This is a genomic window from Phyllobacterium sp. SYP-B3895 (assembly GCF_009647635.1).
GTDB lineage: Bacteria > Pseudomonadota > Alphaproteobacteria > Rhizobiales > Rhizobiaceae > Phyllobacterium > Phyllobacterium pellucidum.
In genome coordinates this window covers 398473-512378 of record NZ_WJIG01000004.1, presented here as the reverse complement: position 1 = coordinate 512378, position 113906 = coordinate 398473, and the positions used below count along the sequence as shown (strand labels likewise).

103 protein-coding genes and 4 pseudogenes (1 of these 107 running past the window's edge) are annotated in these 113906 nt (G+C 57.6%); 39 read left to right on the top strand and 68 right to left on the bottom strand.

Going from position 1 to position 113906, the window contains the following annotated elements; genetic code table 11:
- From GF108_RS20135 to GF108_RS20115, 5 genes are all read left to right on the top strand, one after another.
- Positions 1-957, top strand: partial view of an ABC transporter ATP-binding protein gene (locus GF108_RS20135; RefSeq protein ID WP_153670118.1) — the 3' portion only. The gene continues 186 nt to the left of window position 1, outside the view; the window shows 957 of its 1143 coding nt (coding positions 187-1143); its start codon lies beyond the left edge, outside the window; it ends in the stop codon at positions 955-957.
- 95 nt (positions 958-1052) lie between these two features.
- Positions 1053-2051 carry an ABC transporter substrate-binding protein gene (locus GF108_RS20130; protein ID WP_153670117.1) on the top strand — a complete coding sequence of 333 codons (999 nt, stop codon included), beginning with the start codon at positions 1053-1055 and terminating at the stop codon, positions 2049-2051.
- A 15-nt stretch (positions 2052-2066) separates the two neighbouring features.
- Complete coding sequence (locus GF108_RS20125) at positions 2067-3071, top strand: iron ABC transporter permease (RefSeq protein WP_153670116.1); 1005 nt, start codon at positions 2067-2069, stop codon at positions 3069-3071.
- Positions 3068-4105 (top strand): iron ABC transporter permease, encoded by a 1038-nt coding sequence (locus GF108_RS20120; RefSeq protein WP_153670115.1) that lies wholly within the window; start codon positions 3068-3070, stop codon positions 4103-4105. The genes GF108_RS20125 and GF108_RS20120 overlap by 4 nt, the downstream gene beginning before the upstream one ends.
- A gap of 8 nt (positions 4106-4113) precedes the next feature.
- Positions 4114-4911, top strand: a complete 798-nt coding sequence (locus tag GF108_RS20115) for an ABC transporter ATP-binding protein (protein ID WP_153670114.1) — start codon at positions 4114-4116, stop codon at positions 4909-4911.
- Here the strand turns inward: GF108_RS20115 and GF108_RS20110 are convergent.
- Positions 4901-5584 (bottom strand): bifunctional 2-polyprenyl-6-hydroxyphenol methylase/3-demethylubiquinol 3-O-methyltransferase UbiG, encoded by a 684-nt coding sequence (locus tag GF108_RS20110; protein ID WP_153670113.1) that lies wholly within the window; start codon positions 5582-5584, stop codon positions 4901-4903. The two genes, GF108_RS20115 and GF108_RS20110, sit on opposite strands and share 11 nt — an antisense overlap.
- A gap of 155 nt (positions 5585-5739) precedes the next feature.
- On the opposite strand from GF108_RS20110, the gene GF108_RS20105 reads away from it, so the two are divergent.
- The 3 genes from GF108_RS20105 (at position 5740) to GF108_RS20095 (ending at position 8720) form a co-directional block, all read left to right on the top strand.
- Entirely contained in the window at positions 5740-6531 is a 792-nt protein-coding gene (locus GF108_RS20105) for a pyrroline-5-carboxylate reductase (protein WP_153670112.1), read from the top strand.
- Positions 6532-6543: 12 nt separating this feature from the next.
- Positions 6544-7533 (top strand): GlxA family transcriptional regulator, encoded by a 990-nt coding sequence (locus tag GF108_RS20100; protein WP_153670111.1) that lies wholly within the window; start codon positions 6544-6546, stop codon positions 7531-7533.
- A gap of 362 nt (positions 7534-7895) precedes the next feature.
- On the top strand, positions 7896-8720 hold the full coding sequence (locus GF108_RS20095; RefSeq protein ID WP_153670110.1) for an alpha/beta fold hydrolase: 825 nt from the start codon (positions 7896-7898) through the stop codon (positions 8718-8720).
- Between the two features lie 56 nt (positions 8721-8776).
- On the opposite strand, the gene GF108_RS20090 is transcribed toward GF108_RS20095, so the two are convergent.
- From GF108_RS20090 to GF108_RS20055, 8 genes are all read right to left on the bottom strand, one after another.
- Positions 8777-10204, bottom strand: a complete 1428-nt coding sequence (locus GF108_RS20090; RefSeq protein WP_153670109.1) for a gamma-aminobutyraldehyde dehydrogenase — start codon at positions 10202-10204, stop codon at positions 8777-8779.
- 22 nt (positions 10205-10226) lie between these two features.
- A complete protein-coding gene (locus GF108_RS20085) occupies positions 10227-11036 on the bottom strand; it encodes an ABC transporter permease (protein ID WP_153670108.1) in 810 nt (269 codons plus the stop codon).
- A complete protein-coding gene (locus tag GF108_RS20080) occupies positions 11026-11979 on the bottom strand; it encodes an ABC transporter permease (RefSeq protein ID WP_153670107.1) in 954 nt (317 codons plus the stop codon). The genes GF108_RS20085 and GF108_RS20080 overlap by 11 nt, the downstream gene beginning before the upstream one ends.
- Entirely contained in the window at positions 11976-12977 is a 1002-nt protein-coding gene (locus tag GF108_RS20075; RefSeq protein WP_153670106.1) for an ABC transporter ATP-binding protein, read from the bottom strand. Before GF108_RS20075 ends, GF108_RS20080 begins: the two co-directional genes overlap by 4 nt.
- Positions 12978-13103: 126 nt before the next feature.
- On the bottom strand, positions 13104-14264 hold the full coding sequence (locus GF108_RS20070) for an ABC transporter substrate-binding protein (protein ID WP_153670105.1): 1161 nt from the start codon (positions 14262-14264) through the stop codon (positions 13104-13106).
- 130 nt (positions 14265-14394) lie between these two features.
- Positions 14395-15303: a LysR family transcriptional regulator gene (locus tag GF108_RS20065; protein WP_153670104.1), complete on the bottom strand. Its 909-nt coding sequence runs from the start codon at positions 15301-15303 to the stop codon at positions 14395-14397.
- A 54-nt stretch (positions 15304-15357) separates the two neighbouring features.
- Entirely contained in the window at positions 15358-16941 is a 1584-nt protein-coding gene (locus GF108_RS20060) for a DHA2 family efflux MFS transporter permease subunit (RefSeq protein ID WP_153670103.1), read from the bottom strand.
- Positions 16942-16963: 22 nt separating this feature from the next.
- Entirely contained in the window at positions 16964-18154 is a 1191-nt protein-coding gene (locus GF108_RS20055; protein WP_370462260.1) for an HlyD family secretion protein, read from the bottom strand.
- 126 nt (positions 18155-18280) lie between these two features.
- Between GF108_RS20055 and GF108_RS20050 the strand changes: the two genes are divergently transcribed.
- The gene (locus GF108_RS20050; protein ID WP_153670101.1) at positions 18281-18928 is read left to right on the top strand and encodes a TetR/AcrR family transcriptional regulator; all 648 of its coding nucleotides are present in this window, start codon (positions 18281-18283) and stop codon (positions 18926-18928) included.
- A 62-nt stretch (positions 18929-18990) separates the two neighbouring features.
- Here GF108_RS20050 and GF108_RS20045 read toward each other — a convergent pair whose 3' ends face one another.
- From GF108_RS20045 to GF108_RS20020, 6 genes are all read right to left on the bottom strand, one after another.
- Complete coding sequence (locus GF108_RS20045) at positions 18991-19929, bottom strand: GlxA family transcriptional regulator (protein WP_153670100.1); 939 nt, start codon at positions 19927-19929, stop codon at positions 18991-18993.
- A gap of 165 nt (positions 19930-20094) precedes the next feature.
- A complete protein-coding gene (locus GF108_RS20040; protein WP_153670099.1) occupies positions 20095-21210 on the bottom strand; it encodes a porin in 1116 nt (371 codons plus the stop codon).
- Positions 21211-21369: 159 nt separating this feature from the next.
- Entirely contained in the window at positions 21370-21618 is a 249-nt protein-coding gene (locus GF108_RS20035; protein WP_153670098.1) for a hypothetical protein, read from the bottom strand.
- Positions 21618-22853 carry an aminomethyltransferase family protein gene (locus GF108_RS20030; protein WP_153670097.1) on the bottom strand — a complete coding sequence of 412 codons (1236 nt, stop codon included), beginning with the start codon at positions 22851-22853 and terminating at the stop codon, positions 21618-21620. The genes GF108_RS20035 and GF108_RS20030 overlap by 1 nt, the downstream gene beginning before the upstream one ends.
- A 4-nt stretch (positions 22854-22857) precedes the next feature.
- Positions 22858-24426 (bottom strand): NAD(P)/FAD-dependent oxidoreductase, encoded by a 1569-nt coding sequence (locus tag GF108_RS20025; protein WP_153670096.1) that lies wholly within the window; start codon positions 24424-24426, stop codon positions 22858-22860.
- Positions 24413-26032 carry an NAD(P)/FAD-dependent oxidoreductase gene (locus tag GF108_RS20020; protein WP_153670095.1) on the bottom strand — a complete coding sequence of 540 codons (1620 nt, stop codon included), beginning with the start codon at positions 26030-26032 and terminating at the stop codon, positions 24413-24415. Before GF108_RS20020 ends, GF108_RS20025 begins: the two co-directional genes overlap by 14 nt.
- 273 nt (positions 26033-26305) lie before the next feature.
- Here GF108_RS20020 and GF108_RS20015 point away from each other — a divergent pair, with 273 nt between their 5' ends.
- The 3 genes from GF108_RS20015 to GF108_RS20005 are packed head-to-tail and all read left to right on the top strand — an operon-like array spanning position 26306 to position 29393.
- Entirely contained in the window at positions 26306-26977 is a 672-nt protein-coding gene (locus GF108_RS20015; RefSeq protein WP_091924361.1) for a TetR family transcriptional regulator C-terminal domain-containing protein, read from the top strand.
- A 23-nt stretch (positions 26978-27000) separates the two neighbouring features.
- A complete protein-coding gene (locus tag GF108_RS20010) occupies positions 27001-28080 on the top strand; it encodes an extracellular solute-binding protein (RefSeq protein ID WP_153670093.1) in 1080 nt (359 codons plus the stop codon).
- On the top strand, positions 28077-29393 hold the full coding sequence (locus GF108_RS20005; protein WP_153670092.1) for an FAD-dependent oxidoreductase: 1317 nt from the start codon (positions 28077-28079) through the stop codon (positions 29391-29393). The genes GF108_RS20010 and GF108_RS20005 overlap by 4 nt, the downstream gene beginning before the upstream one ends.
- Here the strand turns inward: GF108_RS20005 and GF108_RS20000 are convergent.
- The 3 genes from GF108_RS20000 to GF108_RS19990 are packed head-to-tail and all read right to left on the bottom strand — an operon-like array spanning position 29357 to position 32173.
- Positions 29357-30430, bottom strand: a complete 1074-nt coding sequence (locus GF108_RS20000; protein WP_153670299.1) for an ABC transporter ATP-binding protein — start codon at positions 30428-30430, stop codon at positions 29357-29359. The two genes, GF108_RS20005 and GF108_RS20000, sit on opposite strands and share 37 nt — an antisense overlap.
- A gap of 7 nt (positions 30431-30437) precedes the next feature.
- Positions 30438-31259: an ABC transporter permease gene (locus tag GF108_RS19995; RefSeq protein WP_153670091.1), complete on the bottom strand. Its 822-nt coding sequence runs from the start codon at positions 31257-31259 to the stop codon at positions 30438-30440.
- Positions 31256-32173 carry an ABC transporter permease gene (locus GF108_RS19990; RefSeq protein WP_153670090.1) on the bottom strand — a complete coding sequence of 306 codons (918 nt, stop codon included), beginning with the start codon at positions 32171-32173 and terminating at the stop codon, positions 31256-31258. The genes GF108_RS19995 and GF108_RS19990 overlap by 4 nt, the downstream gene beginning before the upstream one ends.
- Positions 32174-32432: 259 nt before the next feature.
- Here GF108_RS19990 and GF108_RS19985 point away from each other — a divergent pair, with 259 nt between their 5' ends.
- Positions 32433-33839 carry an aminotransferase gene (locus GF108_RS19985; RefSeq protein ID WP_153670298.1) on the top strand — a complete coding sequence of 469 codons (1407 nt, stop codon included), beginning with the start codon at positions 32433-32435 and terminating at the stop codon, positions 33837-33839.
- Between the two features lie 67 nt (positions 33840-33906).
- Here the strand turns inward: GF108_RS19985 and GF108_RS19980 are convergent, their stop codons facing one another.
- The 9 genes from GF108_RS19980 to GF108_RS19940 all read right to left on the bottom strand — a co-directional run bounded on the left by GF108_RS19980 (position 33907) and on the right by GF108_RS19940 (position 44007).
- On the bottom strand, positions 33907-35082 hold the full coding sequence (locus GF108_RS19980) for an aromatic ring-hydroxylating dioxygenase subunit alpha (RefSeq protein WP_246664042.1): 1176 nt from the start codon (positions 35080-35082) through the stop codon (positions 33907-33909).
- 272 nt (positions 35083-35354) lie between these two features.
- Positions 35355-36152, bottom strand: coding sequence for a lipopolysaccharide assembly protein LapB (locus GF108_RS19975; protein ID WP_153670088.1), 798 nt, complete (start codon positions 36150-36152; stop codon positions 35355-35357).
- A 315-nt stretch (positions 36153-36467) separates the two neighbouring features.
- On the bottom strand, positions 36468-38309 hold the full coding sequence (locus tag GF108_RS19970) for an adenylate/guanylate cyclase domain-containing protein (protein ID WP_153670087.1): 1842 nt from the start codon (positions 38307-38309) through the stop codon (positions 36468-36470).
- Between the two features lie 104 nt (positions 38310-38413).
- A complete protein-coding gene (locus tag GF108_RS19965; protein ID WP_153670086.1) occupies positions 38414-39415 on the bottom strand; it encodes a D-alanine--D-alanine ligase in 1002 nt (333 codons plus the stop codon).
- Between the two features lie 97 nt (positions 39416-39512).
- Positions 39513-40646 carry a helix-turn-helix domain-containing protein gene (locus GF108_RS19960; RefSeq protein ID WP_153670085.1) on the bottom strand — a complete coding sequence of 378 codons (1134 nt, stop codon included), beginning with the start codon at positions 40644-40646 and terminating at the stop codon, positions 39513-39515.
- 146 nt (positions 40647-40792) lie between these two features.
- Complete coding sequence (locus GF108_RS19955) at positions 40793-42100, bottom strand: MFS transporter (protein ID WP_246664041.1); 1308 nt, start codon at positions 42098-42100, stop codon at positions 40793-40795.
- Positions 42090-43115, bottom strand: coding sequence for a helix-turn-helix transcriptional regulator (locus tag GF108_RS19950; RefSeq protein WP_153670084.1), 1026 nt, complete (start codon positions 43113-43115; stop codon positions 42090-42092). The genes GF108_RS19955 and GF108_RS19950 overlap by 11 nt, the downstream gene beginning before the upstream one ends.
- A 170-nt stretch (positions 43116-43285) precedes the next feature.
- A complete protein-coding gene (locus GF108_RS19945; protein ID WP_153670083.1) occupies positions 43286-43699 on the bottom strand; it encodes a nuclear transport factor 2 family protein in 414 nt (137 codons plus the stop codon).
- 41 nt (positions 43700-43740) lie between these two features.
- Positions 43741-44007: a hypothetical protein gene (locus tag GF108_RS19940; protein ID WP_153670082.1), complete on the bottom strand. Its 267-nt coding sequence runs from the start codon at positions 44005-44007 to the stop codon at positions 43741-43743.
- A 110-nt stretch (positions 44008-44117) separates the two neighbouring features.
- Between GF108_RS19940 and GF108_RS19935 the strand changes: the two genes are divergently transcribed.
- The 4 genes from GF108_RS19935 (at position 44118) to GF108_RS19920 (ending at position 48710) form a co-directional block, all read left to right on the top strand.
- Positions 44118-45338, top strand: a complete 1221-nt coding sequence (locus GF108_RS19935) for a helix-turn-helix domain-containing protein (protein ID WP_153670081.1) — start codon at positions 44118-44120, stop codon at positions 45336-45338.
- A gap of 9 nt (positions 45339-45347) precedes the next feature.
- Positions 45348-45980, top strand: a complete 633-nt coding sequence (locus GF108_RS19930) for a DUF5074 domain-containing protein (protein WP_153670080.1) — start codon at positions 45348-45350, stop codon at positions 45978-45980.
- Between the two features lie 180 nt (positions 45981-46160).
- On the top strand, positions 46161-47249 hold the full coding sequence (locus GF108_RS19925) for a patatin-like phospholipase family protein (protein ID WP_153670079.1): 1089 nt from the start codon (positions 46161-46163) through the stop codon (positions 47247-47249).
- Between the two features lie 6 nt (positions 47250-47255).
- Entirely contained in the window at positions 47256-48710 is a 1455-nt protein-coding gene (locus GF108_RS19920) for a GntP family permease (protein ID WP_153670078.1), read from the top strand.
- Between the two features lie 4 nt (positions 48711-48714).
- Here GF108_RS19920 and GF108_RS19915 read toward each other — a convergent pair whose 3' ends face one another.
- Positions 48715-49149: an SRPBCC domain-containing protein gene (locus GF108_RS19915; protein WP_153670077.1), complete on the bottom strand. Its 435-nt coding sequence runs from the start codon at positions 49147-49149 to the stop codon at positions 48715-48717.
- 84 nt (positions 49150-49233) lie between these two features.
- Here GF108_RS19915 and GF108_RS19910 point away from each other — a divergent pair, with 84 nt between their 5' ends.
- The gene (locus GF108_RS19910) at positions 49234-50340 is read left to right on the top strand and encodes an adenylate/guanylate cyclase domain-containing protein (protein ID WP_246664040.1); all 1107 of its coding nucleotides are present in this window, start codon (positions 49234-49236) and stop codon (positions 50338-50340) included.
- Positions 50341-50403: 63 nt separating this feature from the next.
- Positions 50404-51204 (top strand): carbohydrate ABC transporter permease, encoded by an 801-nt coding sequence (locus tag GF108_RS19905; RefSeq protein WP_246664039.1) that lies wholly within the window; start codon positions 50404-50406, stop codon positions 51202-51204.
- A gap of 53 nt (positions 51205-51257) precedes the next feature.
- On the opposite strand, the gene GF108_RS19900 is transcribed toward GF108_RS19905, so the two are convergent.
- Both GF108_RS19900 and GF108_RS19895 read right to left on the bottom strand, forming a co-directional pair.
- A complete protein-coding gene (locus tag GF108_RS19900; RefSeq protein WP_153670075.1) occupies positions 51258-51878 on the bottom strand; it encodes a hypothetical protein in 621 nt (206 codons plus the stop codon).
- A 306-nt stretch (positions 51879-52184) separates the two neighbouring features.
- Positions 52185-52772, bottom strand: coding sequence for a VOC family protein (locus tag GF108_RS19895; RefSeq protein ID WP_153670074.1), 588 nt, complete (start codon positions 52770-52772; stop codon positions 52185-52187).
- Between the two features lie 145 nt (positions 52773-52917).
- Here GF108_RS19895 and GF108_RS19890 point away from each other — a divergent pair, with 145 nt between their 5' ends.
- The gene (locus GF108_RS19890) at positions 52918-53373 is read left to right on the top strand and encodes a hypothetical protein (protein ID WP_153670073.1); all 456 of its coding nucleotides are present in this window, start codon (positions 52918-52920) and stop codon (positions 53371-53373) included.
- On the opposite strand, the gene GF108_RS19885 is transcribed toward GF108_RS19890, so the two are convergent.
- From GF108_RS19885 to GF108_RS19860, 6 genes and pseudogenes are all read right to left on the bottom strand, one after another.
- Positions 53340-54251: a formylglycine-generating enzyme family protein gene (locus tag GF108_RS19885; protein WP_153670295.1), complete on the bottom strand. Its 912-nt coding sequence runs from the start codon at positions 54249-54251 to the stop codon at positions 53340-53342. The two genes, GF108_RS19890 and GF108_RS19885, sit on opposite strands and share 34 nt — an antisense overlap.
- Before the next feature lie 104 nt (positions 54252-54355).
- Complete coding sequence (locus tag GF108_RS19880) at positions 54356-55285, bottom strand: DUF2950 domain-containing protein (protein WP_153670072.1); 930 nt, start codon at positions 55283-55285, stop codon at positions 54356-54358.
- A gap of 44 nt (positions 55286-55329) precedes the next feature.
- Entirely contained in the window at positions 55330-56772 is a 1443-nt protein-coding gene (locus tag GF108_RS19875; RefSeq protein ID WP_246664038.1) for a DUF3300 domain-containing protein, read from the bottom strand.
- 47 nt (positions 56773-56819) lie between these two features.
- Positions 56820-57457: pseudogene (locus GF108_RS19870) on the bottom strand (HAD family hydrolase).
- 206 nt (positions 57458-57663) lie between these two features.
- On the bottom strand, positions 57664-57981 hold the full coding sequence (locus GF108_RS19865) for a hypothetical protein (RefSeq protein WP_210386109.1): 318 nt from the start codon (positions 57979-57981) through the stop codon (positions 57664-57666).
- 486 nt (positions 57982-58467) lie between these two features.
- Positions 58468-59637, bottom strand: coding sequence for a zinc-dependent alcohol dehydrogenase (locus tag GF108_RS19860; protein WP_153670070.1), 1170 nt, complete (start codon positions 59635-59637; stop codon positions 58468-58470).
- Between the two features lie 283 nt (positions 59638-59920).
- Between GF108_RS19860 and GF108_RS19855 the strand changes: the two genes are divergently transcribed.
- Entirely contained in the window at positions 59921-61114 is a 1194-nt protein-coding gene (locus GF108_RS19855) for a succinylglutamate desuccinylase/aspartoacylase family protein (protein ID WP_153670069.1), read from the top strand.
- 33 nt (positions 61115-61147) lie between these two features.
- On the opposite strand, the gene GF108_RS22805 is transcribed toward GF108_RS19855, so the two are convergent.
- Positions 61148-61474 carry a DUF982 domain-containing protein gene (locus GF108_RS22805; protein WP_153670068.1) on the bottom strand — a complete coding sequence of 109 codons (327 nt, stop codon included), beginning with the start codon at positions 61472-61474 and terminating at the stop codon, positions 61148-61150.
- A gap of 324 nt (positions 61475-61798) precedes the next feature.
- On the opposite strand from GF108_RS22805, the gene GF108_RS19845 reads away from it, so the two are divergent.
- On the top strand, positions 61799-62056 hold the full coding sequence (locus GF108_RS19845) for a GlsB/YeaQ/YmgE family stress response membrane protein (RefSeq protein ID WP_091924058.1): 258 nt from the start codon (positions 61799-61801) through the stop codon (positions 62054-62056).
- 58 nt (positions 62057-62114) lie between these two features.
- Here GF108_RS19845 and GF108_RS19840 read toward each other — a convergent pair whose 3' ends face one another.
- The gene (locus tag GF108_RS19840) at positions 62115-62501 is read right to left on the bottom strand and encodes a hypothetical protein (RefSeq protein WP_153670067.1); all 387 of its coding nucleotides are present in this window, start codon (positions 62499-62501) and stop codon (positions 62115-62117) included.
- A 608-nt stretch (positions 62502-63109) separates the two neighbouring features.
- Here GF108_RS19840 and GF108_RS19835 point away from each other — a divergent pair.
- Positions 63110-63373, top strand: a complete 264-nt coding sequence (locus GF108_RS19835; RefSeq protein ID WP_153670066.1) for a hypothetical protein — start codon at positions 63110-63112, stop codon at positions 63371-63373.
- Positions 63374-63749: 376 nt separating this feature from the next.
- Here GF108_RS19835 and GF108_RS19830 read toward each other — a convergent pair whose 3' ends face one another.
- Both GF108_RS19830 and GF108_RS19825 read right to left on the bottom strand, forming a co-directional pair.
- Positions 63750-64649: a sensor domain-containing diguanylate cyclase gene (locus tag GF108_RS19830; RefSeq protein ID WP_153670065.1), complete on the bottom strand. Its 900-nt coding sequence runs from the start codon at positions 64647-64649 to the stop codon at positions 63750-63752.
- 92 nt (positions 64650-64741) lie between these two features.
- Positions 64742-67336, bottom strand: coding sequence for an EAL domain-containing protein (locus GF108_RS19825; RefSeq protein WP_153670064.1), 2595 nt, complete (start codon positions 67334-67336; stop codon positions 64742-64744).
- A gap of 399 nt (positions 67337-67735) precedes the next feature.
- On the opposite strand from GF108_RS19825, the gene GF108_RS19820 reads away from it, so the two are divergent.
- Positions 67736-68140: a host attachment protein gene (locus GF108_RS19820; RefSeq protein WP_153670063.1), complete on the top strand. Its 405-nt coding sequence runs from the start codon at positions 67736-67738 to the stop codon at positions 68138-68140.
- 997 nt (positions 68141-69137) lie between these two features.
- Here GF108_RS19820 and GF108_RS19815 read toward each other — a convergent pair.
- Positions 69138-70955 (bottom strand): adenylate/guanylate cyclase domain-containing protein, encoded by a 1818-nt coding sequence (locus GF108_RS19815; protein ID WP_153670062.1) that lies wholly within the window; start codon positions 70953-70955, stop codon positions 69138-69140.
- Complete coding sequence (locus tag GF108_RS19810; protein WP_153670061.1) at positions 70939-71937, bottom strand: ABC transporter substrate-binding protein; 999 nt, start codon at positions 71935-71937, stop codon at positions 70939-70941. Before GF108_RS19810 ends, GF108_RS19815 begins: the two co-directional genes overlap by 17 nt.
- A gap of 376 nt (positions 71938-72313) precedes the next feature.
- On the opposite strand from GF108_RS19810, the gene GF108_RS19805 reads away from it, so the two are divergent.
- From GF108_RS19805 to GF108_RS19795, 3 genes are all read left to right on the top strand, one after another.
- Complete coding sequence (locus GF108_RS19805; protein ID WP_153670060.1) at positions 72314-72772, top strand: SAM domain-containing protein; 459 nt, start codon at positions 72314-72316, stop codon at positions 72770-72772.
- A gap of 266 nt (positions 72773-73038) precedes the next feature.
- Entirely contained in the window at positions 73039-73305 is a 267-nt protein-coding gene (locus GF108_RS19800) for an AAA family ATPase (RefSeq protein WP_153670059.1), read from the top strand.
- 443 nt (positions 73306-73748) lie between these two features.
- Entirely contained in the window at positions 73749-74495 is a 747-nt protein-coding gene (locus tag GF108_RS19795; protein WP_153670058.1) for an MBL fold metallo-hydrolase, read from the top strand.
- A 154-nt stretch (positions 74496-74649) separates the two neighbouring features.
- Here GF108_RS19795 and GF108_RS19790 read toward each other — a convergent pair whose 3' ends face one another.
- The 12 genes and pseudogenes from GF108_RS19790 to GF108_RS19735 form a co-directional block, all read right to left on the bottom strand.
- The gene (locus GF108_RS19790) at positions 74650-75402 is read right to left on the bottom strand and encodes an SDR family NAD(P)-dependent oxidoreductase (protein WP_153670057.1); all 753 of its coding nucleotides are present in this window, start codon (positions 75400-75402) and stop codon (positions 74650-74652) included.
- A gap of 69 nt (positions 75403-75471) precedes the next feature.
- Positions 75472-75901: pseudogene (locus GF108_RS19785) on the bottom strand (lipocalin-like domain-containing protein).
- A 176-nt stretch (positions 75902-76077) separates the two neighbouring features.
- Complete coding sequence (locus GF108_RS19780) at positions 76078-77055, bottom strand: MBL fold metallo-hydrolase (RefSeq protein ID WP_153670056.1); 978 nt, start codon at positions 77053-77055, stop codon at positions 76078-76080.
- Between the two features lie 133 nt (positions 77056-77188).
- Positions 77189-78211 carry a HupE/UreJ family protein gene (locus tag GF108_RS19775; RefSeq protein WP_153670055.1) on the bottom strand — a complete coding sequence of 341 codons (1023 nt, stop codon included), beginning with the start codon at positions 78209-78211 and terminating at the stop codon, positions 77189-77191.
- Positions 78208-79185, bottom strand: coding sequence for a peptidyl-prolyl cis-trans isomerase (locus tag GF108_RS19770; protein WP_153670054.1), 978 nt, complete (start codon positions 79183-79185; stop codon positions 78208-78210). The genes GF108_RS19775 and GF108_RS19770 overlap by 4 nt, the downstream gene beginning before the upstream one ends.
- A 31-nt stretch (positions 79186-79216) precedes the next feature.
- Complete coding sequence (locus GF108_RS19765; protein WP_246664037.1) at positions 79217-81379, bottom strand: DUF3604 domain-containing protein; 2163 nt, start codon at positions 81377-81379, stop codon at positions 79217-79219.
- 76 nt (positions 81380-81455) lie between these two features.
- Positions 81456-83087: a DUF1254 domain-containing protein gene (locus GF108_RS19760; RefSeq protein WP_153670052.1), complete on the bottom strand. Its 1632-nt coding sequence runs from the start codon at positions 83085-83087 to the stop codon at positions 81456-81458.
- 45 nt (positions 83088-83132) lie between these two features.
- Positions 83133-83938 (bottom strand): annotated as a pseudogene (locus GF108_RS19755) (transporter).
- 237 nt (positions 83939-84175) lie between these two features.
- On the bottom strand, positions 84176-84769 hold the full coding sequence (locus GF108_RS19750) for a sensor histidine kinase (protein ID WP_153670051.1): 594 nt from the start codon (positions 84767-84769) through the stop codon (positions 84176-84178).
- Positions 84770-84812: 43 nt separating this feature from the next.
- Positions 84813-85097, bottom strand: a complete 285-nt coding sequence (locus tag GF108_RS19745) for a hypothetical protein (RefSeq protein ID WP_153670050.1) — start codon at positions 85095-85097, stop codon at positions 84813-84815.
- Positions 85098-85157: 60 nt separating this feature from the next.
- Positions 85158-86270 (bottom strand): hypothetical protein, encoded by a 1113-nt coding sequence (locus GF108_RS19740; RefSeq protein WP_172982682.1) that lies wholly within the window; start codon positions 86268-86270, stop codon positions 85158-85160.
- 340 nt (positions 86271-86610) lie between these two features.
- A complete protein-coding gene (locus GF108_RS19735; protein WP_172982681.1) occupies positions 86611-87075 on the bottom strand; it encodes a tyrosine-type recombinase/integrase in 465 nt (154 codons plus the stop codon).
- A gap of 195 nt (positions 87076-87270) precedes the next feature.
- Between GF108_RS19735 and GF108_RS19730 the strand changes: the two genes are divergently transcribed.
- From GF108_RS19730 to GF108_RS19715, 4 genes and pseudogenes are all read left to right on the top strand, one after another.
- Positions 87271-87660, top strand: coding sequence for a hypothetical protein (locus GF108_RS19730; RefSeq protein ID WP_210386107.1), 390 nt, complete (start codon positions 87271-87273; stop codon positions 87658-87660).
- A gap of 58 nt (positions 87661-87718) precedes the next feature.
- Entirely contained in the window at positions 87719-87916 is a 198-nt protein-coding gene (locus GF108_RS19725) for a hypothetical protein (protein ID WP_153670047.1), read from the top strand.
- Between the two features lie 175 nt (positions 87917-88091).
- Positions 88092-89673: pseudogene (locus GF108_RS19720) on the top strand (ABC-F family ATP-binding cassette domain-containing protein).
- A 654-nt stretch (positions 89674-90327) separates the two neighbouring features.
- Positions 90328-90519 (top strand): hypothetical protein, encoded by a 192-nt coding sequence (locus GF108_RS19715; RefSeq protein ID WP_153670046.1) that lies wholly within the window; start codon positions 90328-90330, stop codon positions 90517-90519.
- Positions 90520-90570: 51 nt separating this feature from the next.
- Here GF108_RS19715 and GF108_RS19710 read toward each other — a convergent pair whose 3' ends face one another.
- The 8 genes from GF108_RS19710 to GF108_RS19675 form a co-directional block, all read right to left on the bottom strand.
- Positions 90571-91824 carry a sensor domain-containing diguanylate cyclase gene (locus GF108_RS19710; RefSeq protein WP_153670045.1) on the bottom strand — a complete coding sequence of 418 codons (1254 nt, stop codon included), beginning with the start codon at positions 91822-91824 and terminating at the stop codon, positions 90571-90573.
- A 337-nt stretch (positions 91825-92161) separates the two neighbouring features.
- Positions 92162-92767, bottom strand: a complete 606-nt coding sequence (locus tag GF108_RS19705; RefSeq protein ID WP_246664036.1) for an MFS transporter — start codon at positions 92765-92767, stop codon at positions 92162-92164.
- Between the two features lie 426 nt (positions 92768-93193).
- Entirely contained in the window at positions 93194-94858 is a 1665-nt protein-coding gene (locus GF108_RS19700) for a Na/Pi cotransporter family protein (protein WP_370462238.1), read from the bottom strand.
- Positions 94859-94913: 55 nt separating this feature from the next.
- On the bottom strand, positions 94914-95657 hold the full coding sequence (locus GF108_RS19695; RefSeq protein WP_153670043.1) for a 5'/3'-nucleotidase SurE: 744 nt from the start codon (positions 95655-95657) through the stop codon (positions 94914-94916).
- Between the two features lie 26 nt (positions 95658-95683).
- Positions 95684-96838, bottom strand: a complete 1155-nt coding sequence (locus GF108_RS19690) for an MBL fold metallo-hydrolase (RefSeq protein WP_370462237.1) — start codon at positions 96836-96838, stop codon at positions 95684-95686.
- Entirely contained in the window at positions 96835-97905 is a 1071-nt protein-coding gene (locus GF108_RS19685; protein ID WP_153670041.1) for an ABC transporter ATP-binding protein, read from the bottom strand. The genes GF108_RS19690 and GF108_RS19685 overlap by 4 nt, the downstream gene beginning before the upstream one ends.
- Positions 97893-99596 (bottom strand): iron ABC transporter permease, encoded by a 1704-nt coding sequence (locus tag GF108_RS19680; RefSeq protein ID WP_027232320.1) that lies wholly within the window; start codon positions 99594-99596, stop codon positions 97893-97895. Before GF108_RS19680 ends, GF108_RS19685 begins: the two co-directional genes overlap by 13 nt.
- Before the next feature lie 8 nt (positions 99597-99604).
- Positions 99605-100591 (bottom strand): ABC transporter substrate-binding protein, encoded by a 987-nt coding sequence (locus tag GF108_RS19675; protein WP_051615081.1) that lies wholly within the window; start codon positions 100589-100591, stop codon positions 99605-99607.
- A 186-nt stretch (positions 100592-100777) separates the two neighbouring features.
- Between GF108_RS19675 and GF108_RS19670 the strand changes: the two genes are divergently transcribed.
- Complete coding sequence (locus GF108_RS19670; RefSeq protein ID WP_091923527.1) at positions 100778-101725, top strand: sugar-binding transcriptional regulator; 948 nt, start codon at positions 100778-100780, stop codon at positions 101723-101725.
- On the opposite strand, the gene GF108_RS19665 is transcribed toward GF108_RS19670, so the two are convergent.
- Positions 101722-102087 carry a hypothetical protein gene (locus GF108_RS19665; RefSeq protein WP_113281398.1) on the bottom strand — a complete coding sequence of 122 codons (366 nt, stop codon included), beginning with the start codon at positions 102085-102087 and terminating at the stop codon, positions 101722-101724. The genes GF108_RS19670 and GF108_RS19665 overlap by 4 nt on opposite strands.
- A 1358-nt stretch (positions 102088-103445) precedes the next feature.
- On the opposite strand from GF108_RS19665, the gene GF108_RS19655 reads away from it, so the two are divergent.
- The 7 genes from GF108_RS19655 to GF108_RS19625 all read left to right on the top strand — a co-directional run bounded on the left by GF108_RS19655 (position 103446) and on the right by GF108_RS19625 (position 109500).
- Complete coding sequence (locus tag GF108_RS19655) at positions 103446-104162, top strand: GntR family transcriptional regulator (protein ID WP_246664035.1); 717 nt, start codon at positions 103446-103448, stop codon at positions 104160-104162.
- Between the two features lie 152 nt (positions 104163-104314).
- Complete coding sequence (locus GF108_RS19650; protein WP_153670040.1) at positions 104315-104533, top strand: rubredoxin; 219 nt, start codon at positions 104315-104317, stop codon at positions 104531-104533.
- A 21-nt stretch (positions 104534-104554) separates the two neighbouring features.
- Positions 104555-105364, top strand: a complete 810-nt coding sequence (locus GF108_RS19645) for a pirin family protein (RefSeq protein WP_153670039.1) — start codon at positions 104555-104557, stop codon at positions 105362-105364.
- A 185-nt stretch (positions 105365-105549) separates the two neighbouring features.
- Positions 105550-106152: a tautomerase family protein gene (locus GF108_RS19640; RefSeq protein ID WP_153670038.1), complete on the top strand. Its 603-nt coding sequence runs from the start codon at positions 105550-105552 to the stop codon at positions 106150-106152.
- 271 nt (positions 106153-106423) lie between these two features.
- Positions 106424-107164: a haloacid dehalogenase type II gene (locus GF108_RS19635; protein ID WP_153670037.1), complete on the top strand. Its 741-nt coding sequence runs from the start codon at positions 106424-106426 to the stop codon at positions 107162-107164.
- A gap of 915 nt (positions 107165-108079) precedes the next feature.
- The gene (locus GF108_RS19630; RefSeq protein WP_153670036.1) at positions 108080-108568 is read left to right on the top strand and encodes a DUF992 domain-containing protein; all 489 of its coding nucleotides are present in this window, start codon (positions 108080-108082) and stop codon (positions 108566-108568) included.
- A gap of 188 nt (positions 108569-108756) precedes the next feature.
- On the top strand, positions 108757-109500 hold the full coding sequence (locus GF108_RS19625) for a hypothetical protein (RefSeq protein ID WP_246664034.1): 744 nt from the start codon (positions 108757-108759) through the stop codon (positions 109498-109500).
- A gap of 787 nt (positions 109501-110287) precedes the next feature.
- Here GF108_RS19625 and GF108_RS19620 read toward each other — a convergent pair.
- From GF108_RS19620 to GF108_RS19600, 5 genes are all read right to left on the bottom strand, one after another.
- Positions 110288-110920: a class I SAM-dependent methyltransferase gene (locus GF108_RS19620; protein ID WP_153670035.1), complete on the bottom strand. Its 633-nt coding sequence runs from the start codon at positions 110918-110920 to the stop codon at positions 110288-110290.
- A 101-nt stretch (positions 110921-111021) separates the two neighbouring features.
- Positions 111022-111435, bottom strand: a complete 414-nt coding sequence (locus GF108_RS19615; protein ID WP_153670034.1) for a nuclear transport factor 2 family protein — start codon at positions 111433-111435, stop codon at positions 111022-111024.
- An 81-nt stretch (positions 111436-111516) separates the two neighbouring features.
- The gene (locus tag GF108_RS19610; protein WP_153670033.1) at positions 111517-112119 is read right to left on the bottom strand and encodes an NADPH-dependent F420 reductase; all 603 of its coding nucleotides are present in this window, start codon (positions 112117-112119) and stop codon (positions 111517-111519) included.
- 31 nt (positions 112120-112150) lie between these two features.
- Positions 112151-112903 (bottom strand): SDR family NAD(P)-dependent oxidoreductase, encoded by a 753-nt coding sequence (locus tag GF108_RS19605; RefSeq protein ID WP_153670032.1) that lies wholly within the window; start codon positions 112901-112903, stop codon positions 112151-112153.
- A 50-nt stretch (positions 112904-112953) separates the two neighbouring features.
- On the bottom strand, positions 112954-113688 hold the full coding sequence (locus tag GF108_RS19600; protein ID WP_153670031.1) for an SDR family NAD(P)-dependent oxidoreductase: 735 nt from the start codon (positions 113686-113688) through the stop codon (positions 112954-112956).
- Positions 113689-113906 lie beyond the last annotated feature (218 nt).

The following is a 113906-nucleotide window of genomic DNA, read 5'->3' as shown; positions in this document are numbered from 1 at the left end:
GACGGCGCGCGGATCAACAATGTAGCGCCGTCCAAGCGCGGCATTTCCATGGTGTTCCAGTCCTACGCCCTGTACCCGCACATGACTGTCTTCGAGAATATGGCCTTCGGTCTGCGCATAGCCGGGCTGCCCAAAGCCGAAATCGAAAAACGTGTGCGCAATGCAGCGAGCATCCTTCAGCTCGACAGTTATTTGCAGCGGCTGCCGAAGGCTCTTTCCGGCGGACAGCGGCAGCGTGTTGCCATCGGCCGCGCCATCGTACGCGATCCGCGCGTGTTTCTCTTCGATGAACCATTGTCCAATCTCGATGCGGCGCTGCGCGTGGCGACCCGGATCGAGATTGCGAAGCTGAAGCAGAGCATGCCGGACGTCACCATGATCTACGTGACACATGACCAGGTCGAGGCCATGACTTTGGCCGACCGCATCGTCGTCTTCAAAGACGGAAACATCGAGCAGGTTGGAACGCCGATCGAGCTCTACAAAAATCCAGCCAATCTTTTCGTTGCGCAGTTCATCGGGTCGCCGTCGATGAACATATTGGAGGGGAAACTCGAAAAAGACTTGTCGGGCTCCGCGAAATGCAAGCTGGATTGCGGGGTCGCTCTAGATCTTGGTGTGCTGCCCGCTGGCGTTTCTGCTGGGGATCGGCTCAGCATCGGTATTCGTCCTGAAAATACACAGATCGCGGATGCAAAAACGAATGGCCCCGTGTTTACCGGTACCATCGATTTTGTCGAACACCTCGGCGAAGTACAAATTCTCTATGTCGATATGCCGGGCTCTGATCGAAAATATCTCATCAAGGTAGACGGTACCGGCACCTACGCCAGGACGGACAAGATCCGCTTTACCGCGCGAGCGCAAGACGTCCACATTTTCGATGCCAATGGCGCTGCTATCGCGCGCTTGTCACAAGCCGGCGTCCAAAAGCAAAGCGAATACGGGATGCAATGAAACCCCGCTTTTGACGCGAGCGACTGATGGCAGGGCCCGAGGTGGTCCGCTGCCATTAGACTTAAATATGATTGTGAAACTCCTCTTTGCGGTTTATGAAAATTCAAACCAGCAAGGAGGCTTTCGTGGCAAGGATCTTATTCAAGCGCGCGCGCGCGCTCGGTATCGTGGCGTTATTGGCTTCAGGCAGCGCCTTCGCTGCCGATCCGGGCAAAGTGTCGATTGTCGATGATCGCGGCGTCACGGTGGAAGTACCTGCACAACCGAAGCGCATCGCCTCGATCTCCTACTTCGCCGATGACATCGCGCTGGCCCTCGGCGTCAAGCCGGTCGCAAGCACATATATGACAGCGGGCCGCGAACCGGATTTCTTGCTTGGCCTGACCTCGCAGATGAAGCGGATCGGACAGCGCGCCAAACCGAACCTTGAACTACTTTCCGAAGCAAAGCCCGACCTCATCATCGCAATCCGCCGCTATACCGTCGGCAACGCCGCGCAGTTGCAGGGCATAGCGCCCTATGTGGCGTACAACATGGAGTTGCTCGACGAAAGCTATAAGGAAGTTGCCGAGATTTCGAAGCTGCTCGGCCAGCCCGAGCGGGGCGAGCAACTGAATGCCGACTTCCGCAAGAACCTGGCCGAATTCGCAGCCAAGGCACCGAAGGGTGTCCATCCGCGCTTCATGATCATGTGGGGCGGAGCAACGCCGTTTGCGTTCCATACCGAAAACACATCCGCCTCCATCGTGGCGGCTATCGGGGGCGACAATATCGCCGGCCCGAAGTCGCCGGGCGGCGAGTTCGGTATCGATCTCAGTCTCGAGACCATGCTGGAGAAAGATCCGGAGGTCATCTTCGTCTATGATTCCGGGCCGGACCGCCCCCACGAAAGCAATCCGATCTGGTCGCAGCTCTCAGCCGTCAAGAACAACCGGGTTTTCTATGTCGGTGACCAGTGGGTCGAAACAAATGGTCCGATCGCCCGCGAGATCGTTTTGAGGGAAGCGGCGCACTATCTCTATCCGGACACCTTCCCGGCCGTCGATGTCCGTGCGGAAGCGGCAAAGATCATTCCCGCGACCGTTCAGGACTGACGGCCAGTCCGACGAATGAGCCCAAGCCGATCATTGCTGCTCATTGGGCTTATCGTGCTGGCCTGCCTGGCGACGATCGCCGTCGGTTTGCTGGTTGGCGCAAAAACACTTTCGGTCGCGACCATTTTCCATGTTCTCATCGCGCCCGATGGCAAGATCGATTCAATCCTCGTGTGGACGCTGCGGCTGCCGCGAAGCCTGACGGCCGCCGCCGGCGGTGCGGGGCTCGCCGTTTCAGGCTACCTGTTGCAGACGCTGACGCGCAATCCGCTGGCCGATCCCGGCATTACCGGCGCGACGGCCGGAGCCGTTGCGCCGATCGTTTGTTGCTTTGTGTTCGTGCCGTGGCTCTCCCCGGTTTATTACCCGGTCATCGGGCTCCTGGGCGGGCTCGCGGCTTCTTCCGTGACGTTCTGGGTTTCACGCGGCGGGCAGGGGCGTCCGCTGCAACTGGCACTTGGCGGTGTAAGCGTTTCCCTGTTTCTCGGGGCGATAACCACATATGTCCTGTTGCTGACGGGGCCGCAGGCCGCGTCACTGCTATTCTGGCTATCGGGCGGGTTTCAGGGAAGGACCTGGACACATCTCATGCATATGCTTCCCTGGACGGTAACCGGTATCGTCGGGGCACTCGTTTTTCGTCGTGTGATCGGAATGTTCATGCTGAGCGACCATGCCGCTGCCGGAATGGGCCTGCAGCTTGGTCTCTGGAAGCCGGTCATTCTCATTCTGGCGATTATCCCGGTCGCAGGCATCGCGCCGATCGCCGGTCCGGTTGCGTTTGTCGGCCTTGCGGCACCTCACATTGCGCGCCTTCTCAGACCAGGCGGGACTGGCTGGGACATCGGGTTGAGCGCGGCCATCGGTGCGCTCATCGTCACCTTTGCCGATGTTGTTGGACGCAGCATCGCCGTCCCGCGGGAATTGCCGGTCGGGATAATCACGGCGCTGATCGGCGGCCCTATCTTCATCTACCTTGTCCAGCGCGGCCGGCTCAATCTTTCGGGCGCGGAGAGATGAGTGCAGTTGCCTCCACGCGAGCGGGCTCGAACGCCGGCTGGATCGTTTTCGCTCTGGTCGCCGTTACCGCAGCTTCGATCGTCGCAGCGACGTTGCTGGGCGTCGCCGATATTTCCCACAAGGACATCATGGCTGTCCTGAAGGGCAACGGATCCGATGAGGCCCGGGCGATCATCCTCGATATCAGACTTCCACGCATTGTAACCGGCGCGTTGGCAGGAATTCATTTCGCGTTGGCGGGGTTCCTTCTCCAAGCGATCACACGCAACCCGCTTGCGGACCCATCACTGATGGGAATCTCGCAAGGGGCCACGCTGTCGGTAACGACTTTCCTGATGTTCACCGTCTATATCTTCCAACCGGGCTCGAACACGCTTGCAGAGTTGCCGGTGGCTTGGCTTCCGGCGGCGGGGCTCGCCGGGGGACTGCTTGCAGGCGGCATCATCTATCTGCTGGCGTTTCGCCTCGGTCTCAGCGCCATGCGGATCACGCTCTGCGGCGTGGCGGTCGGCGCAGTGTTGCATGCGATAGCCATCGGCCTTATTGCAGGATGGGGCTCGGCGCGTATCGAAATCATTCTGGAATGGTTGTCCGGAAGCCTTTATGCCCGGACCTGGGACCATGCGCTCTTCCTTCTGCCCTTCACAGTTGCCGGCCTGGCGATGCTTCCGATCATCTATCGGCCGCTGCGCCTCCTGCATTTCGATGCAGCGGTGGCGCAGTCGTTCGGGCTTGCCTATCGCCGCCAGTTTTCCATCGTTCTCGTCGTTGCTTGCATGCTCGCCTCAAGCGCCGTCGGAGCTGTCGGGCCGCTTGTCTTTGTTGGCCTGATCGTGCCTCATATGGCAAAATTCATTGCCGGCCGAAACTTTGTGCTGTCGCTGGCGCTAACGATAGGCCTCGGCGCTATTGTCGTCACGCTTGGCGATCTGATCGGGCGTTTGCTCGGACAGGCCGAGGAAATTCCCATCGGGGTTGTCACCGCCATTGTCGGCGTTCCCTTACTTCTAGCCTTGTTGCGCAAAACCACGTGAGAACGCTCATGCCACTCTCCTGCTCCAACGTGTCGGTTGCCTATGGGGAGCGCAAGGCGCTCAACCAGTTCGGCCTTTCACTGGAGCAGGGAGAGATACGCGCGCTCATTGGCCCTAACGGCTCGGGCAAAAGCACCGCCCTTCATGCGTTGGCCGGATTGATCCGACCCGTCGAGGGCAGGGTGCTCCTTGGCGAAACGCCGGTCGCAACCTTGTCACGGCGAGCGCTTGCCAAGAAGCTCGCCTTCCTGCCACAACAGCCGGCAGCGCCGGACGAGATGACCGTGGCGCAACTCGTCCGGCAAGGGCGCTATCCGCATGTGGGATTATTCCGCTCCTACGATAGCACGGACGAAAAGGCCATCGAATGGGCGCTGGAAAGCACTGGATTGAGCAGTCTCGCCGACCGCAGCCTCAACGAGCTTTCGGGCGGCGAGCGCCAGCGGGCCTGGATATCGGCCGCTCTTGCCCAGGAAGCAGCCATTCTTCTCCTCGATGAACCGACATCCTTCCTCGATATCGGCTACCAGGTGGAAGTCCTCGACCTCATCCACCGCCTTAGCCGCGAAAAAGGCGTCACCATCGTCATGGCAATCCATGACATCAACCAGGCGATCGCAGTTAGCGACCGCATTTCATTATTGGAGAAGGGCAAGCTTCGATTTGACGGCTTACCGGACGACCTCGCCGGCAGCGGGTTGATCCAGGATATTTTTCGTGTCAGGGGTCGTTTCGTTCAAGTCGCCTCCGACAGCCCGCCGCACTTTGACGTCGAGCTTGCCAGATTGCAGCGGACTATGGTTTGACCAATCGGAAGACGATCTTGGTCTGCGTATAATATTCCAGCGCGTCGGCGAAATTCGGGGTCCAACCATCGGCCACGAAGGGGATGAAACCATTGAATTCGAGCTTGCGCGCCGAAACATCGAAACCCGCCTTCTCGAAGGCCCGCCCGTAATCCGTGATCGAGCGATCCTGTACGATCGTATTGGTCCGCTTCGCCACAAGCTCGCGCCATTTCGGCCACAGCGGATTGTCCGTATGACAGCCGGTTACCGCATAATAGACGCCGCCACGCTTCAGCGCCTGCCAGATGTCCGCGGCATGCGCATCGATATCGGGAATGAGGTAAATTACTTCGTGACTGATCGCGACATCGAATTGATCCGCCCAACCCGCAAGACTGCTGGTCGCCTGATGCTGGACCGGCAGGTTGCCTTTCAGTGCCTCGGCCTTGGCTACGGACGCATCGGCGATATCGACGCCGAGAGCTTTATGAAAGGGCCGGATTGCATAGAGGTGCCTCAGAAGGCCGCCTTGATTGCAGCCGAAATCAAGCACGCTCTTGGCGGTAAGATCCTTCTCGACGATAAGGTCGATAAGGTGCCGCCAGATCGGCGCATGACCATCGGCCATCTTGTCTTCTGCATCGGGATCGATATACCACGTGCCGATATTTGCTGATTGAGTTTGAGCCATACCTGTCTCGTTCACCGGGATCGGAGCGCGGTTTTACAATGGCTTGTCTCGCTTGGCCAGCGCCTCAGACGTGTAAAGCCGCAAGACGGCAACCATATGTCGAGGTCATGGAACCGCAGATCGCGTATGATGCTTGACAGCAAGGAGGTCCCCGCATGGTTGACATCGGTCGCATAGGCATCATTGGCGGGTCGGGGTGGCTGGGAACAGCCATAGCGAAAGCCCTTGTCGGTTCGGAAACAGTCGCGTCTGAACGGCTCACTTGCTCGTTCCGCAGCGGACGACCAGAAAATTCGCTCGGCTGTCATTGGACGTCTGACAACACGCAACTCGTAAAGAATTCTGATGTCATCGTGCTCTCGGTGCGGCCGAACGACTGGAATGCTGTCAATATCGACGCCGCGGGAAAATTGGTGGTCTCGGTAATGGCCGGTGTGACGATCAAGGACATCAAGCAACGAACCGGCAGCAACAGGGTAGCCCGCGCACTGCCCAATGCGGCAGCAGAGCTCGGCTATTCCTATACGCCGTTTTTCATGGATTCGCCTGAACCCGGAGATGGCGATACGATAGCAATGCTGTTCCGCAGTTGCGGCTTGGTAGACGCGGTCAGCCAGGAGGAGCACATTGATTACTTCACCGCCATGTCGGGTTCGGGCGCTGCATTCCCGGCCTTGCTCGCCGAAGCGATGATGAATCATGCGGTGGCCCGGGGTGTTTCCCCTGACGTCGCGCGACGCGCCGCACAGCAGGTGATCATTGGCGCCGGCCGGCTTCAGGAGTTCAATGGCGCATCGCCATCCGAGACGGTCAAATCGTTCGTGGACTATAAGGGGACGACGGCGGCAGGCATCATTGCCATGCGTCAAGGGGGCTTTGACGCCGCGGTGGACGCCGGTCTCGACGCCGCTTACCGCAAGGCCAAGGCATTGTCGACCGCGCCATAGAGGGATTGACGGATGAATGCGAGACCCCTGACCTCCGAGACGGCGCGATTGAAAATCGGCTTCGTCCTGGCGCGTTCCTTCACGCTGTCGGCCTTTGCCATGTTCGTCGATACGTTGCGGCTGGCAAGCGATGAGCTCGACCGTTCTGGACGGGTGCATGCCGACTGGCAGGTGCTCGGCAGCACGCGGCATCTGATCACGTCGAGCTGCGGCGTCGAGGTGGCTCCGACGTCGGATTTCGTCGACCCCGGCCAGTTTAACTACATCGTGGTGGTCGGGGGGCTGTTGACCGTGGAACGCCCCATCGACAACGACACGATCGCTTTCCTCAAGCGGGCAGATCTGCAAAAGGTGCCTCTGATCGGCGTGTGCACCGGGTCGTTCATTCTGGCGGAAGCCGGATTGATGGATCATCATGAGACGTGCGTCAGCTGGCTACACTACCAGGCATTCAAGGAACGCTTTCCTGATCTGGCGGTACGTTCCGATCGACTATACAACCTCGACAAGGCGCGCGGTTCATGTGCTGGCGGCACCAGTGCCGCCGATCTGGCGGCGTCGATCGTGCGCCAGTCGATCAGCAAGGACGCCGAACGCAACGCGCTCGAAGTGCTGCAGATAGAACGGGCACGAACTGCGCTCGATATTCAGCCGCGCCGGCCGCTCGATATCGACTGCAGCGACGATCGCCTGAAGTCGATCCTGATCACCATGGAACGGCATGTCGAGGACATTATCAGCATTCCCGACCTCGCGGCGTCGGTCGGCATCTCGCGCCGCCAACTGGAGCGTCTCTTCCATGAAAAGACAGGACGCTCGCCCGCTCAAGCCTATATGGCGTTGAGGTTGCATCGCGCACGGGCGCTGCTCCTGCAGACCAAGGCGCCGCTTATAGAGATCGCCATTGAGGTAGGCTTCGAGACCGCCGCGCACTTCATAAAGGCCTTCAAAAAGGCTTACGGTGAGACGCCGGGGCGGGTACGGGGCGCAACGACGCACTGATACGCAGAGTGCGCAAGTCTGTGCCAAACGATTGCGTGCGCTCCATTCAGCAGGGCCGTGCCTTGCTACGGGCCACCTCCCGCCAGAAACAAATTCGCCCGCCGCTGCCAGGGGTTTGCAGCAGCGGCGGGCCAAGTTTCAAGTCTAGAGAGGGGAACTTGAGATATCGACAATATTGACAGGATCAGCACGCCGCAATCAGCACTAACCCTAGGCTCTCCCGAGAAAACTACGTAGAGCAGCCAATGATTGACTTCCATCGGAATATTTCCCCGATAAGTTGTGCCTCGATGGCATTTGCTTTCGGGCGCGGCTGCAATACCCTCCGTCCCGTCCAATTCAAACCGTCAGGAGAGAACGATATGCCAACGATCAACACAAAGGATGGGGTCGAGATTTTCTACAAGGACTGGGGAGCAGGGCAGCCGATCGTCTTCAGCCATGGATGGCCGCTATCGGCGGACGATTGGGATGCGCAGATGATGTTCTTCGCCAACAATGGCTTTCGCGTCATCGCCCATGATCGGCGTGGTCACGGGCGTTCAAGTCAGGTAAGCGACGGCCACGACATGGATCATTATGCCGATGATCTTGCTGCATTGACCGAAAAGCTCGACCTGAAGAATGCCGTTCACGTCGGCCATTCCACCGGCGGCGGGGAAGTCGTGCACTATATTGCGCGTCATGGCGAAAGCCGGGTAGCCAAGGCGGCGATCCTGAGTGCAGTGCCGCCGCTCATGGTCAAGACCGACTCTAACCCCGGCGGACTGCCGAAGGATGTATTCGACGACTTCCAGAAGCAGCTCGCCGCAGGCCGCAGCGATTTCTATCGTGCGATAGCCGCCGGCCCGTTCTACGGCTACAACAGACCCGGCGCAAATGTGTCGGAGGCCGTGATACAGAACTGGTGGCGTCAGGGCATGATGGGCGGAGCCAAGGCGCATTATGACGGCATCGTCGCCTTCTCGCAGACCGATTTCACTGAAGATCTGAAGAAGATCAAGGTCCCGGTACTCGTGATGCACGGCGACGACGACCAGATCGTTCCTTATGCCGATTCTGCTCCTTTGTCGGCAAAGCTTTTGCAGAATGGAACGCTCAAGACCTACAAGGGCTTCCCGCACGGCATGCCGACGACGCACGCGGAGACAATCAACGCGGACCTTCTCGCGTTCATCCGTAGCTGATCGACGCGGCGGGGCCGACCATTGGCCCCGCTTCCTCTTTTACAAGGCGCAAGGCCTTACCCATGATTGATCATGATGTGGCGCACGGCCGTATAGTCCTCCAGCGCATAGACGGACATATCCTTACCATAGCCTGACTGCTTCACGCCGCCATGCGGCATCTCGTTGGTGAGCATGAAATGCGTGTTGATCCAGGTGCAGCCATACTGCAGGCGTGATGCTGCCTGCATCGCCTTGGTGATGTCGCGGGTCCAGACCGACGACGCCAGACCGTAATCGCTGTCATTGGCCCAGCAAACTGCCTGCTCGTCCTCTTTGAACCGTGTCACGGAAACGACCGGTCCGAACACCTCCCGGCGCACGATTTCGTCTTCCTGCGTGGCGCCGGCGACCACCGTCGGCTGGAAGAAAAATCCATTGGTGCTGCCGGGACTGCCCCCCGTCGTGATCTCGATGTGCTTCTGTTCCGTTGCCCGTTCGACGAAGCTCGCAACCCGGTCGCGCTGGCGTCCCGAGATCAGCGGTCCGATCTCATTGACCGTGTCATCAGGGTCGTTATAGCGGATTGTCGACACCGCCGAAGACAGGTCGGCTACAAGGCGCTCATAAATGCTGTCCTGCGCGTAGATGCGGCAGGCCGCGGTGCAGTCCTGGCCGGCATTGTAGTAGCCGAACGTGCGGATGCCATTGACGACGGCTTCAAGGTCGGCGTCTCCATATACGATTACCGGCGCTTTGCCGCCAAGCTCGAGATGCGTGCGCTTGACGGTCTTCGCCGCCGCCTGCAAGACCTTCTTGCCTGTCGCAATGTCACCGGTAATGGAAACCATGGCGATCTTCGGATGGTTGATAAGAGCGTTGCCGACGGTCTCGCCGCGGCCGAGGATGATGTTCACGACACCTTCAGGCAATATTCCGGCGAGCAGGCGCGCCATTTTCAACGCTGTAAGCGGTGTCTGCTCCGATGGCTTGAACACGACCGTGTTGCCGCCCGCGATCGCTGGCGCGAGCTTCCAGGCCATCATCATCAATGGATAATTCCATGGGGCAATCGAGCCGACGATGCCGATCGCATCGCGGCGGATCATGGAGGTATGTCCGGGCAGATATTCGCCGGCGACAGGCGAGGTCAATGTTCGAACTGCTCCGGCAAAAAACCTCCAGCAGTCGATGATGGCCGGCAGTTCATCGTTGCGCACCGCATTGATCGGCTTGCCGCAATTCAGTGCTTCGAGCGCGGCAAAGTCGTCTGCCTCCGCTTCGATCGCGTCTGCAATCTTCAGAAGATACCCCGCTCGCTCGGCCGGCGTTGTACGTGACCAGCCGAGGAAAGCTCGTTCGGCAGCATCTACCGCCGCGTCGATCTGGCTGTGGGAAGCCTCGGCGAGATCAATAATCCTGGCGCCGGTCTTGGGATTGAGGATCTGTTCCTCCGTTTCCGTTCCGGCTTCGAACCTTGACCCGATGAGCAATTGCGTATCCATGACATGTTCTCCCATAGTCTTATTATTTGCCTGAACCAGCGATCTGGTCGCCGTCACGTGTGAGGTAATAGGCGGCAAGTATCGGCAGGAACGTCACGAGCACCACAACCATTGCCACGACGTTGGTGACGGGCCTTTGGCGCGGACGAATAAGCTCCTGCAGCATCCAGATCGGCAGTGTCGATTGCTGGCCACCGGTAAAGGTGGTGACGATCACCTCGTCGAACGACAGGGCGAAGGCGAGCATGCCCCCGGCCAACAGGGCGGTTCCGATGTTCGGCAGGATGATGTAGCGGAACGTCTGGAAGCCGTTGGCGCCGAGGTCCATCGATGCTTCCATCAGCGAGCCGGAAACGCGGCGGAAGCGGGCCACCGCATTGTTGTAGACGACGACGATGCAGAAGGTCGCGTGACCAAGGACGATGGTCCAGAACGAGAAGGGTATATCGGCCAGGCTGAAGGCGGAACGCAGCGCAATGCCGGTGATGATGCCGGGCAATGCGATCGGCAGGACGACGAGGAGCGAAATTGTCTCGCGGCCGAAGAAGCGCGTCTGGCTCACCGCGGCGGCGCAAAGCGTCCCGAGAATTAGCGCCAGTATGGTCGATACCGTCGCGACACGCACCGAGAGAAACAGCGCCTGCCGGACATCGGGCCGCTCCCAGGTGACAGCGAACCATTGGAGGGTCAGGCCGGGCGGCGGGAACTGGTAGCTCTTGTCTTCGGTCGTGAAGGCATAGAGAAAGATCAGAAGCAGGGGGACATGCAGGAAGAGGAGGCCGCAACCGGCCGCGATCTTCAGTCCGAGCGGGGCAGAGCGATCAGAGCGCATCGAATGCCCCCATGCGCCGCGCCATCCACAGATAGAAGCCCATGATCACGATAGGGACAACGGTGAACGCCGCTGCCAGCGGTATGTTGCCCGCCGTGCCCTGCTGCGCATAGACCGCCTGTCCAATAAACAGGCGCGACGAACCGATGATCTGCGGAATGATGTAGTCGCCGAGCGTCAGCGAGAAGGTGAAGATCGAGCCCGCGACGATTCCCGGCAGGGCAAGCGGGAAAAGGACATGGCGGAAGGTTTGTTGCGGCGTGGCCCCAAGGTCGGAAGAAGCTTCGATGAGATTGCCGGGCACCCGTTCGAGCGCTGCCTGAATCGGGAGGATCATGAACGGCATCCAGACATAGACGAAGACGATGAACGTCCCCGTATAGCTGACAGAGAGGGAGTTGCCGCCTATGACCGGGAGGGAGAGCCAGGCGTCGAGCAGCCACATCAGATTGAGCTTGGTCAGAAACCAGGTGAGGATGCCTTCCTTGGCGAGGATCAGTTTCCAGGCATAGATCTTCACGAGGTAGCTCGACCAGAGCGGCAACATCACGCCGAGGTAGAAGAAAGCCTTCCATTTTCCTTGCGCATAGCGCGCGGCGAAGTAGGCGATGGGAAAGGCAATGACCGCCGAAACCAGCGTCACGATCGAAGCCATGAGAACCGTCCGGAGGATGATGTCCAGATTGGCTTCGTTGAGCAACTGGCCATACGTGGCGAGTGTGAACTGGTAGTTGATTAGACCGGAATAGTCGTCGATGGAAAAGAAGCTTTGCAGCAGGAGCGCAAAGAGGGAACCGAGATAGATAATGCCGAGCCAAAGCAGCGGCGGCGCAAGCAGGAGCATGAGCAAAACGTGCGGATGCTTCCACAGGAAGTCTGAGAGCCGCCCGCTCAAGCTGCCGCGATCGGCGAGGGTTGATCGTTGTTGCGCGATGGCGCTCATGACGCCTGGTCCATCAGGTGGAGATCGGCCCGGTCGAAACTCAATGTTACGCGCCCGCCTTCGGCGGGAACCGTCGCTGCGGCCGGGCTCATCACGTGGATGCGCGTGCCATTGACGCTGACGAGGATGCGGTTGGTCGCACCAAGGAAGCTGCGCGACACGACGGTGCCGTCAAGCACCAGCTTGCCGTCGCCAGCGTGGCCGAGCGTGATAGCCTCGGGGCGCAGGCTTGCATAACGGTTGGCAGCGCCAAACTGGCTGACGAATTCCGGCGGCAACACGTTCGACGAACCGACGAAGTCGGCGACGAAGCGCGTCTGCGGTCGCTTGTACACCTCCTCCGGTGTGCCAAGCTGTTGAATTTTTCCATCATTGAACACAGCAATGCGGTCGGCCATCGACAAGGCCTCGCCCTGGTCATGGGTAACGAAGACAAAGGTGATGCCAAGCGACTTCTGCAGGGACTTCAGTTCCTCCTGCATCTGCTCGCGCAACTTCAGATCGAGCGCGCCGAGCGGCTCGTCAAGCAGAAGTACCTTCGGCTTGTTGACGAGCGCACGTGCGAGCGCCACGCGCTGGCGCTGGCCGCCCGACAACTGGCCCGGACGCCGCGAGCCATAGCCGGGAAGCTTTACCATAGCGAGCGCGTCCTCAGCGGCCTTGCGCCGTTCGTCCTTGCCTGCGCCCTTCACCATGAGCCCGTAGGCAACGTTGTCGAGAATGTTGAGATGCGGAAACAGTGCGTAGTCCTGAAACACCGTGTTGACGCTGCGCTTGTAAGGTGGAACGCCCTCGGCGGTTTCTCCGAAGATCTCGATGTGACCACTCGTCGGTTGTTCGAACCCGGCCATCAGCCGCAGGCACGTCGTCTTGCCCGATCCTGATGGGCCAAGCATTGCGAAAAACTCGCCTTCAGCGACTGCCAGATCAACTGCATCTACCGCACGAACGGCACCGAAATGGCGGGATACGTTCTGGAATAGAACAGCAGGTGTCATGGCCTTTGCTCCAGTAAGTTGGGTTACTATTGGCCCGGGCCTAACCTATGCGGTTTGCGATCGACCGGCGTCCACGGCCGGTCGACAAATCTGCAAACATTAAGCGACGCAGTGCAGTGCCGGGTTTCAGCGTCCGCCAATGACGGCGATATAGTCCGAGACCCAGCGGTTGTAGGGAATGCATTGGCCCTGTGATTCACACTTGGCAACCGGCGTCTTCCAGAACTTGATCTTGGCGAAATCGTTGTAGCCGTTGGCGGCGCAGCCCTCCTTCGTCAGCAACTCATTGCCCTTGCAGGCAGCACCGACCGAAGGATTGGCGCCGAACCATGCGGAAACGTCACCCTGCACCTTGGGCGAAAGTGAATGTTCCATCCACATATAGGCGCAGTTGGGGTGCTTGCTGTCGGCGTGCAGCATGGTCGTATCGGCCCAGCCTGTTGTTCCCTCCTCGGGGAAAACCGAAGCGACCGGCTGCTTCTCGCCTTTCAGGAGATTGACCTGGAACGGCCAGGATCCCGATGCGACAACACCCTCATTCTTGAAATCGTCAACCTGTACCATCGCATCGTGCCAGTAGCGACCGGCGAGCGTGCGCTGGACGCGCAAGATGTCGAGCGCCGCCTTGTACTGATCCTCATTCAATTCGTAGGGATCCTTGATGCCAAGCTCGGGCTTGTGGAACATCAGGTAGTTGGCAGCGTCGGCAATGTGGATTGGACCGTCGTAAGCCTGAATCCGGCCCTTGTTGGACTTCCCGTCCGGAAGATTCATCTCCTCGAACACCACGCTCCAGCTCGTCGGTGCCTTGTCTTTGAAAACATCCGTATTGTACATGAGGATATTCGGACCCCAGACATAGGGGACGCCGTAGTGGACGCCATCAATCGTATGCCATGGCGCATTTTGCATGCGCTCGTCGATGGTCTTCCAGTTCGGGATGAGATCCGTGTTGATCGGTTGCACCCGCTTGCCTGCGATCAGGCGCCGCGTCGAATCTCCGGATGCCGTCACAAGATCGAAGCCGCCTTCGTTCATCAGCGCTACCATCTCGTCGGATGTGGCCGCCGTCTTGACGGTGACCTTGCAGCCGGTTTCCTTCTCGAAGCCGGTCACCCAGTCGTAGTTCTTGTCTGTGTCGCCGCGTTCGATGTAACCCGGCCAGGCGACGATCGAAACTTCACCTTCACCTTTGCCGAGTTCCTTCAGCGCTTCCTGCGCCATGACCTGAGTCGCCAACATCAACGAAAGCGTTAGCGCAGTGCAGGATTTGAGTAGATGCTTCATGTTCGAATCTCCCCGATTCGGCCGCGATTTTGCAAGCCATGTTCCCTGAGAAGAGACTGCCTCTGTTTCGCTGCATTCGCAAATTCATTTATGAGAAGGTAGGTATCGGAATTTCCGATATCTACCCAAATTAACGGGTGCGCCCGCTGCGAAGCGCTTCTGCTATGCCGACGAAATCCCGCGCCGCCTGCGGCAGGCTCGATCCCTTGCGCCAGACCATGCCGACCTGGACGACGGGGAGGGCGCCTGAAACGTCGCGGCTTTCGATGCGGTCGCCTTCCAGTGACCATGGGCGGTACACAAGATCGGGAAGAAGCGCGATGCCGGCACCCGTCGCCACGAGACTGCGCACGGCTTCTACCGAGCGCGTGCGAAAGGCCACGTGCGGGCGCGCACCAAGAGCGGTCAAAAGCTTGCCGGTATTCTCCTCGATCTCGTCGACCGTCAGCATGATCAACGGCTCCCTGGCGATATCGTTGATCGAAATGATGTCGGCGCTGACCAGCGGATGCCCGAGGGGCAGCCACAGGCGATAGGGCGAGGTCTCGATAATTTCAGCCTGTAGCGCCATCCGATCGCGCAGGTTGGAGATCACCATGACGGCGACGTCGAGTTCGCCTCCGACGAGCAGATGTTCGAGATATGAACCATTGTCCTCGATGGCGCTCACTTCGACGCCGGGACTGGCACGGCGAAACCGGGCGAGCAGGTCGGACAGCACATACCCTGCCACCAGCGAGGTGACGCCAAGGTGCAGCTTTCCACCCATGGCCGGCGCCTCGTTGGAAAAAGACCGGCGTGCATCGGAGACGTCGGCGAGGATCTTCGTCGCGTGTCGCAGGAACTGGTGCCCGTTATGGGTGATATCAAGCCCGCGCGGATGCCTCTCGAAGAGTTCAACGCCAAGGTCGTTTTCAAGTTCCTTCACTGCTTCGGTGATGGATGACTGCGATATGGAAAGATTCTGCGCGGCGCGGGTGACGGAGCCTTGCTCCGCCACCGCTACGAAATATTGCAGTTGCCGCAGTGTAAATGCCATGCCACGAGTTAATGGCCCTGCGCACAATTGGCAAGGCGCCAAGCAATGGGAGCCTTAGTGTGCGCCGGCCGCCGCAGCGCCTTTCGGCTTTTCGGCGAACAATAGGGCAATTGCCGCAATGGCAAGCAGGACGCCGATAACCGCAAAGGTGTCGCCGAAGCCGAGGATCAATGCCTGGCGCTTGACGAGCCGGCCGAGGACGACGACGGCCTGTTGGGCGGCCAGGGCGTGATCGGAAACGCCGTGGGCGATGAAATAACCCGTCAACTGGTCGAGGCGCTGATGAACCTCGTCGCGCGCCAGCGTCACAGACTGGCCGATGATGTTCGAGTGGAACTGTTCCCGCTTGGTCAGAACGGTTCCAAGCGTTGCCGTACCGACCGCCCCGCCGAGATTGCGCAGCATGTTCGTCAAACCCGATGCTGCGGCGGCGTCGGCAGCGGCGATCCCGGCCGTGGTGATGGCAGTGATCGGCGTTAGAACGAGCGCCTGCCCGATTGCACGAACAATGTTCGGGATCCAGAACTGATCACCGGCATTGTCGGGTGAAAGCATGACGTTCATGAAACAGCTGGCAGCAAAGATGCTGATGCCGAGAAAGCCGATGTAACGGGCGTCGAAACGCTTCATCAGCATCGGTACCAGTGGGATCAGCAACAATTGCGGCAGACCGGTCCAGGCAAGCACATTGCCGATCTGCTCGGCATTGTAACGCTGCACCTGCCCAAGGTATTGGGGCAGGATATAGACGGTGCCGAACAGGGCGACGCCAACCAGAACGTTGACGACGACACCGATGGCGAAGTTGCGCTGTTTCAAGAGGCTGAGTTTCACCAGGGGCTTGTCGACGGTCAACTCAATCCAGATGAAAGTCACCAGAAAGACGACGGCGACAGCGCTGAGCTTCAGGATGAAGGGTGACGAGAACCAGTCGTCCTTGTTGCCCTCTTCGAGCACGGTTTGCAGAGCCGATAGGCCGATAGCCATGGTGAAAATGCCGGCCCAGTCGCCCTCCTTCAGCAAATGAAGCTGCATCGGCGCCTTGTCCAGGGTTGCCGCCAGAGCAACCGCCATGACGGCGCTCGGGACCGCGTTGATGAAGAAGATCGTTTGCCAACCGTAATTCTCGGTAAGGTAGCCGCCGATCGTCGGGCCAATCGCCGGAGCGAAAGTGACGGACAGGGCGAAGAGCGCAAGGCCAACCGGCTGTTGTGCCTTTGGCAGCTTCGTCAGCACCATGGTGAAGGCCATGGGGATAAGCACGCCGCCGGCGAAACCCTGCAGGCCGCGCATGACGATCATCGAGCCGAGATCATGCGTGAAGGCACAGGCTATCGAAAACAGAGGGAACAGTATCGTGTTCACAAGCATGTAGCGACGAAATGAAAATACGCTGCTGAAATAGGCCGTAAGCGGGATCACGACGATTTCGCCGATAAGGTAGGACGTCGAGATCCAGGCGCCATTATCGACGCCGGTGCCTATGCCCCCCTCGATATTGAGCAGCGATGCATTGGTAATCTGGATGTTGAGGATCGCCATGAACGCGCCGATCATGCCGGCGAGTACGGCTATCCACTCCTTTGTGCTTGCGCGCGGCTGCGGCACGGCTGGGGCGTTGAATGTGACGGCAGACATGACACGATCCTCCCGCCGTCCATCAACGGCTCTGACGCTGGGCAGCGTAGGGCTTGGTGTCGATGCTTGGTTGAACGGACATGCCCGGCCGCAGGTCCCCGGCCGCGGCACTATCGGCATCAAGGACGATCTTCACGGGAATGCGCTGCACGACCTTGGTGAAATTGCCGGTCGCATTGTCCGGCGGCAGGAGCGCAAATTCCTGTCCACTAGCGGGGGCAAGGCTATCGACGTGACCGTGATAGACGCGGTCCGGAAACATGTCGACGTCGATATCGACCGCCTGGCCCGCATGGACATCGGTGAGCTGCGTTTCCTTGTAATTGGCAATGACGTAGACCGAGGCAGTCGGCACCACCGTCATGAGCTGCGTTCCTGCCTGGACATATTGTCCGACCCGCAGCGTGCGGTTGCCCACGACACCATCGACAGGCGCAATTATCGTGGCATAGGACAGGTTGAGTTCGGCCTGGTGTTGAACGGCAAGATCATGCTCCAGAGCCGCCTTTGCCTGCGCAAGTTCGGCCTTGAGCAGGTCAACCTGCTTGGTCGCAGCGTCTAAGGCAGCGCTATCGCGAACGACCGTGGCCTTTGCCGCCGCGATCTGCGAGGCGGCCTGCTGTGCATTCTGGATGTTGCCATAGCCGCTGGTTGCGAGCGTCGCATAACGCTTGTTGTTCTGTTCGGCGAAGATTGCATTGGCCTGATCGACATCGACAGTGGCGCGCGCAGCCGCAATGACCGACTCCTGAATCTCGAGCGAAGCTTGCTTTGCTTCGATCGTCGCCTCGGCGGCAGCGACATCGCCCTTTGCTTGTTCGAGCGCGGTCTTGAAATCGCGATCGTCAATGCGTGCGAGGGGCTGGCGGGCTTTTACCGTTTCGTTGTCCTTGACGAGAACTTCGGCGATATAGCCCGAGATTTTGGGCGCTACCGAACTATTGTCCGCCTTGACATAAGCGTCGTCGGTTTCGACGTTGAAACGGCCAACCGTCCAGTAATTGTGGCCGTAGTAGACGCTGCCGGCCAGCAGGATGATCGCGGCCGTTCCGAAAAGCAGACGTCGGCCGCATTTTCGCGCAGGCTTTGCGCCGGCCGTGGGTGCCGGCGTCACGTCTGGCACGAGTACGGGCCTGCCGGCTTCAGCGGTTGGAACTATCTCGTCGGGCTTGGCGACATTATTGTTCAAGGCATGCAGCTTGCTCATTTTGATCTCCGAATTTACGGGTCGCCGTCACATCGGGCTGCGGCCTTTGTCGATAATTTCCATTTAGGAAACTTGATATTTTCCAAAATACGCTCTATAAAAGTCTTGTCAATAATATTTTGGAAAATGATGATGGTCGTAATTCACAAGATCGAGAAGCGCCCCCGGGGCCGCCCGCAAATCCGTTGCGACGATGATACGAAGAGCCTCATCATCGAAGCTGCCAATGCGCAGTTTCATGAGAGCGGTTACGCCGCTGCGAGCATTAGCGCGATCGCGCAAAACGCCGGCGTTTCAACCAAAACCCTCTACCGCCTTTTTCCTACCAAGGCGGACCTGTTTGCCTGCATGATTTCCGATCGCATCGGTCGCTTTTTCCTTGCGGTCAATCCCGATGCCCACGCAAACGAGGATATGAAAGAAGGTCTCGAACGCATGCTGACGGCCTATGGCATGCTGACGCTATCGCACGATACGATCGATATTATCCGGCTTGTCATTGGCGAATCCGACCGGTTTCCGGAACTTGCGGCATCGTTCTATGAGCAGGCAATCATCAAAACAAATACGGTGATGGAGGCCTGGCTCCGCGATCAGATCAAGCGTGGGCGAATAGCGCTCACCGATCCGCATGCAGCCAGCGGCATGCTGCGCGGAATGATGGTGATGGAGCCGCAGCGGGCAGCGATGCTGCGCCAGGAACCCGCGCCGCAGAGCGAAGAAATTGTCGCCCGCGCAAAAATGTGCGCCGAAATCTTTCTCAAGGGTTGCGCAATCTAGCATCTCCACACAATTTGCTGCGCTCGGAGATTACTGAACCTGAAGCGGCTTTTTGGATCGGCTCAGGCCGAAAGTCTGGAGATCCGCCGCATGGCCTGCGGAGGCTGGCCGAAAGCGCGCAGAAAGGCGCGGCGCATCCGTTCGCGGTCGGCAAAGCCGGTCTCATTTGCGATCATATCCATGGAGAGACGGCCTTGCTCCATCAGCAGGCGCGCAGTTTCCACACGCAGATTTTCGACTGCCTTCGCGGGCGACTGACCGGTTTCCGCGCGAAATGCCCGGCTGAACTGGCGCGGACTCAAGTTCGCGGCATCCGCCAGGTCCTCGACCGAAAGGTCTGTCTTGAGGTTCTGCTTGGCGAAATCGACAGCCTTCTGGATGCGATCAGATTTCGGATCAAGCTCGAGCAAAGCGGAAAACTGCGACTGGCCCCCGGCACGGCGATGATACACGACAAGTTTTCGAGCGACTGTAAGGGCTACCTCAGCACCGAGATCCTTCTCGACCATCGCTAATGCCAGATCGATGCCAGCGGTCATGCCGGCAGAGGTCCAGACAGGGCCATCGATGATGAAAATACGGTCCTCTTCCACCTTCACCCGAGGAAAGCGGTTATGAAGTTCGCGGGCGAAGGCCCAATGCGTCGTCGCCCGCCGATCATCGAGGATCCCTGCCTCGGCAAGCGTAAAGGCGCCAAGGCATGGCGCTGCAATCCGGCGCGATGTCGGCGTCGATTTCTGCACAAAGTCGAGAAGCCCTGGGGTGGCGGGTTGCAATGAAGTCCCGGCACCGAAGATGACCGTGTCGAATGTCGACTTGCCGAAGGGCTCCGTCTCCACATTGAAGCCGGCTGAGGCCCGCACCATGCTGCCGGTCTCGGAGAGCAGGCTAATGGTGTACACCGGCTCATTGACCGTGAGATTGGCGATCTCGAATGCAGTGAGCGCAGCAAATCCCATGACTTGAAAGTCAGGGAAAACGACGAAACCAATGGTGTGCATATCGATGTCCTGAAACTTGGATGTCTTGATATGCAGTATATTGCAGTTTTCGGACAAACAACAGTATTTTCGCTGGACGCTCGCGTTCAGGCCGGAGAACGCCGGGCTGGCCCCAAGAAAAACGGCCCCAAACGGGGCCGTTTCCAATCCATCGACAATTGAGCGTTAGAAGTTGCGCTGGAAACGGATCGTTCCGCCGAGCGCGTCGTCGCCGCCGCCATTGGCCTCGGAAAATGCCCGGCGCGCGCCGTCAAACTTCGTGTAGTTGATTTCCGGCGTGATGACCAAGCCGGGGACCAGCGTGTATTCGACGTTGGCGGCCAGCGCCCAGGTCCCTTCCGATTCATAAGCAGCCTGGCCGTTGAGGTTTGCCTTGTCCGTGAGAGCTGCGGTAACGCCGGCCCAGGCCGCCCAATCGCCTTCCCAGGTGCCGAACCAGTTGCGGTTGTTGGGATTGACGTCGCCCGTATCGGGGTCGAAATTGTCATCATAATCCGACTGGTAGCCGCCCATGACGAAAGCTGAGAACGTCTCGCTGAACTTTACATCAAGGCGCAACTTGCCCGCGAATTCCTCAACGTTGGAATCATAGCCGGCGACGCCGGAAATGCCGCCCCAGTTCTGTTCCCATTTTGCGCCCGCCAGGACATGCGGCATATAATCTTCGATGACGTAGTTGCCGCCGAGACCGGTGACGTCGTCCTGGCCCTGTTCGGCGCCGATCATGGCGGAGAAGCCGTTGCCGCCCGTAAACGTGTAGCTGACCTGATTGCTCTCGCCGGACTGATAGTTGATCACATCGTCATTGATGATGTTGCCGGCATAATTGGTCCATGAACCGAAAAGTTCGTCGGCTGTGCCGATGCGAAAGCCACCGAGTTCGATAAAAGCCTGGGAAAGCGTCGCGCCGATATCCGATCCGTTTTCGAACTCGACACGGGTTTCCGCATAGGAACGCAAGGTGCCAAGTTCGGTTTCGGAACGGGCATCAAACCTAATTTCGGCACGTGTCTTCTTGTACCAGGTTTCGTTGTCGTCGGCGCCGACATTGGTGCCGTCATACGGATCATCGCCGACGGCGGCATCGTAGCGGACATAGCCATCGATCTTCAGGCAGGTCTCTGTTCCAGGTATATAGAAAAATCCTGCGCCATAGGCGTCGCAAACGCGGACATATTCGACAGGTTCCGGTTCGGCGACCACGACAGCATCGGCGGCATAGGCGCCCGATGCACTTATGAGGGCGGCGGCTGAGCCGAGCAGCAAGCTCTTTATATTCATGCGAAAGTTCCCCTTTCCATCAGTCCTGGTCCCAGAGTGTCAGTTGCCCCGTGACGAACTCCCGTCACGGAAGTATTTCGATATGCTTGATGAATGCAATTGCCTTGTCTCGGTTTGAACGCCTCTTGCTTGATATTTTCTGTGTGAGTGACATTAATACTACTGGTATGCTTCATTAAGCCTGCTGAGCCAGGCGATGCCGACATGCTGGGATTTCAAAACGGCAATCGGGTCTTCACCATCCATCCGCGCGCAAATCCGGTATATCTCGAGGGCCTCATCGCTCAATTCACCCCGTTTGTTGAAATACATGGCGGCAGCGTAGCGGGCGCGGCCGGACCATTTCTGTCCGAGCGGCGTATTGAGTAGGGCAAATTGCTCGCGGGCTTCCTCGTTAGAAACATGCATCAGAAATCCCCGGGCGGATTGGCCGTGCGCCGGTCGAGCTTGATGAACGGCCTCGGCACTACCCTGGCGCGCTTCATCATCTTTTCGTAGCGCAGTTCGCGCATCGCATAAATCTCGACCCAGAGATCCTCGGTGACCGTATCGCCATAAGGCCGTTCGAGACTCGCGATCGCAATATTGCGCTTGGCAAGGGGTGACCAGATGGCGGCACTGACAAGGCCCACTTCGCGCTTGCCCTTGTAATAAACGATTGCATGCTCGGCCGGGATGTTGCCTTCGATCTCCAGCCCAACGAGGACATGGCGCAACTGCTTCTTGATCCGCGCCCGCTCGATTGCCTTGCGGCCATTGAAATGGCCCTTCTTCAAGTCGATCATGAAGCCAAGGCCGATCTCGTCCGGCATGCGCGTGCGATCAGCGCGCAGCGCGTGGTCGGCGGTGATGAAGTCGGCATTGGCAACGATCAAGCCCGCCTCGAGGCGCGCACGATTCAGCGCCGCATAGCCTATCGCTCGAAGGCCCCGTCGCTCGCCGGCACGGAAAAGCCGGTCCCAATGGCTGAGCGCCGCCTTTGCCTCGATGAAGAGTTCGTAGCCCAGATCGCCGGTGAATCCGGTGCGCGATATGGTGACAGTACCGGTCTCATGGGAGAATTCGGCAAGATCAAAAACCTTGAGCGCTTCGACCCCTTCGAAACCAGCGTCGCGCAACACCGCGAACGAAGCAGGGCCCTGCAACGCCAGTGCAGCCACCGCTTCCGTCTCCTCGGCAACGGTGACATCGAAGCCGATCGCGCTATCGAGGAGCCAGGGCAGATGGCGCTCCTGACAGCACAGGCGAAAGTGGTTTTGCGCAAGCCGGAAAAGAGTGCCATCGTCCAGCACATGCCCCTCGTCGTCGCACCAGGCGGTATAGTGGACGCGCCCAGGCTTAAGCCTGGTCACATCGCGCAACGTCAGGCGATCGAGATAGGCCTCCGCATCCGGGCCATCGATGCGATATTTCACCATGGGCGAAATGTCGAACAATGCGGCCTGGCTGCGGATCGCGAAATATTCGAGTTCCTCGTCCCACAGCGACATGGGCGCCTTGTAGCCGCCCCAGGCGTACCATTCCTCGCTCTGCATGAGGGCTTCGAGGCGCGGCTGGAAAGGCGTTGTAATCAGCGGCTTGCGAAAATGGCCCTGTTTGCGCGTGCGGGCTGGCAAGAGCTTGCTCAAGGGTGCGTGTTCCATGGTCTCAGCCCTTCATTGCAATGATGCGGCGCGCGGCGTTGAGACCCGGAACTCCGGATATGCCGCCGCCCGGATGCGAGCCCGCGCCGGCGAGGTAAAGCCCGTCGATGGGGGTGTCGTAACCCTCGGCCCCGAAGACGGGACGCGACATCAGCATCTGGTCAGCCTGCAATTCGCCATGGTGCCAATGACCGCCGGGAATACGATAGCGCTGTTCGATATCGACCGGGGTCAGCAGTTCGGCATGGCGGATCGAGCCGCCGATGCCGGGGGCGTGACGCTCCAGCTGCGCGATGATCGCCGCCTGGAGTTTTGGCTTGCCAGCGGCCCAGCCCTCTTTCAGGGCGTAGGGCGCATATTGCACAATCGCCGACAATGTGCAGGCGCCCTCCGGTGCGAGCGAGGCGTCGACGAGGCTCGGCAAGGTGATTTCCATGACCGGCTCAGGCGAAAACTCCCCGTATTTCGACGGGTTGAAAGAACGCTCGACATGATCGACCGAAGGAGCAATGACGAGACGGCCGCGATGGCCCGCCTCATCGACGCCGAGAAACTGTGGCAATTCGTCGAGTGCAAGGTGGAGTTTGGCGGCGTTACCGTGGGTGCGGATATTGCTGACGCGGCGAACGAAGCCCGTATCGAGATTGGGGGTGCCCACGAGGTTGAGGAAAGTCGTCTTTGCGCTAATCGCCGAGACAACCGTATTGGCGCGCAGGACCTCACCGTTTTCGAGGACCGCGCCGACAGCCTTTCCGCGTACGACCAATATGCTACCGACCGGCGCATTGGAGCGCACGCGAACGCCGGCTTTTTCGGCGGCAGAGCGGATTGCGGCGACGACAGCATCTGCCCCACCCGCAGCGCCGACCTGGGCGCCCGAGGCACCGGCGACTTCGCCGGTCAATCGATAGTAGAGCCCGAGCAGCGAGGTGGGAGAGCGCGGGCCAAGGTGGCTGCCGAGCGTCGCGTCGAAGGCGAGGAGGCCCTTCAGCCGGTCATCCTCAAGATGCTCGTCGAGGACGTCCGAGACGTTCATCAGCAGCATGCGCAGGAAGTCCCGCATGCCCTCCTTGCCAAGTCGTTTCAACGAAACGCCTAGCATTGCGAGGGCGGCGGTTTCCGACAATGCCATATTGCCGCGAAGGTCGGGAGGACGGCGGATCAGCATCGGCTTCAGGATCCCGGCGAACTGCAAAAGCTGTTCGCGCAAACCCCGCCACGCAGCCGTTTCGGAGGGCGCAGCACCTTGAACGTCTTCCCCGTAGGCGCCGGTCAGCACAAGCGGCTGCCCCGTGACGGAAAGCGCAATGCTTGGCATGAAGTCGCTCTGCGCAACGCGCAGGCCGTTGCGTTCGAGTTCCAGCGAACTCACCACTTCGGGATGGAGACGGTTGATGACATGTGCGAGGGTGGAGACGGAAAACCCAGGTGCGAATTCCTCGGTCCGCGTGCCGCCCCCGGCATCGTTTCCTGCCTCTAGGACCAGCACCTTGCGTCCGGATCGGCCAAGCGTTGCGGCCGCGACCAATCCGTTATGGCCGCCGCCGATTACGATTGCATCAAATGACGTCATGGGCAGGGCTCATATGTTTGGTGCCGCGCTTCAGGTCGCGGAGGATTTCGGCTGCAGCATTTCGTCCGGGGGCGCCCATCACGCCGCCGCCCGGATGGGTTGACGAACCGCACATGTAGAGACCGCCAATCGGAGACCGGTACTGCGCGTATCCAGGCACCGGTCGATTGAAGAGCAATTGGTCGAAGGTAAGTTCGCCCTGGAAGATATTGCCTTCGGTCAAGCCGACTTCCGCTTCGATCTCGCGCGGGGTACGGATTTCCATGTGCACGATGCGTTCGCGGAACCCGGGTGAATAATCGGCGATCTGCGCGATGACCGTTTCGCCAAAGGCGTCCCGGTCGGCATCGGTCCACTCCCGACCCTCCACTTTGGGCGGACAGTACTGCACGAAGCAACTCATGAAATGCTTGCCGGGCGGCGCCATGGTCGGGTCCAGCGTCGTCGGAATGACCATGTCGAGAAACGGATCGGCCGACCAGCGTCCGGCCTTCCAGTCGTCATAGCCCCGCTCCATGCGCTCCACGGTGTCGGTAAAGTGCATGTCGCCGCGATAGACGGGCGAGTCCTTCGGCAATGCCGGAAATTCCGGCATGGAGTCGAGGGCTATATTCACCTTGCCTGACGATCCGCGCATCTTGAAATTCTTCACGCGGCGCAGGAACGGGGAAGGGAGTTCCTTTTCATCCACAAGCTTCAGGAAGGTTCGTTTGACGTCGGCATTGGAGATGACCATCTTGCCGTGAATTTCGTCGCCATTGGCGAGGACGATCCCTTTGGCGATGCCATTGCGGACGAGCACCCGGTCCACCTCGGCTCCGGTGCGGATCGTACCGCCGGATGCTTCGAACGCCGCGGCGAGCGCTTTGGTAACGGCTCCCATGCCGCCGCGTGCATAACCCCATGCGCCGACCGAACCATCGACTTCCCCCATATAGTGATGCAGGAGCACATAGGCCGTGCCAGGCGACATAGGACCAAGCGCGGTTCCTATGATACCTGACAGGGCGAAATTCGCCTTGATCACGTCGGTCTCGAAATATTCGTCGAGGAAGTCCGAAATCGACATCGTCCAGAAACGCAGCGTATCCGCCATCTCCTTTGCTCCAAGACCGGAGAATTTCTTGGCGAGGAACACGAGTTCGGAAATGTCGCGCGGGCGCAGGCTGGTCGGATCGGCAGCCGTGCGCATCAAGAGCGGCTGAATGAACCGGCACTGGCGCGTCACGTCGCGGGCATAGCGGTCATAGGCTTCGGCGTCGCGCGGTGAAAAGCGGGCAAACTCGCGCCGATGCGCATTATGATCACGGTAATTGGCAAGATAATCGCCGTCCTGGGTGAAGACCGCCCCGCCTTCATAGGAAATGACCTGAAGTCCGAAGCGGGGTAGCTCGAGATCGCGCATGATCTCCGGGCGGAACAGCGAACACACGTAGGAACAGTTGGAGTAGAGGTAGCCGGGCGTCAGCGAACGGCTGGTCGCGGCGCCGCCTATCCAGTCGTTCTTTTCGACGACCAGCACATCAAGGCCGGCGCGCTGCAGGTAGCAGGCATTTACGAGGCCGTTGTGCCCGGCGCCGATGACAATTGCATCCCAGCTTTTCATGCGATTTCGTTCCACCTTATTTTCTTATTGCATAATTTCACACGGAAAATTGTCTTATGTCCAGCGGATATTGAATGAATGTTCAACAAATTTGATTGCGTTTTGAAGACAGTCGGTTAATCTCTGCCCGATCGCGTGGATCGCGACGATAGCTACCTTGGAGTTCCTGGCGCCCAATATGATGCAGACCAAGCTTGACAATGCATCCCATCGCTTCACTCATCCGTTGACCGGATGCAGCTGCAAGCCGGCACGATGCGGGAAGGGTCAAGCATGAAGGTCACACCAATCAAGGAAGCAGAGGCGGGCAAACGCGGCCGAAAGGCCTCGAAAGAGACGCGGCAGCTGCAGCTCATCGAGGCGACGATCGATTCGCTGGCCAAGCGCGGCTATTCGGAAACGACAATGGCGGATGTTGCTGATGGTGCGGGCCTGTCTCGCGGCATCGTCAACTTCCACTTCGAGAGCAAGGAAAAACTCCTCGTCGCGACCCTGCAATACATGTCCGAGGAATATGCGGTTCACTGGCGCAATGCGCTGGCCAAGGGAGGGGACGACCCGGCCCGGCAATTGGCAAGCGTCGTTGCCGCCGATTTCGATCGTGCGATCTGCAACAAGCGCAAGCTTGCCGCCTGGTGCGCCTTCTGGGGCGAGGCCAAGTCTCGGCCAACTTATCAGAGTCTCTGCGGCGCACGTGATGAGGACTACCAGAATGTCATCATCGATATCTGTACGGCACTGAAGTCGAGCGGAGATTATGACTTCGACCCGATCTCTGCGGCGCTGGCGCTGAGCGCAATGCTGGAAGGCCTGTGGTTGCGACTGCTGATGGGAACGGAAAATGTCACGCGCGCGACCGCCTATGCGGCGGCCTGCGATCACCTCGTTTCGGTGTTTCCGAAGCACTTTTCCAGGGAAGAGCTGCGCGCAAGAAAAATTGCCTAACAATCAAAAATGGGGAATGAACCATGACAGGACTTGGCAGAAGCGTAAGCGTATTTTTGGGAATAGCCGCACTATCGGCAACGGCGGCGACAATCGCCCTTGCGGCCGACGGCGATCTGATCGTCTTCGACTGGGCGGGCTACGAGGAGCCGTCTTTCCATCCGGGCTACACTGCCAAGAATGGCGATTCGCCGACCTTCGCCTTCTTCGGCGACGAGGACGAGGCGTTCGAGAAGGTTCGTTCAGGCTTCAAGGCCGATCTCGGGCATCCATGCTCGCAAAGTGTCGCCAAATGGCGTGATGCCGGCCTGCTGCAGCCGCTCGACACCTCGAAGATTGCCGGCTGGAATGATCTCCTCCCCGATATCATGGCCATGAAGGATCTGGCCACGACCGCCGACGGCAAGGCTTGGTTCATGCCATGGGACTGGGGCAATACCTCGCTCACCTATAATACCGAGAAGGTGGATGCAAAGGATGTCCAATCGCTCAAGGCTTTTGCCGATCCGAAGTTCAAGGGGCGCGTATCGATCGACGACAATGTCGACGATGCCTATGCCCTCGCCAGTCTGGCCATCGGCCTGCACGACTGGACGAAAATGACCGACGAGCAGTTCAAGGAAGCATCGGACTTCCTGCGCGCCGTACACAAGAACGTCCGGCTCTACTGGACCGATACGACCGAGATCGTCCAGGCCATGGGCGGCGGTGAGGTCGATCTTGCCTGGGCATGGAACGATGCGGCGACCCAGCTTAGCATGAATGGCACGCCGGTCGCCCGCAAGCCCGATACTGATGAAGGCATCTCGACATGGGTCTGCGGCTATGTCCGCTTCAAGGATGCGCCCGGCTCCGAGGAAAAGGCTTACGATTTTCTCAATGCGGTAAATGATCCGGCCATTGCCAATTACATGGTCAAGGATTGGGGTTACGGTATGGCCAACGGCAAGGGCATGGCTTCCGTCGATCCGAAACTCCTCAAAGAAAAGGGCTATGCCAATAACCAGGAAACGACGAAGAACGTTCTGTTCCAATCGCCGCTTCCCAACGAGCTCAAGGCGAAGATGATTGCCGAGTTCGAGAAGATCAAGGCGGGCTATTGAACCCAAAGGTCACAGAGACCGATGTCGTCGTCGTGGGGGCCGGCTTTGCCGGTCTTTCCGCCGCTCGCGAATTGCAGCGCGCCGGCGTCGATTACGTTGTTCTGGAGGCACGTGACCGCGTCGGGGGTCGGGTCGAGGGCAAGAGCAACGGGCTCGGAGAATTGTTTGACGTCGGCGGCCAGTTTTTCTGCGAGGACATGAAGGAAATCACTGGCCTTGCTCGAGCCTACGGCAAGACGTTTCTCGAGCCGCCAAAGGGCGGTGATACCATGGCCCAGCCTCCGCCGCATGGCCGGCACGACGCAGCGCATATCTCTGCCGGATCCGCAGCCATTCGCCGCCGCTTGCGCCAGCTCGATCCGCGCGATCCGTCGCTCGCTGGCCTGAGCGTGGCAGAATGGCTGCAGCGCCAGGTCGACCCAGCGGACGCAAAATCAATGTTCCTGTCGCTCGTTGAAGGCTTGTGGTGCCGCGCGGCCGAGGGCATGCCGCTCTGGTTCCTTGTCGACAATGATGAGCGGATCACCAACAAGGTCTCGGAGCTTCAGTATTTCCTGAAGGAGTCGATGCATTCGCTCGCCGCAGACCTTGGTCGGGAACTGGGGAGCAGATTGAAGCTGGGGTACGCGGTCGAGCGGATCGTACGGCAGGGATCGGGGTTTGAGGTGGACACGGCGCGCCAGCGCTTCGCTACGCAGCACGTCATTCTCACTGTCCCGCCGACCATGGTGCGCAAGATAGCGTTTGACCCGCCGCTACAGGCACCAATCTCCCGCGCACTTGCTGCCTGGAAGAGCGGGACCGTCGCCAAGCTGCTGCTTCGCTACAGAACGCCATTCTGGCGCACTGCAAATTTGAGCGGAAGCGTGATTTTCCTCGAACCACATGGACTGTTCGCCTGCGACATCAGTCAGGATCAGGAACATCCCACCCTCGTGGTGTTCGTCGGCGGACGCTGCGCCGTTGAATGGCCTGCCTTGGGAGAAAATGCTCTAAGGGATGAAGTGCTGTCACGGCTGAGCAGGGCCCTTGGATCGGAGGCAGGCAAGCCGCTGGACATCCTGGTCCGGAACTGGTCGCATGACGCCTGGAGCGGTGGCGGTTATTCCGATGTCATTGACGTTAGAACATCCGACACTGAAACGGAGAATGTGCTGAGACAAGGCCTGCCGGGTATCACCTTCGGCGCATCAGAACTTTCGCTGTCCTTCCCCGGCTACATCGAAGGCGCGATCGTCGCCGGCAGGTCAGCTGCTGCCCAAGCCATTGTTTCGCTTCAGTCCGCAAGCGCGACGAGCGCATCCGGATCATAGGCCAGCCTGATCGGCGCGCCGACAGGAATATCGTCCGCGCCGAAATTATTCGTCTCGGTGACGGACAGGGGTTTTTCGAAGCCGGGGATCTCGATGACAAGGTGTGTGATTTCCCCGAAATAGTGCCGGTCCACCACTTTCCCCGCGACCTCATGCTTGTCGGTTGCGTCGTCCCACAGGACACGCAGCCGTTCCGGGCGAATGCCGAGCGTCGCCGCATTGCCGTTGCGCGCAAACGCGACCGGCTTGTCGGTCTTGACGCGCCCAAACACCGGGGTATCGAGCGTGATGGTGCTGCCATTTTCTTCGACGATGTTGGCCTTAACGAAATTCATGCCGCCAAGAAAATCCGCGACCTGGCAGTTGGTAGGCCGCTGGTAGATTTCCTTCGGCGTCGCCACCTGTGCAATCCTGCCACCGAACATGACAGCGATGCGATCGGACATGGCGAGCGCCTCATACTGGTCGTGCGTGACGAGGATGAAGGTAATGCCCACTGCCTGCTGCAGCCGGCGCAACTCCACTTGCATCTGCTCACGCAGTTTCTTGTCGAGCGCCGAGAGCGGCTCATCAAGGAGCAGCACCTTTGGCCGCATGACGAGCGCCCGCGCGAGCGCAACGCGTTGCCGCTGGCCGCCGGAGAGTTCGGTGGCGCCGCGTGTGCCGAGCCCATTGAGCGAAACCTGGGCAAGCGCCTCCTCGACGCGCCGCTTTTCTTCGGAAGGATCGAGTCGGAGCCGCTTCAGGCCATAGCTGACATTTTGCTCGACGTTCAGATGCGGAAAGATCGCATAGCTCTGGAACACCATATTGGTCGGCCGTCGATTGGCCGGGATCCCGTCCATTGGCTGGCCGTCGACCGAAATCGTGCCACTCGTCGGCGTATCGAAACCGGCTATCATGCGCAGCAAGGTGGTCTTGCCGCAGCCGGACGGTCCGAGCAGTGAAAAGAATTCACCCTCGCGGATCGAGAGCGATGTCTCGTCGAGCGCCTTGAAGGCGCCGTAGCTGCGCGTCACGCGCGAGATTTCGATCATCGTACGTTCAGGCAATCAAGCCTCCCATGTTCTGGGTGCGGCGGCTGGCACGGCGGCGCACAATTTCGGCAATGGTCAGTAGAATGATAGATGCGATCAGCAGCAGTGTACCGAGCGCAAGGACGCCTGGCAGCTTGGCGGCAAATCTGAGCTGGCTCCAGATATAGACAGGCAGCGTTGCATCGGTCCCGGTCAGGAAAAATGCCATGATGAACTCATCGAGCGATATGGTGAAGGAGACGAGCAGACTTGAAATGATCGCCGGGGCGACCATCGGCAAGGTTACGCGGCGGAATGTGCCGAATGGCGATTCCCCAAGATCAGCAGATGCTTCCTCAAGGCTTCTGTCGAAGCCCTCGAATCCGGAGGTGAGAACGCTGAGCGAATAGGGAATGCAGATCAGCACATGTCCGAACACCACTGTGATCAAGGACAGATTGAGCCCAAGTTGCAGCATGACCAGCAGCATCGAAACAGCAATAATGATTTCCGGCAGGACAAGTGGCGCCATGAGCAGGCCGTTGATGCTGCGGCGCGCAGGAAAGCGATAGCGCATAATCGCCCGCGCCGCGCAAATGCCGAACATCGTGGCGAGAAGTGACGCCGAAACTGCGACCATCAGGCTGTTCCAGGCGGCGTCCGTCAGGGCAGGGGTCGTGGCAAGGTCGCGGTACCATTTGAGCGTATAGCCGCTCAGCGGGAATTTCGGCGTCGCTGCTGTATTGATGGAAAAGATCGGCAGGAAGATCACCGGCAGATAGAGGAAGCCGATATAGAGCACCGCATAGGCTGTCAGCCAACTCGGGAGCATTTTGCGCAAAGCCGTCATCTTATGCGCCTCGCAGCCGTGCGGATGGTGAGGACGACGGCCGCAGCGATTGCCGTCACAACCGCCATGGTCGTAACCGAAAGCGCCGCGCCGAGTGGCCAGTTGGCAGCCTTGCCGAACTGTGCCTGAATGGCATTGGCGATCATCACGCCGTCTTTGCCGCCGACCAGCTTCGGTGTAACGAAATCGCCGACGGTGGGGATCATCACGATGAGCACCGCCGAAATTATGCCGGGCGCTGAAAGCGGCAATGTTATGCGCAGGAAGCGCCGGACCGGACCATCGCCGAGATCGGTCGCGGCCTCTATCAGCGTGCGGTCGATCTTTTCCAGCGAGACGAAGATCGGCAAGACCGCAAATGTCGCCCATGCATGGGTGAGCGTGATGACCACCGCGCTCGTATTGTAGAGAAAAGCATCCGACGGCTGGTCGGTGATGCCGAGCCCCATGAGGGTGGCGTTGAGGACGCCGTTATAACCAAGGATGACCTTCCACGACATGACGCGCAGCAAATAGCTGGTCCAGAACGGGATGGTAATCAGGAACAGCCACAGCCCCTTGTGCCTGCCGCCATAAAAGGAAATGAAAAAGGCGATGGGGTAGGCGAGGACCACCGTGAAGAAGCTGACCAAAAGCGAGATCCACAGCGATCGCATGAGAAGATCGCGGTAGATCGGATCCGTCAGTGCGATCCGGTAGTTTTCGAGGGTGAAGGTTCTGTCGACAACCAGATAGTGCTGGGTCCAGAAACTGTTGGCGATGACGAGAAGTATCGGCACCACGAGGAATATCAGGGCGTAGATGAGGGTCGGACTGATGAGGCCGAGGCCCGTCGCAGATTCGGATTGCAGCCAGTTTCTTTTTCGGCCTCGGTCAGGAGGCATGGCGACAATGGTTTCTGCAGGTACCGTCATTGGCACGGTCCATACAGATTGAGCAGATTACAACAACAATGAAGCATTCTATCCCATTCCGAAATGTGGCGCGTTCCCGTTAGTCGCCATCTTTCCTCCATCATGCGCTCAATCGACGGTTGAAATCAAGAACTATTTCTGACATATTGATTGAACGAACATTCAATATATTCGAGAAATATGTTTTATTTCCGATAATTGGTATCGAAAGTATGTGGGGATACCGGAAAGCGAGGACGGCGTGGCTGCTGCGAAGCAAATGACGGACGCAATCAGGAAAACGGCCCAATCCGACGCGCAGGGCGTGGTTGAGCTCGCAAAGCGTCACCTCGTCCAACCCTGGCCCACGGCCGGCGAAGTCGGTGCGGAAGCACGCCCGCTTATTCGTGGGGGCGAGGGGATCTACATCACTGACGGCGCGGGAAAGCGGCTCATCGACGGTCCGGCAGGCATGTGGTGCGTCAATGCCGGCCACCGCCGCGAGGAACTGGCAAGCGTCATGTACGAGCAGGCGATGCAGCTCTCCTACAATACGCCGTGGTATACGATGAGCGAACCTTCGGCGGTCCTGGCGAAGCGTATCGCCGACTATGCTCCGGGCGATCTCAATCATGTGTTCTTCACGACAGGCGGCTCGTCAGCTGTCGAAAGTGCACTACGCTTCATGCAGTTTTACAATAATGTACGCGGCCGTCCGGAAAAGAAACTCATTCTGTCCCGCGGCGGCGCCTATCACGGATCCACCTATCTTTCCGCTTCGCTGAACGGACGTCCGCGTGACCGCGACTGGATGGATGGAGCCGATGATCTCGTCGTCAAGCTGTCGTCGCCCAACCCTTTCCGCAGGCCGGAGGGCATGAGTCTTGCCAACTTCTCCAATATGCTTGTTGCCGAGTTCGAGGAAACGGTGAGCCGCATCGGCGCCGACAAGATCGGCGCTTTCATTGGCGAGCCCATACAGGCGTCCGGCGGCGTGATCGTGCCGCCCGATGACTACCTGCCGCGTATCCGCAAAATTTGCCGCGACAATGACATCCTGTTTATTGCCGATGAGGTCGTAACCGCCTTTGGCCGACTCGGCCACGTGTTCTCGTCCGGTGAGGTATTCGGCCTTGACCCCGACATCATCACCTTCGCCAAGGGCGTCACCTCCGGCTATTTTCCTTTGGGTGGCATGGTCCTATCGGAGCACCTGCTGACGGAGCTTCGCCGCTCCAATCACCCGACCGCGATGTATGCCCATGGGCTCACCTATACCAGCCACCCGGTCGGCTGCGCCGTGGCTCTCGCCAATCTCGATCTGCTCGAAGGCGGCATCCTGGCGCATGCTAAGGCCATCGCGCCCTATTTCCAGGAGCAGCTCCGCACATTGGAGGAATTGCCGCTTGTCGGCGAGGTGCGCGGCACCGGCCTCATGGCCTGCGTCGAATGCGTTGCCGATCGCGAAAGCAAGAACCCGCTTGAACTCGACACCAGTGTCGGCATGCGTATCGATGCACATTGCCATGAACTTGGGCTACTGGTGCGGCCGCTCATCAACATGTGCGTGATGTCGCCGCCGCTTGTCATAACACGCGACCAGATCGACGACATGGTGGCGATCCTGCGCGAAGGCATCTCGCGTACTATGGACGATTTGCGAAGCGAAGGCGTCTGGCAGGGCTGAATTCGATCAATGAGAACGGCCCGGCAAGTTGCTTGCCGGGCCGTTCTCATTTGCTGATCGCTTCGTTTTAATGGCGGGCGCAGAGACTTTCGTTGAGGGCCGAGACCTCGCGTTCGTCCGGCGCCTTATCGACGTTCAGGACCGGCAGAACCTTGCGCAGATGGTCGTGGTGCGAACGCACCGTATATTCGAGATCCGACAGATAGAAGCCGGAGAAGGATTTCGACATCATCGACTCGTTCGACCATTTGGTCAGCTGGATATCCTCGGAGTTGGTCTCGCGGTCGATCCGCGAGGCAAGATAGCGTGCTGCGGTTTGCTCGCGGCTTTCATCCCTGTAACGGAAGACCGCGCCACGCAGCAGCGTCTCGCCCGTGGAGAGCGGAAATTCCTGATAGTATTGCGCGCCTTCAGGGGTGACCGCGATGACTGCATTCGGGAAGAACCCATAATAGATCCAGGCCTTGCGCAAATGCTCGGGGAGATGCGTCGCTTCCGGTGCAATCTTGATGTAGTTGCGCACGCTCCAGCGACGCCCCGCATGCGGGTTGTAGCGGGCAAAGGAACGCGAGACGCCATCGATGAAGGGCTCGTCGTAATATGTCGAGCCATAAAGATCCTGCAGGGCAGGGTGCGCCATCGCGACATGGTAGCCTTCGTTGTCGACGTCGCGCACCGATTTCCAGTTGACCGGGGATTTCTGCTTCCAAAAACCGGCGGGCACCATTTCGGCAATGCGGTAATGCGCGAGTTCCTGCTCGAAAGGCTGCATCAGCGTGGCGACCGACGGCTGGTTGCCCTTGCGGAAGCGAACGAAGATAAATCCCATCCAGATTTCGAGATCGAGCGGCAGCAGCCCGAATTCAGTCTTGTCGAGATCAGGGAACGAGCGCGGCCGGGCAGCGCCCCGCAGCGTGCCGTCGAGGTTGTAGACCCAGCCATGGAAAGGGCAAACCAGCGCGTTGTTACAGGTGCCCTTGTTGTCCGTGACAACGCGCGAGCCCCGATGGCGGCAGATGTTGTGAAAGCCACGCACTTCACCGTCCTTGCCGCGCACAATAAGTGCCCGCTCGCCGACGACGTCGAGCGTTACATAATCTCCGACATTCGGCACATCGGAAATGTGACCGGCGATCTGCCAATGGCTGCGGAAAATATGTTCCTTCTCGAGTTCCAGGAGCGCCGGGCTGTTATAGGACCAGGCCGGCAATCCCCGCCGGTCCCAACCTTTCGGAATCGTCATGTCGCGCGCTTGCATAAGTTCACCCGTATTTATTGAACGTTCATTCAATATAATCATGAACAATGTTTATTTGCAAGCTATTAGCTACGGCCAATCGGAGATGTTCACTGCGAATGTTCCGATGCCCAGCGAATATTCAAAGGTCTGTTACGAGGCATAAAATCAAAACCGCACGCCGAGTTGGCGTGCGGTTCATCTCTATCCAAGGGGGCTCCGTTCCGCGGTGGCAGACCCCCGGGGAGCTTAAAAACTCCTCAACCTGCGGCGAAAGCTCAGTTTTCCCTAAGCTCCGCTAAACGCAGCCCATCGATCCAATGCGTTTTTTGATCCGGGTCGCCGTAGATGTAGGATTCCGACAGTTCCACCGTCCAATCAGGATCATTCTTGCTGAACTCTGCCATTATGGTCTTCGCGTCATCAATGTTCCCACGCCGGGCTTCACTCGCAGCCAAAATCAGGAGAACGTCATTGGGCTTTTTGGCGGGGTCGATGCTGTTGATTTCATTGATCGCTTCAGTGTAGTTCCCAAGCTGATAGTGCGCGCGGGCCGCAAGCCATTTCAACCACCATGGAAACTCGGGATAAGAAGCTTCTGCCCCGAGGATCAGGTCCAGAGCCGCGCCTGGATTGCCGTAATAGATCAAGGCCTCGGCCTTGTCGGCATCAAGCTCGGCGGTGTTTTTAATCTTCCAGATGGGATCGGTTATACGCGAGCGAGCCGCATCATATTCGTCGAAGCTTCGCTTGAAATCGCCTGCGTTCCACGACACCATCGCGCGGTACCAGAGCCCCCTGAAATCAAGGTGCCAGTCACTGTCGGGATCGTTGCTCAATGCGACTGCTTTATCGGCCAGTCTCGCTGCTTCGGTAATCGAGTCATTCGTTCGGAGCTTGGGCGGCCAGTTGTTCTGATAGGCACGCAGGTGCACATAGGAGCACTCCGCGTAAGCGGGCAAATAGCCATCGTCTTCCTTGATCGCGAGGCCGTAAAGCCTTGCCGCTTCTATGTTTCCTGCAGGCGTTAGTTCCTGCTGACGTGCGTCGTGGCAATATTGTTTAGCGGTTGGCATGATATTCCCCCTTTTGATCGTTACATTGAAAGCTCATGCGCTCGTTTGAACGCCGGCTCGTTTACTCAATTCAATGCTTAACTCATAAGACAGGGTACCAATGGCAGGTGCCACCCAGGCGGAACTGTCCGAACCGGGGGGCACTGTCAGTCTGAGACCAGCTCAAGTACAAATTTGAAAGAGCTCTCTCAGCTTCATTCGCCAAGAAAAGACATCCACCGAAGTGGGCAATAATCACAAGTTACGGTGCAATTTTGCCGCTCTGTTTCGAGGAATGTCAACGTTTGTCCAAAGTATCCATATGCTTGTCAGGGGCTATTTCTCCTTCAATCCGGCTTTCCGCAATCCGTCCAGCCAATGCTGACGATCGCTGTCGTTTCGGTAGTAGTATTCGGCCGATTTTTCGATCGACCAATCCGGGTCGATCTTGCTGAATTCGGCCATGATCGCCTTGGCGCCAGCAATGTCGCCGAGTTGGGCTTTGCTTGCAGCGGTGATCAGGCGAACATCGTTTGGCGGCGAGGCAATCTTGTTGATGGCGTCAATGGCCTGCTGGTATTGGCCCGCCATGTATCTGGCTTTGCCCTCGTTCCAAAAATACCAGAATGGAACCCTAACGTTGCGCTTCTTGGCTTCTTCGATCTGCTCAATGGCCCGGAGCGGTTCTCCACCGTAGATAAGTGCCTCCGCCATGTCGGCGGCGAGATCCGGATCGTTCGGGTTTATCTGTCGCGCGGCCTCATACTCGCTGAAACTCTTGTCGAAGTTGCCCTTGTTCCAGGCGACGATGGCAAGATACCAATGGCTGTTGGCATTATCACTGAGTGCGAGGGCCTTCTCCGCCAAAGCTTCCGCCTTGTCGAGATTCGCCTTGCCGCCATCGTCGAGGCCGCTCTGATAGGCCCGCACATAGACATAGGATAGTTCCGCGTAGGGCGCCGAATAATTCGGGTCCAGTTCGATGGCCTTCTCAAAGAGTTGACGTGCTTCCTCATTGCCTTCCGCCGTGACTTTGGTCGGGTCGGCCCATATCTGCTTGCCTTTGAGGTAGTAGTCGTAGGCGTCCATGTTCGCCGGAGGCTTCAGGCGGGTACGGCGCTCCTCGGCGTCGGTCACTTTGACGGCAAGCGTCGTCACTATATTTTTTGTAATGCCTTCCTGCACCGCGAACGTATCTCCGAGCGGCTGATCGTAGCGGTCGGCCCACACGTGATAGCCGGTTTCGGCATCGATAAGCTGGGCATTGATGCGGAGCCGCTCGGCCGTCTTCTGAACGGTGCCCTCAAGGACGTAACGTACACCCAGAGCCTTGCCTATATCCTGAATCTTGGCAGGCTTGTTTTTGAAGGTCGACGACGAATTATATGCGGCGACGAGAAGCCCGGAGAACTTGGAAAGATCACTGGTAATGTCATTGGTGACGCCATCGCTATAATATTCCTGCGAGGGGTCGCCGCTGATATTGTCCAGCGGCAACACTGCGATCGAAGGCTGCGAGGAAGCCACGATTTGCGTCCCGGTAGCCTGGTTTTCGGACATGCCCGGTACGTGCTTCCACCAGATCGGCAGCGCGATGACGGCAAGCAAGGCTGTCGTTGCCGCCGCCAGTCCCCACATGGGCAGGCGTTTGCGGGAGCGCTTTGAATGGATGCTCTTGACGGAGTAGGCATGGACCGGCAGCGGGATATTCTTCAGTCTCTTTGTGCCAAGATCTTGAAACCCAACATCCGGCAGGTGCTTCACCTGTTCATAAAGGCTCCCCGAAACGCAAATTCCGCCAGGCTCGGACAAGCCTTCGAGGCGGGCGGCAACGTTTACGGCTTCTCCGAGAAGATTGTCCTGTTCAACAACAGCATCGCCAAGATTGAGGCCGACGCGAAACAGCATGCGCCAATCTTCGGAGAGTTTTTCATCCAGGTGCGCTATCTGGTTTTGAATTTCGATGGCGCAACGCATTGCTTCAACCGGGCTTGGAAATTCCGCGACGACGCTATCGCCGGCGCCGCCAAATATGCGGCCGTTATGGGCCCGAACCCGCTCGTCGATGATTGTCGCACATTCCTTGAAGAGCTTGAGGGCCGCATCTTCATCCTTGCCGACGAGACGACTGTACCCGACGGCGTCAGCGGCCAGTATCGTGACAAGCCTGCGCTGCATCTTTGCTTCCCCCAGCACTCACATCATACCATGAGTAGGGTAGGCACAGGAAGGATGGCCAAAGGCATTAGAACGGCGCTGGAAAGCGCTGAAAATCGCCGGTTCTATAGGGGATTGCGCTGCCCGGATTGGAATGCACGTCTGGTTGAGGCGGAGCGTATGATCTGCTCGATCAACCCCTGATATGACATGCCTTTCATCCGGCCGAGCAGGGGCAAGTCTGAGTCTCTCGGATGCATGCCGGGAAGCGGATTTGCCTCGAGGAAATGGGCCTTGCCGGCCTGGTCACAGCGTATGTCTATGCGACCTGCATCGCGGCATCCTAGGTGTTTCCATGCCGCGAGCGCAAGCCGCGTCGCTTCTGCGCCTGCCGCATCGTCCACGAGCCTGACGGAGACCCTGTCGTCAAAGTTCTTCTTGTTCTGATAGGAGTAGATTTCGGGCTCGGGCCCATCTCTCACCATTATTTCCATGATCCCAAGCACACGGGCATGATCGCCGGTTCCGAGGATTCCAACCGTGAATTCGCGGCCTGGCAAATAAACTTCAACCAGTACCGGCTGCTTGTGTCGCAAAAGCAGCCTTTCGCACCCCTTTCGGAGCTCTGCCAGGTCATGGACCTTTGATGCCGCCGAGATCCCCTTGCTCGTGCCTTCCGCGATGGGTTTTATGAACAGAGGATATGGCAATGCAATACGTTCAACATCGCCCGGCGTTTCCACAACGGCGAAATCCGGAGTGGGAATGCCACAGTCGCGAACGACGTGCTTCGCAGTGGCTTTGTGCAGCGTTACCGTCAGGGTGAGGGGATCGGAAAAGGCGTAAGGAACGCCATAGGAGTCCAGCAAGGCGGGAGCCAGGGCCTCGCGTCCGAAGCCGTGCATTCCTTCAGCCGAATTGTAGACCAGATCCCATCGATCACCATTTTCGAGCCGCTGTGCGAGCTTCAACGCAGAACCGATGCGTTCCGTATTGTGACCAAGCGAGAGCAAGGCCGCTTCAATAGCCTCGATGGTCTCGATGCTGTCGAACTCGACAATGTCTTCCTCGTCATATCCGGCACGCGCGTAGTCATCACGAAGATCGAATGCAATGCCGATTCTCATCGCGTGCCCCCATCACCCGGACCAATTCGGTCGTGCCAAATCTACGCCCGGCAGATGAATGCAGCAATGCTGGTCATCTGGCCACAGAGTTGGTTCTTCAGCCGTGAAGTCGGCGCAGGAGAATGCCCAGCCGGTCTTCGGGAGCGCTTGCCATGAGATCGGCGGCGGCATGGATCGAGGGACGTTCCTTGCCGCGAAGGCGTGCCTCGCTCGGTGTGTACCCGAACTCACGCTTGAAGGCGCGGCTGAATTCAGCTCCGTCGCTGAAGCAGCGTTGCTCGGCTATCTCGATGATGCGCCGGCCATCGATCGGATCGGCGAGCGCGGCATGTGCGTCGAGAAGCCGCCGATGCTGGACATAGTGCATCACGCCGCCAAAAGGTTCGAACATCCGGTAAAGGCCGGTGCGCGAGATGGCGAGCTCGCGCCTCAGGGCTTCAGCGTTGAACGTCGGATCAAACAGTCGCGACTGAATGATGCCCCGTGCCCGTTCGAGCAACACGCGCACGACCGGCCCCTGCGCCTCTTCAGCATTGTCGCTGGATGGCAGGACGCACGCGCGGATCATGGCTCGCGTGGCGGCGACAAGTTCGGGCAGGTTTGCTGCGTCGATGATGGGCAACCGCTTGGCGAGACCAATGAAATAATCCGACAGGAGCCGCCCCATCGCGGTATCCATGGCCGAAAACTCTGCTCCCCTCAAGGCATAGGCAACCTCGCTGCAAAAATCGCGCGGGATGAACAGGGTCAATATTTCGCCGGCAGCCATATGGCACTCGAACGGGTCGCCAAGTGCGTGAACCTGGATGACGCCGGCGCCGCCGCCAAAGACGCCGGATGTGCAGGCGGTGTTGATCCTGCCGTCGAGGGGCAGTGTCATGGCCCAGTGGTCGATCGGCGTTTTGGGCGTGTCGGCACTTACAAGACGCAGCGGATCAGTATTGATACGAGCAAATATAAGAGATCCGAGATCCCATATCAATTGCCGGCCCTTGAAGCCGGATGCGTGGTCATCGGGCTCGTCGATGGCGAATATGGATGAGAAGCTCCTGCGCCAGGCCTCGAACTGGAGTTCTACCGGAAGATTGCGCGTGTCAAATTCAAAGGTCGGGATGCCGCTGTGGTCCGATAGGCCGAAGTCGGTGAGCGGCGATTGCGACAGGCCGGCAATCACATTGGCGGATATGGTTTCCGCCAGCGTATGGGAATTCAGGGCATTCTCGTATCCCATTGCGTCATTCCCCTTTCCAACGTAGCTCCCTGGGCAATTCTTCCCCTCGTTGGTACTGGAATTGTCAGCGTCGGAGCGGGTCGGGTAAAGACGGGGTGGACAATTCGATACAGCGCCGTGCCAAATTGCAACGTCTGCCACCGCGACTAATGGAACGACTTTCCAGCAGTTTCAGGGATGCGAAGCACCACCAGCAGGCTGACGAGTGACGCGGATACGACGTAGAGCGCAGGGGCGTACGGACTCCCCGTCACGTTGATCAGCCAGTCGGCAATAAAGGGCGCAAAGCCTCCAAACAGGGCGGCCGCGAAGGCGTAGGATGTCGCCGCCAGCCTCGCGCGATTTTGCGTTGGAAAGAGTTCGGCCATGAGTGCCGGGGCGGGGCCCGAATAAAGAGCAATGGCCAGTCCGAAGACAATCTGTACGGGGACAATGACCTCGAAGCTTTGCGTTGCAAGGATCAGCCAGAGTGCCGGAAGGGTCATCAATGCAATTGTCGAACATGACATAATGAGGAATGGCCGTCGTCCGTGCCGGTCCGACAATAGGCCGACAATTGGAACAAGGATGACGATCGTCAGCAGGCATATGGTGTTTGACCACGCGGCCAAAGCCGGAGCGATACCGGCCTGCACCCGCGCATACGTCGGAAGATAGACGAGGAACATATAGAAACAGACCGTCCAGTGAATGGTAAGGCCGAATGCAAGCAGGCCGCGCACAAGGTCCGATCTTGGGATTGGAGCACTGCTGTTTTCCGGACGTGTGCGTTGCAGTTGCCGGTAAGCGGGCGTCTCATCGACGCTGGCCCGCATCCACCGGCCGATCAGCCCGAGCAATCCCCCAATCAGAAAGGGTATACGCCATCCCCAGGCCGCCATGTCTTCAGGTTGCAGGAACGAAATGAGGATGGCGGCAATTCCGCTGGCAAGAAGGCTGCCGAGCGCCACTGTCATTGAAAGAAAGCTGCTGAAAAAACCGCGTCTTCCGGGCGGCGACCACTCCGAAAGAAAGGAAATCGCAACACCAAGTTCTCCGCCAGCCGAAAATCCCTGCAGGAGACGCGCCAGGAGCAAGAGGAGCGGAGCGGTGATACCGATCATCGCGTAGGTCGGCAGGAACGCGATCATCAATGTGCCGGCCGTCATGGTGATGATGGTCAAAAGAAATGCGGGTTTTCGACCGTAGCTATCGCCGACCCAACCGATCACGATCGCCCCCAAAGGTCGCAACACGAAACCGACGCCAAAGACCGCGAACGTCTCCAGCAATGCGGTATTACCGTTGTCGGCGCGGAAAAAAGCCCGTGCGATATAAGTCGCAAGGATGCCGTATGTTACAAAATCGAACCACTCGAGCGTATTGCCGAAGAAGGTCGCAACGAGGGCGCTCATTCGAGCGCGGTCGATTGAAGTACCGGGTTCCGCTAGAGCCTCGTCCGCCTCAGTTGCCATGCCGGGCATCGATCCCGATTGCAGATGCATGGGAACCGGCAATCGGCCTTTCACCCTCATCCTTCACGGCCGATGGCGCATGGCCGAAGTGCTCGCTGAAGGCACGCGAAAAGCTCGCATAGCCGCCATACCCGACACGGCGTGCGATCTCGCTGATCGACAGATTGCTGTTGCGCAGAAAATTCTGCGCCTCCTCCATGCGCAGGTTAAGTGAGAAGGCGTGCGGCGTTACTCCGAAATTTTCCAGAAAACCGCTCACGAGCGCATTGCGATTCACGCCCACACGGATCGCGAGTTGCTCCAGTGTCGGTGGCCGGTGCAACTCGCGTCTGTAAATCGCTGCCGCGGCTTCGATGGCGTGAAACACGCTTGGCGCCTGCGCGATCCGCGACCTTGAGGGAAGCATGCTGTTGAGTTGATAGACGATGTCGCAGATGATTTCCGTGGTCTTGTTGACGAAATAGATACTTCGCAAAGGCTCCTGATATTTGCACGAGAGGATTTGCTCCGCGGATATGCGAACCGAACTCACTGCCGGAATTTTCATGGCCTGCACCATACCAACATCCGACGAAAAGATGGGCCTGTAGGCAACCGGGATCCGATCCAGGTTGACGCCGAAATGCTCGAGCAGATGGGACCTCTCTACGACAATCAGGATGCCTCTCAGCCTTTCGCCGGCACGCGCTTCGCTCACCGATCGCGGAAAGTTGGTGATCTGCACCGACGCCGAATTGACGGTGTCGACATAGTCGCTCGCCAGGCGATTATAGGTACCGGTAAGAATAATCTGGATGCACACCAGATTTTTTCGCGATGTATCTATCGCGTAGGGCTGCACGACGTGGAAATCCATAACATGCAACACCGTCGAATCGTCTATTCGCCGGTATTGATGATGCCGCGTTGCAAAGATGTCTTCTGTCGGACCCCACGCTTCGCTGCTGCGGACGATGGGCCTGTTGCGCAATTCGGCCTGAATGGCTTTAAAATCCAGTTGTAGCGACTTCCGCATGCGTCCCCTGAGGAAAAGTCTCTGGTCGTTTTCTTATGATCACCTAAACTCAACTAGAAATATCATCTGGTTGTTATTGATACGGCGACACGCAAAGCGATAAATCAAGGATTTTCTGCATGCTCGCCTGAATATGTCGGCCTTTGCAGCTTCTCGCGCCGGTGCAACGTCTACGTGGGGGCTTCGTCGTCGATTGGATTTTGCCTGAACAGTTCACCGACCAGCCAACTATCGAGATAGGCGCGCACTTCAACGATCTTGGCGTCAGCAAACCGGCACAGCCAGCAATAGCGGTTGTCAAACCGCAGGCCGCTATGGGCCGTCGCCATCGACCGGAGTTCGACCACCGCCCATGCGCCATCAATCAGGACATTCTGAACAGTGAGTTGTACGCCGTCGGGCAGCACCTTCGCCAGCTTTTGAAATGTGCCGGCGATGAAATCCTTCTTGCTGTGATAGTGACCCGCAAGCGGGTGGGTGCCCTCTACGATCCAATCGACATCATCGGCAACATGCGCGAAGAAATTTGCGCCGTCGCCGTGCTCGAGATGCGCGAAGAGCGCAATGACATCCTGCTTGTCCATGGCGATGTCCCCGTGGTGTCGCCACTATATACGGACAATGTTTAAACGCGAAGACGTGAGCTTCCCCGCCTCACAGCAAAGCGCAGCCATGGGGGCAAATGGAAGACGCTCATAAGCAGGTACATGATCGCCATATCGTTGAGCGGGGACATGCTTTGAACGGAGCCGCACATGCTATCCGCCGTGCCACTTGCCGTCAGAACCGCCATCAAAACAAAGGCAGGCGTCGCTGCGTAGCTCAGTCCGTCCGCAATACGCAGCAGCAGATTAAGCTTCTGCGAGCGTGCAGTGACCTTGGATGCAGTCATTCTCCTTCTCCTGCTTTTATCGTAGCATCGCCATTGCGTGCGGTGGCCGGTGATGGGCAGACTAGGATGGCGGTGGAAATGCCGAGAGTTACAAGTTTGACGGGATTTGCATGGACTCGATGATCACCGCCGCCGCACGGCTGCTCGCGACTGGAGATCTCCTCGGCGCATTGAAGCGGGTCGCGCTTCGTGACGACGCACCGGCACTGGCGCTACGCGGCATCGCAATGGCGCAGCTCGGTGAACTTTCTCGCGCCAGAGCGTTGTTAAAGTCTGCCGCGCGCGCATTCGGGCCGCGCGAAGCCGTCGCCAGGGCGCGTTGCATTGTCGCCGAGGCGGAGATTGCACTCGTCTCTCGTGACCTTGCCGGACCCATCAAGACATTGGCCAGCGCCCGGGCGGTGCTCGAGGCGCATGGAGATCGATTGAATGCCGCGCATGCTCGCCACGTGGAAGCTCGGCGGCTGGTTTTGATCGGTCATGTCGATCAAGCGGAGCAACTGCTCGGCGATCGCGATGCCACGAGGCTTACCCCGCCCTTGCGCGCCGCCTACGAGTTGGTGATTGCCGGAATCGCCATCCGGCGCTTGCAGACCAAAGCTGCGCGCGTCGCGTTGCAGCGCGCGGCCGATGCGGCAATGCAGGCCCGTATCCCGGCACTTGTTGCGGAAGTTGAAAGCGTCTCGCGCGTGATGGAGATCCCCGCCGCGCGCCTCATCGCGCGCAGCCATGAGCGGCTTGTACGGCTCGAAGATGTTGAGGCGCTTTACGCGTCCGACACTCTCGTCGTCGATGCTTGCCGCTACGAGATACGCGATTCAAGCGCCTGCGTTTCGCTGGCCAGCCGCCCGGTGTTGTTCGCACTCGCCCGCGCCCTCTGCGCGAACTGGCCAGGCGATGCGTCGCGACGTGACCTTATTGCCAGCGCCTTTGGGGGCAAGGAGGCCGATGAATCGCACCGTGCTCGCCTGCGCGTCGAGATCGGCCGGCTCCGCAGTGAGCTTCACGCAATTGCGGATATAAAAGCGACCAGCGAAGGCTTTGCACTGCATCCGCTGCATAGCCAAGCCGCAGTCATCCTCGCTCCGCCTGTCGATGAGCAACATGGCTCGCTGCTCGCCTTACTTGCCGATGGCGAAGCATGGTCGAGTTCCGCCCTGGCCATCGCTCTTGGAACTGGCCCTCGCACCGTTCAGAGGTCGCTCGAAGCCTTGGCGGCTGCTGGCAAAGTACAGGCCTTCGGTCGCGGGCCGGCGCGCAGATGGATGATCCCGTCCATGCCGGGATTTCCGTCAACTTTGTTACTCCCCGGTCCATTGATGAACGGCTAGGATATAGCAATGAAACACTCCCAAGCTGAAATTCTCCGCGAGTATGGACCGTTTCCCGGCGTGGAACGCGTCCATGGCGTCACCTATGACGGTCAACACGTGTGGTTTGCATCTGGCGAGAGGATCAATGCTCTCGACCCCGCTGCCGGAAAGGTCGTGCGGTCGATCGATGTCCCCGCGGATGCCGGAACAGCCTTCGACGGCAAATATATCTATCAAATCGCCGAAGATCGCATCCAGAAGATAGATCCCGAGACTGGTGAAGTCGTCGCGACAATCCCGGCGCCAGGCAATGGCGGCGATTCCGGCTTGGCCTGGGCCGAGGATACGTTGTGGGTTGGGCAACATCGCGGCCGAAAAATCTACCAGATCGATCCCGAAAGCGGTGCAATCCTGCGGACGATCGAGTCCAACCGCTTCGTAACGGGCGTTACCTGGGTGGACGGTGAGCTTTGGCACGGAACCTGGGAAGGCGACCATAGCGATGTCCGCCGCATTGATCCGAAGACCGGAGAAGTCCTGCAACGCATCGACATGCCGGAGGGCTCGGGCGTGTCAGGCCTCGAGTCCGATGGTAACGATCGGTTTTTCTGCGGCGATGGCAGTGAAAGCAAGGTGAGAGCCATCCGCAAGCCGAAGTAATCAAGTTATTCGCCGACCCGTCTCGTGCACCTGCGTGGGAATTTCTGGCTCCCACTTGCCAAGCTTGCTGCACTGCAGCATAGTTCAACCCAAAGAGCCGGATTTTGCTCGCTTGAGTTGCAACGGCATGCTGCCCTTGCAGCGTTTTGGCTTCGCAAGTTTCCGGCGGGGTAGGGGTCCATGGGCGCGGCGAGTGACGACAGGTCTGAAGCTTCCAATGCTAATGCGCGCAACCCTCTCCCAATCGACCTTGCCCTGCAAGGCGGCGGGGCCCATGGCGCCTTTACATGGGGCGTCATCGAGCGACTGCTCGATGAGCCGTGGCTGACGATCGAAAGCGTGACCGGAACGTCGGCAGGGGCAATGAACGCCGCTGCGCTCGTGTCAGGCTACGCCTTGAATGGTGCTGAAGGCGCAAAGACCGCGCTGGAAGTGTTTTGGCGCCGCGTCAGCGATGCGGCAAAATACAGCCCGATCCAGCGGACGCCGTTAGACAAGATGGTCGGCAACTGGTCTCTCGATAATTCGCCCGGCTATCTGTTCTACGATATCTTCAGCCGGCTCTTCTCGCCCTATCAAACCAATCCGGCCAACCTCAATCCTCTTCGCGACGTTCTTGAGGAATGTATTGATTTCGATCGGCTGAAGCAGTCTGAAATCAAGATCTTCGTGAATGCGACCAATGTGCGGACCGGTCTGCCCCGCGTGTTCCGCAATGCCGAAATGCATGTCGATGTCCTTTTGGCCTCGTCCTGCCTGCCCCTCATTCATCAGGCTGTCGAGATCGATGGCGATCCATATTGGGATGGCGGCTTTTCCGGCAATCCTTTGCTGACGCCGATCATTCGCGAGAGCAAGGCGCGCGACACGTTGCTCATCCAGATCAATCCTATCGAGCGGCCAGGCGTGCCAAAGACGGCCCCTGACATTCTCAACCGGCTCAACGAAATCTCCTTCAATTCCAGCCTCAAGAAAGAGCTTCGCGGCCTTGCAATGTTTCAGCGCCTCATCGCAGAGGAGGGCGGGCTCGAACACGCCGAGTGGGTCGAACAATGGGCCGACATGCGCATCCATCGCATTACGAGCCCGAAGATGGTCGAACTCGGCGTGTCCTCAAAGCTCAATGCGGAATGGGAATTCCTGACCATGCTGCGGCTCGAAGGTCACGCCTGCGCCGAAATATTCCTCAAGGATCATGGCACTGACCTCGGCGTTCGATCTTCCTTCGACATCGACAGCCTTCTTGATACCATCCTCGAACAGGTGTGACTTCCGATGGGCATTCTTGGCATCCTGATCGCGCTCGGTCTGCTCATCTGGCTTGCTTATCGCGGCTGGAGCATCTTGCTCCTTGCTCCGCTTTGCGCGCTTCTGGCAGCCTTGCTTGCCGGCGAACCGGTGCTTGCAAACTGGACGCAGACATTCATGAGCAACGCCGCCCAGTTCGTTGCACAGTTCTTTCCCATCTTTTTGCTCGGCGCCCTTTTCGGCAAGCTTATGGAATCAAGCGGCTCCGTCGAAGCGATCGCCGCCTATATGACCGAGAAGCTGGGCACGCAGCGCGCAATCCTTGCGATTGTGCTCGCGGGAGCCTTCATCACCTATGGCGGCGTCAGCCTGTTTGTCGCCTTCTTCGTGCTGGCGCCCATGGGACACGCCTTGTTCAAAGCAGCCAATATACCGCATCGGCTGATGCCGGCCGCCATCGCGCTCGGAACCTCCACCTTCACCATGTCGGCCATGCCGGGAACCCCTGCAATCCAGAACGCAATTCCCATGCCCTTTTTTGGCACCAACGCCTTTGCCGCACCGGGTCTGGGGTTGATTGCTTCGGCCATAATGCTGGCATTCGGCATGTGGTGGCTCAGCCGGGCTGAAGCCAGAGCCAGGCTGAAAGGGGAGGGCTACAGTTACGCCGGCTCCATCAACCCCAACGATGCTGCCGAAGATGAACTTGTTCGCGAGCGCGCAACCACGGCCCGGGAGTTCGATCCAGGCGAGATCAAGCGTGGCGGCCATGCGAGCAGCCTGCCATCGTTCCGGCTGGCCGCCCTGCCGCTGGTGGTCGTGGTTCTGACCAATTTGATCATGTCCTTCGTGGTCCTCCCGAGGATGGACGTGTCCTTCCTGCAGGACGCCGGATGGGGAAGCACGTCGCTTGCGGCAGTTGGCGGCGTATGGTCTGTGATCGTGGCGCTGGCGACGGCCATCCTGGTTCTTATCGCGACCAGCCACAGGCGCTTGCCGAGCCTGCGCGCGACGATGGATGCCGGCGCCAATGCTTCGGTGCTGCCGATCCTCAGCGTTGCCAGCCTCGTCGGGTTCGGCGCTGTCGTTGCCGGGCTTCCAGCATTCGAAGTTGTCAAGAACTGGGTGCTCGGCATCGAAGGCGGCCCGCTGGTGTCGCTGGCGCTGGCGACCAATATCCTCGCCGCTCTGACCGGGTCCGCGTCGGGCGGATTGACGATAGCGCTCGATGCGCTCGGACCCGCCTATATGACGATCGCCAAGGAGATCGGCCTCGATCCGGGTCTGATGCATCGCGTGGCGGTCATCGGCGCAGGCACGCTCGACAGTCTGCCGCACAATGGTGCGGTCGTGACGTTGCTCGCCGTATGCGGTTCGTCGCACAAGGAGAGCTATATCGATATCGTCATGGCTGCAATTGTCGGCGCGCTCATCGCCCTGGTTGCCGTTATCGGCCTTGGAACGGTTCTCGGGTCGTTCTAGGCAGTTATTCGACAGACATATCCGGTCCGGGGTCGCCTCCGGCCGCTGCGATGGCAAGCCGGTCCAGATAATGGTTCCAGCCCTTTTCGTGGCTGGCTCTTTCCTTTTCGTCCGGCAGGCCGCCATGGGTGAAACGCACCAAAGTGCCGCCTTCCTTTTCTATAAGGTCGATCTCGATGAGACCGGACTCAGGCGGCACCGTGTCGCTTCCCTCCCAGCCAAAGCTGTAGGCAAGACGATGCACAGGGATAACTTCGGTGAAATGGCCGCGGGCCGTATGCGCATCATCCATGCTGACGAGATAGATGCCGCCTGGCTGCGGGTCGACCGTCGCCTTGGTGCCCATCCAGCGCAGGATCTTGTCAGGATCGGTAAAGAAGGCGAAAACTGTTGCCTGCGGCGCTGCTATCTCGATTTCCCGTTGAAGCGTCTCGGTCATCGTCGGCTTCCCTCAATCGCGCATTTCATTCAACCTTGAGTGGTAATTTAAGCCAATCGCGGCCCGAGACAAGGATCAAATCCCATGACAGAGGCGCAATGCCGTTCCATAGTGACACGCATGGGATTGCCATCTTCACTTTCCTTCCTGATAGACAACGCGATTCAGTTCCAGGATGGCGCTGCCCTGCTGAAGGAACTCGCCGCACACCTTGCCGCCGACAATATACCGCTGGCCGGCGGTACGCTTACGCTATCGGCACCGCACCCTATCATCAAACAACGCACCTTCCTGTGGCGCGCCGACACGGGAGAGGTTATCGAGGCGCTCGGCCTGGCTGGCCCAGCCGACCCTGATCCCGCCGAACTCGCGCGCAACTGGCTGACGGGTATCGGCACGCATGTGCAGGTGGATTTTACCGGCGGCTCCACTGACGGTGCGATACTGGGCTGGGCCGCCAAGCAGCCGTTCAGCCCGGCTGAGTCGGCGTTGCTCCGGGAAGTAGCGCGCTTTGCCGCTACCCCTCTGGCATTACTGGCAACGCGTTCGACCCTTGCCGTGTTGCTGACAGCGTATCTTGGCAAGCGCAGCGCTGCGCGGGTCTTGGCCGGCCGCTCACGACGGGAACGCGGCGAAACCATCCGGGCAGTGCTGCTTTATGCCGATCTGCGCGGATTCACCGAGTTGTCAGAGACCTCGGAACCCAAGGATGTGATTGCCGCCCTCGATGCCTGGTTCGACCGGATTGCCGGGGCCGTCCACGCCTTTGACGGCGAGGTTCTGAAGTTTATCGGCGACGGTGTCCTTGCTGTCTTTCCTATCGGAACGCGAAACGCCGCTGCTTCCTGTGACGCGGCGCTGAATGCCGTCGTCGCCGCACGTGCGGGCATGGACCATCTGAACCGATCCCGTGGCGCCAAAGGATTGCAGCCCTTGTCCTTCGGCACCGCGCTGCATCTCGGCGAGATGCTTTGGGGAAATATCGGGACCGCCGACCGGCTCGATTTCACCGCGATCGGCTCCGCCGTAAATCTTGTCAGCCGCCTGGAGGGCCTGTGCCGTCCACTCGGCCATAAGGTGTTGCTGTCAGGGGCATTCGCCGCGGAAACGACAAGGCCGCTCGTGCCGCTTGGGGATCACAAATTGCGCGGCATTGCCATGCCGTGCCCGGTGTTTGCCCTGCCGGAGTGACCGGGCCTGCGCCATTTAAGCTTGACGCTTGAGATCGCCAATTGGTCGGTTGCAATACAACCTTTGCGCGTATTCCTTGATGCCGCTGGAGCGTGGCTCCTGGCCCTGATCTGGATCGCGCCGCTGCTTTTTGCGGTTTGGGCGTCGTTGATGCCGTCCGGCCATGCGCTCGACTTCAGCGGCAGCGTCGCACCGACGCTGGACAACTATCAAAACGCCTGGAATGCCGCGCCCTGGGGGCTTTACTTTCGCAACACGCTGCTCCTGGTCAGCTTCACATTGGTCGGCCAGCTTATCCTCTGCACCCTTGCCGGCTATGCATTCGCACGCTTCGAATTCATTGGACGGGAACTCGTTTTCATGCTCGTCCTGCTGCAGCTCTTCATCCTGCCGGAAGTCCTGATCGTCGAAAACTATGCGATGATTTCGCGCCTTTCCCTCTTCGACACGATTGCGGGCATGGGCTTGCCCTACGTCGCCAGCGCCTTTGGCATCTTCCTTCTGCGCCAGGCGTTCAAATCGGTTCCGGTCGAACTCGAGGAAGCCGCGCGCATCGAAGGCTGCAGCTGGCTTGGCGTGCTCTGGCGGGTATACGTTCCTGCCGCGAAGCCGGTTTACCTCGCCTATGCGCTGGTCTCGGTGGCGACGCACTGGAACAACTTCCTGTGGCCATTGATCGTCACCAATTCCGCCAAAACGCGGCCAGTTACCGTCGGTCTGTCGCTGTTCGGCGCACCGGAGAGCGGCGTCAATATCTCGACGATCAGCGCGGCTACGATCATGGTCGTCGCTCCACTGATGATCGCCTTCCTGATCTTTCAGCGACAATTCATCCAGGCATTCCTGCGCGCCGGCATTCGTTAGGGGAGGGTAGGCGCGTCGGCGCTTGCCGACGGCCTGCCGTGCCTCTGTTTCGATTAGCGCTGCCGGTTGAAGGACCGTGCGACGACGATCTCGCCGGTCGTCTTGCGCTCGGTATGATAGGTCCCCCGCAATTTGTTTCTGTCTTCATCGAAATAGAGGTCGAGGTAGCACACGCCCTCATGCGGCATGCTGCGGCTGCGAAACTGCGCCTGGGGGTCGGTATCGTAGATATACCAGATACGAAACTTGCCGATCTGGTAGAAAGGCTTCAGGAAACATTGCGTCGTTTGCGACTTCGTTTCTCCGGACTTGAACGTAACCGACGTGGAGAAGAAACCCTGCCGTATGGCAATCGCGACTTGAATAGGCGGCACCTGAATTCCTGTCGCCGGATCGGAATAGGTCGAGACCACTTGGCCGGTCCATGTGCCATTGAGATTAGGAAAGGTGTGGCGCTGCAGCGAGGGAAGCCAATGCCAGGCGAGGCTCCAAATCAACTGTACCAGACCAGCAAGGATTGCCGCGGACACCAGAAATAAGAGCGACCACTTTTCAGGGGTCGCGGGCATGTCACCGAACACATATCCATATGCATTTTGGGCAAGGTAGAAGCTCAGCACCACGCCAGCGAGAACCAGGCCGAACTGATACTTCATCGGAACCAGCCGCCACATCTACACATCTCCCAAAGAAAAGGATTGGCAAGAATGCCTCATGGCGTTGTGTCTGATGTCGCCGCTGGACGCTCTTCTTCATAGTCAAGTTTTATCAACAGCCCGGTCATCGATTCCCCCAAAATCAGCCCCCACAAACTCTATGGAGGACCGATAAATGACAAGGCCGTTCGTTGCGATCGGGCTTGATATAGAAAACGTCGTTACCAGTCCGTGTATTCGTTGAATTGGCACCGGTGTCGATAACGCGCCGGCGGAACGTTCCGCGCTCGTCGTTTGGCAAACTGGCGTCATCCACGCCGCAAATCACCTCGGCAGTTCCTTGCCGGCCTGTTCGCGAACGATGTACTCAGCATACCAGTCTGCCCAATTCTCATCATGCCGACCGCCATCACGTTTCTCGTGTTCGCCGTGTGCAGCGGCTGCCCGTCGCAGGGCGGCAGCAAGCTCGATGGACGAGTTGAATATGGTATTGTTGGTGTCCACGCGCCCGGGCAGGCGTGAGGTGACTTCCTGCACGAGCCAGCTATTGCCGTCAGGATCGCCGAACGATGCGAAGGAAGCATAACTGCGTCGCTCCGGGTCCGGGCCGCTGACCCGGTCTGGACCGTCGCCACGATGGAACACGTCGCTGACGTCGACGCCGCGCCTGGCAATATCGGCGCGCGCCGTTTCGATGTCGGAAACGACCAGGAAAAGGCTGGATGAGGCGCCGAGGTGGATAGAACTTGGCGAACCGGGTGGGGTGAATTGCACGGCTCGTGATCCGTCGCTCCTGATGAAGTCGGCATCGAGCCGCCAACCCAGGCGCGAGTAAAACTCCTTCGAGCGATCGACATCCGAAACAGGTAGGACGACGACTTCAAGCTTCATGTCTTTGCCTGCGTTTGCCATGGTTCCCTCCCTGGTGCGGCTTCAGTGTTGCTCAGGCGGTTAAATCGACATTCTAGTACGACCATCAAGGGCGTTGATTCTCAGGTTCGCCACGATACGATTGTGGCGGTTCGCAAATTGCGCGATCCGCTGAATATCCGCTTTGATGGCTATTTGCTTCGAGCGCCCGTTACTGCCACTCTGGATAATATTGCAAAATATTGAGCGAACTAGGAAAAATATGTTTAGCCCGCGTTCCGTTTTAACAAGCTTGTTGCTGCTTTCACTCGCCTCGGCCAATGCGCTGGCTGCTCGATGGGTTGCCACGGATGATAAAGGATTGGGTGTTTACAAGGCCGGCAATCAAGCGACCGGCCAAATCACTATCGTATGCGATCCTGACAATGGATGGGCGATGGACGAAAACACCCCGAGCCGTCAGTTCTTTTTCTTCGCGACACTTCACAATCAACAGCTCGTCGGGGAAGCGATTTCAGTGACGGCCGGCGACTCGCTACAAGCACCATTGCGGCATAAGACGTATTATGGAACTAACGCGCAGCCGGCCGCAAGTCGCGTTCGATCCGGCTATGGCCTGACGATGCAGCGGAAACCGATATGAGTCGTCGCCGATTCCTCCTGCTGCGCGTGGCGTGCTGCCGGCCGATAGCGGCGGCAGTAATTTGGCGCGCAAAGGTGCGAACCGCCTTTTACAACCCGGCGGGCAATCTTGATTTCTGGTTGATTGGGATCAAAGCTCGCCTGCGCTTCGGCACGCCGTGGATTTTCCGGAATGCAACAGGCCTTCGCGGCCGGCTCCGGATGGGCATCCGACCAATAGTCTACTGTCCACTCCCAGACATTGCCGACCATGTCATGAATGCCATAGCCGTTGGCCGGGAAATGCCCCACCGGTGAGGTTCGGTAGAATCCGTCCTCTTCGAGGTTCTCGTTGGGAAAACGGCCCTGCCACGTGTTCGCCATGTGTTGGCCATTGGGGATAAATTCGCTTCCCCAGGCATACTCCGCAGCCTCCAGTCCACCCCGCGCGGCAAGTTCCCATTCGGCTTCGGTCGGAAGTTCCTTGCCCGCCCAGGCCGCGTACGCCTTGGCGTCATCATAGGCGACGTGGACGACGGGATGGTCAAGGATGCTGGCGATGCTGGTTTTGCGGCCATAGGGATGGCGCCAGCTTGCGCCAAGCAGGTAGTTCCACCATTGATAGATATCAGGCTTGCTGACGATGTGCGACGGCGCGATGAAGACCATCGAACCCGCCCGGAGGTTTTTCTGCGCCGCACCGGGATAGTCCGCGGCAACCGGCTTTTTCTCCGCGACAGTCACATGCCCGGTAGCATTGACAAACTCGAGGAACTGCCTGTTCGTCACCGGCATGATATCGATCCAGAACCCGTCAACGTATACGGGATGCGCTGGCGCCTCTTCCGGATAATGGTCGTTGGATCCCATCAGGAATGTCTTCGCGTCGATGCGTACCATACCTGCCCGGCTTGTGGCGTCGTTCCGTTGTGCGGCAGCGCTTGGTTGAGTAAGCGTGCTTTCGCTGCGAGCAACTTGTTTGCCAATGCGCACCCTGGCTTCACTCATTCTTCGACTTCCTCCCAGGTCTTGTCGGGATTGAAGACGTTGATTTGCTTGACCAGCTTGGCGGTTTGCGGGCCAAGCTCCTTTTCATAGACCGTGCCGTGATGACTGACGACAAAGGTCATCACACCGGTCTCGCCATAGATTGCCGGCCAGGCGATCAAGGCATGTCCGGCAATCATGTTGCCGTTGATGACGAAATCGTATTTGTCACCGGCAATATTGCTGCCTTGCGATTTGAGGATGCGATAGCGATAGCCGAAATAGCCATGGTCCGATGCGGCTGCACCCTCGACCTTGGCCGGATCGGCAAAGCTGCCGGCTGGACTTTCTTCGCCGCCATCAGATTTCCAATAGAGGCCGTCCTGTTTTCCGGGCTCGCTGATGAGTTTTTGCGCAAATTCAAGAACGCCGTCCCCATCATGATCTTCCTCGGCGTAGGTATCCTGGGCGCGAACTTCATCGCGAGCCGTCTGGATCGCCTGCAACTCGTTTTCGCCTATCCGGCGGGAGAGGATTTCCTCAAGACCTGCAACCGTGTCGAACTGCCATCCCACATCGTGCTTCACCAGTGGAAACGGAAACGGCCAGACACGGCTGCCCAGGATGACTTCCTTGGCGCCGTCATCGCGATCTTTCAGTTCCGTGCGTTCCTTCGATGCCTGCTGCAGTTCCGCGAGACGCTCGCCCAAATCTTCCGATTTCCTGGCCTGTTCGGCATTCAGTCCGAGCAATTTTGCCAGAGCGTCGACATCCTTGGCTTCCAGCCCCTTCTTCAGCGCATCGAGCGCCTCGCCCGGATCCTTGAAGGTTTCTGCCTCCGGGCCGACGAAGCGCTGGAGCGACTGCTCCGCCGCGAACGACGTCGTCACGGGCAGCGCTGCAAGCACTACCGCGAGGACGAACATTTTCAGAGTTGTGCGATACATTTTGAAATCCCTTCAAAACGAAACTCGGTTGGCATCGTTCGAGCTTAACGGCGCCCGCCGCCTCGACCACCGCCACCTCGGCCGCCGCCCTGCCGTCCGCCTCCACCGCCATGGGAAATGCGCGGTCCGCCGCCGCCGTGCCCGACCCTCGCTCCGCCGCCGACATTGCGGCTGACATTGCCACGCTGCGATGCAATGCGCGTGCCGCGGCCGGCACCGTAGTTGCCCAGCGCGCTTGGCTGCCTCGGACGGTTGTCAATGCGCCCGGCCGCCCTGTTGGTCGGACGGTTGGCATTCTTGAGCTGCCCGCCCGCATTGCCCGGTCGGTTGGCGACCTTGTCCCGGTCGATATTAGCGATCTTGCCTCCCGCATTGCCGGGTCGGTCCCGATTGGCGACCTGACCCGTGTTCGGGCGATTGGCTCCTGCTCTCTGCCCGATATCGCGGTTTGCAACCTGCCCCTGAACCTTATTGGCGATGTTGCCGCCGCCTTTTTGCTTAAGGCCTTGTTGCACGTCGCGCCGGATATCGCTGGCCTGGATCTTGGATTTCGCGCCGGCCAGGTTACCCGTCCGCTCGCGGTTCTGCAGATTGTTTTTCACATCGAGGCGGTTGCCCCGATTCTCGCGAATGTTATTGGCGACGGAATCACGATCGAAATTGAACTTGTTCCTGTCGAAGTTGAGGTTGTTGATGTTGTTCCTGTCGAAGTTGAAGTCGTTGCGGTTGATGTTGTCGATGTCGATATCGATGTCATCGCCGCCCCAGGAATGCCAGTTGTCCCAATCCACCGCTGCGCCAAAGACCGCACCGGTGATAAAGCCGCTCCAATAGGGAGCGTAAGGATAATAATAGGAAGGATACGGGTCGCCGTAGACGATCGGCGCGGTCGCGACATAGGTCGGGTTGGTCAAAATGACCGGATCGTAGGTCGGAACGTAGGTTACTTCCTTTTGCGCCGGCCGGATGATGACATTGTCATTCTTCGTTTCGACGATCACCTTGCTGTCCGATTTGATCGTGCCGTCCGCTACCGCCTTGTCACGCAACTGCTGAATTGCGACGAGGACATCCTTCTGCTGGTTGGCGACAGCTTCGCCAAGCTGTTCGGTCCACTCGAGATCGTCGTTCATCATGGTCAGAACGGTCGGATAATTGAGCAGGGAAACGATACTGCCATCCCAACTGGAATCGGGCTTCAGCTCGGGCTTGCTTTTGACCTGGTCCATGAACCGGGCGGCCTGCACAATCTGCAATGGATTGACTGTTGCGGAGAGCACCAGCGCGACAAGGTCATCGGGATAAAGGGCGATGCGCGCAACAAGCGTTTCCAGTTCGTCCTCCGTCAGCAAGGATGGCTCTTCAATCGCGGCCGTCGCCGTTGCCGGCGCAGGTTGGGTTTGAGCCAAGGCGCTGCACCATGGTGCCGACGACAGCATCAGGGCGGCCGTTGCGATGACAGCAATCGCATTCCTGTGAAATGGCATCATGGTTCTCCTCACATTCTGGTTGGCCTGATCGGCACAAGTCCAACCTATTCGGGATAGATGCTTTTCCAATCGGTCTTCATGCTGACGATGGTCCATCCTCGCTTCGGACCCTCGTCCAGACCACGGTCGAGGCGGCCAAAGTGTGACTTGCGATCATAGGCGTATTCTCGTTCTCCGTCATCGTGGTGAACAAGAAGCCCAGCCGCCGGCCGGAACCGGATGTCGTCCATTCCAGCATTTCGAAGTCACCGTCGGAATTGCCGAACGCTGCAATCGGCTGCCGCCCGATGAATCTGTTGATGCCAACCGGCTTGCCTGCCTTATCGTCGATGAAGTCGATCTCCGGCAGGCGGATGATTACAGGCTTCCCGTCACGAACTTCGTATTTGGTCTTGATACTTGATCCTATTACATTCTCGGCTGGTATCCCATAGACTTTGTCAGTCCAGGGACGCATGAAATCAATACCACCGCCGGATACGATGAACACCTTGAAGCCGTTCTGTTTCAGATAGTCGATGACCTCGAGCATAGGCTGGAAGATGAGCGAGGTGTACGGTTTGTCGAGTTTGGGATGACGTGCCTTGGCGATCTGGGGGTGTAACCTTCGCCCAAGCGTGACTTCCGTCGCGGCACTTGCTTCGAGGCCGGCCGGTGCAGCGCAGCGCCAATATTGAGCCAGGAGCGAATGTGAGAATGTTCTTTCTCGCTGCGCGCGCGATCGACGCGCGACCGAAAGCGCGCCCTCCGCACGGGCGTGTTACCTCAGTCGTCTTCACCGGTGAAGATCGAAATCCCGATGAAGCATGATGCGAAGGGGCTGCCGGCTGTATCACCTCTGATTGCGACGGCTTGAGCAAGATCGATCAAGCCTTGGCGGCGAAGCGCTCAACCTCCAGTGCATTCGGACAGCACGGCCCGGCCAACGCCCCACGATAGCTTCCCCTGCACGATACTCAGCGTCTGTCGGCCATTCGAAAAAGTCGTTCCTTCTGGCCCCATGGAGGGCAGCTCGACCGCTGTCGCGCCGTTGACGGATACCGAAGCGCGATCGCCGAGGAGACGTACTGCCAGATGCGTGCCGTCCTCGCACTTGTAGTTGCTGATCGGATAGGGGTTGCCCGCGCCCACCGACGCTCCAGGCGTGGATGGCTCACTGCTTACAAGCATCAAGGCGCTGATTGCCGCGATCGATAGATGACCCAACGTGATAGTCCTCCAAACTGGATCGAGCGTAGATGAAATAGAGAATGATGTCTTCTCTGGAGGACGAGCCGCGCCGATATTCACCCACGGCCTCACCAAAAAGGTCAAGCAACGTACGGAATTGTCTTCAATCGCCATGGAAGCGCTCCCATCGTCCGCCACGGTACGTAATTTTCTCGCACGCTGGGCTAGTTTCCGCTCGCGTTGAACAATCTCCACAGCATGGTTTTGGCATCAACGTGAGGCAAAGAAGCTCGTGATTGTGCCGACGCGCGCGATCGTGCTGGCGATCGTCAATCGACGATTATGAAATATCTAATCTCGAAGTACGTTGTAAGCCAAGGGCCGGTCCCTGCGGTCTCACTGTACCGCCAATCCGTCAAAGTAAAACGCATTGGTTGGAACCGACCGAAGTGGCGGGCTTGCGTTAATTTTAGTCAAGAAACACGCGGGCCCGTCTAGGTCCTCATGATGTGCGGCACAGTACTATGGACGCAGCACCACCTTGATTACGCCATCCTCTTTGTCGCGGAATTTCTTGTACATTTCAGGCGCATCTTCCAGTGCCGAGGGATGTGTAACGACAAAGCTCGGATCTATTTCGCCAGCCTCGATCTTCTCCAGCAACGGTTTCGTATATTTCTGAACGTGTGTCTGCCCCATCTTGAAGGTCAACCCTTTGTTCATCGCGGCACCAAGTGGAATCTTGTCACCCATACCGACGTACACACCCGGTATCGAGACGGTTCCGCCCTTGCGGCAGCTAATGATGGCTTCGCGAAGGACGTGGACCCGATCAGTAGCAAGGTAGGTCGCGGCCTTGACCTTGTCGATTATTGCGTCCGTCGCACCATGGCCGGAGGCCTCGCAGCCGACAGCATCAATACAGCTATCAGGTCCGCGCTTGTCGGTCCTTGCCATCAACTCGTCGTAGACATCCGTCTTGGAAAAATCGATCGTCTCTGCTCCACCCTCTTCGGCCATCGCAAGCCTTTCCGGAACTTCGTCGATCGCAATAACCCGCCCAGCGCCCATCATCAGCGCGGAGCGGATGGCGAACTGACCAACCGGTCCGCATCCCCAAATCGCAACCGTATCACCCGGCTCGATCTGCGCATTTTCAGCGGCCATGTATCCGGTCGGGAAAATATCGGACAAAAACAGGGCCTGTTCGTCCGTCACGCTGTCGGGAATCTTGATAGGCCCGATATCCGCCATCGGAACGCGCAGATATTCCGCCTGGCCGCCACTATATCCACCAAGCATGTGACTGAACCCGAATAGGCCTGCGGGCGAGTGCCCCATGGCTTTGACAGCCATTTCAGCGTTGGGATTGGTGCGATCGCAACACGAGAACATTCCGTGCTTGCAAAACCAGCATTCGCCGCAGCTGATTGTAAAAGGTACAACAACGCGATCACCAATTTTCAGATTGGTGACGTCAGAACCAAGCTCAATAACCTCACCCATGTTCTCGTGGCCGAGAATGTCGCCTTTTTCCATTGTGGGCTGGTAGCCGTCGAGCAGATGCAGATCGGACCCGCATATCGCACAACGGGTTATCTTGATGATCGCATCACGTGGATGTTCAATCTTGGGATCGGGAACAGTGTCAATTCGGACATCGCCCTTTCCATGCCAGCAAAGTGCACGCATGTCGGTAGCTCCTATCGTTTAAGAGCTAACCTTCTCAAACAGTAGTCGTTCCGCCTTATGAATTAATTTTCCCGGCACTCGCAAAGCGCCGGGCGCCAGTCAATTTGGTTGGCTGTTCTTTGCTTTTGGACCTACCCCACCACTTTTACACCTCCGCATAGCTCCACAGAAATAATGCAACTTTTCGAGTAGCTGGTTGTGGTTTAGGTTGCGGAAGATACCTGTGACCACGTGTACGTAATTGTTCTTACGCAGTTTCTCAGATGACAAAGGACGATTCCTCATGTCGTACAAATCGAAAGGCCGCCTCGATCGCCGCGATTTCATGATCGCATCCATTGCCACAGTCGGCGCGTCGGCTGCGCTCGCCGTCAACGCTGGCGCTGCGGATGCTCAGGCTGCAGCCACACCCCCTGCCAATCCGGCATCTGGAACCGTCTACACTGGCGATGTTATCGAAGGCAAAAAGGTCATCAGTGCGCTCGACGTCAATGACCTGGAGCCAGGCAAGAAGCACCTTTTATATTTTCAGGGTGTTGAGATGCCGACTGGACAGCATTGGTATGTGTCTGTGACGGTGGCCAAGGGAGCAAAACCCGGGAAGCGCGGCATCCTGACAAGTGGCGTGCACGGTGATGAGATGAGTTCTGTGCATACGGTCCAGACAGTGATGAACCAGCTCAATCCTGCGGAAATGTCGGGTACTGTGATGGCGGTCACCGACATCTCCCGTCCCGCCCTGGAAAGCATGCAGCGGAGATGGCCCAATCAGGGCAGAGGCATCGATCTCATCGATATGAATCGCGAGTGGCCCGGGAACGAGAACGGTGCCACCGCACCCAGCCGGCACGCCGGGCTTTTGTTCAACCGGCTGTTGCGGCCGAATGCCGACTTCGCGATCGATTTTCACACCGGGACAACTGGATTTGAAGTCACTGCATTTAACCTCGGCGGCATGGATGTGCCGGAGGTCAAGGCGATGGTGGAGCTCTACCCAGTCGGTCAGATTTTCGACAATCACGTTTATCCCGGCGTTCTGCACAACGCGTTCATGGACGTGGGCATTCCGTCGTTTACCCCGGAAATCGGTGCTGCGCGCGTCCTCGACAGGGAGATGAGCTCCCTCTTCGTCGAAGGCACTACGAACGTCCTCAAGCATCATGGCATCATCGCCGGGCCAATGGGGCGTACAGGCAAGGATGTGACCGTCTTTGTCGGTAACAGCGCGTTCCCGGTCCTGGCGACCGCAGGCGGGCTGGTTGAGCATTTGGTCAAACTTAACGACAAAGTTGAAGCCGGACAAAAAGTGGCCATCCAGCGTAATAGCTTCGGCGAGGTTGTTGCGGAGTATACGAGCAGCGTTGCCGGTGAGATAACAGGCCAGCGCAGCGATGCAATGTCGGAGCCCGGAAACCCCTTGGTATTCATTCTTTTCAATAAATCGGTGCCCGAGGGCGTTGAGTCCTATCCAGAGTAATCGAAGCCGGTCGGCACGTTACTTTGCGCATAGTCAACTACGACGTGCCGCCTTCCGCTTTCCCCACTTTATCTCTGGCTTGCCGGTATAGGCCGTCCGCAAGGGTTCGGCTTCCATATAAATGCCGGCTTCCCTCGCGGCTTCTATAAAGGCAACACGTGCCACGGTGGCCGAACAACTGCCTTCAAGGCACTTGAGCAATATTTCCCGTGCCATTAGGTGCTTCGGGCCGGTCTCATCCGGCCACTGCTCGAGCACGAACCTTGCAGCGTCAAAGGCAGATGACACGCTAACAAGCTGGCCCGGCTGCCTTCCGAACACCTGCACTCGCTGGAATGCCCTGTAATCCTCGTAATCCATGGCCGGGAATATAGGGCCGGTGCTTGGGGATTCCGAATCAATCAATTTATTTATTGTGGTTCGGGCAGGCCACGCGTTTACGAGCGTACAGTCAGAACTTGCAGCAACTGGTCAACTCGTTACCGCCGAGCGTCCACCATTTAAGTCCGACAAGCGGCTCCCTGAGCGCGAACAACCTGAATCCTCTACGCTTAGCGTCGGAAGTTCGAGCGCCAAGCTAATGGGACACCCGAGCCGACTGTAAACAATCTCTGTTTACTGGGAACCACGCGAGCTCCCCCGGGGTTGTTGTCCGCAACTTTTAGCGAAAGTTTGGAAAAAATTATGGAAAGTGCGGGAATTGGCTGGATTGCAGCAATCATAATCGGTGGACTGGCGGGCTGGCTGGCGGAGATGTTCATGAAAAGCCAAATGGGCTTGGTTATGAACGTTGTCCTCGGCATTGTCGGGGCCGTAATCGCCAACGCAATCCTTTCGGTGTTTGGGGTGGTGCTGGGCGGTTGGTTGGGATACTTGGTCGCTGGCTTCATCGGCGCGTGTATTTTGATTGCGGTCGCCAGGATGTTTCGAAGGAACACATAAATAAGTATCCGGAGGTTTTATAACCCTCCGGATACTCCATAACTTTCCTCGAGAAGGATCAATGTTCGTAAATCCGACGCTCGCGCACCGGAGCATAATCTTTATCACTCTTCAACCGTTCCGACGCTACATCGTAGACCGCGTCGGCAACACCGACCGCTTGGTCGTAGGCGTCCGTTGCTACTTCCTTACCTTTTTCCAATAACTCGTCAGCCTTTTGCGAAACGCTTTCCTTGACGCGCTCGGCAGCATCGCCGACTACTTTGTCTTCCACCTCTGTAGGGGGAAGTGCCGCGCCGATAGCTGCGCCTACGGCAAAGGCAAGCGCACCTCCGACGAGCGGTTGGTCTCGGAAATGGGAAACGATCGTTTCGTTAAGAACACTGGTCTGATTGCGCACCGAAGCACCCGCCGCCTGGGTTTTCTCTCCCAGCCGTTCGCGCATGTTCGCTCGTCTTACCAGATATTCCGGCCGCGGTATCGCTTACTTGATCCCATGTGTCCGAAAGCCAGTCGGCGGCGCTGTCCCACAAGTCCCCCTTCGAAGCTTGTCTCGTTTTCGACGACACCGGTCAATGGGGTGCTCGGTCGTTCTTCAGAGTGGGCGGAATCGTACTGGTCTGTTGGGTTGTCTTGCATCGATAAATCTCCCGGAAAATGGGGTGAAGCTATGAAGCTCGAACAGCAAGCCCACCTTTTTGTTCCGGACACGGCCTCTTTAACATTTGAGGGTAGGCGTCAGGACTGTCTACTGTAAGACGAAGCCTGACGAAATTTTCCGTCAGAAATTCTATGTTAATCAGGCGAGCAATGTTTCTCCTATCCGTCTAATGACCATCAGTTGTCTTCACGCAGAGTCGCAAAAGGAAGCCCCCGCATTCTAGTGCGGCCGTCAGTTCCAGCTGCACCATCGCAGAAAGACCAGGCATGCTTGAAGCGTTCAGGCGTCAACCGATTAGGCTCGAGTTGGAATTATCCTCCCACCGCAGAGACAACCAACATCGAATGTTATACAGTGCCCTTTCGGGTGGGGAGCCTGGAAGGGAGAGGTCGATGCCTACAATTATGGTCCATCATGAGGTCAAGGATACTCAACACTGGCTTGCCTCACCAAAGCGCGAAGAAGTTTTCGCAGGAGTTGGCGTCACGAACATCCGTACGTTTGTTGATCCCCAGAAGTCAAACCGGGTCGGCTTGGTAATGGATGTTGCGGATATGGATCGATTGACGGCCTTTATGCAAACTGAACCGGCCGCAGATGCTATGAAGTATGACGGCGTAATACCGGAGACGTTGGTTTTCCTCGTCCAATCGTAGGGACAGGCTGCACTTACCGATACGAGCCCGGTGTCCTCAATAAAAAGCTAGTGTTCGTATTTTGTTTGGTACGATGGCAAAAGCCCACGAGTGATCATTCAGAATGTCCGCTTTAGCGCCAAATGCCGTTACTATGCGATGACCGCTAAGCCCTGATGTCGGCCGTAGAGGTCAGTTTTGCCACCGCCTGAAAGCAGACTTGCCGACGACCACCCTGGAGGTCGCGGTTGCGTCAATGGCGACACTGCCTTGTGTCCGCTTTGAGAAACTTGCTGCCCAATGGACGAGGCTCGTTTACGCGAATACCGAATATTTGTCCCCCTACACGACAATACCGAATCGCGATTGTTCGACGCAATAATGCGTCTAGTCCACTTTAAAAAGCTTTTACACAATTTCTGCCCGCATGCTTTGCTGCATACAGAGCGGCGTCCGCCCGCCCTAGGGCAACGCCAATATCAGCGTCGTCGAAGGAGATCTCCGTCACGCCAATACTCGCGGTTAAGCCAATGCTGCTTTCGCCGTTGGGTATAAGTGTTTCCAGCACGCGGCTACGCAGCTTTTCGGCGACAATTAAGGCATCCTCCAAGGTTGCACCCGAGATCAGCGCTACGAATTCTTCACCGCCAAAACGTGCGAATAAATCAATCTGGCGAATTGTTTCCGCGCAAGCTCTGCTGATAGAGCGCAGCACAGTGTCACCGATTGCGTGCCCAAACGTGTCGTTCACCGCTTTAAAATGATCGAGGTCGATCATCATTACCGAGGCCGGTGTACCGAATCGTCGCTTATGAGCGATTTCCTTGTTTGCAAATTCCAGAAAATAGCGGCGATTGGGCAATCCTGTGAGGGTGTCCGTGGCCGCAAAGCGGGCCAAATCAATCTCAAGCTCCTTACGCGCGGTAATGTTTTCGTGTGAGATGACTGCACCGCCTTGTTCAACATCCAGTGGCGTTACACGTCCCAAAAACCATCGAAAGCTTGTCGGCGAGTGACAGGGATACTCCATCTGAAACAACTGAGCGTCTCCGACCAGGACAGACTGCATGCCAAATGCAAATCCCTCAGCTTCCTGCGAACCAGGACCTTCGGCGTTCTGACATACTTTCAAATAGTCTTCGCCGACGTCGGAGCGATATGGAGGCAACGAATTCGCGGCCCGGAAGTTTCGCCAAGCTTGGTTCACAGCGATAATCTTCCCGTTCTTGTCCACAACACAGATGTGCGATGTCAGCGCATCCAGCACTGCAGCAGCAAATCCTCTTGTTTGTAGCATTGATGTCGTCCTCTATATGCGAATTGCCCGGCAAATCGACGCCTTTACGTTTGCAGTTGGCATCATGCAATTCACACCTATATTTTGGGTATTCAGGTTTGGTGCATCAGAAAATCTGCGATCTTCCTGGGATCGATCGGCTTGCTGAAATAGTACCCTTGGCCTTCGTCACAGCCATTTTCCCGCAAAAAGGCAAGTTGGTCTTCCGACTCGACACCTTCTGCAATTACCAACATGTTCAGGCGCTGTCCGAGTGAAATAACGGCTGAAATTATGCTTCGGTCGTCTTCGTCCTGGGCAAGATTGCGCACGAACGATTGATCGATCTTCAGACGCGAGACAGGCAGACTTTTAAGAGCACTTAGGCTGGAATACCCCGTGCCAAAATCATCGATGGCGAAATGAAGCCCTAGCTCCTGAAGCTCCTTCATGGTGGCAATGGCCTGATCCACATTGCGCATCAAAAGGCTCTCGGTCAGTTCAAGTTCCAGGTACTCCGCCTCAAGGCCCGTTTCTTCCAGGGCTCGGATTACCCGGCTCGGCCAGTCCTTCTCCTGAAATTGGCGGGCCGAGACGTTGACGCTTACACTGACCTGCGCCAGCCCTTCGTCCTGCCAGGCTTTGTTTTGGCGGCAAGCCTCATTGAGAACCCAGTCACCAAGCGGAACGATCAGTCCCGTTTCCTCCGCCAACGATATAAAATGGTCGGGCGATAGGACGCCGAGCACCGGATGCCTCCAGCGAATCAACGCTTCAACAGCGAAAATGCGCCCCGATCGCAGATCGACTTGAGGCTGGTAGTCCAAATAGAATTCTGAGCGTGCGATACCTTTGCGAATCGCATCCTGCATGGCGAAACGTTCATGGGCTTTGGTGTTCATCTCGGCGGTGAAAAACTGGAAGCAGTCGCGCCCACCATTCTTGGCCTGATACATTGCTGCGTCGGCGTTTTTGAGCAATGTCTGTGCATCGGTTCCATCCTGCGGAAAAGTGGCAACGCCCATGCTGCAGGTGATGTGAAATTCATGGCTATCGACAGTAATCGGCTCGGTAATGGCTGCCATGAGCTTGTGCAAGATGACCGAGATCGCATCTGTACTTGCGGGCAAGTCGACCAACAGTATGACAAACTCATCCCCGCCAAGCCGCATCACGGCATCGATCGGTCTCACGCAACTTACCATGCGGCTTGCGACAATTTGGAGAAGTTCGTCACCCGCCGTATGGCCCAGCCTGTCATTGACCGACTTGAAATTGTCAAGGTCCGCAAAGACCACAGACACCCATGGATTGTGCAATGCCGTGTGCAACATTGCCTGGGTTAGGCGATCGCTAAGTAGGATTCTGTTCGGCAAGCCTGTCAAAGCGTCATGATGCGCCATGAAGCTTATTTGATCCTCGGCCCGCTTGCGCTCAATGGCGATGCCCGCGATCCGGACAATCTTTTTTGTAAGCCGCATTTCCAAGGAACCCGGCTTCCGCACCTTGCCCGAATACATGGCAAAGGTACCCAGAACCGTACCCTGATGTGTTAGTATCGGTGTCGACCAACAGGAACGCAGGCCATGAAGTTCGGCCAGGTCGCGGAAGTCGGTCCACAGCGGATCATTGGCGATATCCGCCACAATGACGCTTTCATGTCGATACGCGGAGGTACCGCATGAGCCCGAATGGGGACCGATCGCGATGCCGTCAATGGCGCGGGTAAAAGCCGCCGGAAGGCTTGGCGCGGCTCCGTGCTTGAGGTGGCCCCCATCGCTATCAACGAGATGTATCGAGCCAAACACGCCCTCGAGCTGTTCTTCAATCAGTCGCACTATCCTGTCGAGCACATCTTCAAGAGGAGCATTCATTGCAATCATCTCGAGGACCAGTGTCTGACCGTCGCGAAGACGATCGGCATTTTTGCGCACCGTCACGTCCCGCGATATCCCAACAAGTCCGATGATTTCGTTCTTATCGTCGTGCAGGGCAACCTTGGAAGTCGAGAGCCATGTTTTTGCTCCGGTCTCTGCATCGACGACCTCTTCCTCCATATCGATAGACGGGCTGCCAGATTTGATTATTGCCTGCTCGACTGCCAAGAATTCTGACGCGACTGCATTCGGGTGCAGTTCAACATCCGTTTTGCCGATCAACTGGCTGGGGTGGCTATAACCATGGATGCGTGCCACCGCCTGATTGACGACAACAAACCGATAATCGAGATCCTTTACAAACAGATAGTCGGGGACTTGATCGATCATCGCCCGAAGCAAATCTCGTTCTGCAGTCAATTTGTCGGCTGCGGTGAGGCCGCCGTGGTACTGCACTGCCATACGGGTTATCGTGGCAGTCAAACGTTGGACTTGTGTTTGTTGGCTTTCCGAATTGGAGGGGCCGCTCCGCACGCCGTTTCCTGTGATTGGAACGCTGACGCGGTCTGAGCGCCTCCGACTCTTTTTTACCTCAGCGTTGAAGACGATGGTGCGTTCCCGGTCAGCAGCAAGTGATGCAATCTCGGCTGCTTCGCGTTGTCCATTGTTGAACAGGAGCATGACTTCGCGGGCCAGTCGGTGGCTGTGGCGTTTTTGATCATCCGAGATATCCAGCATGAACGCAGCCTGCTCGTAGGCCGATGACATAATTTGCCAGTCCAGATTGCTGTAGGCGTCCTTTGATACCGAAGTGAGCGCTTGAAACGACATGATTTCTCCCGTCGGGCGGGAGCTTGAACTGATCTCTCAAACGCCAGCGGCCATAACATGCCTGGCGACCAGCTGAGAGTCGGCTTATATTACCAACAAGTCAATGGAAGCCAAAAGACCAATGCCGTTCAACACGTTGGGACATGAGGGCATAGCCCCACATACTGAAGACCGGCCCGGAAGGCACGGCTCCCATCGAACATCAAAATCCATAGAAATTGACGCCCTCGCATTTTCTGTCGACGCGTCCCAGCGGAACTTAAAAATACTTAGGCTCGCAATTTGCAATAGATGCATCCAAATCACTGTTGCCGCGTTGTTCTTTCTCCCTACGGGCAATACTGCCGTCACATGTTCGTTTGCCATTTACCGAGCAGACACCACAGGAGAATTTCAAATATGCAGCTTCCAAAAGGCGCGACAGTCGCTGTCGCCGACGGCGAAAAATTCAATCTTTTCCGAAATGTCAGTGATGACGCAACACTAAAACTCATCGCTCTTGCGGAAGCTGATGTTGATACCGAGACCAATAACGCAAGCGCTGGGCGCAAGAGTAGCTCGGCTAATCCCGATCGAGGACAAGCTGACGAAGATAACTTTGCAGCTGGCGTTGCAGACGTGCTCAATCAGGGAGTCCTCAAGGGAAACATTACGGGTCTCGTTATAGTCGCAGCACCAAAAGCACTTGGAGAGCTGCGAAAGCACTATCATAAAGAGCTCGAGACGGTACTGTTGGGTGAAATCGCTAAGGACTTAACAGGGCATTCGATCCAAGATATCGCGAAAACCATCGGTTCCTCGTGAGCAAATCTTGGAACCCGTTGAGTGAAGTCTGAGGATGGCACGGATTTGGCGCGCCCAGCCTCATAGGTGTCTTCTTGAGGCTTCAAGGTGTTGCGTTTTTCGTTCAGGCCCGCCGATCGTTCCCATCGATGCAGTTCAGCGCCGGCGTCCGCGAAATCAATGCATAGGTCGCGAGATGCTTCGTCGCACGCGGCGCGCGCTTCAATCGATAGCGTTGCAGTCAGTGCTCACACTGCGTTGAAGATGGAATGACGCGATCCCATGCGCTGACGCCATGATGTGCCAGTCTTCTTCGGCATAGGCTTCGTTTGCACTGGACTTAAGGCGCTGGAAGAGCATAGGAAGTCCTTCAGGTTGCTAGAGGGTCATCATGCGCGTTCATTGGCCCATGGGACAAGCCTCAGCGCCTTATTGGGTTGTCTGCCTGCCCGGCTCGAGCGCGTTCGGTTTCGGCAGCGATTGCAGCGATGATGACGGGATCCGCGATTCGCTGGTGTAGGCCGTGTAATTTACCTCAGTGCACTCACCGGCCTTAAGAAGGTGATTATCAGAACCCAGACGACTTTCCCGACTGGCTGAAGCTCGCGCAACTGGAACTCGCTAGCTGGCTCCGCGGTGTGGCTAAACGCGCATTGTTCAGTATCGGTACCGAAAGATCGTATAATGGCTACAGCGGAACTCAACTCAACTCTCCGAGAACGCCAATAGGTGGATTAGTATTTCATGTCCTTTCAAGACCTTTCATAGCTCGTCTGCTGTCGGGCCTATTGCGGACGTTTGCAAGGAATGCGCTGTACGACGGGTTAGCGCCAAAAGCAGTCAGTCGGCATAGCTCGAACACCAATAAAAGGTAATAAAACGCGTCCCAGCATCAGCAAAGACGGCCAGATAAATGGCTGCGCTACGCTAACGAAGTGAGGTCTTTCGCCTAAACGACAGCCCCGCACCGCTGTTCTTTCAATAGCGACGGGTTGATACCATTTGTGCCACTGCGCACCTAAATCGTCCGGCCATCCTTATTCGGGTTGGGCATGATACTTGACCTCACGCTTCTCGCTCCGACATCATATGCAGGTACTCGCTCGTCGAACCCTTTGAGGTGGCGCGTACCGAGCCTGATCACAGAAATTTTGCCACGCACGCATTGCGCCAACGATTGATCAATGAGGATTTGCCCATCATCGGCGGACGAACACAATCGCGACGCCAGGTTCACGACGTGGCCGATCGCAGTGTAGTCAACACGGGCTTCATATCCAATTCGGCCGACCGTCGCCCACCCCATCGCCAGTCCCATGCCGAAGCCGATCGCATGGCCGCTCCGATGCCACTCGGCGATCAGGCGCTGAATTGCCTCCTGCATGTCGATCGCCATCTTAACAGCACGAAGGGCCGGCTCTGCGCACGGCACCGGGGCGTTGATGAGCACCATCAAACCGTCCGCCGCAAAGCTGGTTAGTGTTGCCTCGTAGCGCGTAATAATCGCGCCGAGGGCCTCATAGTATTCGCGCAAGACCCAGATGATGTCTTCGGGTTCGGCGTGAGCAGAAAAAGCGGTGAAGCCGCGTAGATCGCAGAAGACGGCGACGACCTCCGCACGCTGGCCGGCCAGCACGCTCTCGTCGCCCGACTTTTCCACCAGTTCCGCGACCTGCGGTGCGAGGAAACGCCTCAGCCGCGCGATCCGCTCTGAACGGTCCCGCGATACGGCGAGTTCTTGCGCCATCTCGTTGAAGCGATTTGCCAGTCGCTCAAGCTCGTCTCCCGTGGCGATGTTGATCCGGTGCTCGAACCGTCCGGCACCAATTTTGTCAGTGCCTTCCTCCAGCAGACGGATGGGACCGGTCATCCGCTTGGCCAGCCAATAGGCGAGCATCGCTGCAAGGACGATGGCCCCGACAAGCAAGCCGCCGGTTCGCCACAATGACGCATACAGTGGTGCAAAAGCCTCTGCCCGCGCCTGCTCGACGAACACCGTCCAGCCGACACCAGGGATCATTGCCATGGCGGTCGCGACTGGACCATTGTCGGCATTGCGGGCAGTAGTCGCTTCTCCGTTTGTCCCGGCGATCTCGTCTCGCAGTTTGCCCAGGGCTGCCGCTGTGATCGCATCGGTGCCCTGTAACACTTTGCTGATGTCGGGGTGGGCGATGAGCCGGTTGGACCGATCGAGAACATACGCTTGACCGCTCCGACCAATGCGAATTTCCGAGACGACAGTCCAGATAAGCTTCAGGTTGATTTCGGCGACGACGATGAGACCGGCCTTGCGGTTTCCGGCCATCGCCATGGTCATGAACGGTTCGGAACCGTGACGAAAAGTGACTGGACCATACCATATCCCCGTCGACCGCGCCCCGACGACAGCAGGATCGTTGGAGCGATCCGATCCACGTTCCACCCTGTTCAAATCAATGCGGGAGACATGCAGCCGTTCAACGCCGACATCGTCAACAAGGGTGATGCTGACGATGGCAGGGGCCTGGCGCATCGCCCGCAGTGCATCGAGCCGATGCTGTCCCTCGGCATCCGCGGTAAAGGGCTGCTGGACCGTCCAGCCGAGTTGATCCTTTATGCCATCGAGAAAGCCCTGGATCTTGCCAGCTGCCGATCCTGCCTCCGCACGTAGAAGAGCACTGAGCATGGCACGCTGGTCGCGATAGCCGAACCAGGCATCGCTGATGCCGCTAGCAGCCACGGGGACAATGACCGCGATGAACAAGGCGATGAAGTACTTCCGGAACAGTGATCGGCGCACCGGCGCGGCATCGATTTGGATCGAGCCCCGCACACCTTCCTCACTCGACGACTTCATCGGCCATTACCAATAGGGTCTGCGGGAGATCGATGCCGAGGGCCTTGGCTGTCTTCAGATTGATCGACAGGTCGAACTTCGTCGGCTGTTCGATCGGCAGGTCCCCTGGCTTGGAGCCCTTGAGAATGCGGTCGACGTAAAAGGCCAGCCGATGCTCCATTTCGCGGTATCTCGCCGAATAGGCCATCAGGCAGCCGTCTGCAACGAACCAAGGACCCCAAGCCATGGTCGGCAGCCGATGCTCGATCGCCAAGGCGGCGATGCGCGACGATTGAGAGGCCAGCATGAGGTCGGGCAGCACGAAGACGGCCTGCACACCTGCAGCTTCCATGCGTGAGAATGCAGTGTCTAGTTCGTCCGGCTCGCTGACGTGCTGAATGCTGACCGCAATCCCGAGCCGATTGGCCGCATCCTTCGCATCCGTTTCGAAGGGTATGTAGGATACCACCGGGTTCGCAAGCATACCGACTGTGGCGAGCTCCGGCACGGCCTCCTTCAAAAGCTCCAACCGTTTCGCGGCGAGTTCGTTGGCGTAGTAGGTGACGCCAGTGAGATTGCCGCCCGGCTTTGCAAGGCTTATCGCCAGACCTGCCGCCACAGGATCACCGCTTATGATAGTCACGATCGGAATCGTATGGGTCGCGTTGTAGGCAGCATGCGCCGCCGGCTGCGATGACGTTACGATAACGTCCACCGGGTGCTGCACCAGTTCCGCTGCCGCCGCGGCCAGGCCACTGTCGTGCTTGCTCGCGCTTCGGCACTCGAAGCTGAGTTCGCCAAGCGAGTGGCCGAGTTCGACAAGCCCTCGCATAAGCGGTCCGAACTCACTAGACTCGCTCGTATAGGGCATTTCGCAAGGCCACCAGGCAAGAAGCCCGATCCGTGGCGTCCGGACTGACGGCTGCTGGGCGGAAGCGATGGCGGCAAAGCTCATGGCAAACGCGATTGCGAGATCGAGGTAGTGTCGTCGTTTCGGTTTCATCCGAGCACCCCGCGCCGACCCACAGCCCGTAGAAGTGTGGATGGTGAGATCAACCTAAGTGCTATTAGCCCACGCTTCGAAGCGAACCCTCGCTTGGGAGCGCCCGACCAACCAGCCGGACTATTCGGGCAGGGAGAGGATACCGGATAATATCGCCCATTGGTAGCGCAGAAACAGAAACGGCCCGACGTGCGAGGTGCATACAAACATCCAGATGATGCGGTGGGCCAGAAGCCCGATGAGATGTCAACTTCGCGCTAACAGCAGCCATTGGCTCTCCGCTGCCTTTCAAATTGGCATTTTAGCAGCTCACTATGAACGAGTCCCTGGCACGCTGCTAAAATGTTAGCATCCCTCGGACTACACGGAGGATGTCATGGACATTGCCGCGTGGCTAGCGAGCCTTGGGCTTGCCCCAATATGCCACAGCCTCGCCAGGAACGAGATTACTCCAGAGGTACTCCCGCATTTATCGGATGCGGACCTCAAGGCCTTGGAATTGCCGATGGGCCCGCGGCAGCTCGGATTGGCTGCAATCCCTGAGCTTGGCAAGTCCGACATGGCCACGGCCGGTTCAACGCCCCGCCCGGAGGCAGAGCGTCGCCAGCTAACGGTGATGTTCGTCGATCTGGTTGGATCGACGCGTTGTCAGGTCAGTTCGACCCGGAAGAGATGGCGAGGTGATCCGCAAGTATCAAAACGCCGTGGCCATGGACATCATGCGTGTGGATGGCCATGTCGCGAAATTCAGGGGGATGGGGTGCTGGCCTATTTCGGCTGGCCGCGGCGCACAAGGACGAGGCCGAGTGGGCGGTGCGGGCCGGACTCGCCATAGCCGCAGCGGTTGCCAAGCTGGCGACGCCTGCCAAGGAGCCAGTGGGTGCCCGGGTGGGTGCCGCGACTGGGCTGGTGGTGGTGGGAGATCTCATCGGCGAGGGCTTGCCCAAGAGGCAGCGGTGGTCGGCGAGACCCCGAACCTCGCCGCACGACTGGAATCACTGGCCGAGGTCGGCGCGGTGGTCGTGGCAGGAGCGACGCGGCTGCTGCTTGGTGAATTCTTCGACCCGACCAATCTGGGTGCTCACGGGTTTCGCCACTCCGGTGCGAGCGTGGTTGGTCATTGGCGAGAGCCAGGCCGAGGGTCGCTTCGAGGCGCGCGCTGCAGGGATGGGGCTCATGTCGCTCGTCGGCCGCCATCAGGAACTGGCCCTGCTCCTCGAATGTTGGCGGCGCGCCAAGGTTGGCAGAGGTCAGGTAGCGTTGCTTTCGCGTGAGCCGGGCATCGGCAAATCACGCATCGCATTCGCCTTGCGCGAGCGACTCCGCAGGGAGGACTGTCGGTCGCTGCTCCTCAACTTCCTCCCGTAAGTCTGCTCTAAGACCCGCGCTCCAGTTGAGCGACTTCATGGGAGTCCTCTAGTGTCACGGGGCTCGGCAATCGTCGTAGCTGGAGGGGCTCCTCTTTCCCGATGTGCGTCCAATCCTGTCGCGCGCGGGGTCGAAGTACCCGCCATGATCCGACTTCAGAGAGGCCAATCTCGCGTATCTAAATGATCAGCTTTGGAATGTCCGCATAGGGCCACGAGCGGCCCCTAACATCAGATGCGCAATACTCGTTGACGGTATCCACTAGCCGGAGCATTCTCGCAAAAACCCGGTCTGCAAATCATCCAGCTTCCCTGCGTTGGAACTGGCCAGACCCAGCCGGATGTCTGCCTCCTTGGACGCGCTGAAGCCGTGGAGATACGCTCAAACGCAGATACTTTTAATCTCCGGTGAAAGAAGAGCGACCCAACCTGGAGAGTTGGTGAATGCACGTAACGTTCCTCGGTTGCGGCGATGCCTTTGGTTCGGGAGGTCGCCTGAACACGTGTTTTCTGGTCGACCGCGGCGATACAAGCTTCCTGATCGATTGCGGTGCTTCCGCGATGATTTCGATAAGGCGGTTCGGCGTTGACCCAAACAACATCGGCGCAATTCTTTTGTCCCACTTGCACGCCGATCATTTTGGCGGTCTGCCGTCGTTTATTTTGGATGCACAACTGGTCAGCAGACGAACCCGCCCGTTGTTGATAGCTGGCCCGAAAGGTCTGGCAGGGCGGCTTGACGCGTTGATGGAAGCTCATTTTCCCGGTTCGACCAAAGCCGAGCGCAAATTCCCTGTAGAGCTAATCGAATTACCGCACGAGAGCCCGGTCGATTTGGGGTCCACCGGCGTGCGTGTTACAGGCTACCTTGTTATGCATCCGAGCGGCACCCCGTCGCTGGCCCTTCGGATGGAGTGTAACGGCAAGATCGTGGCCTATACCGGCGATACGGAGTGGGTTGAGGCGTTGCTTGTCGCAAGTCGCAATGCCGATCTCCTAATTGCGGAAGCATATTGCTTTGAGCGCAAGGTGCGCTTTCACCTGGATTATGCAACGTTGCGAGAGAAATTGCCCTTGATGGGTGCCAAGCGACTCATTTTGACTCACATGTCACCCGACATGCTGGGAAGGGTGAGCGAATTGCAAGATTGTGAGGCAGCCGCCGACGGGCTGGAACTGGAAATCGTGTAAAGCCCAACGTGCGCGGGGGAAGCGAAGTATCGATTCTTCTCCGGAGACAGCCATAGGCGTCGATCTCAAGCAATTCTATGCCCAGAGCTTGCGGAGGGAGAATATCCCTGCTCTATCGTGGTCACCTCGGCAGCCAATTATGTGTTCAAGCGTTTTAGACCAGCGACTGTCCGCCATCGACAACGATCGTCTGCCCTGTAACCCAGCTTCCCAATTCGCTGGCAATAAACAGTGCAACATTTGCGATCTCTTCTGGCGTCCCGAACCGCCCCCAAGGTATGCTGTTGAGCGTGCGCTGGTAAAGTTGGGGATTTGAAGTCTTGCGGTCATCCCATACACCGCCGGGAAACTCCGTGGAGCCCGGCGCAATGGCGTTTACCCTGATACGCTTTGGTGCGAGCGCCAGTCCCTGACCCATCGTGTAGTTGATGAGTGCCGCCTTGAGTGCAGCGTAAGGCAGCGAGCGCGGCACCGCCATGAGGCCGGAAATCGATGCGATGTTGATGATGACGCCGCCGCCCGCTTTCTCCATGAACGGTATAGCGGCTTGCGTAGCACGCACCGTCGCCATCAAATCGATGTTCACGCTGGCGCGCCAACCGATCTCGTCATCCATCATGCCAACGCCCGACGCATTGTTCACCAAGACGTCAATACCATCAAGCGCGCCCGCGGCTTCTGCCACAAAGCGTGCAGGTGCACGGGCCTCGCCTAGATCGCAGGCCATACTAAAAACAGCGTATCCAAATTGCTTCAACTCGAAGTCGGCCACGCTGAGGCTTTGCTCATTGCGGCCACAGATCGCCACATCCGACCCTTCCGCCGCGAATGCCAAAGCGATCGAGCGACCGATACCGCGACTGCCGCCCGCTACAGCAACCTTCCGGCCTTCAAGGGAGATTTGCATAATCGTAACTCCAAATTCCGAGACACGATAGTATAGCACCGCTCGCAGGCTGTTGTGCGAACAGCCTCGTCAGACTTTCCTAAACTCCATTCGGTACATTACTGCCTCGCCCGTCGCCGGATCTACTCCTGGCGCGCCGTCGATCATCAACCTGTCGCCATGGATCGAATAGGGCCGGATCAAATCCGACACGCCCCATGCCGGGTTTCCAACTCGCATCGACATGATGAACAACCCTGCCTTCCTCAAGTGAATACGACGCGCAATAGGCCAACATGGAATCGAAAAGAGCGATCGTTTGCCCATCCGTAGGTCTCGATCCCTTAAGCATGGGCCGATGACGATTAATCACCATCGCCATCATGCGACCGTCCGCATGGTAGGAAATATAGCCGATTGGATCCGCACCCATGGCGTCGGTGACCTCGCCGGACGCAACAACTCGTCGCGTCCATGACACCATTTGCCACGTTCCAAGCAGTCGAGCTGCATCTGCCATGAGTTCACACGAAAATCGCTGTTGATGCCGCGATGCGCTAACACGAAAAACCAGACAAACATGCCTGCTCGAACAGTTCTGCGACTCGGTAAGTTCTGCAACGGAATCTCCTGTTGCGATCTATGAAGACGCGTCGCGGACGATCGCACAAAAGAAATTCTTCGCGGTTGAGACGTTCAACCGTCGAAAATCCAAACAGCTGGCAGCCAGCGATAACCCATACCTTCCTTCACAACGTGACCGACGCCGGGGAACGGATAGTGATAGCCAACCACCAACAGTCTTTCGCTTGCCGCGCGGTCCAACAATGCCTTGCGCGTTTTTACCCCCTTCTCCTGATCGTGATCCCATTTGATCTGCCATTCGGGATGATCAAAAGAAAAGTGAATATTGGCTAAGGCGTCCCCGGTAATCAACAATTGGTCAGCGAGGGAGTCCACCAACAGCGACATGTGGCCTTGGGTATGCCCGGGTGTCTCAACGGCCGTAACGCCGGTTGCAACATCTGCGCCTCCCTTGATCGGGTGCAGCCGGTCGCCAAGGGCCGCAAACACCTTTTGTGTCGCTGGCGCGCCTGCCGCTGCCCAATCCGGCAGTTTCGACGCATAATCCGGCGAATTCCAGAGATCCAGTTCGGTTTCCGAGAGGACCAGATCAGCCTTTGGAAATTGGCCGGTCGGATCGGAGATAAGCCCGCCGATGTGATCGGCATGGCAATGAGTAAGGAACACCGTATCAACCGAACCCGGGTCAACACCAGCAGCTGCAAGCGACTTGCTCAACCGACCGGCATGCGCGGCCCACTTAGTACCAGGGGCTAGCCCGGCATCCACCAGGATCCGCTTTTGTCCGGTGTCGATTAGCAGGGGATTGGCCTGAAGCCGCACGTTGTCCGGCGCGAGATAGTGCGCGTCGAAATACGGCTTCTTTACTTCCGGTTGCACATTTGTTGCAAAGCTGTCGGTCGGCAAAATGAACACGCCGTCGCAAAGCATTGTAACTTGGAACTCGCCAATGGCGAACGAGTAGGAACCTAGCGAAGGTTCGACGGCTCCGGCATCTGCCTCCGACGCCAATAACGGGATTTGAAAAACTGGAACAACAGCTCCAGCGGCCGCGGCTTTAAAGAAAGCGCGCCTGCTTGTCGTAAACATGGTGACCTCTCTTTCGAAAAGTCCGCCCAATCCCCGCTTGTTTGTCCGCTGATCGATTTTACCACGAAAAAATACCCACGACGAAAGGAAAATGTCCGCTTTGGGCCACAACCGGACGCTCAACTATTGGGATTCAAAACGCTGCTACCCGCTCTACGAACCACAAAGAAGCCATTGCGCCGATGGCGTAGGTTGTTGTGAGGAAAGCGGTCCGCCCAACCAAGGGCGGATATCTCAACAACCGCGCGAATCCTACTGCGGCGATCACCACTGCGATGAACATCAACTGTCCGATCTCCACGCCGACGTTGAAGAACAACAAGGCAAGTGGAATGTCTCCAGCAGGAAGCGCCAGATCGGCCAGCGCTCCGGCAAAGCCGAGACCATGAAGCAGTCCGAACGCGAAGGCGACCAACCACGGGCGCTTCGCTGCCAAGCTGGGTTGGCCGTTGTTTATGCGGATAATCTCACAGGCAAGCAGCAATATGCTGAAAGCAATGGCCGCTTCTACAGGTGGTCTGGGGATATGGACAAAGCCCAGTGTCGCGAGCGTCAGCGTGATTGAATGGGCCAAGGTGAATGCGGTCACGGTAAGGAGCAGCGCTCGCCAACTGCGCGCGATGAGGATCAGAGCCAAGACAAACAGCAGATGATCATAGCCGAACAGAATGTGCTCGATGCCGTGCATAACAAACGTCTTGGCCACATCCAATCGTCCGGGCTGGCTGGCGACGTCAACCCGCGGTTGAGATGGACGCACCAATGTGGTCGAGACAGGTTGGCCGAGTAGATGCACGCGCACCAACACGTCGGTGATCGTTGCCTGCAGACCCACGAACTCAACGTGTTCGCCGGCCAGATTGCCCTTGATCGTCTCGATGACACGGCGCTCGACGACTGAGTCTGGCAGTTCTCGCTCGGCAGGCTCCGTTATGTTTCTCACCTCGTCGGAAAACCGCAAAGCAACAGGCAAGCGCATGCCCGACAACAATGGGGTGCGCCACATCACGTTGTATCGGTTTGGACCTATCTGATCGATCTGTAGATAGGCTGGGCGGACTTCATGCGCTGCAGCGGCTGCCACAAGGCAAAGCAATGCCATAGCAGTGCTAGGCGCGAGGCGGCAGAAACGAAGGAAAATCCCAAAGGGGTTCATTGCGCAAGCCACTCCGGGGATGATCCGGCCATGGGCCGTTGCAAGTCCTGGAAGTCAGCGGGGCTTATCGTGGGGAGTGACACAGTATAGCGCGATCGCATCTCCTCGAACGCGATCCGTTTTACATCCCGGTAGCGTTGATCAATCCATGCGGATTTTACCTGCGGCCGGACCTCCTCGAAGGCTGGAATCCGACCGGGATCAATCGCGTCGATCCATACGAGATGCCACCCATAGCCGGACTGGACGGGCCCTTGCCAAGATCCTGCTTTGAGTTTGAAAAGCTCAGTGGCGTAGTCAGGTCCAAATTCCTTGGCCATCTGTTCAGGAGTGGCATCGCCATAATGGTTTTGGTACATGAAGGGGTCGGCGACTTGCGGTATGCCGGGCGCATCAGGCGATTTTCCCGCAATCTGACTGAGCACAGCTGCCGCTGCCTCTCTCGAAGCTCCACCGTGTTTGTCGAGCGCGAAATACAAATGCCGGAAACTTGCGTGTGGTGGGAGTGCAAACTGGGTGGCGTGTTGCAGGAACCAGGCAGCTAGCACCGCGTCGCTGGGTTCCTCGATAGAAGCCACATCGGCGGCGAGGAAATCCATCTTCTGGGCGAGCCTGCGCTTGATGATCTGATCGTCGCGATCAAGCCCCAGGGAGATGGCTTCGCGAGAGAGTATCTCCTCCGTGACCTTCTGATCCAACAGGTTGCGCAGCTGATCTTCGGTCGGCAATGACCTGCCTTGCGCCAGCCAACTGATGGCCATCTGCCGAACATCGTCCTTGGTCAGTGCGATTTTCTGCGTATCGTTTGCTTGTTCCGGCTCCGAGTTGAAAACGCGATATGTGCCGAAGAGGACCACACCGACGACGGCGAAATGCAACAGCGGCTCGCCGAGCCATCGCTGCCACGCTTTCGTCGGCCTGCGCTTGTCGCAGTCGTCTCTTGCGGGCTCCGGTGCTATAGGAAACAGGTTCATTGCCTTACCCCCGCGACCTGGCTCCCGGCGGTCAACGTTCGACGCTTTGAACTTCGTAGTTGGCGTAGCCGAACTCGTTGCTGCGCGCACCCACGTATTTGTCACCATTCTTGTACACGGTGACTTCGAACGGTGTCCCATCGATGGTGGTAACGATGTGTCCGTCGCGTATTTCGTAAGCGGCCGACGACCCGGACAAGCTCGTGTGCATCACCTGCAAAAGATCATCCGGTTTTGGCGCGCCGCCGTTCAACTCGGTGATGACGCGCTTTCCGGCAGCGCCGAACAAAATCTGAAATTCCTGGTTGGTTACGGTGTTGCGGACTTTCAACGTCTTGCCGATCAATTGCTTGAGCTGGTCGTCATTGAGCGCCGTTGCCCCTCCGTTGGTTAAATCGGTGACGGTCACACCTTTATCAGCCTTGGCTAACGCCTGTGCTGAAGGGGTGTACCAGATCGGCGAGGTCCAGGCGCGTTCTTGAACGGTAGGCGATATATTGCTCGGTGGCAGGATGCCGAGCTTAGCGGCGTCATAGGTGCTCCAACGTGGGGTGGGAATCTGCAGCACGCGGGCATAATAGAAGGCATGCTGGCTGGCATCGAACTCAGGGTCAGTCCAAACTGCCTTGAGTTCCACGGCACCAATGTCGTTGGTATAGGTGGATTTAGTGATATCCACCGTACTGCCGACCGCAGGCAATTTGCCAGTGACAGGATCCACTTGGCGGTCACCCGACCAGGCAACATCGAACACCTTCTCGAATATCTGACCCTGTTTGGTCCAGCCCTTGACGATCTGGATACGATCTAGGTTTCCGTCGGCGGGGTCTTTCACGGCTGAAACGACCAACGATGGCACTTTGTCGTCCGCTGCGGGCAGATCGCCGCCCATGGGAACGCCGCCCGCATAAGCGACCTTGACCCAATCATCTTGCGAGAGAAGTCCTTTGTCATAATCCCAGCCGCCAAACAGTCGTGCCTGAATGCGGACGCCGCTCGTTGCATAGACTTCCTTGCGCTGCATGGCGGCGAAGATCGAGTCACGTGTGTTCTCTTCTGCCCACGCCACCGTGAGCCCGGAAGTTCCGGTTTGCAGGATGGTCATGCCGGACGCAACCGTGCCCGCCAACCTTGCTTCCGGCGTAGCATCGACCAACCCATGATCGCCAAAGAAATTCGACTGCGAGTAGGCAGTGACGGTATTGTGGGAGTCTCCCGCGCCGACAACCCCGAACTTGTAAGGGTTGTAACCGCGGGATTCCTGCATCGCCAGACCATTTTCGTAGGCCTCGCGGGCGTAGCTGCCATGTAGCTTTCCAGAGCTGTTATCGATGCCGATCAGGTAATTCATGATTTCAAAGTTGGAGAACTCGTCGTTCGGCGAAAGGTCAGGATGGGTTTCCGAAGCGCCTTTCACCTGCTTGAGTTCTGTCAGCGGCTCGTTGGTCATGCGCTGCTGGGCCCAGGCGGCGTCGAGCGGATTGCCTTTGCTGTCGACATCGGTTGGGAACATGATGCCATTGGAAAGATTGGCGTTGTGCGAGATGGCCAAAACTTCGTTTCCGGCCTTGCGCTGGCTGTCCATCCACGTCCAGAGGTCTTCCGGATGGTCAGATTCGATGGCAGAAAACGGAGTTTGCGGAACCTTGGAACAATCCTTGAAGAACACATTGCGATGCATGTTTTGGTTGTTCGGCATCGATGTCCATTCGTAGGAACAGAACGTCGTGAATGTTCCCGGCTTATTGTACTTGTCGGCAATCGCGTTGTTTTGGGCCCATACCGTCCCGGCCAATTGCGGATCGAGCAATTCAGTCACTGGCTTGTGGGTCGCGATGGTACCCGCCAGCCAACTGAAAATCTTCATGGCCGGGTTGTCTTTGGTGACCTTCAGCTTTTCGGCGACAGGCAACTTGCTGATCGATGAGGTCGGATCATTGGCAAGCCTGATCACGCCGACATATTCCGAGTGATCGGTTACGCCTTGAAAATCCAGCGGCGTCTTGATTTTGACGTCAAAGCCCGCCGGATGCTTGATCGTCTCTCCCATGGAATACTGGTACGCTTCTGCGGGCCCGGTAATTGTGTTGCCAATGATATAGGCATCCAGCGACCAACTCGTATGCTGATGTGTCTGTCCGAAATAGGCGTGGCGCTCCTGGGCGCCAGCGGTCGTTGCCACCATGGCGAGCATCGTTGAAGAGAGCAGTACACTTCTGGTATCCAGAGTAGGCATGGGTATGATCTCCAGTGTAGTTGGCGCTCATTGATTATTTTACGGGCTCGATTTCGCTCAAGCGCCACTCTTTTGTGAAGAACGGCTCCAGCGGACTGTAAAGGCGAAGGATCGTAAACCAGCCTTTATCCGGCACGGTCTGAATCCAATTGCCGCGTGCCACGCCTTCCGGCTGTTTTGGGCCGAAGTAGACCGTCGTTAAGCCATCCACGTCGGCTTCGGCCGCCGGAGAAGGATAGCTTTGGCTGCCTGCACGCGGGTACCGCTGAGGCGTATCCAGCATCGACCGCGTCTGGTTGTCGTAAAGCGTAAACGACCAGAATGCCTCCGCCGGGATCCCCTTCGGCAGCGTCACCTTGTAGGTCTGGCCGCCATCAAAGTATTTCTTGTCGCCGTCCATGAAGCCCATCAGATATTGCGAGCCGACCCGCGGAAGCCGCATGATCATACCGGGAGAATCGAGGGTATAGCCGTAGTAGAACGCTGTCTTGGAATCGAGCGTGCGAGCGCCTGTCGGCGGCAACGGGTCAAAGAGACCTTCCTTGGTGATCATTGGGGGCGGCGTTTCGAAGTTGGCACCCCCTTGCCACAGCATGTTTGCCCAGGACGAGTTGGGGTAGTACGCCCAACCGGGGACCTCGCTGGAGCGCCAGTTCAACAAGCGCCCAGCGGCATTTCCCACTGCGGCGGCATCGGTGAGAATCTTCTTCATCCGTTCGTCTGGCTTGAAGTCCTTTCCCTTGACAATGCCGATGGCGGCCAGTTGTCCGGCAAGCTCCGGATTGTAGGAATCGGCGGGCTCCTGCTGCACGTTCTCATTGATCATCTCGAAGAACGAATAGTCATTCGGAGGGATCGTATTGAACGATTTTCCGCTCGCCTCGACGAACTTCGTGTCCGGCACAGGCGGGTTCGCTGCCAGCTTGACCTTACCCTCGAGCGCTGTGGCAATGCTCGTGCCGAAGCCTCCCGGCGTATAGGGGTAAATCTTGAGATTCTTCTTGATCAGTTCGACAGTGGGCTTCGGATCATTGTCCGTGAGATAAGCCCGGGCACCATAAAGCACCCTATTAGTTTTCGAGTGTGCGACGTGGAAGCCGCTGTCCGGAAGCGGGCCATCATAACCCGGCGGAACGATCAAATATCTTCCACCTTCACCGCGATCCGGTCCGGGAAATCCAATGTCGATGATCCACTGAAACCACATGTCGTTGATGGTGCCGAGACCCTTCGGCGGTTGTTCAATGACCATGGGACCTTGGGTGAGGTCGACGACGGCGAGATAATAGATGGTATCGGCGTTAGCCGTAAGAAATAGCGACTTCGAGTCCATCAGTTCGGGAAAGATGACGACCGCATTGTCGTCTGCGCCGATACTCTTGAATCCCTTTTGCAGCGCATAGGCCGACGCCCCCCCATAGCTGTTGAGGAAGGCGTCCAGGCCACGAGTGAAATCGAGCGTGTCGAATACCTTCTTGGCGGTTTCCGCACTGGGTGCGCCGTCTTTGAACTCGAGCGCGCCGATACTTGACTCGACCTTGTCAGGCGTGGTGATTTCTATTGGGACATCAGAGGTTAATTGCGCGAATGCGATGTTGCCGTTGTTCAAGCCCGCTGCCGCAATCAGAATTGCCAACAGTGAAACTCTGCTTCGTATCGATGCCATGGTGTTCCCCCCGTTGTTGATAGTTATTGGTTGAATCGATCTTCGTCACTTTGGAAACAGAAACGTTACGGCAAGGCGGGCACCAAAACGTCAGGGCCGTTGTCAGGGCTTGTCGCCCAGTAGCGAACGCCCGGGGTCAATTGAATTGGCTGTTTCTTGACCTTCACCAGTTTCGCCACTGTCAGCTTGATGGGAACCGACCAGTCTTCCGTTTCCCAATTGTAGGTGCTTTCGGTATTGAGCGCGAAGGTCCCGGCTTTCGGTGTCGTGTTGGAAATGAAGGGCTGCAGAAACGTCGAGTTCACGTCCTCACGATCATCATCGCCTGCGAGCGACCAGATGTGGTTGGCCAGCGCGCCATAGGTCCAAGGCCCGGATTGCTTGAGAACAACGGCGGTCGGGCCCGCGGCCCACTTGTCGCTACCCATCAGATCGTCTGTAGCAGTCGGCAACAGAAAGACTGGACCAACGCCCCAGATGATGCCGGAAGCCGTCGGCTTTTTCGGCGAGACAAACAGGCTCTGCGTTATGTCGCCAAGTCCGAATTGACTTCCTGAGGGTCCAGCAATGTCGTCTTGCCAGACAACTGGCATGATGGTGCGGGAGATGACGTTCCAATTCTCGTTCAAGGTGAACGGAATGACGGGCTGGATATTGATCGTGGACTTGCTGCCGTCGTTCGGACCGTAGCCGCCGTCATAGTTGCCCTGGAACGGCACGCTGATGAGCGACGTGATGGGATTGGACAGTTTCTTCGCCAGGTCCTCAGGGCTCTCTTGGGCATGCGCGGAAGAGATAATACCAAGGGCCGCCAATGATGCGGGCAGAAATCCCGTACGATAAAAGGCCATGTGCACCCCGAACAGTTTCGCCGGCGATAGTTCGAGCGACAGCGTTCCCCACGTTCCCGCCTTTTGACGATGGTCGTCCTGCTAGCGGAAACAAGTACGTTACGGTTACATCGGGTTAAGCTCCCTAGTCGGAACAGCCGCTCTGCGCCACTAGGGGTCGCTAGGAGGCCCCGCCGAGAGCTCAAATTCAGTAATATGGAAGATTGACCCTGAGCGGGCTAATTGAAGAGCAGAGGATCAAGAATGAGTGATCGAGACTTTCGTTCCCGGATTGCCTGCGACGGTCGTAAACGTAGCATCGAGCTGTTTCGCCATCGCATCGACAATGCCGGTTCTCAAGCCGGGTTTTGAAAACTTGGGATCGGAAGAAACCCCGACGCCGTCGTCACTTACCGACATCGACCATCTCGTGTCCTCGGAGCGATAGTCGACGACGATCTTACCGCTGCGATCGCCGGGAAACGCATGTTTCAGAGCATTGATCACCAGCTCGGTAACAATGAGACCGAGACTGACCGAAACATTCGCCTTGGCGGCACTGTCATCAACCGTCACTTCAATCGAGAGTTTTTCGGGATCGTGGATCATTGATGCCCCGAGACTTTGGCAGAGCTGCGTGAAGTACGACTGGAGGTGAACGTCACCAAGTCTGGACACCGCAAGCTGCTGTTGGACGGAGGCGATAGACAGCACCCGGCCGTGGGCTGATTGCAGGTGCGCGCGGGTTTCCTCGTCCAATCGTAGGCTGCACCTTAGCGTTACGAGCGCGGTTTCCTCAACAAGAAGCCGATATTGGTATTTTTTTGGCAAGGCCCACGAGCGATCATTCACAATGATCGCTTTAGCGCCAAATGCGGTTACTATGCGATGACCGCTAAGCGCCTTGATTCCGGACGTTCAGATCGCTATGGCAATTTTCCAAAAGCTGCCGTTTGTCTTGGTCGGCCAGAACGTGATCGCAGCGGGTCAGCCAAGAAAACAAGTCTACCGCCGACGCCCCTTGAAGGCGGCAAGGCAAACTCCGAGGTCCGGCGCCCTGGCAACGCCGGCCCGCACCAAGATCGAACAGCAGAGTGTCGATATCGCTGATTGCAAGGCTGACCTTGCCGGTGTTATCAGACAGAAACTGGTCCAGCCAGTCAATGACACGGCCACCCATGCCGATGCCCAGCCAGAAGGTGCTGGCTTCGATAGCGATCGTTGCCTGAAGTTCTCCCTTTTATCGCAGTGTAGCCAAAAGGTTGGTCGCCGCTCTAACATCAGCAGTGGAGAGACCATCAACAACTTGTTCGCACAACGGCTGCAACAACGCTTGCGCATGGTCTGTCTGGCCACGGTCAACGTAAAGCTGAGCCAAATCGGTTCCGGCACGCAGTTTCCACGCGCGCGCACCCTGACGTTGGCTTAGTTTGATTGATGACTGGAAACACCGCTCCGCTTCATCCACACTGGCTTGCGGAGTTGTCAGAGAAAGATTACCCCTCACGCGCAACAACTCAGGCATGTAGCAAAGATCGCCTCGTAACTCCACCAATTCGATTGTTGTGTCTATCAGCGAGAAGGCTTCATCAAATCGGTTCGTGGCAGCAAGGCCCTGAACGAGTGCAATATTGAGGGGGGTGGTAAGAAGTTCATACGGCGCTGCGTGGAGTTTTTCCAACGCCTCCTGCAGAGCTCCTATACCATCCCTTGCGTGACCGCGCCGGACCGCTAGTTCCCCCTTTAAGCCACGTGCGACAGCAAGATATGGTCCGAGTGAGTGAGGTTCGGCTCGAGACAAGAGCCAATCAATGTATTGATCTGCACCGTCCAGGTCTCCCGTCCACAGCAACAACGAAGCAGCCCATATCAAGGCTATTGATAGCGTCAACGGATGGTCCTTGTTTGCAGCCTCTGAGAGCGTCAGGTTCACCCGCTCCAGTGCCTGATCGGCAAAACCTTGCAGCCACAGGTTCCTTGCAAGAATAGCACCTGCCAGAACTTTACTATCGAAGCCAAGATAGAGGGTGGTGTTGTGTGGAATGAGCGGACGAGGAACCAGTGCCGACTCAAGCTCTGTGTGGGCCGCGTCAAGATGTCCGCCAAGATGAAGGGATATCCCCATCAGGGAATGAGCCAGGGTAACAGACACCGTGTCCTCAAGCGCTCCCGCCACGGTCGAGCAGCGTTTCGCATAGTTCAGGGCGGCTTTAAATTCTCCAGTGCGTAGGTGAAACATCTGAAGCGGACCGAGCACCTGAAGCTGATCAAGCGGCCCGCCGTATTCTTCGGCGATCGCGAAGCTCCGTTTCAGGGCAACACGCGCTGCATCCTTTCCCCCAAGTGTGAACATCAGGGATACTCCCGAGGCTGCAAGAAGATGCATCGCGTCTCGTTCGTGGCCAACGGTGCCGTCCAGGGCCAGAAGCGCCCGCTCTGACCAGCGATGACATTCGGTCAGGAGAGACATCGACAGAAAAACCGGAGCGGCCGCAACTGCCAAACGTATCCCGATTTCAGTAGCGCCAGTGGCAAAGCAGGATTTGAGTGCTGCACGCGCATTGGAGAGTCCTGCCAGATGCAGCGCCCGCTGTATCCCGCTTCCCAAAGTCGGCCACTCGGCCCCGGTTTCCTCCAGCCATCCAAGGTAGTAAGTCGCGTGACGTTCAATCAGGTCGGACAGTTCTGTCTCGTCAGTACTCGTTTCGAGGGCGTATGCACGCGTTGCGTCCAGGAGGCGGTATCTTATGGTACCGTAACCCTTTTGTGCGACCGTCGCTGGTGCGCTTTGCGATATAGGTGAAGACGGCAGTTGCGTGGTCATCCTTCAGCGACCACAAGAGATCATAGACCGCCTTACTCATCGGGATGGTGCGTTCCTTTTTGAGCCCGTCCTTGCCTTTGCCCCATACAGTGAAATCGCGGGTATGGAAGCGAACTGCGGTCCAGTCCAGTCCCACCACTTCTTCGAGGCGCACACCGGTCAGGAGCGTAAAGCGCACAGCGGGCGCATAGTCGCCGCGCAAGATGGTCATCAGGAATGCTTCCTGGTCCGGGCTGGCTTCAGTCTTGATGACCTCTTCCGCCAGCATGAACTTCTTCCACTCTATGTCCTCGACGGCGATTTTCCAGACCTTCTTCGCCTCGAGCATCATCATGCGGAAGTATTCGGTATGCCTCTTAACAGTGGAGTTTGCCGGCCGAGTTCCCCGGGACGTGGGCATGCCACGACGCTTCGCTACGAGCTTCGTTACGATCGCATTATCGATCTTGGTGAGAGGTAGTTCGGGACCGCCTTCAACGTTGTTGGCGATCCAGATAAGATAGCCGAGCCGGCCGCCGGTGACGGTGCCATGGTCCGCGAGATGGAAGCCCTTGGCCTGGACGTATTTGCGTCCGATCTGGTCGATCGCGGGTTCGGTGCGGTGATCAAAAATTTCTACGACTTCACCCTCGAGACGTTCCCGTCATACGCGATCGTGACCAATCCACCATTCAACGAATGCAACAGCCGTGACGGCAAGGGCCGCTGGATCTGGCACGCGTTGGAGACGCTGCAGGTCGAATATATGGCCCTCCTGATGAATTGGTCATGGCCTGGCGCGGGCGGCCACGAACGGCTCTGGGCGCAACATCCGCCGGCACGCGTCTACCTGATGCGTTGGAAGATCGATTTCACGGGGCAGGGCGCTCCGCCGATGCTCAACGCCTGGTTTGTCTGGGAGCCTGACCGAAGAGCTTGAGCAAGCGAGGGCAGGCGCTACCAATGTAGGCCAACACGCGGCCGCTTTGAGCGCCATAATGGGCAAGGCCAAACTGCATGGTTTGCTCATCGACAACAAACAATTGACCGGTCCGCGCGGTGGCCCGCTACAGGTTGTAGACCTCTCTCGCCTCAAGGGCATGACTGAACAGGAGCTCGAAGTTCTTGAACGTGCACTTGTCCAGATTGGAATTGCTGAAGGCGATCAGGACGGAGCGGGAGAGCAGGAAGACTGAGCGCCAGCGAAATCTGTGTTCGGCTTTTTCGGCTCGAAGCCGCTGTTGGCTCTGGCTTGCAACCGGCCCAAGCAAGCACTACCTTCACTCCGTCTTTCAACAGGAGAAACTCTCGACATGGACCTTTACCTCGCAGCCTTCACCCCTTCGGTTTCCCTGCGAGAAGTTCTGCCCCATGCCTATATCAGTTTCCCTTTCCAGACTGTCTTGGTTCACTCCTGACGGACCGCCGCTTTTCACCGACATCAACCTGACCTTTGGACCTGAGCGCACCGGCATCGTCGGGCGAAATGGCACGGGCAAGAGCACTCTCCTGCGTCTGATTGCGGGTGATTTACGTCCCGCTGATGGTCAAGTGCGGATTTCTGGCACCATGGCGATGATGCGTCAGAATGCTTTGGAACATCCTGGCGATACCATCGCCGATCTGTTCGGTGCGGGCGCCGCACTCGATTTGGTGGAACGGGCCGAGGCGGGGCTTGCGGAGGCCGATGAACTAGCCGAGGCGGATTGGACTCTGCCCGCGCGGATCGAGGCCGCGCTTTTGCGTTGCGGCCTGGCCACCGAGCCGCAAACAGTGCTTGCGACATTATCCGGTGGACAGCGTAGCCGTGCCGCCCTTGCCGCCTTGATCCATGAAGAGCCGGATTTCCTGTTGCTGGATGAGCCTACGAACAATCTCGACGGGGATGGGCGCAGAACGGTGATTGACCTCATTCGGGGCTGGGCAGGCGGGGCAATCATTGTCAGCCATGATCGTGAGCTTCTGGACGAAATGGATGCCATCGTCGAACTGACTTCGCTTGGGGCGACCCGATATGGCGGGAACTACAGCTCCTTCCGGCAACGCAAGGATACTGAACTGGATGCTGCAGTCCGTGACCTTGCCCATGCGGAAAAGACACGCTCTGACGCGGCGTGGCGCGCGCAGCAGGCGAGCGAGCGCAAGGCGCGCAAGGACGGCGCGGGGCGCCGGGCGCGGGCAAAGGGCGATCAGCCGAAAATCCTGATGGATGCCGCCAAGGGCCGGGCCGAAGCCTCAGGCGGTGCCGGCGCACGTTTGCGCGATGCCCAGCGTGAGGCGGCGGATGAGATGCTATCCGCAGCGCGCGCGGATCGAACTCCTGCAGCCTGTGCGCATGGACATTCCTTCAACATACCTTGCACCGGGCAAGACTATCCTGCGGCTGGATGGCGTGACCGGCGGCTATGATCCCGAGCACCCTGTTATCCGAGATCTGTCACTCACCATCACGGGTCCCGAGCGCATCGTCATTGCCGGGCCGAACGGGAGTGGAAAGACCACGCTTCTGAAGATCATCACCGGGCATATCATGCCACAATGCGGGAGAGTGGAGCTGATGGTGCCGTTCGCGATGCTGGATCAGCATGTCGGATTGCTCGATCCGGTACTGACCTTGCGCGAGAATTTCCTGCACCTGAACCCTGTGGCAGATGCTCATATGGCACATGCCGCGCTGGCCCGGTTTGGTTTCCGTGCGGCGGATGCCCTGCGTTACTCGGGCGAATTAAGCGGGGGCGAGCGCCTGCGCGTCGGTCTCGCCTGTGCCCTTGGGGCGGTCCCGCCGCCCAGGCTTCTGATCTTGGACGAGCCGACCAATCACCTTGATCTGGACGGCATCTCCGCGCTGGAGGCCGCGCTGGCTGGATATGACGGTGCGGTGCTGGCTGTCAGCCACGACGCGGCATTTCTTGGATCGCTAGCAGTAGATAGAACAATTCTTCTTGAGGAATAACCGCTTGTAAGCGATCAATTTGATCCCAGATCTTCGGTCAATTGGCTCTTTAAATTATCGATAAAAATCGAGGCATTCGTTGCGACTGTCAGCCTAATCAGGGCCCACCAAACAAATCGATCATGCTTACGGCGGGGGACCGCAGGGCGACGAAACCGGTCGTGGAAGAGGGCCAATGACCGCGCAACAGTGAGCTGGATCTAGTGGTTTTTGCTTGAATAATGATCGTTTAACAGAAGCCCTTGAGATTAGGTTGAATATCCGCCTAAACCGTACTTTTGGGTTTGATTAGCCATTCCAATGATTTGCCGAATTGTGAAGCAGTGGGTCGATGGTTCGATTCCGTTCAAGGCGGGGGAGTCAAAGTGCCCTGTAGCAATCATTGAGTTAGTGCACTTGAATGACCAGATGGGGCCGGTAGCGGACCGGCAGCTAACCCGTAACACAAGGGAGAAAGCCCCATGCCGCGCCTCTCCAGCTTTCGGAAAACCCAACCGGAGGAAGTCACGCCGATGAACCTTCTGTAACATTGGCGCATGCGAATCGATTTGCCAGATCAGTCGGTTGATGCTTGGCCGAAACTATCTCGGGCGGCTCCGCCGGCTACGAGCCCTCAATCGGGCTTTGCCGGCAGGGTGGCGGTTGGAGGTTTGGTTGAAGAGCTTTGGGGTACCCTTCGACATCAAAGGCGAGAGCCGTTTGCGTGCCACCAAGACTGCTGTCAATGGCGCAATGTTCATCGATAAAGGCAGCTGCGAACCTTTCAAACGGGTCATCGAGAGCGCGGCCGACATGGGTGGGCAGCCGGTGGCAATTACCAAGAGCGTCCGGCACGGCGCTGTTTAGATTCCATATATAGCCCATCTGCGTAGCAGAAATCGATGGCATTCTTCCTTTTCAGCAAAACTCCACCTCAACGTTTCGGCTGTCTTGTGAGATAATGCGACATGAGGTTTTCAGGCCGTCGGCGCCGATTACAAGGGTGAATTCGTTGGGCAACGTTCGAGTGTCCGTTACGACGAGCCCTGCACCCTTTTGACCGAGCGACTTCACCGTGCAATCGACGACCGAGCCATAGTGATTATATAGGATCGCACCGGCCTTGAGCACGGCGGCGCGCGCGAAGCGCGCGCCATCTGCATCTCCGTCCCAAAGGATGCATCGGTTGCGACCTTCATTCTTCGCGTTGTAGAGCGCGGCGTCAGCCGATGCCAGTAGTGCGTCGATCGTGTTTATAGCACCCCGGCATGATGCGACGCCAAAGCTCGCGGTGACCTGCACCTTCGATGGGCCCAGTGAATGCTCCATCCCTGCAATTGCTGTGCGCAGTCTTTCCGCAACCGAGAGAGCGCCCTTGGCGTCGACATAGGGAAGAAGGATTGCGAACTCCTCGCCGCCTAATCGCCCGAAAATATCGCTGTCGCGCAAATTCTGCAGAACCGTGTCGGCGGCGGCTATCAGCACGCCGTCACCTGCAGCGTGACCATAGGTGTCGTTAATTGATTTGAATCGATCGAGATCAAAAACCAGGCAGGTCAAGTCATGGCCGTGGCGCAACGCCAGCGAAATTGCCTGGTTGCAGGCTTCTTTGTAGGCGCGGCGGGTGAGGGCTCCGGTAAGCGCGTCAGTTGCAGCGAGCCTCGACAGCTCGAACCGGTCCATGACGACATCGGCTAAATCGGTAAGGATCGACGACTCGGTTTCGCCGAATTTTCGGGATTGGGTACCGATTGCACAAACGGTACCGATAATGTGACCGTCTCGCGTGCGCAGCGGGGCGCCGGCATAAAAACGGATGTTCGGCGGACCAATTACATTGGGATGCTCTCGAAAACGGCTGTCTTGGAGCGTATCCGGTACAATAATAAGTTCCCCGCTCTCCAAGGTAAACTTGCAGAACGTCTCGCTCCGCGCAATTTCGGAGGATTCGAGGCCAACACGGGATTTGTACCACTGGCGGTGCGCATCTATCACCGAAACGAGTCCGATATCTACAGTGAAAATCTTCTGCACAAGGCGAACAATGCGATCTATGGACTCATCCCGTGGAGAATCGAGGATGTCGAGCCGATCAATGGCGGCGAGGCGGTAGCTCTCGCGCTTGTAGAAGTCGAACTCGGTTTTGCCTGTTACGCACAGTTCGGATGACATACCAACCCTTTTTGCTTTCTAAAAGTTCACTTTAGTCCACGCGACGTCGGCGCATTGTAATGATACTTACAAGGCTGACTGGGATCCGCAAGGAATCCACAACTCTACTCAGCTTAACCGGTCCGACTTCAATACGCGGAACGGAATTTCGAGCAAGTTATTGAGCGCCCATAAATCGCACCGATTCCCGATTTGGCACTGAATTGTCCGTCCGCGCGAGTATGCCCGGTGAAGTACTTCTCCAGCACAAGGTCGTTTGCCGAAGCGGCGGTGAAAAGGTTGCTGGCAATGAAGGCAATGGCAATCGTCAAACACTGGCGCAAGGTTTTCTCCTTCGTTATTCGGATACGTCTGGATACGCAAAGCGCTCGGTTTTGGATGACGAGCGCGATTTCTGGGATCGTTCAATGTTCTGGCGCAGCTTGTGTTGGGCTGCCTCGTCAAGCGGGAAGTTCCACATGATGCCGATCGCTGCCAGTTTGAAGGCGATCGGTAGCCAAGCATAGAGCATGCTCAACACATCAAGAGCGAATGCGCCGGATTGGCCTTGAGCCTGTGCATTAAAACCGGACCACTGCAGGATCGGAAACACCAGCCCGACCGCAAGAGCCAGTGAAAACTTCGTAGCGAGACTCCAGGCCGCGAAATATATCCCCGTTCTTTGACTGCCGGAGGTGGCCGTATCGATGTCAACGACGTCCGCCTGGATCGAAGCGGGCAGGGCGAGGTCAAATCCGAGAAGCAGTCCGGTGAAGCCGCAAATTATCGCAAATGGGCCGACATCACCCCGGTCAAGAAAGCCGCTGAAGGCAAATACCAGACATGCGACGCCCATGGCATAACACCATGCCCTATGTTTGCCGACGATCCTTGCCGCCCATGCGGCAAGCGGGACGCCCACAATCCCGCAGACAAAATACAGAAAAAGCAACGGACCGCGCATACTCGGTGCGTTATGCCAGCAGGAGGCGCAGGAATGCATGGTTGCCGAGTAGCGCTTGCACGCCTTGCATCAGGGTGACGCTTCTCGTGGACACGGCTGAAGTCTACTGTCGGCCCCATTACGGACATAGGAAGTTCGATTGCTAAAAGGCCGATTCGCGCCTTCCTTGTGGACATTCACAATGTCCGCTTCGCGCCCTGATAATGGTCATCGAGCCACCGGTCGCTATCGCTGCAAAGCGGACAACACGCAGTGACAACGCGGGTCGCAGTTGCGCCAACAGCGGTCGTTGTTCACGATTGGTCATCAGCAATTTTTACACGGCAGACGTCGTGGAAATCGAGCGCAATACTTCGCAGATGTCAAAGTATTTTCTGGGGCTAAGTTCAGGTCGCAACTTAGGTTTACATACGGTATGTTTCGACCTTACAGCGCTCGCAGACGTGTCGTATTCAACAGCCCCAGCTCCTCGAGCACGGGGTAAGCCATCGAAGCGAGCAGCGAGTTGATCTGCTTTAAGTCGCGGATCGTGTCGAGGTGAATGGAGCTCGTCTCCAGGCTGCGCGGCGTGCCTTCGCGCAGGCGGCTGAAATGCCGGTCACTGGTTTGCTTTTCCACATCCCGCAGATGATCTTTTTCAAGCACGAGCTGATGTGCTGTTTCGCGATCGCGCGAAACAAGGACATTGAATGCCATGCGCGCGTTGGTCAGGACCTTGGCGTGGAAATTGCTGAGTTCGAGCCAACCCTCGTCGGTGAACTTGAGCTTGCGGTCCATCTTCTTTTGCACCAGAGCCAGCATGTTGCGGACGATGATGTCGCCGACCTGTTCAAGCTTGACGCAGGCACCTAGCAATTCGCGGGCGCGGGCGATCTCATACCCCGAAAGTTGTCGCGAGGTCAGCTTGGCGAGATAGAGCTTGATGGCGGCGTGCTTGCGGTCAACCTTGTCATCGAGCGCCGACAGTTCGTCGATGCGATCCTGCGCGGGGTGCTCATAAAGGTCGATGATCCGCCGCAACATTATTTCAACCGTCTCGCAGACGGCAACCGCCTCGCGTGTCGCATTCGCAAGGGCAAGGCTCGGCGTGTCGAGCACGCTCTCGTCGAGGGCACTGAGCTCGGCATGATCGAGCGACCGAGGCGATTCGGTTGGTACGTTGATGGCGACGACAGCCTTCGTGGCCTTGAGAACGAGATGGGAGAGGGGAAGTCCGGCAATGAGGATGATGATGTTGAAGAGAATATGGCCATTGATCACCTGATCGGCCGGCGCGGCGCCCAGGAACGCAATCGATGGCTTAAAGCTCAGATAGAGGATCAGGATCACGACCGAACCGAGCCCGCGCATCAAAAGGTTGCCCATAGGAACGATGCGAACTTGCGGCGCCGCATTTCGGGTTAGAATGGGGGCGATGAATGACGAGCCAAGGTTGACGCCGCAGATCGTGATGATGCCGAGTTCAGGCTGGATCAGGCCGCGCGAGGCGAAGGTGACAACGAGCAGCACCGCTGCAATGCTCGAGTGGAACAGCCAGGTCATGACCGCCGCCAGAAGGAAAGCGGTTACGGGATCGGTGTCGAGGTAACCGACGATCACTGGCAAGAGGTCGCTGTTGCGCAAGGGCTCGGTTGCCTGCCCGGTCATCTGGAGCGACAGCACCAGCAAACCGATACCGACAAGAATACGGCCCATCTGCCGCCAGTTGCTGCGCTCGGTCGACATGAAGATGGCTGTGCCGGCCACAAGGCAAAGCGGAACCAGCAGGGTCAGATCGAACGAGAGGATTTTGACCACGAGGGCCGAGCCGACCTCGGCGCCGCGTACCGCCATCAACCCGGCAATGCCGCTGACGATGCCGGAGCCGACGAAGGAGCCGACGAGCAGGCTCACCGCCGTCGAACTTTGCAGGGCGATGGAGAGCATCAGGCCCCAAAGGGCGGCAAGCATAGGGTTGTGCAGGACACCGCGCAGGCTTTGTCGCATGCGTTCACCATACGCCCGCTCCACACCGGTGCGGACCATGCGCGTTGCCCAAAGTAGCAGCGCCACCGCGCCCGCAAGGTGCAACAAAACCGAAGAGCCGTTCACCTCATGTTTTCCTTCAGTGCATAGACCGCAGAGCAATGGCGCGTGCACGTACAAATCAATTTGCCAGGCTCCCAACGAAGCCTTGATCCAGCTTACTCTCGCCGAACCAGTGAAGGCGGTTTACGCATACATGACCCAAATCAATGAGATCGTTCTCATCCCCCTTGGAGGAGCTGTGATCGCGGCCACGTGGCACGATCAGCGTGGTGACGCCATTTTCTTCATTGAGGACGTCAGCGCTCCGCCCAATCTTGTCACGTCCGATACGGGGTTGTCTGATCGACGCCGGCAAGTCTGCCGGCAAATTGACGCTGAGCCAATGTCCAGCCTCGGCCCACTTGCTTCGCTCTTCCCATGCCCGCCTGATAAAGCCGGTTAGCCAGTGGATATCGGCGGGCGTTTGACGTGGCTCCTTGACTCTTGAAAAGCCAATCGCAGGAATCCCCCAGAAAGTCGCCTCGCGGGCGATGCCCAGTGTACCGGAGTAGGCAAGATCTTCAGCGACATTGCGACCGTCATTAACGCCTGCAAGAACGAGATCAGGCTTGGGCTGGTCATTGAACAACCAACTCATTGCGGTAACGACGCAGTCGGCTGGCGTGCCTGAGCAGGAATAGCGCCTTTCGCCAGCTTGCCGCATCGTCAATGGGCGAGCAATGGTGATCGACGAGCTTGCGGCTGTACGTTTTCCATCCGGAGCGACTATCCATACGTCATCGGTCACCAGTCGCGCAGCTTCCCACAACTTTCCGAGCCCCGGCGCGTCGATACCATCGTCGTTACAAACAAGAATTCTCATAAAGTGCTCCAGGTCAACATCGGGCTTCACACAATACGCCGCTGTCCCGACTTGGCGGTGACATCCAGTTTCGGCAAATAAGTTTTCAGTTCCTTAAGCGTCTCCACGACGCAAGAATGCCCTAGAACCGGCGGACGGCCGGCACTCTCCCAAATCGCCACGCTTCCGTCTCTGGTCGGATGCGTAGGCAGTCGTATCCATTCGGCACGTTTCTCCGAGAAGAGCCTACTCGCCGGCGTATTGGGAGGTATGTGACCGGTCAGCAAAATGGGCAAATTCTGCTCCGCCGCCCGACAGATCGCTCGGACCGAGGGACCAGCACTTCCCATGCCGTCATACGTGAGTAGAGGACAATCCGGAAATGGGGCTTCTTCGCGCCAATCGAGCGCCCTATTGAGGCACGCTTGCAGCACCGGAGCGATACCGGGCAAGAATGCGTCACTTGCAGCGATCTGAGCTGCGATTGGTTCGCGCATCGAAGCATGTATGGCGAACCGTCCCTGCAATATTGCCATTAGCTCGAGGGGTTTGCCCGACAGAGGGATCGGGAGTAAGCAACCCGCTTGCCGGTTGCCGATCCAGTCGCGAATAGCCTGGCTGCGTTCATTTCCGGAAATCGGATCCGCACCGTAGGATGCATCGAGAACCAGGAGATCACATCTGGAGATCGCATCCATCGCAAGGACGTTGCTCTCGGGGACAACATCGGCAGTATAGACGACGTTCGACCCACCTGCTTCGGCACCAAACCAGACGCCGCCCGGAACGTGGCCCGAACGGCCGGTCGCGATGCGAATATCGCCGACATCTATTTCATCGCCCGCGAAAAACGTCCTGATTCCTTGCAGGTTGACAGGAAATGAGCGACCACTCCCATTGCCGGCATACTGTTCCAGCATGGCCGGCGCCTCCGACAGCGTTTCGGCCGTCATATAAACTTGACCACGGAAGCCCCGGGATTGAAGCCAACTCAGGCCGCCAATGTGATCCTCATGCGCGTGCGATATGAAGAGTGCATCGACCCGGGAAATTTGATCATCGTCGATAGCCGGGTAGTATTCCCTGCCCACAGCGCCAACCTTGATGCCAATATCGCACACTATGCTCGTGGTTTGCGTTGCTATGCCAACGCTGGTACGGCCCTTTTCGCCAAATCCGCCAAACAGATCGACGCGGATCACGATACGTACTCCTGCGGAATGACCCAACCTGATATGACTCGGATTTGTATTCGATCACCAGCTTTGAGTCGTTTCGGTTCAGGAAGATCGAAATGGAGTTCCAGATCAGACCCGTCCAACGGTCTCGCCTCGATACGGGCACCGCCGCCGCGATAGATGCATCGTTGGATTTCAATGGGAATGCCACCGGTTTCGACCAATTCAATGTCTGCCGACCGTATGCAGGCAGTGGCCGGAGCAATGATCTTTTGATCCGAACTGCATCGAAGCTGGACGTCGTGTCCGAGCATCCGCGCTTTGCACTTGCCATTTTGCGCAGATAGAATCTCAATCGGGAAGACCATGCCCTGCGCGATGAACGATGCCACCATCTCGGTAGCGGGTTGTTCGTAAAGTTCGCGCGGGGTTGCAAATTGGACGAGAACTCCCTTGTCCATCACGGCAATCCGATCTGCGAGCGCCATAGCCTCGGCCTGATCATGGGTAATATAAACGATCGTAGTGCCAGTCCGTTTATGGAATGATGCGAATTCGTCCTCCATCGAGGCGCGAAGATGAACGTCCAAATTGGCGAGTGGCTCATCGAACAGGACAAGGGATGGCGCAGAAACAAGGCAGCGCGCCAACGCCACACGTTGTCTTTGACCTCCGGAAAGGTTGGAAGGGCGGCGATCGCCAAAACCCTTTAGATCGACGAGAGCAAGCGCTTCCTCAATACGCCGGTGTCTTTCGGTCTTGTGGACCTTGGCGACCTTGAGGCTGTAGCCCACATTTTCCGAAACGGTCATATGAGGCCACAAAGCGTAGTTCTGGAAGACAATTCCAACTCTGCGCGATTCCGGCGGTATGTTGATAGACGGGCTCGACATCAGATTGCCGTCGACGGTAACAGTGCCTTCTGTGACCTTCTCGAAGCCAGCGATCAAGCGCAATAACGTCGTCTTGCCGCAACCTGAAGGGCCAAGGATCGCGACAAATTCACCGTCGCGCACGTCCAACGATACGTTCGTTAGCGCGTTGAACCCGGCGAAACTTTTGGACACATTGTTGATTTTTAATCCCGCCATGGGAGCACTCCAGCTGGAAGATGCCGCGCAAAAAGACTGGTGAACAGCATGAGAATGAAGGTTAAAGCGACGGTGAGGACTGATATGGCCGCCGCGTAATTCGAATCACCGCCCTGTTCGAACGAAAAGATCACGACGCCGATCGTCTCGGAGCCTGACGCCCAGAGCAATGCCGACACGGTCAACTCGCTGAACGCGGTCATGAAGATCAATATTCCGCCCGCAAGTGTCGCTGGGGCGACGAGCGGAAAGATGATCGAGCGCATGCGATAGAGCAGCTTTGCACCCGCAACCTGCGCTGCTTCCTCAAGTGAACGGTCAATTTGGTGCAAGCCGCTGATCGTCGGACGGACCGCCAGCACTAGAAATCGCGCCAGATATGCATAGAAGATGATCCAGATCGTATTGTAAATCTGCACCCCAAGAATCGGCAATGGCTTCAAAAACAGAAGAAGTGAGGCGATGGCAAGCACCACTCCAGGCAAGGCATAGGGCAATTCCACGGAAAGATTCAGGAAATTTGTCCACCACCGTACACGCCAGGTGACGAGGTAAGCGAGTGGAACGGCAAGCACCACCGCGAAGAGAGCCGCAGCTATCGAGAGACCAAAGCTGTTAAGAAAGGCACGGCTTGCTGCAGTGTGGTCGAACATGACGAAGGCATAGTTAGCCAACGTTACCGTCTTCGCATTCAGCGGTATGCCGTAAGCCGAAACAAGCGACGTGAGGAACAGGCCGAGAATAGGCAAAATAAGAACGACCACGATCAGTGACCACATCAAAATTTCGAAACAGATGCGCCAACCCCCAAGCTCGAACGGAGCAGCGGGCAATGAAGTTGACGCTATCCGATAATCTCGGCGGCGTGACGTGTAGTCCTGTGCCAGGATACCGGCGATGGCGATCAGTCCTATCAGGAACGAAAGCACAGCAACTTCCGACAAGACGGCGGGACCACCGCCGGCCAACCGCTGATAGATAAGTGTTGGCAGGACCAGATAGTTTGCAGGAATTCCCAGGAAAGCAGGAATACCGAAATTTCCGACACACGATACAAAAGCAAGCGCCGTCGCGCCGATTATCGATGGCGTCATGAGCGGTAGGATAATCGTGCGTAAGACCGTAAGGCGGCCTGCACCCGAACTAAGTGCGGCCTCTACCAACTCGCGGGGAAGCTTTCGCAATCCCGCACGCACCATCAGAAACACCAGCGGACCATATTGGACACCAAGCAAGACGATAATGCCGGTTGTCGAATAAAGGGGATTCCGGCTACCCAGTGCTGGTGCTAAGCCAACGAGCTTGAGGAAGGGGCTGGCCGGTCCAAACAATTGCAGCCAGGCCAGTGCCGTTACCTGCGGTGCAATAAGCAGCGGAACAACGTAGAATAAGACGAATGGGCTCTTGGCGCGTACGTCTGTCAGGCTGACCAGCAAAGCGACGCTGGTCCCCAGCACGACTGAGAGTAACGTGCCTCCCACACCAACTTGCAGGGAATGCCACGTTGCCGTCCAGGTAGTCGAACTGCCCATCGCCGTCTGGATCGGGCGAAGCGAGAAGCTACCCTGAGGCATTACCAGCTCGAACACCAACCGTCCCATGGGGAGGATGGATAGTGTCGCGACGACAAGCGTCACCCCTGCGATCAGGGCCATGTCAATGCCCTGACGCTGTTTGGTCTGCGTTAACATGCTGTTCCTTAGCCGCCGAACATTTGCGAGAATTTTTGCTTGTCGACGTCCGTCGTTTCGAGAACCTTTTGAGTTTCGATAGGCATGACCGTGACTTTGATGCCTTCCGGCAGCCAGGCAGGGCGACCAACCGAGGGCTTGGCCGGCAGATACCCTTGGCTTAGAGCGAGTTTCTGGCCGTCATCAGAAAGGATGAAATCGACGAACTTTTCTGCTGCAGGGACGTTTTTTGCCGTGGACATGATTGCCACTGGCTCAGTCACAGCCGGCACGCCTTCAGACGGGAATACAAACTCGATGGGTGAACCTTTTGCCTTTGCGTTGAGTGCCATAAAATCCACGAGAATGCCGTATGGCTTTTCGCCGCTTGCCACCGATTTCAATACAGCGCCGTTACCACGTACGCTCACGACTTCGTTTGCCTTGAGCTTTTCGAAGTAGTCCCAGCCGAGTTCGGGTTTTGCGGCAAAACCACTGAGCATGTAAGCGGCTGCTCCCGAATAGAGGGGGCTGGGCATGACAATCATGCCTTTGTATTCCGGCTTGGCGAGATCTGCCCAATGTTCTGGTTTGGCGGTGGCCGCAGAGTTATAGGCGATGCCGGTGGTGATGAGCTTGCTGCCGAAATAGGTCTTCTCCGGATCATAAGAATCCGTAGAAAATCCATCAACGTTAGCTTTCTCGTAGGCCTTCAGCTTACCTTGCTTCTTCAAGCCTTCCATGCTCACCGCATCGGCAATGAGGAGCACATCGGCTTGGGGCGCGCCGGCCGAGAACTCCGCTGCAAGCTTGCTCATGATGTCGCTCGTACCCGAACGATAGACCTGCACGTCGATATCAGGATTGACTTTTTTGAAAGCTTCCACCGTCTTGGCCGCATCGGTATCCGGTTGCGAGGTATATAGCATCAGCGATTCAGCCTGCGCCGATGCCCAAAACATCGAGGCGGCCAACAAGGCCGGCACGCCTATGGCAATGCGCATCAACTTGTTCATGTTAATTTCCTCCCGGGTTCTCTTGCGACAAGCGCAAACGCATTGTCAGTTAATCCTCCATGCAAAGGCGCCGTAACCCATGAACACCCTTGCTTGAACATATAATCAATGTTCATTTGTTTCATGTCAATGACAATTGAACAGTTTTGATGTAAAACGAAACGGCCAACACAAAGAAAGCGGCCCATGGAAGCTGAAGCCCTCCCGATCGTTTCCTCCGACATAAAGGTGAAGACAGCCTGGCTGTACTATGTTGAAGGCATGACCCAAGAGCAAATTGCCGACAAGCTCAAGGTCAGCCGTGTCAAGGTCATGCGAACGCTTGCTGCCTGCACTGCCGAGGGGTTGGTCATAACAACGATCAATACTGCCACGGCAGAGCAGATCGCTCTGGAACGAAGACTCGAGGCTCAATGGAGCCTCGCCTCGGCAATTGTTATTCCGACCCCGAGTTCGGATGAGCACCTGGAAACCGCATTGGGGCATGCCGTTGCACAATATCTGGGCGAACAAATGCAGGATGGCATGACACTCGCGATCGGCGGCGGCGCAACACTTTTTGCAAGTCTCCGATTTATTGAGCGTCGAAAGCTATCGAATGCGGCTGTGGTTGCGCTCGTTGGGAGCCTCGCCCATTCGCGTTGGATCAACCCGTCCATTGTTGCAGCAAAAGTGGCCGAGGCTTTCGACATCGACAGCTATCAGATCACAGCGCCGGTCATCGTAGACGATGAGCTATTGCGCGAGGCCCTCTGGCATCAGCCTACCCTCGAGGAGGTGCGCCAACGGGCCGCTCGAGCAGATATCGCGCTTCTGACCGTGGGTGACATTTCGCGGCAATCAACGATCTTCCGGCACGGCATCGTGCCGAACGAACTGGTTGATCCCCTGAAGGCCCAAGGCGCAGTTGCCAACATTCTTTGCTATTTCATCGACAGAGAAGGCAAGCTGGTAGACCATATGATAAATCGTCAGGTGATGGCCATCGACCTCGATATTGTCGCTCGGATACCAAATGTGGTCATTGCAGCGGGGGGGAGTTCCAAAGTCGAAGCCATTAAGGCGGCGCTGAAAGTCATGCCCGCACGGGTCCTCATAACCGATAGCCAAACGGCTACTGCCCTGATAGGTTAAACTATGCCCCGGCTGCGCAGAAAATCTTTAAGCCCGACATGGGTGATGGCTTCAAACTCCTCGACAGCCTCGGCAAAGCGCTTGCGCTGACTAATAAGGTAGGCAAATACCTGTTTCATCTCGCTGGACACGCCGAAACGCTCCCAGCGTTCGGCTACGTGCGCTGGCATGCCCAATTCAGCGCAGAATTCCACGACAGTGCGATAGCCGAGCAATTCCAACGCAGATCGTAACTCTTCTCCCGACATACGTTCTTCGAGCGCATGATCATGCAGTCGCTGGGCGACGAGCCGCAAATCAGCGGGCGACGAACCCATTACTCGGTTAAGAATGGAACGGACCTCGGCAGGAAACGGCGGCATCAGAAACTCCAGATTCGACATGAGTAAATTAGCTTAGACCGAAGCACCCCTGTTCGCCAGCGCATTTGTTTATAAGGACAGCGTCGCACTTGAACAAACTCGCCTCCGCGCTGTCGATCGAAATACGTCCATATAATCGCGAATTTCAATTGGTGCCGATTAATCACCATACCCGCCTAAACGCATCGCGGAATAAAGCTTTTGAACGAAGCCATTCTCAACTCGGCGCGAGTTTTTCACCCACGCGAGGACCCCCACCGCGTCTTCGCCCACATCAATGCTCACCCTTTGATGCGCGCACCTGCGACGGCGGAAAAATGTCCGCTTTGGCCAATCCCGAACCTCGGCGGCAGAGCTCTGATGTCCGCTTTTCGTGTGGGGTGTCCTAGCAGCGGACGGTCGGCCGTCGGCCCCGTTCCACGGGCAACAATGCGCCTTCTATAAGGACATACAGGCCAATTTTTTGTGCCCGGAGGCGGACATCGCCACTGACATGACAGAGTTCGAGGCGACGCAAATTTTTGGCAACAGGCAGACGATGCCTTTTCCATTAGCGTTAAGGTTATGGAATATAGTCACAATAGGACCGTCGGCGTCCGAACGTCGGTGCCCAGCGTCCACGACAACAATTCGACTCGCAGGGATCACTGAGAAGGGGTCCTCGTTCGTGCGCGAAGAGTTTCGTCCAAACATGGCCAACCCTCCCCATCCGCCCTTCAGGTTCAGTGTAGACGTCGAGCTATCGGCTCGTGTGGAACCCGCCTCCGCGGCAGGCACAGCTACCCTGCTTTTTCGATATACATCGATACCAACAGGCATCCCGGCCGGGAGGATTAGGGCAGTATTGGCGGTTGGTAGACAAACGTCGGCATAAGAATCGCTCCGAGAGCTAATGCGACTGGAAAAGTGGAGCGCGGACTGGATTGCTGTATAATTCGATCAAATCCCTGGCCTTGAGCCCAACTATACCCAGCAGTGGCAGTATCCAGAATGGATTGACGAAATTAGGCAAGGTCTGCGTGATGTGTAGACCATGACTTTCCAGCCGAGATGCGCACCGATATCATTGGCGGCTGCGATGACGTAGGAAGCATCGATAATTCATTGCCCGCCGGCCAAAGGAATAAAAAGGCCAACGAGTGCTGAATAGAGTTCCACAAGCACCTCAAAGACCCTGGAATCGTCGAAAGGCCGACGAACATTTAAGCCAGGTTGTCCGATAAAGTCAGACCCCCATCAGCACAAAAACATAGGCGTCAACCAGCCGTCCCGATAACCTTGATAGAGCCGGTTCCTGCCGTTCTCGGTTTGACATTGGCACCCCTTCAAGATTTTGGCATCTTAAACCGACAAAAATAATGATAACGATTGAAATCGACCAAGTAACGCGCTACATGGCACGTATGAACCTCTCTTTAGAACGCCAAATGGAAAACAATCTCAGGGAACAGGTGCTTCAGCACGTCCGTTCCGAGATTATCTCTGGACACAGCGCTCCGGGCTCCATGTATTCGGTGCCGAGCCTGGCTGTCACGCTGGGAGTTTCGACAACTCCCGTGCGGGAGGCCCTGCTGGAACTGGCCCGAAGCGGGTTGATCGAGCCTCTTCGAAACCGAGGCTTCAGAGTCGTAGCTCCCACGCTTGCACAACTCCGCAATCTGTTCGACATGCGCGAATTGCTTGAGGTCTACGCTGCTGAGGTGGTCGCGCTCAAGCGGAAGAAGGATCTCAGCAGTCTGAAGGACGCCGCAGACTATGTCGCCAAGACCGTTGAAAATAACGACGTTTCGAGCTACCTCGAGGCAGATAGGCGCTTTCACCTACTGCTCACGGAACAGGCCGACAACGAGCTATTGACAGGCACTGTCATGTCGTTGCGAGACCAGATGCGGCTCTACGGTATATCCAGCGACGCGGGCCGCGAGCGGCAACGCGATTCTGTTTCGGAGCATTACCGGATCATTGAATTGGCAGAAATCGGGGATGTCCAGGGATTGAGCCAGTTGCTGAAGCATCATATCCGGTCATGGCAACCGATCTTCACCGAGGCTTTGCTGCAATCTATCCGGTCCTAGCGAGCGTTAGTCCTTCCACGGACGCGTCGCATTAAATTCAACGTTCAACACAAGCAAAAAATTTCGAGGGGCTATCTTGACTCTTCATCATTCCCAAATTAGTAGTGTGTCACACGTAGCGCGTTACACACTACTAACCAGGAGAGACGAAGATGATTGAAGAACCTTTGAAGCGGCTGATGTGTCTTGGCTGCGGATTTTCATATGACGAGGCTATCGGCTTGCCCGAGCACGGCATCGCTGCCGGCACGCGCTGGAACCAGATCCCAAGCGACTGGGTCTGCCCCGACTGCGGCACGCCTAAGCATATGTTTGAGATGGTGTTCATCGGCTACTCGGCCGGTGGAAGCGATCTCGCAGGCGCAGCTTGACCTCAACCCAGGAGCACTAACATGAGCACTTCATTTGTTATCCGCGATCATGAACGCGGCCACGACATGATCAAATCGGATGGAACACGCGCATCCTATATCGCAGGGCATCCGGATGGCTTCGTGACCCGAGCTTCCAGTTTCAACTTTAACAGTTATCAGAGCGGACGTCCCGGCTTTGGTCCAATCCGTGTCTTTGGCGATGAGGTGTTTCACGGCGCCGGCTGCGGCTACAACATGCATCCGCACCATAACTTCGTTATCTGTGCCTTCGTTTTCGAAGGACAGTTGACGCATCTCAACACCGCTGGCGAGGGGATGGTCGATAACCTGAAGGCTGGTGACTTTTATGTGTTCTCGGCCGGATCGGGCGGCAAGCACTCCGAACTCAGTGTCACGCCGGAGGATATGCACGTCATTTATCTCTGGTTGATGCCGCAGCAGCTCTATCTGCCGCCTACCTATTATCGTGGGCATTTCGACTACCGTCGCAGGCGCAACGAGATCGTTCAACTTGTCGGCGATGCTGATGACGCGCTGCCGATACCGCAGGATCTCCGTGTCTCGAGGCTAATGGCTGATGCCGGCAGGAGTTTTACCTACGACCTGCGCAGTACAGGTCACGGCGCGTATGTCTTCATCCGTGAAGGATCGGCCTCGGTTGACGGCGTCAAGCTGGACAGGCGTGACAGCGCAGGCTTTTACCAGCGTGAGAATCTGGAAATCAAGATCGAGGTCGGCGAGGACGACAGCGACATAGTCATTGTCGAAACGATCATGATCGACGAGGACAATATCAAGGTATGGGAGCACGATCATGTCGGCCATTGAGCTCCGCTTCGATAACAATCACATTCCCGGCGTGCACGGTCTCCGATATGACGGGAGAAAGCCCGTCGCTGAGGACGTGATCTCGTCTTGCCCCTATCGTGATATTTGCAAATCGCCTGTCTGCCGAGGCGATGTGCGAGCATCGGATTGCCCGGGCAGGGCCCTTGCTCTGAGGAGTAAGTGACATGCCGATAATGACTGTCAACTATAGAGATGGCGATCTCGATGAGGTCGCCAAGGCCAACCTGGCCCAAGCCCTTACCAACGTCCTGATACGGATGGAGGGCGGAGCTGACACACAAGGCGGCCGCGCCTTCGCTTGGGTGCTTTTTGAGAAACGGGCGCTCGGCGACTTCTGGATCGGAGGGGCCCCGGGGGACAGCTTCATCAGCGCTCCCGGCCCGTTCCTGGTCCATGTCACCATTCCGGAAGGCTACATGAATGGCCCGCACAAGAGCGAGGTGCACGCGTGGGTCAACCAGGCGATCGTCGATGCAACTGGCGCTGCTGGTCGCGACGATGCGGGGAAAAGTATCCTCGTCGTCATCGACGAAGTGCCGGAAGGAAACTGGGGGTGTGCCGGCCATACCATCAGTATGGAGAGCATCTCGAGTTCTGTTGGCCTCGCGAAAACGAGCCAGCGATATGCTTGGGTGGAGCAATACTTCGCCGCCAAGGCACGCATGCTGACTGCGAATGACTATCCAAGAGACGTGGGCGGCGTTCTTCCGAGTATGTCTCGAGAGAAGGACGGCTCTCAGGCAGAGTCCATTGAGCACCAAGGATGAGTTTTGGACCGATCGCGCCAAGGCGGTCGCCATCTCCTCGGCACACTCCGGCCCAGGCAAAAACAAGCATCTAAAGGCACGAATAACCCTTGGTAATTTCCACAGCTTGCCACGACCGGCAACGCCGCTGTTGGCATGGCGGATCGCTGTTAGTGCTGAGGGCTATCGTGCCGTTCCTTTGGGATGCGGTCGCTGACGTCGCGCGCAACTCCGACGTCAAACCGCAAGCCCAAACGTAACAACATCGTATCCATGACAAAGGAACACCAAAATGGTGAAGGAACATCCGACTGCTTGGTATGAGGAGGTGAGGGCAATTGCCTTTGACGTCCAGGGTACCTGCGCCGACTTCTATCAACCGGTCCTGCGCGCCGGTTCCGCAATCAATCAAAATAAAGGACTTGCGATCAACTGGGCAGAGGTGGCGGCCGAATGGCGCGAGCTTTATCGGGCGACGCTGGATGAAGTCATCGACGGGAAACGGCCATGGATCAGGGTCGATCAAATCTACGGTGAAGCGCTCGATACCTTATTGAAAAGACGTGGTCTCGACGCCCATTTCACTGAGCAAGACCGTGACGATCTCAATGCCGTCTGGACAAAGCTTGACCCATGGCCAGATGCCGTCGAAGGGCTGTCACGCCTCCGTCGCCGCTTTCTGACGACGACATTGTCGAATGCCGGAATGGCGGCGGTTGTGGCTGTTGTCAAGCATGCGCAACTGCCCTTCGATGCAATACTGACCGCGGAACTGGCAAGAAGTTACAAACCGGCACCTGCGGTCTACCAACTGGCCGTCAACTACCTGAATTATAGTCCACATGAGATTTTGATGGTCGCTTGTCACAAATATGATCTGAGGGCAGCCAAGACGTTCGGCATGCACACTGCATTTGTCGCGCGTCCTCTTGAGTTTGGTCCCGATGCGCGGCCAGACATCGCATCCGAGAGTTGGGTCGACTGCTGTGTCGATAGTTTCACCTCTCTTGCCGATGAATTGGGAGCAGTTTGACCGGCTTGGTCCCCATGCGCGAATATCGACGGCGCTTATGATGTTCTGAAGTAAACAGTTCCGTACGACGCGCGGATCGGGATGCCAAATTGATCTTGTGATCTGCCCAAGGCGTCAAAGAACGTTTTGAAACGGGCGGAAACCAACATTTGGATTTGCAATCGCCCAGCAACGTCACATGCGACGGTACGACCGCTTCGGGCCAACGGGGTGGCCATTGCCTAATGTCAGCTCTTTCGCCCAAGCAGCTGTAAGGTGTAATTGCAGGAACGCTGATCACTTCGCAATGCGCCAACGGCCTTAACGGTCCTGAATTTTCAGGACAGCAACCTGTGGTACGCTATGGATTCTGAGAATAAGCGCAAAGGTGCAGATACTCGTGGACGAAGTGGTAACAAAGCTTCAACCGTCTTGCACATGTGTCAAATTTTGAAGCCCAGCGTAGCCCTAGTCGGTGTCAAACGCACCTACGATGAAGTCTGTATACGGTGTCGCGAGTTCAACACCGACGCCATCAATTTGGGGAGGTACCCAAAAACAATGATGAGGCAGTAAACTGAATATTATACGATCGTATAATATTGGCGACTCTCGCACGTTTTGCTTCGCGTTTGGAATACCTACACAAGGTGGATGAGTCTATTTGACTGGCAAACAGATGAGACGCAAACGGCACTCGCCGGTATGTGACTGTGGTCTTGAGGAGGAGCTGGGTGAGATGATCAGCATTCGAAGTATCTCGGCGCGATTACCGATTTTGATGCTTGCTTTCAATCGCTTCCGCTATCGTCTGTTGGGACCCATGAGGGTCGATAGGCGCGACAAGGTCATTCACATCGCCGCACACCAGTGCGATCGCCCGGCCGTGATCATGCGCATGCAAAACTCGAAATTTAACGAAGGAAGGAATTGTTGATGAGCTTCAATCTGAAAAACCATCTCACCAATGTTCTCGTTGCGGGCACCTTGTGCTTGTTGGCTGGCATTCCAGCGGCTCATGCCGACGTCGCAAAGATCGGAATTCTGTCTTGCGACGTCTCCAAGGGCATCGGTGAAATCCTGAGCCGTAAACAGGCGCTCAATTGCCAGTTCAAGCCGGATGGCGGACAGGCCCAAACTTACTCCGGTAGTATCGATGAGTATGGCGTCGAGATCGGCAAGGTTGATCAGGGCCATCTGATCTGGGGCGTGGCCTCTGCCCTGCGTGGACTTCCGCAGGGAGCACTGGCCGGTGAATATGTCGGGCTAGGCGCGGGGGCTTCCCTTGGTGTCGGCGGTGGTGCCAATGCGCTAGTGGGCGGCAACAACAAGGCATTTTCGCTGCAGCCGCTTTCTGTGGAAGGCGAAACTGGATTCAATATTGCGGCAGGCGTGCTCAAGGTAACTCTTAAGCCGGCAAAATAAGGAATAGATATCAACCCCGGTGATATCCCTGTCTTAATTGCCCGCGAAAGGCGCCCGGGGCCGTGGCGTGGATGGAGGATCGCTTTGGCTCCCTCCGCCCAGCGACTGCGAGACTGGAAAGTAACAGCCTAAATCGGTCAACCCGGGGAAGTGAAAGGCTTTCCTCCCCACAAACCAAGGATCGTTCGATGAAATTGAAATCTGCCCTAAGCCTTCTCCTGGCTGGCAGCCTCAGCATGCTCAATGCTGGCGGTTCATTTGCCCAAGATGCCACCAGGAAACCCCACGTGCCGCTGGAAAAGACGATCGGTCAGGTCACGCCGACGGGGCCAATCCCCTCCCTCGCCGTCCTGAATTCGGATGGCGCAAAACTCGAGGGCAACCAGCTGACGCTGACCGGCATATCGAGAAACGCAATCGTATTCGCCGACCGACCGGCGCGCGCTGCGGGCCATGTCACCACAGACGAATTCATCAAACAATGGGATGAAGGTCCGGACAGCTTCACCAAGGATCCACCGAACGCGACCGTTTCGATGCTTGCCGGCGATGGGTCAGATGTCAGCGACGCCGTCGTTACGCTGAAGTCTCCGAAGCTCGATGGCACGACCCTGACTTTCGATGTTTCCGTGCTTGAGGGAAGCCTTGCGGGTGCAAACGGCCCGGCGGCGCTCTTCATCGACCATTGGGGCGGCTGGCATGGCCGTGGCGCATGGTATGGCGTCGGGCTCGCGACGGGCGCGGCGCTTGGCGCCGCTGCCATGGGCGCTTCGGGGCCAGTTTATCCGGCACCGTACTATCCGCCCTATGATCCCTATTACTATCCGCCGGCTGTCGATCGCGTCTGCCCTCCCGGCTACTGGATCGGACCCTGGGGCCACTGCCGCGACACGCCCTATCACGGCCGTCTGCCAAACGGCGAATGGCAGTAAGGCAACGCTTTGTCCGGCGGCCCTGGTCGCCGGACGCGCCCTCCATATCGGTCACTACTGCTGGATTGGTGACCAGAGTCGGCATCCCGCCAGACACGACCAAAGCGACGATTCTGCTCCGCAATGCTCTTAGGTGGCCCGTCTTGTGTCATGACTATGGGGAACGCTGCTGAAGCCGTGTCAAAGCCTCCGGTAGCAGGCCAGTCACCGCCCACAAGGAAGAGCTGTCTATCAGAAGAACCAACAATCCATCCTTAGCGTCTAGATATTCCAAAAGGCATTTGCACCTGTGCAGAATTCATTGGGTCATGAACAAACCAAACGGACTGAAGTGCTCTAAATGCGCTTGGCGTTTGCAAGCACCGTGTACAGCGGCTGGTAGGTTCGACCTTGTGATCTGAGATGGTAGCTCACACAATAAGGGGGGATGCCAAACTCGCGCCTTCTTGGATGGAAATTACTCAACTCTGAGTTTAGTTCGATCGCGAGTCGCAACAAAAGTGAACGAATGGCTGCCCTTGCGTTTCATCGCCAAATAGCAGTCTGTCAACAAACGGCTCTGTTCCAGACGGGCAACAATGCGCCTCCATACCGGTCGCCACACCGCCTGCTTTTGTTCCTGGGAGCCGTCAGCCTGCTATTCGGGTGCTCACGACGGGAAGCGCCCGCAAGCTCGACCTTTGCAGGCTCTCCAGCGATCCGAAAGCAGACGTTGCTGCAGACTGGCGCAATCGAGTAGTATCCTGGCATCTTTGGGAGGTCGACTTGAGGTTGGCACCGGCCTCTGTCAGAGCTTCACGAACCGATATGCGAAGCGATCGGTTGCGCCCTTGATCAAGGGATCGAAGACCTTGATTGCGTGTGAATCGCTCCTGTTCGCGAGCAGGGTGCTTTCCGCCTCCAGTACGAAGCCGGCTGCCTCCACCTCCTCGCGCACGGAGGCGGGGTCGATGCGATGCAATGACTGGGCATCAGTTGTGCCGGCTCCGACGGAGGCGGCGTGATCGATAATGACGTAGAACCCACCTGGCTTCAGCAGCTCATAGACAGCTCGATTGAAGCCGGCCGCCGTCGCGCCCCTCGCCTGCATCAGCGCGGTGTGGAGATCGTGGTAGAAAAGGTGCAGCCACAGTACATCCGCTGGTTGCGTGATCTCCGGCATCGCGACGAGGTCCGCTGAGACGGCTTCGATGTTTTCTCGGCCCGGCTCCTTCGCAAGCGTCCGCATGAGGCCGACCGGATCGTTCTTAAAGTGCGCGACTTCGGCCGGCACGAAGCTGGCGACCCGACCTTCGGGCCCCACAATGTCGGAGAACAGGCGCGTCCAGTCGCCGTCGCCTGGATAAACATCGATGACGGTGGCACCCGCATCAATGCGTGCGAACCGGATCAACTCGGATAGTTTGGATTTGTCGTACATCGGAATCTCCTTTACAATTGGGTATTCGACGAGCGCCGCACGCGAAACGGCGATCCGCTCATTCACCTTCGGCAAAAGCCGATGGTTGCAGAAGGCCTGCGCTATACGGGCCCGGATGCGTCCATCTGCGCGGCGCGTGCCAACGCTTGCGTGTCGATATATTCTTGGATCCTGGTCAGTCTGCCGTCCTGGACTGTGATGGCGAAGATCCAGTCGTCCTCGAACGGCTTGTTCGTGGCTTTGACCATCCCCCTGGCGAAGCCGACGACGAGAACCCGGTCTCCTTGTGCGACAAACTCCCGGGGTTCCGTGGAGGTATCCATCGACCGGGATGCCGTATCCAGCAAATCTGCCAGTCCCGCGTGCCCCCGGTACGTGCCGGCCAGCGGCCAGTCCTTGCCCGGAATGATCCACTCGATGTCTTCGGCGACCAGCGCCAGCAGAGCCTCCCTGTCGCCGCGGCCGATCGCGGCGAAGAAGTCCTTCACCGTCTGGATGTTCTTTTCAATACTCATGGGAATTTCTCCATTTCACGCGGATCGGAGCGCGCTCGATCCGATCCAGGCAACGTTGCCCTGCCTGTGGGCGCGTCGGGTTCATCCGTCAAACTTGACCAAGTCCTTGAAGATCAACCGTCCCCAACTGTTCCCGCGCGCTTGCACAAGCAGTCCGCCTTCCGAGAGGCCGCCAAGTTTGATCGGCGCAAATCCGAGATTTTCGGCAAGCGCGCCAACCTCATCTGCGGCGCCGTCATCGTCGCTCGCCAGGAACACGACTCTCCTGCCGCCCTGCACGGCCGGATCTTGGCCAAGGGTGGCAGCGAGCAGATGGTTGAAGCCCTTGACCAGCCTTGCTCCCGAGAAAGCCTGCGCGACGAACTGGGAAGACGGCTGTCCTCCCAGTTGCTCAGGGGGCACACCGTAGGCATTGGTCACATCGACGATGGTCTTCCTCTGCCAGGTGGGAAGCACCTTCGCGACTTCTGGATGCGACTCGAAACGGACAGCCAAAAAGATGATGTCCGCCTTGACGGCTTCGGCCAGTGTTTTGGCAATGACCTTGGGCCCGATCGCGGCCGCTCCAGCCGTAAAGGTTTCCGGGTCCCGCGTGGTTGCAACAGATACTTCGAGGCCCTTGCGGGAAAAGGCCTTGGCCAGAGCTTGGCCGATATTGCCGAAGCCGATAATTGCATAGCTCATAATACTTCTCCGATCCTGTGTTAACGTCAGGTCAGACCTGCGCCATGCCTCCATCGACCGCCAGATCCACGCCCGTGATGTAAGAGCTTTCATCGGAGGCGAGGAAGGTGACGGCAGCCGCAATTTCCTCTGGCTTGCCCCTGCGACCCATTGGGACCTGTGACTCAAACTGGGCGGCCGCTTGCTCGGCTTGCTCGGGGGTAAGGCCAGTTGTTGTCGCCAAGGCGGGGGTTTCGATTGCCCCGGGGCTCATCGTATTGACGCGGATACCGCGGTCCTTCAGCTCTTGGGTCCAAGACCGCGAGAAGCTGCGAACAGCCGCCTTGCTTGCCGCGTAGGCGCTGAACGCTGGCAGCCCCATCACATTAGAAACCGACGAGTTCAGAATGATCGATCCGCCGTCTTTGAAGAGAGGGAGGGCCTTCTGCACCGTAAAGAACAGGCCCTTCACGTTCACATCAAAGGTCTGGTCAAAATGAGCCTCAGTAGCTGCCGCAAGCGGCGCGACTGTCCCTGCGCCCGCGTTTGCGAAGATAATGTCGATGTGACCATGTTTCTCCTTCACGGTGGCGTAGAGCCGGTCGAGATCTTCCAAGCGCGAGACGTCGCCCACGACTGTTGTCACGTTTTTCCCGATCAGCGCCGCGGCCTCTTGTAAGGCTTTCTCTCTTCGCCCGGTGATTACGACGTGCGCACCTTCTTCCACGAAACGCTTGGCTGTGGCCAAGCCGATCCCGCTACTTCCGCCCGTAATGACTGCGATTTTACCCTCAAGTGCTTTCATAATCTTTTGTCCTTCGTTGTGTGTGAGTTAGGAACGGAACCGCGCCGGGGTCAGAGTTGAGCCAAGCCGCCATCGACGGCGACTTCGCTGGCGGTCATGAAGCTGCTGTCGTCCGACGCGAGAAAGGCAGCCACGGCCCCAATTTCTGAGGGCTCGGCCATGCGCTGAAGTGGCGTCATCGCCCCGTAGGCCTTTTGACCCTCCTCGCCCAACGCTTCCTTCGCAAGTTCGGTCGCCGTCGCTCCAGGCGACAGCACGTTGACTCGAATGCCAGTACCCTTCAGGTCCTCTGCCCAGGTGCGTGCGAGATTGCGCACTGCCGCCTTGCTTGCGCTGTAGGCGGTGAATGCCGGGGCGCCCGTAGTGCCGGCGCTTGATCCGGTCAGGATGATCGAACCGCCCTTACCCATCAGCGGCAGAGCCTTCTGGATCGTGAAGATCGTGCCCTTCACATTGGTGTCGAAAGTGTCGTCGATGTGCTTGGCGGTGATCTGGCCGAGTGCAAGCGGACTTCCGGCCCCGGCATTAGCGAAGACGATGTCAAGGGTTCCGCGCTCCGCTTTCACCGCCGCGTAGAGTTGGTCGAGGTCGGCCTCCTCGGACACCGAACCCTTCACCGCGCGGGCCTTTGGCCCGAGCACCGCCACAGCAGCGTCGAGCGCTTCCTGCCGGCGGCCGAAGATGAAGATGAAGGCGCCCTCCTCGATGAAGCGCTTTGCAGCAGCGAGGCCGATGCCGGTCGCGCCGCCCGTGATCACGGCTGTCTTTCCGTTCAATCTGGTCATGTCATGCATTCCTTGTGTCGCCTCTCGGGTCATCGATTGCGGAGGCATCCTCCGACAGCCTCGATATGGGGTCGGCGGCGCCAGGCGGTGAGTGCGCAATCGCGGGCATCCGTGGTGCGAAAACGATCCACTTACGTGATCGAAGCAGCGACGGACATGCGCAATCCGGCCCAGTAGGGTAGACTGGCCTTCGGAAGCCGCCCCATGCGGCGCGGGAA

What these genes read in the sequence shown, in the direction of transcription:
- GF108_RS20130 (WP_153670117.1), top strand. Translation starts at nt 1,053, where the DNA reads ATGAAAATTCAAACCAGCAAGGAGGCTTTCGTGGCAAGGATCTTATTC.
- GF108_RS20125 (WP_153670116.1), top strand. Translation starts at nt 2,067, where the DNA reads ATGAGCCCAAGCCGATCATTGCTGCTCATTGGGCTTATCGTGCTGGCC.
- GF108_RS20120 (WP_153670115.1), top strand. Translation starts at nt 3,068, where the DNA reads ATGAGTGCAGTTGCCTCCACGCGAGCGGGCTCGAACGCCGGCTGGATC.
- GF108_RS20115 (WP_153670114.1), top strand. Translation starts at nt 4,114, where the DNA reads ATGCCACTCTCCTGCTCCAACGTGTCGGTTGCCTATGGGGAGCGCAAG.
- GF108_RS20110 (WP_153670113.1), bottom strand. Translation starts at nt 5,584, where the DNA reads ATGGCTCAAACTCAATCAGCAAATATCGGCACGTGGTATATCGATCCC.
- GF108_RS20105 (WP_153670112.1), top strand. Translation starts at nt 5,740, where the DNA reads ATGGTTGACATCGGTCGCATAGGCATCATTGGCGGGTCGGGGTGGCTG.
- GF108_RS20100 (WP_153670111.1), top strand. Translation starts at nt 6,544, where the DNA reads ATGAATGCGAGACCCCTGACCTCCGAGACGGCGCGATTGAAAATCGGC.
- GF108_RS20095 (WP_153670110.1), top strand. Translation starts at nt 7,896, where the DNA reads ATGCCAACGATCAACACAAAGGATGGGGTCGAGATTTTCTACAAGGAC.
- GF108_RS20090 (WP_153670109.1), bottom strand. Translation starts at nt 10,204, where the DNA reads ATGGATACGCAATTGCTCATCGGGTCAAGGTTCGAAGCCGGAACGGAA.
- GF108_RS20085 (WP_153670108.1), bottom strand. Translation starts at nt 11,036, where the DNA reads ATGCGCTCTGATCGCTCTGCCCCGCTCGGACTGAAGATCGCGGCCGGT.
- GF108_RS20080 (WP_153670107.1), bottom strand. Translation starts at nt 11,979, where the DNA reads ATGAGCGCCATCGCGCAACAACGATCAACCCTCGCCGATCGCGGCAGC.
- GF108_RS20075 (WP_153670106.1), bottom strand. Translation starts at nt 12,977, where the DNA reads ATGACACCTGCTGTTCTATTCCAGAACGTATCCCGCCATTTCGGTGCC.
- GF108_RS20070 (WP_153670105.1), bottom strand. Translation starts at nt 14,264, where the DNA reads ATGAAGCATCTACTCAAATCCTGCACTGCGCTAACGCTTTCGTTGATG.
- GF108_RS20065 (WP_153670104.1), bottom strand. Translation starts at nt 15,303, where the DNA reads ATGGCATTTACACTGCGGCAACTGCAATATTTCGTAGCGGTGGCGGAG.
- GF108_RS20060 (WP_153670103.1), bottom strand. Translation starts at nt 16,941, where the DNA reads ATGTCTGCCGTCACATTCAACGCCCCAGCCGTGCCGCAGCCGCGCGCA.
- GF108_RS20050 (WP_153670101.1), top strand. Translation starts at nt 18,281, where the DNA reads ATGGTCGTAATTCACAAGATCGAGAAGCGCCCCCGGGGCCGCCCGCAA.
- GF108_RS20045 (WP_153670100.1), bottom strand. Translation starts at nt 19,929, where the DNA reads ATGCACACCATTGGTTTCGTCGTTTTCCCTGACTTTCAAGTCATGGGA.
- GF108_RS20040 (WP_153670099.1), bottom strand. Translation starts at nt 21,210, where the DNA reads ATGAATATAAAGAGCTTGCTGCTCGGCTCAGCCGCCGCCCTCATAAGT.
- GF108_RS20035 (WP_153670098.1), bottom strand. Translation starts at nt 21,618, where the DNA reads ATGCATGTTTCTAACGAGGAAGCCCGCGAGCAATTTGCCCTACTCAAT.
- GF108_RS20030 (WP_153670097.1), bottom strand. Translation starts at nt 22,853, where the DNA reads ATGGAACACGCACCCTTGAGCAAGCTCTTGCCAGCCCGCACGCGCAAA.
- GF108_RS20025 (WP_153670096.1), bottom strand. Translation starts at nt 24,426, where the DNA reads ATGACGTCATTTGATGCAATCGTAATCGGCGGCGGCCATAACGGATTG.
- GF108_RS20020 (WP_153670095.1), bottom strand. Translation starts at nt 26,032, where the DNA reads ATGAAAAGCTGGGATGCAATTGTCATCGGCGCCGGGCACAACGGCCTC.
- GF108_RS20015 (WP_091924361.1), top strand. Translation starts at nt 26,306, where the DNA reads ATGAAGGTCACACCAATCAAGGAAGCAGAGGCGGGCAAACGCGGCCGA.
- GF108_RS20010 (WP_153670093.1), top strand. Translation starts at nt 27,001, where the DNA reads ATGACAGGACTTGGCAGAAGCGTAAGCGTATTTTTGGGAATAGCCGCA.
- GF108_RS20000 (WP_153670299.1), bottom strand. Translation starts at nt 30,430, where the DNA reads ATGATCGAAATCTCGCGCGTGACGCGCAGCTACGGCGCCTTCAAGGCG.
- GF108_RS19995 (WP_153670091.1), bottom strand. Translation starts at nt 31,259, where the DNA reads ATGACGGCTTTGCGCAAAATGCTCCCGAGTTGGCTGACAGCCTATGCG.
- GF108_RS19990 (WP_153670090.1), bottom strand. Translation starts at nt 32,173, where the DNA reads ATGACGGTACCTGCAGAAACCATTGTCGCCATGCCTCCTGACCGAGGC.
- GF108_RS19985 (WP_153670298.1), top strand. Translation starts at nt 32,433, where the DNA reads ATGACGGACGCAATCAGGAAAACGGCCCAATCCGACGCGCAGGGCGTG.
- GF108_RS19980 (WP_246664042.1), bottom strand. Translation starts at nt 35,082, where the DNA reads ATGACGATTCCGAAAGGTTGGGACCGGCGGGGATTGCCGGCCTGGTCC.
- GF108_RS19975 (WP_153670088.1), bottom strand. Translation starts at nt 36,152, where the DNA reads ATGCCAACCGCTAAACAATATTGCCACGACGCACGTCAGCAGGAACTA.
- GF108_RS19970 (WP_153670087.1), bottom strand. Translation starts at nt 38,309, where the DNA reads ATGCAGCGCAGGCTTGTCACGATACTGGCCGCTGACGCCGTCGGGTAC.
- GF108_RS19965 (WP_153670086.1), bottom strand. Translation starts at nt 39,415, where the DNA reads ATGAGAATCGGCATTGCATTCGATCTTCGTGATGACTACGCGCGTGCC.
- GF108_RS19960 (WP_153670085.1), bottom strand. Translation starts at nt 40,646, where the DNA reads ATGGGATACGAGAATGCCCTGAATTCCCATACGCTGGCGGAAACCATA.
- GF108_RS19955 (WP_246664041.1), bottom strand. Translation starts at nt 42,100, where the DNA reads ATGGCAACTGAGGCGGACGAGGCTCTAGCGGAACCCGGTACTTCAATC.
- GF108_RS19950 (WP_153670084.1), bottom strand. Translation starts at nt 43,115, where the DNA reads ATGCGGAAGTCGCTACAACTGGATTTTAAAGCCATTCAGGCCGAATTG.
- GF108_RS19945 (WP_153670083.1), bottom strand. Translation starts at nt 43,699, where the DNA reads ATGGACAAGCAGGATGTCATTGCGCTCTTCGCGCATCTCGAGCACGGC.
- GF108_RS19940 (WP_153670082.1), bottom strand. Translation starts at nt 44,007, where the DNA reads ATGACTGCATCCAAGGTCACTGCACGCTCGCAGAAGCTTAATCTGCTG.
- GF108_RS19935 (WP_153670081.1), top strand. Translation starts at nt 44,118, where the DNA reads ATGGACTCGATGATCACCGCCGCCGCACGGCTGCTCGCGACTGGAGAT.
- GF108_RS19930 (WP_153670080.1), top strand. Translation starts at nt 45,348, where the DNA reads ATGAAACACTCCCAAGCTGAAATTCTCCGCGAGTATGGACCGTTTCCC.
- GF108_RS19925 (WP_153670079.1), top strand. Translation starts at nt 46,161, where the DNA reads ATGGGCGCGGCGAGTGACGACAGGTCTGAAGCTTCCAATGCTAATGCG.
- GF108_RS19920 (WP_153670078.1), top strand. Translation starts at nt 47,256, where the DNA reads ATGGGCATTCTTGGCATCCTGATCGCGCTCGGTCTGCTCATCTGGCTT.
- GF108_RS19915 (WP_153670077.1), bottom strand. Translation starts at nt 49,149, where the DNA reads ATGACCGAGACGCTTCAACGGGAAATCGAGATAGCAGCGCCGCAGGCA.
- GF108_RS19910 (WP_246664040.1), top strand. Translation starts at nt 49,234, where the DNA reads ATGACAGAGGCGCAATGCCGTTCCATAGTGACACGCATGGGATTGCCA.
- GF108_RS19900 (WP_153670075.1), bottom strand. Translation starts at nt 51,878, where the DNA reads ATGTGGCGGCTGGTTCCGATGAAGTATCAGTTCGGCCTGGTTCTCGCT.
- GF108_RS19895 (WP_153670074.1), bottom strand. Translation starts at nt 52,772, where the DNA reads ATGGCAAACGCAGGCAAAGACATGAAGCTTGAAGTCGTCGTCCTACCT.
- GF108_RS19890 (WP_153670073.1), top strand. Translation starts at nt 52,918, where the DNA reads ATGGCTATTTGCTTCGAGCGCCCGTTACTGCCACTCTGGATAATATTG.
- GF108_RS19885 (WP_153670295.1), bottom strand. Translation starts at nt 54,251, where the DNA reads ATGGTACGCATCGACGCGAAGACATTCCTGATGGGATCCAACGACCAT.
- GF108_RS19880 (WP_153670072.1), bottom strand. Translation starts at nt 55,285, where the DNA reads ATGTATCGCACAACTCTGAAAATGTTCGTCCTCGCGGTAGTGCTTGCA.
- GF108_RS19875 (WP_246664038.1), bottom strand. Translation starts at nt 56,772, where the DNA reads ATGCCATTTCACAGGAATGCGATTGCTGTCATCGCAACGGCCGCCCTG.
- GF108_RS19860 (WP_153670070.1), bottom strand. Translation starts at nt 59,637, where the DNA reads ATGCGTGCACTTTGCTGGCATGGAAAGGGCGATGTCCGAATTGACACT.
- GF108_RS19855 (WP_153670069.1), top strand. Translation starts at nt 59,921, where the DNA reads ATGTCGTACAAATCGAAAGGCCGCCTCGATCGCCGCGATTTCATGATC.
- GF108_RS22805 (WP_153670068.1), bottom strand. Translation starts at nt 61,474, where the DNA reads ATGGATTACGAGGATTACAGGGCATTCCAGCGAGTGCAGGTGTTCGGA.
- GF108_RS19845 (WP_091924058.1), top strand. Translation starts at nt 61,799, where the DNA reads ATGGAAAGTGCGGGAATTGGCTGGATTGCAGCAATCATAATCGGTGGA.
- GF108_RS19840 (WP_153670067.1), bottom strand. Translation starts at nt 62,501, where the DNA reads ATGCGCGAACGGCTGGGAGAGAAAACCCAGGCGGCGGGTGCTTCGGTG.
- GF108_RS19835 (WP_153670066.1), top strand. Translation starts at nt 63,110, where the DNA reads ATGCCTACAATTATGGTCCATCATGAGGTCAAGGATACTCAACACTGG.
- GF108_RS19830 (WP_153670065.1), bottom strand. Translation starts at nt 64,649, where the DNA reads ATGCTACAAACAAGAGGATTTGCTGCTGCAGTGCTGGATGCGCTGACA.
- GF108_RS19825 (WP_153670064.1), bottom strand. Translation starts at nt 67,336, where the DNA reads ATGTCGTTTCAAGCGCTCACTTCGGTATCAAAGGACGCCTACAGCAAT.
- GF108_RS19820 (WP_153670063.1), top strand. Translation starts at nt 67,736, where the DNA reads ATGCAGCTTCCAAAAGGCGCGACAGTCGCTGTCGCCGACGGCGAAAAA.
- GF108_RS19815 (WP_153670062.1), bottom strand. Translation starts at nt 70,955, where the DNA reads ATGAAGTCGTCGAGTGAGGAAGGTGTGCGGGGCTCGATCCAAATCGAT.
- GF108_RS19810 (WP_153670061.1), bottom strand. Translation starts at nt 71,937, where the DNA reads ATGAAACCGAAACGACGACACTACCTCGATCTCGCAATCGCGTTTGCC.
- GF108_RS19805 (WP_153670060.1), top strand. Translation starts at nt 72,314, where the DNA reads ATGGACATTGCCGCGTGGCTAGCGAGCCTTGGGCTTGCCCCAATATGC.
- GF108_RS19795 (WP_153670058.1), top strand. Translation starts at nt 73,749, where the DNA reads ATGCACGTAACGTTCCTCGGTTGCGGCGATGCCTTTGGTTCGGGAGGT.
- GF108_RS19790 (WP_153670057.1), bottom strand. Translation starts at nt 75,402, where the DNA reads ATGCAAATCTCCCTTGAAGGCCGGAAGGTTGCTGTAGCGGGCGGCAGT.
- GF108_RS19780 (WP_153670056.1), bottom strand. Translation starts at nt 77,055, where the DNA reads ATGTTTACGACAAGCAGGCGCGCTTTCTTTAAAGCCGCGGCCGCTGGA.
- GF108_RS19775 (WP_153670055.1), bottom strand. Translation starts at nt 78,211, where the DNA reads ATGAACCCCTTTGGGATTTTCCTTCGTTTCTGCCGCCTCGCGCCTAGC.
- GF108_RS19770 (WP_153670054.1), bottom strand. Translation starts at nt 79,185, where the DNA reads ATGAACCTGTTTCCTATAGCACCGGAGCCCGCAAGAGACGACTGCGAC.
- GF108_RS19765 (WP_246664037.1), bottom strand. Translation starts at nt 81,379, where the DNA reads ATGCTCGCCATGGTGGCAACGACCGCTGGCGCCCAGGAGCGCCACGCC.
- GF108_RS19760 (WP_153670052.1), bottom strand. Translation starts at nt 83,087, where the DNA reads ATGGCATCGATACGAAGCAGAGTTTCACTGTTGGCAATTCTGATTGCG.
- GF108_RS19745 (WP_153670050.1), bottom strand. Translation starts at nt 85,097, where the DNA reads ATGGGTGGCCGTGTCATTGACTGGCTGGACCAGTTTCTGTCTGATAAC.
- GF108_RS19740 (WP_172982682.1), bottom strand. Translation starts at nt 86,270, where the DNA reads ATGTTCACACTTGGGGGAAAGGATGCAGCGCGTGTTGCCCTGAAACGG.
- GF108_RS19735 (WP_172982681.1), bottom strand. Translation starts at nt 87,075, where the DNA reads ATGATGATGCTCGAGGCGAAGAAGGTCTGGAAAATCGCCGTCGAGGAC.
- GF108_RS19730 (WP_210386107.1), top strand. Translation starts at nt 87,271, where the DNA reads ATGGTCCGCGAGATGGAAGCCCTTGGCCTGGACGTATTTGCGTCCGAT.
- GF108_RS19725 (WP_153670047.1), top strand. Translation starts at nt 87,719, where the DNA reads ATGGGCAAGGCCAAACTGCATGGTTTGCTCATCGACAACAAACAATTG.
- GF108_RS19710 (WP_153670045.1), bottom strand. Translation starts at nt 91,824, where the DNA reads ATGTCATCCGAACTGTGCGTAACAGGCAAAACCGAGTTCGACTTCTAC.
- GF108_RS19705 (WP_246664036.1), bottom strand. Translation starts at nt 92,767, where the DNA reads ATGCGCGGTCCGTTGCTTTTTCTGTATTTTGTCTGCGGGATTGTGGGC.
- GF108_RS19695 (WP_153670043.1), bottom strand. Translation starts at nt 95,657, where the DNA reads ATGAGAATTCTTGTTTGTAACGACGATGGTATCGACGCGCCGGGGCTC.
- GF108_RS19685 (WP_153670041.1), bottom strand. Translation starts at nt 97,905, where the DNA reads ATGGCGGGATTAAAAATCAACAATGTGTCCAAAAGTTTCGCCGGGTTC.
- GF108_RS19680 (WP_027232320.1), bottom strand. Translation starts at nt 99,596, where the DNA reads ATGTTAACGCAGACCAAACAGCGTCAGGGCATTGACATGGCCCTGATC.
- GF108_RS19675 (WP_051615081.1), bottom strand. Translation starts at nt 100,591, where the DNA reads ATGAACAAGTTGATGCGCATTGCCATAGGCGTGCCGGCCTTGTTGGCC.
- GF108_RS19670 (WP_091923527.1), top strand. Translation starts at nt 100,778, where the DNA reads ATGGAAGCTGAAGCCCTCCCGATCGTTTCCTCCGACATAAAGGTGAAG.
- GF108_RS19665 (WP_113281398.1), bottom strand. Translation starts at nt 102,087, where the DNA reads ATGCCGCCGTTTCCTGCCGAGGTCCGTTCCATTCTTAACCGAGTAATG.
- GF108_RS19655 (WP_246664035.1), top strand. Translation starts at nt 103,446, where the DNA reads ATGATAACGATTGAAATCGACCAAGTAACGCGCTACATGGCACGTATG.
- GF108_RS19650 (WP_153670040.1), top strand. Translation starts at nt 104,315, where the DNA reads ATGATTGAAGAACCTTTGAAGCGGCTGATGTGTCTTGGCTGCGGATTT.
- GF108_RS19645 (WP_153670039.1), top strand. Translation starts at nt 104,555, where the DNA reads ATGAGCACTTCATTTGTTATCCGCGATCATGAACGCGGCCACGACATG.
- GF108_RS19640 (WP_153670038.1), top strand. Translation starts at nt 105,550, where the DNA reads ATGCCGATAATGACTGTCAACTATAGAGATGGCGATCTCGATGAGGTC.
- GF108_RS19635 (WP_153670037.1), top strand. Translation starts at nt 106,424, where the DNA reads ATGGTGAAGGAACATCCGACTGCTTGGTATGAGGAGGTGAGGGCAATT.
- GF108_RS19630 (WP_153670036.1), top strand. Translation starts at nt 108,080, where the DNA reads ATGAGCTTCAATCTGAAAAACCATCTCACCAATGTTCTCGTTGCGGGC.
- GF108_RS19625 (WP_246664034.1), top strand. Translation starts at nt 108,757, where the DNA reads ATGAAATTGAAATCTGCCCTAAGCCTTCTCCTGGCTGGCAGCCTCAGC.
- GF108_RS19620 (WP_153670035.1), bottom strand. Translation starts at nt 110,920, where the DNA reads ATGTACGACAAATCCAAACTATCCGAGTTGATCCGGTTCGCACGCATT.
- GF108_RS19615 (WP_153670034.1), bottom strand. Translation starts at nt 111,435, where the DNA reads ATGAGTATTGAAAAGAACATCCAGACGGTGAAGGACTTCTTCGCCGCG.
- GF108_RS19610 (WP_153670033.1), bottom strand. Translation starts at nt 112,119, where the DNA reads ATGAGCTATGCAATTATCGGCTTCGGCAATATCGGCCAAGCTCTGGCC.
- GF108_RS19605 (WP_153670032.1), bottom strand. Translation starts at nt 112,903, where the DNA reads ATGAAAGCACTTGAGGGTAAAATCGCAGTCATTACGGGCGGAAGTAGC.
- GF108_RS19600 (WP_153670031.1), bottom strand. Translation starts at nt 113,688, where the DNA reads ATGACCAGATTGAACGGAAAGACAGCCGTGATCACGGGCGGCGCGACC.